Origin of the sequence: Leucobacter celer subsp. astrifaciens (genome assembly GCF_001273835.1) — a bacterium.
In the GTDB taxonomy this organism is placed as follows: domain Bacteria; phylum Actinomycetota; class Actinomycetes; order Actinomycetales; family Microbacteriaceae; genus Leucobacter; species Leucobacter celer.
Genome location: NZ_JHEI01000150.1, coordinates 1 through 114,511 on the forward strand (window position 1 = coordinate 1; position 114,511 = coordinate 114,511).

The 114,511-nt window shown below is 68.6% G+C and carries 98 protein-coding genes, 1 tRNA gene and 4 pseudogenes (1 of these 103 cut by a window edge); 65 read left to right on the top strand and 38 right to left on the bottom strand.

What is annotated here, in order from left to right; genetic code table 11:
- Positions 1–29: 29 nt before the first annotated feature.
- Positions 30–1,628 carry a DEAD/DEAH box helicase gene (locus AMS65_RS16695; protein WP_075201057.1) on the bottom strand — a complete coding sequence of 533 codons (1,599 nt, stop codon included), beginning with the start codon at positions 1,626–1,628 and terminating at the stop codon, positions 30–32.
- A gap of 264 nt (positions 1,629–1,892) precedes the next feature.
- The gene (locus AMS65_RS16700) at positions 1,893–3,485 is read right to left on the bottom strand and encodes a PucR family transcriptional regulator (RefSeq protein WP_162231784.1); all 1,593 of its coding nucleotides are present in this window, start codon (positions 3,483–3,485) and stop codon (positions 1,893–1,895) included.
- A gap of 110 nt (positions 3,486–3,595) precedes the next feature.
- On the opposite strand from AMS65_RS16700, the gene AMS65_RS16705 reads away from it, so the two are divergent.
- The 5 genes from AMS65_RS16705 to AMS65_RS16725 all read left to right on the top strand — a co-directional run bounded on the left by AMS65_RS16705 (position 3,596) and on the right by AMS65_RS16725 (position 8,948).
- A complete protein-coding gene (locus AMS65_RS16705) occupies positions 3,596–4,510 on the top strand; it encodes an ABC transporter substrate-binding protein (RefSeq protein ID WP_241489491.1) in 915 nt (304 codons plus the stop codon).
- Positions 4,507–5,505 carry an amino acid ABC transporter permease gene (locus AMS65_RS16710; RefSeq protein WP_075201058.1) on the top strand — a complete coding sequence of 333 codons (999 nt, stop codon included), beginning with the start codon at positions 4,507–4,509 and terminating at the stop codon, positions 5,503–5,505. Before AMS65_RS16705 ends, AMS65_RS16710 begins: the two co-directional genes overlap by 4 nt.
- On the top strand, positions 5,502–6,269 hold the full coding sequence (locus tag AMS65_RS16715) for an amino acid ABC transporter ATP-binding protein (RefSeq protein ID WP_075201059.1): 768 nt from the start codon (positions 5,502–5,504) through the stop codon (positions 6,267–6,269). The genes AMS65_RS16710 and AMS65_RS16715 overlap by 4 nt, the downstream gene beginning before the upstream one ends.
- A 21-nt stretch (positions 6,270–6,290) precedes the next feature.
- Positions 6,291–7,460 carry an alpha-hydroxy acid oxidase gene (locus AMS65_RS16720; RefSeq protein ID WP_053385312.1) on the top strand — a complete coding sequence of 390 codons (1,170 nt, stop codon included), beginning with the start codon at positions 6,291–6,293 and terminating at the stop codon, positions 7,458–7,460.
- Between the two features lie 201 nt (positions 7,461–7,661).
- A complete protein-coding gene (locus AMS65_RS16725) occupies positions 7,662–8,948 on the top strand; it encodes an ATP-binding protein (RefSeq protein ID WP_053385313.1) in 1,287 nt (428 codons plus the stop codon).
- 22 nt (positions 8,949–8,970) lie between these two features.
- Here the strand turns inward: AMS65_RS16725 and AMS65_RS16730 are convergent, their stop codons facing one another.
- The 4 genes from AMS65_RS16730 to AMS65_RS16745 form a co-directional block, all read right to left on the bottom strand.
- Positions 8,971–10,335 (bottom strand): toxic anion resistance protein, encoded by a 1,365-nt coding sequence (locus AMS65_RS16730; protein ID WP_053385314.1) that lies wholly within the window; start codon positions 10,333–10,335, stop codon positions 8,971–8,973.
- A 95-nt stretch (positions 10,336–10,430) separates the two neighbouring features.
- Complete coding sequence (locus AMS65_RS16735) at positions 10,431–11,582, bottom strand: hypothetical protein (protein WP_053385315.1); 1,152 nt, start codon at positions 11,580–11,582, stop codon at positions 10,431–10,433.
- 10 nt (positions 11,583–11,592) lie between these two features.
- Complete coding sequence (locus AMS65_RS16740) at positions 11,593–12,669, bottom strand: hypothetical protein (RefSeq protein WP_053385316.1); 1,077 nt, start codon at positions 12,667–12,669, stop codon at positions 11,593–11,595.
- Between the two features lie 9 nt (positions 12,670–12,678).
- A complete protein-coding gene (locus AMS65_RS16745) occupies positions 12,679–14,508 on the bottom strand; it encodes a substrate-binding and vWA domain-containing protein (protein ID WP_241489492.1) in 1,830 nt (609 codons plus the stop codon).
- Between the two features lie 186 nt (positions 14,509–14,694).
- Here AMS65_RS16745 and AMS65_RS16750 point away from each other — a divergent pair, with 186 nt between their 5' ends.
- Both AMS65_RS16750 and AMS65_RS16755 read left to right on the top strand, forming a co-directional pair.
- A complete protein-coding gene (locus AMS65_RS16750; RefSeq protein WP_053385317.1) occupies positions 14,695–18,477 on the top strand; it encodes a TM0106 family RecB-like putative nuclease in 3,783 nt (1,260 codons plus the stop codon).
- A 140-nt stretch (positions 18,478–18,617) separates the two neighbouring features.
- Entirely contained in the window at positions 18,618–19,865 is a 1,248-nt protein-coding gene (locus tag AMS65_RS16755) for a pyridoxal phosphate-dependent aminotransferase (protein WP_075201060.1), read from the top strand.
- 157 nt (positions 19,866–20,022) lie between these two features.
- Here the strand turns inward: AMS65_RS16755 and AMS65_RS16760 are convergent, their stop codons facing one another.
- The gene (locus AMS65_RS16760; protein WP_053385318.1) at positions 20,023–20,490 is read right to left on the bottom strand and encodes a hypothetical protein; all 468 of its coding nucleotides are present in this window, start codon (positions 20,488–20,490) and stop codon (positions 20,023–20,025) included.
- 24 nt (positions 20,491–20,514) lie between these two features.
- Positions 20,515–21,639, bottom strand: coding sequence for an alanine dehydrogenase (gene ald / locus AMS65_RS16765; RefSeq protein WP_053385319.1), 1,125 nt, complete (start codon positions 21,637–21,639; stop codon positions 20,515–20,517).
- Between the two features lie 185 nt (positions 21,640–21,824).
- Between ald and AMS65_RS16770 the strand changes: the two genes are divergently transcribed.
- Positions 21,825–22,316 carry an Lrp/AsnC family transcriptional regulator gene (locus AMS65_RS16770; protein WP_053385320.1) on the top strand — a complete coding sequence of 164 codons (492 nt, stop codon included), beginning with the start codon at positions 21,825–21,827 and terminating at the stop codon, positions 22,314–22,316.
- Positions 22,317–22,486: 170 nt separating this feature from the next.
- Positions 22,487–23,059, top strand: a complete 573-nt coding sequence (locus AMS65_RS16775) for an isochorismatase family protein (RefSeq protein ID WP_053385321.1) — start codon at positions 22,487–22,489, stop codon at positions 23,057–23,059.
- Between the two features lie 62 nt (positions 23,060–23,121).
- Here the strand turns inward: AMS65_RS16775 and AMS65_RS16780 are convergent, their stop codons facing one another.
- The 4 genes from AMS65_RS16780 to AMS65_RS16795 all read right to left on the bottom strand — a co-directional run bounded on the left by AMS65_RS16780 (position 23,122) and on the right by AMS65_RS16795 (position 30,377).
- The gene (locus tag AMS65_RS16780; protein WP_157502396.1) at positions 23,122–25,719 is read right to left on the bottom strand and encodes a hypothetical protein; all 2,598 of its coding nucleotides are present in this window, start codon (positions 25,717–25,719) and stop codon (positions 23,122–23,124) included.
- A gap of 509 nt (positions 25,720–26,228) precedes the next feature.
- Positions 26,229–28,037, bottom strand: coding sequence for a cation:proton antiporter (locus tag AMS65_RS16785; protein ID WP_053385323.1), 1,809 nt, complete (start codon positions 28,035–28,037; stop codon positions 26,229–26,231).
- 9 nt (positions 28,038–28,046) lie between these two features.
- Positions 28,047–29,255 carry a winged helix DNA-binding domain-containing protein gene (locus AMS65_RS16790; RefSeq protein WP_053385324.1) on the bottom strand — a complete coding sequence of 403 codons (1,209 nt, stop codon included), beginning with the start codon at positions 29,253–29,255 and terminating at the stop codon, positions 28,047–28,049.
- Positions 29,256–29,294: 39 nt separating this feature from the next.
- Positions 29,295–30,377, bottom strand: coding sequence for an NADH:flavin oxidoreductase/NADH oxidase (locus AMS65_RS16795; protein WP_053385325.1), 1,083 nt, complete (start codon positions 30,375–30,377; stop codon positions 29,295–29,297).
- A 131-nt stretch (positions 30,378–30,508) separates the two neighbouring features.
- Between AMS65_RS16795 and AMS65_RS16800 the strand changes: the two genes are divergently transcribed.
- The 10 genes from AMS65_RS16800 (at position 30,509) to AMS65_RS16845 (ending at position 43,988) form a co-directional block, all read left to right on the top strand.
- The gene (locus AMS65_RS16800) at positions 30,509–32,350 is read left to right on the top strand and encodes an ABC transporter ATP-binding protein (RefSeq protein WP_053385326.1); all 1,842 of its coding nucleotides are present in this window, start codon (positions 30,509–30,511) and stop codon (positions 32,348–32,350) included.
- 284 nt (positions 32,351–32,634) lie between these two features.
- Positions 32,635–34,050 carry a DUF2130 domain-containing protein gene (locus tag AMS65_RS16805; RefSeq protein ID WP_053385327.1) on the top strand — a complete coding sequence of 472 codons (1,416 nt, stop codon included), beginning with the start codon at positions 32,635–32,637 and terminating at the stop codon, positions 34,048–34,050.
- 17 nt (positions 34,051–34,067) lie between these two features.
- Positions 34,068–36,689, top strand: coding sequence for a DEAD/DEAH box helicase (locus AMS65_RS16810; RefSeq protein WP_053385328.1), 2,622 nt, complete (start codon positions 34,068–34,070; stop codon positions 36,687–36,689).
- Between the two features lie 167 nt (positions 36,690–36,856).
- On the top strand, positions 36,857–38,296 hold the full coding sequence (gene wecB, locus AMS65_RS16815) for a non-hydrolyzing UDP-N-acetylglucosamine 2-epimerase (protein ID WP_053385329.1): 1,440 nt from the start codon (positions 36,857–36,859) through the stop codon (positions 38,294–38,296).
- A complete protein-coding gene (locus AMS65_RS16820; RefSeq protein ID WP_053385330.1) occupies positions 38,289–39,782 on the top strand; it encodes a glycosyltransferase family 2 protein in 1,494 nt (497 codons plus the stop codon). Before wecB ends, AMS65_RS16820 begins: the two co-directional genes overlap by 8 nt.
- 20 nt (positions 39,783–39,802) lie before the next feature.
- On the top strand, positions 39,803–40,390 hold the full coding sequence (locus AMS65_RS16825; RefSeq protein WP_193787040.1) for a TetR/AcrR family transcriptional regulator: 588 nt from the start codon (positions 39,803–39,805) through the stop codon (positions 40,388–40,390).
- 65 nt (positions 40,391–40,455) lie between these two features.
- Positions 40,456–41,319 (top strand): ABC transporter ATP-binding protein, encoded by an 864-nt coding sequence (locus AMS65_RS16830; RefSeq protein WP_075201061.1) that lies wholly within the window; start codon positions 40,456–40,458, stop codon positions 41,317–41,319.
- Positions 41,316–42,050, top strand: coding sequence for an ABC transporter permease (locus tag AMS65_RS16835; RefSeq protein WP_053385331.1), 735 nt, complete (start codon positions 41,316–41,318; stop codon positions 42,048–42,050). The genes AMS65_RS16830 and AMS65_RS16835 overlap by 4 nt, the downstream gene beginning before the upstream one ends.
- Positions 42,051–42,218: 168 nt before the next feature.
- Positions 42,219–42,926, top strand: a complete 708-nt coding sequence (deoC, locus tag AMS65_RS16840; RefSeq protein WP_053385332.1) for a deoxyribose-phosphate aldolase — start codon at positions 42,219–42,221, stop codon at positions 42,924–42,926.
- Positions 42,927–42,986: 60 nt separating this feature from the next.
- Positions 42,987–43,988, top strand: coding sequence for a Ppx/GppA phosphatase family protein (locus AMS65_RS16845; protein ID WP_053385333.1), 1,002 nt, complete (start codon positions 42,987–42,989; stop codon positions 43,986–43,988).
- Here AMS65_RS16845 and AMS65_RS18855 read toward each other — a convergent pair.
- A complete protein-coding gene (locus tag AMS65_RS18855; protein ID WP_083451801.1) occupies positions 43,892–44,347 on the bottom strand; it encodes a winged helix-turn-helix transcriptional regulator in 456 nt (151 codons plus the stop codon). The two genes, AMS65_RS16845 and AMS65_RS18855, sit on opposite strands and share 97 nt — an antisense overlap.
- A gap of 89 nt (positions 44,348–44,436) precedes the next feature.
- On the opposite strand from AMS65_RS18855, the gene AMS65_RS16850 reads away from it, so the two are divergent.
- Entirely contained in the window at positions 44,437–44,823 is a 387-nt protein-coding gene (locus AMS65_RS16850) for a nuclear transport factor 2 family protein (protein WP_053385334.1), read from the top strand.
- An 89-nt stretch (positions 44,824–44,912) separates the two neighbouring features.
- Here the strand turns inward: AMS65_RS16850 and AMS65_RS16855 are convergent, their stop codons facing one another.
- Positions 44,913–45,269, bottom strand: a complete 357-nt coding sequence (locus AMS65_RS16855; RefSeq protein WP_053385335.1) for a nuclear transport factor 2 family protein — start codon at positions 45,267–45,269, stop codon at positions 44,913–44,915.
- Between the two features lie 122 nt (positions 45,270–45,391).
- Between AMS65_RS16855 and AMS65_RS16860 the strand changes: the two genes are divergently transcribed.
- On the top strand, positions 45,392–45,871 hold the full coding sequence (locus AMS65_RS16860) for a winged helix-turn-helix transcriptional regulator (protein ID WP_053385336.1): 480 nt from the start codon (positions 45,392–45,394) through the stop codon (positions 45,869–45,871).
- Between the two features lie 17 nt (positions 45,872–45,888).
- Here the strand turns inward: AMS65_RS16860 and AMS65_RS16865 are convergent, their stop codons facing one another.
- Entirely contained in the window at positions 45,889–46,809 is a 921-nt protein-coding gene (locus AMS65_RS16865) for a LysR family transcriptional regulator (protein ID WP_053385337.1), read from the bottom strand.
- Positions 46,810–46,931: 122 nt separating this feature from the next.
- On the opposite strand from AMS65_RS16865, the gene AMS65_RS16870 reads away from it, so the two are divergent.
- From AMS65_RS16870 to AMS65_RS16890, 5 genes are all read left to right on the top strand, one after another.
- Positions 46,932–48,623, top strand: a complete 1,692-nt coding sequence (locus tag AMS65_RS16870) for an aminotransferase class I/II-fold pyridoxal phosphate-dependent enzyme (RefSeq protein WP_241489493.1) — start codon at positions 46,932–46,934, stop codon at positions 48,621–48,623.
- Positions 48,624–48,816: 193 nt separating this feature from the next.
- Positions 48,817–49,299: a hypothetical protein gene (locus AMS65_RS16875; RefSeq protein ID WP_157502398.1), complete on the top strand. Its 483-nt coding sequence runs from the start codon at positions 48,817–48,819 to the stop codon at positions 49,297–49,299.
- A gap of 24 nt (positions 49,300–49,323) precedes the next feature.
- On the top strand, positions 49,324–49,608 hold the full coding sequence (locus tag AMS65_RS16880) for a type II toxin-antitoxin system Phd/YefM family antitoxin (protein ID WP_241489494.1): 285 nt from the start codon (positions 49,324–49,326) through the stop codon (positions 49,606–49,608).
- 111 nt (positions 49,609–49,719) lie between these two features.
- Positions 49,720–49,794 (top strand) — tRNA-Gln (locus tag AMS65_RS16885).
- Between the two features lie 153 nt (positions 49,795–49,947).
- Entirely contained in the window at positions 49,948–50,277 is a 330-nt protein-coding gene (locus AMS65_RS16890) for a DUF3024 domain-containing protein (protein ID WP_053385339.1), read from the top strand.
- A 79-nt stretch (positions 50,278–50,356) separates the two neighbouring features.
- Here the strand turns inward: AMS65_RS16890 and AMS65_RS16895 are convergent, their stop codons facing one another.
- Both AMS65_RS16895 and AMS65_RS16900 read right to left on the bottom strand, forming a co-directional pair.
- A complete protein-coding gene (locus AMS65_RS16895; protein WP_053385340.1) occupies positions 50,357–51,388 on the bottom strand; it encodes an NADP-dependent oxidoreductase in 1,032 nt (343 codons plus the stop codon).
- Positions 51,389–51,426: 38 nt separating this feature from the next.
- Entirely contained in the window at positions 51,427–51,813 is a 387-nt protein-coding gene (locus AMS65_RS16900) for a DUF1304 domain-containing protein (RefSeq protein WP_053385341.1), read from the bottom strand.
- Positions 51,814–51,899: 86 nt separating this feature from the next.
- On the opposite strand from AMS65_RS16900, the gene AMS65_RS16905 reads away from it, so the two are divergent.
- A complete protein-coding gene (locus tag AMS65_RS16905; RefSeq protein WP_053385342.1) occupies positions 51,900–52,493 on the top strand; it encodes a TetR/AcrR family transcriptional regulator in 594 nt (197 codons plus the stop codon).
- Positions 52,494–52,629: 136 nt separating this feature from the next.
- Here AMS65_RS16905 and AMS65_RS16910 read toward each other — a convergent pair whose 3' ends face one another.
- Entirely contained in the window at positions 52,630–53,328 is a 699-nt protein-coding gene (locus AMS65_RS16910; protein WP_157502400.1) for a TetR/AcrR family transcriptional regulator, read from the bottom strand.
- Positions 53,329–53,355: 27 nt separating this feature from the next.
- Here AMS65_RS16910 and AMS65_RS16915 point away from each other — a divergent pair.
- The 4 genes and pseudogenes from AMS65_RS16915 to AMS65_RS20175 form a co-directional block, all read left to right on the top strand.
- Positions 53,356–54,032 (top strand): annotated as a pseudogene (locus AMS65_RS16915) (SDR family NAD(P)-dependent oxidoreductase); the annotation flags it as partial.
- A gap of 68 nt (positions 54,033–54,100) precedes the next feature.
- On the top strand, positions 54,101–55,048 hold the full coding sequence (locus tag AMS65_RS16920) for an SDR family NAD(P)-dependent oxidoreductase (protein WP_053385344.1): 948 nt from the start codon (positions 54,101–54,103) through the stop codon (positions 55,046–55,048).
- A gap of 288 nt (positions 55,049–55,336) precedes the next feature.
- A pseudogene (locus tag AMS65_RS20170) lies at positions 55,337–55,513 on the top strand (iron chelate uptake ABC transporter family permease subunit); the annotation flags it as partial.
- Between the two features lie 127 nt (positions 55,514–55,640).
- Complete coding sequence (locus AMS65_RS20175) at positions 55,641–56,090, top strand: hypothetical protein (RefSeq protein ID WP_053385345.1); 450 nt, start codon at positions 55,641–55,643, stop codon at positions 56,088–56,090.
- A gap of 24 nt (positions 56,091–56,114) precedes the next feature.
- On the opposite strand, the pseudogene AMS65_RS16930 reads toward AMS65_RS20175, so the two are convergent.
- Positions 56,115–57,507 (bottom strand): annotated as a pseudogene (locus AMS65_RS16930) (LLM class flavin-dependent oxidoreductase).
- A 299-nt stretch (positions 57,508–57,806) separates the two neighbouring features.
- Positions 57,807–58,208: a peptide-methionine (R)-S-oxide reductase MsrB gene (gene msrB, locus AMS65_RS16935; protein WP_053385346.1), complete on the bottom strand. Its 402-nt coding sequence runs from the start codon at positions 58,206–58,208 to the stop codon at positions 57,807–57,809.
- A 122-nt stretch (positions 58,209–58,330) separates the two neighbouring features.
- On the opposite strand from msrB, the gene AMS65_RS16940 reads away from it, so the two are divergent.
- Positions 58,331–58,867 (top strand): 2-phosphosulfolactate phosphatase, encoded by a 537-nt coding sequence (locus AMS65_RS16940; RefSeq protein ID WP_075201063.1) that lies wholly within the window; start codon positions 58,331–58,333, stop codon positions 58,865–58,867.
- Positions 58,868–59,154: 287 nt separating this feature from the next.
- Here AMS65_RS16940 and AMS65_RS16945 read toward each other — a convergent pair whose 3' ends face one another.
- Genes AMS65_RS16945 through AMS65_RS16970 form a run of 6 tightly spaced genes read right to left on the bottom strand, consistent with a single transcriptional unit; the run spans position 59,155 to position 65,956 of the window.
- Complete coding sequence (locus AMS65_RS16945; protein WP_053385348.1) at positions 59,155–59,724, bottom strand: CoA-binding protein; 570 nt, start codon at positions 59,722–59,724, stop codon at positions 59,155–59,157.
- Positions 59,721–61,055, bottom strand: a complete 1,335-nt coding sequence (locus AMS65_RS16950) for an O-acetylhomoserine aminocarboxypropyltransferase/cysteine synthase family protein (protein ID WP_053385349.1) — start codon at positions 61,053–61,055, stop codon at positions 59,721–59,723. The genes AMS65_RS16945 and AMS65_RS16950 overlap by 4 nt, the downstream gene beginning before the upstream one ends.
- A complete protein-coding gene (acs, locus tag AMS65_RS16955) occupies positions 61,052–63,136 on the bottom strand; it encodes an acetate--CoA ligase (RefSeq protein ID WP_083451802.1) in 2,085 nt (694 codons plus the stop codon). Before acs ends, AMS65_RS16950 begins: the two co-directional genes overlap by 4 nt.
- Entirely contained in the window at positions 63,136–63,987 is an 852-nt protein-coding gene (locus tag AMS65_RS16960) for an ABC transporter permease (protein ID WP_053385350.1), read from the bottom strand. Before AMS65_RS16960 ends, acs begins: the two co-directional genes overlap by 1 nt.
- Entirely contained in the window at positions 63,984–65,009 is a 1,026-nt protein-coding gene (locus tag AMS65_RS16965; protein WP_053385351.1) for an aliphatic sulfonate ABC transporter substrate-binding protein, read from the bottom strand. Before AMS65_RS16965 ends, AMS65_RS16960 begins: the two co-directional genes overlap by 4 nt.
- The gene (locus AMS65_RS16970; protein ID WP_053385352.1) at positions 65,006–65,956 is read right to left on the bottom strand and encodes an ABC transporter ATP-binding protein; all 951 of its coding nucleotides are present in this window, start codon (positions 65,954–65,956) and stop codon (positions 65,006–65,008) included. Before AMS65_RS16970 ends, AMS65_RS16965 begins: the two co-directional genes overlap by 4 nt.
- Before the next feature lie 358 nt (positions 65,957–66,314).
- Here AMS65_RS16970 and AMS65_RS20180 point away from each other — a divergent pair, with 358 nt between their 5' ends.
- The 4 genes from AMS65_RS20180 to AMS65_RS16990 all read left to right on the top strand — a co-directional run bounded on the left by AMS65_RS20180 (position 66,315) and on the right by AMS65_RS16990 (position 68,780).
- Positions 66,315–66,806: a DUF6389 family protein gene (locus AMS65_RS20180; RefSeq protein ID WP_206542008.1), complete on the top strand. Its 492-nt coding sequence runs from the start codon at positions 66,315–66,317 to the stop codon at positions 66,804–66,806.
- 112 nt (positions 66,807–66,918) lie between these two features.
- A complete protein-coding gene (locus AMS65_RS16980; RefSeq protein WP_053385353.1) occupies positions 66,919–67,602 on the top strand; it encodes a DUF6498-containing protein in 684 nt (227 codons plus the stop codon).
- A gap of 50 nt (positions 67,603–67,652) precedes the next feature.
- On the top strand, positions 67,653–68,024 hold the full coding sequence (locus AMS65_RS16985; protein ID WP_053385354.1) for a VOC family protein: 372 nt from the start codon (positions 67,653–67,655) through the stop codon (positions 68,022–68,024).
- Positions 68,025–68,288: 264 nt separating this feature from the next.
- Entirely contained in the window at positions 68,289–68,780 is a 492-nt protein-coding gene (locus AMS65_RS16990; protein ID WP_053385355.1) for a hypothetical protein, read from the top strand.
- A gap of 86 nt (positions 68,781–68,866) precedes the next feature.
- On the opposite strand, the gene AMS65_RS16995 is transcribed toward AMS65_RS16990, so the two are convergent.
- A complete protein-coding gene (locus AMS65_RS16995; RefSeq protein WP_053385356.1) occupies positions 68,867–69,799 on the bottom strand; it encodes a DUF4031 domain-containing protein in 933 nt (310 codons plus the stop codon).
- 155 nt (positions 69,800–69,954) lie between these two features.
- Positions 69,955–70,425, bottom strand: coding sequence for a SixA phosphatase family protein (locus AMS65_RS17000; RefSeq protein WP_053385357.1), 471 nt, complete (start codon positions 70,423–70,425; stop codon positions 69,955–69,957).
- 254 nt (positions 70,426–70,679) lie between these two features.
- Here AMS65_RS17000 and AMS65_RS17005 point away from each other — a divergent pair, with 254 nt between their 5' ends.
- The 4 genes from AMS65_RS17005 to AMS65_RS17020 all read left to right on the top strand — a co-directional run bounded on the left by AMS65_RS17005 (position 70,680) and on the right by AMS65_RS17020 (position 75,393).
- Entirely contained in the window at positions 70,680–71,726 is a 1,047-nt protein-coding gene (locus tag AMS65_RS17005) for a sugar ABC transporter substrate-binding protein (protein ID WP_053385358.1), read from the top strand.
- Between the two features lie 64 nt (positions 71,727–71,790).
- The gene (locus AMS65_RS17010; RefSeq protein WP_075201071.1) at positions 71,791–73,296 is read left to right on the top strand and encodes a sugar ABC transporter ATP-binding protein; all 1,506 of its coding nucleotides are present in this window, start codon (positions 71,791–71,793) and stop codon (positions 73,294–73,296) included.
- Positions 73,293–74,306, top strand: coding sequence for an ABC transporter permease (locus AMS65_RS17015; RefSeq protein WP_053385360.1), 1,014 nt, complete (start codon positions 73,293–73,295; stop codon positions 74,304–74,306). The genes AMS65_RS17010 and AMS65_RS17015 overlap by 4 nt, the downstream gene beginning before the upstream one ends.
- Before the next feature lie 4 nt (positions 74,307–74,310).
- Complete coding sequence (locus tag AMS65_RS17020) at positions 74,311–75,393, top strand: ABC transporter permease (protein ID WP_053385361.1); 1,083 nt, start codon at positions 74,311–74,313, stop codon at positions 75,391–75,393.
- 162 nt (positions 75,394–75,555) lie between these two features.
- On the opposite strand, the gene AMS65_RS17025 is transcribed toward AMS65_RS17020, so the two are convergent.
- The gene (locus AMS65_RS17025; protein WP_053385362.1) at positions 75,556–76,992 is read right to left on the bottom strand and encodes an LLM class flavin-dependent oxidoreductase; all 1,437 of its coding nucleotides are present in this window, start codon (positions 76,990–76,992) and stop codon (positions 75,556–75,558) included.
- Between the two features lie 178 nt (positions 76,993–77,170).
- On the opposite strand from AMS65_RS17025, the gene AMS65_RS17030 reads away from it, so the two are divergent.
- From AMS65_RS17030 to AMS65_RS17045, 4 genes are all read left to right on the top strand, one after another.
- Positions 77,171–78,391, top strand: a complete 1,221-nt coding sequence (locus tag AMS65_RS17030) for an acyl-CoA dehydrogenase family protein (RefSeq protein ID WP_053385363.1) — start codon at positions 77,171–77,173, stop codon at positions 78,389–78,391.
- A gap of 88 nt (positions 78,392–78,479) precedes the next feature.
- Entirely contained in the window at positions 78,480–79,748 is a 1,269-nt protein-coding gene (locus AMS65_RS17035; RefSeq protein ID WP_053385364.1) for an acyl-CoA dehydrogenase family protein, read from the top strand.
- Between the two features lie 424 nt (positions 79,749–80,172).
- Entirely contained in the window at positions 80,173–81,111 is a 939-nt protein-coding gene (locus AMS65_RS17040) for a helix-turn-helix domain-containing protein (RefSeq protein ID WP_053385365.1), read from the top strand.
- A 124-nt stretch (positions 81,112–81,235) separates the two neighbouring features.
- Positions 81,236–82,897, top strand: coding sequence for an Ig-like domain-containing protein (locus tag AMS65_RS17045; RefSeq protein ID WP_157502402.1), 1,662 nt, complete (start codon positions 81,236–81,238; stop codon positions 82,895–82,897).
- A gap of 9 nt (positions 82,898–82,906) precedes the next feature.
- On the opposite strand, the gene AMS65_RS17050 is transcribed toward AMS65_RS17045, so the two are convergent.
- Complete coding sequence (locus AMS65_RS17050; protein ID WP_157502404.1) at positions 82,907–83,191, bottom strand: hypothetical protein; 285 nt, start codon at positions 83,189–83,191, stop codon at positions 82,907–82,909.
- 520 nt (positions 83,192–83,711) lie between these two features.
- Here AMS65_RS17050 and AMS65_RS17055 point away from each other — a divergent pair.
- From AMS65_RS17055 to AMS65_RS19590, 11 genes are all read left to right on the top strand, one after another.
- The gene (locus AMS65_RS17055; protein WP_241489495.1) at positions 83,712–83,876 is read left to right on the top strand and encodes a helix-turn-helix domain-containing protein; all 165 of its coding nucleotides are present in this window, start codon (positions 83,712–83,714) and stop codon (positions 83,874–83,876) included.
- Positions 83,869–85,113, top strand: a complete 1,245-nt coding sequence (locus tag AMS65_RS17060) for a tyrosine-type recombinase/integrase (RefSeq protein ID WP_053385368.1) — start codon at positions 83,869–83,871, stop codon at positions 85,111–85,113. Before AMS65_RS17055 ends, AMS65_RS17060 begins: the two co-directional genes overlap by 8 nt.
- A 563-nt stretch (positions 85,114–85,676) precedes the next feature.
- On the top strand, positions 85,677–89,117 hold the full coding sequence (gene mobF, locus AMS65_RS17065) for a MobF family relaxase (RefSeq protein ID WP_075201064.1): 3,441 nt from the start codon (positions 85,677–85,679) through the stop codon (positions 89,115–89,117).
- A gap of 119 nt (positions 89,118–89,236) precedes the next feature.
- On the top strand, positions 89,237–89,464 hold the full coding sequence (locus AMS65_RS18870; RefSeq protein WP_075201065.1) for a helix-turn-helix domain-containing protein: 228 nt from the start codon (positions 89,237–89,239) through the stop codon (positions 89,462–89,464).
- Complete coding sequence (locus AMS65_RS17070) at positions 89,461–91,005, top strand: type I restriction-modification system subunit M (RefSeq protein ID WP_053385369.1); 1,545 nt, start codon at positions 89,461–89,463, stop codon at positions 91,003–91,005. Before AMS65_RS18870 ends, AMS65_RS17070 begins: the two co-directional genes overlap by 4 nt.
- On the top strand, positions 91,002–92,513 hold the full coding sequence (locus AMS65_RS17075; protein WP_053385370.1) for a type I restriction-modification system subunit M: 1,512 nt from the start codon (positions 91,002–91,004) through the stop codon (positions 92,511–92,513). The genes AMS65_RS17070 and AMS65_RS17075 overlap by 4 nt, the downstream gene beginning before the upstream one ends.
- On the top strand, positions 92,510–93,703 hold the full coding sequence (locus AMS65_RS17080) for a restriction endonuclease subunit S (protein ID WP_053385371.1): 1,194 nt from the start codon (positions 92,510–92,512) through the stop codon (positions 93,701–93,703). Before AMS65_RS17075 ends, AMS65_RS17080 begins: the two co-directional genes overlap by 4 nt.
- Positions 93,700–96,627: a type I restriction endonuclease subunit R gene (locus AMS65_RS17085; protein ID WP_241489496.1), complete on the top strand. Its 2,928-nt coding sequence runs from the start codon at positions 93,700–93,702 to the stop codon at positions 96,625–96,627. The genes AMS65_RS17080 and AMS65_RS17085 overlap by 4 nt, the downstream gene beginning before the upstream one ends.
- A 101-nt stretch (positions 96,628–96,728) precedes the next feature.
- Positions 96,729–97,643 (top strand): DNA adenine methylase, encoded by a 915-nt coding sequence (locus AMS65_RS18875; protein WP_162231785.1) that lies wholly within the window; start codon positions 96,729–96,731, stop codon positions 97,641–97,643.
- Entirely contained in the window at positions 97,643–98,590 is a 948-nt protein-coding gene (locus AMS65_RS17090; protein ID WP_053385373.1) for a ParB/RepB/Spo0J family partition protein, read from the top strand. Before AMS65_RS18875 ends, AMS65_RS17090 begins: the two co-directional genes overlap by 1 nt.
- Position 98,591: 1 nt before the next feature.
- Positions 98,592–99,422, top strand: coding sequence for a hypothetical protein (locus AMS65_RS19590; RefSeq protein ID WP_157502406.1), 831 nt, complete (start codon positions 98,592–98,594; stop codon positions 99,420–99,422).
- Here the strand turns inward: AMS65_RS19590 and AMS65_RS19595 are convergent.
- Positions 99,419–99,691 (bottom strand): annotated as a pseudogene (locus AMS65_RS19595) (transposase); the annotation flags it as partial. The gene AMS65_RS19590 and the pseudogene AMS65_RS19595 overlap by 4 nt on opposite strands.
- Before the next feature lie 59 nt (positions 99,692–99,750).
- Between AMS65_RS19595 and AMS65_RS17095 the strand changes: the two are divergent.
- Both AMS65_RS17095 and AMS65_RS17100 read left to right on the top strand, forming a co-directional pair.
- Complete coding sequence (locus AMS65_RS17095) at positions 99,751–100,284, top strand: type IV toxin-antitoxin system AbiEi family antitoxin domain-containing protein (RefSeq protein WP_053385374.1); 534 nt, start codon at positions 99,751–99,753, stop codon at positions 100,282–100,284.
- Positions 100,263–101,201, top strand: a complete 939-nt coding sequence (locus AMS65_RS17100) for a nucleotidyl transferase AbiEii/AbiGii toxin family protein (protein WP_241489497.1) — start codon at positions 100,263–100,265, stop codon at positions 101,199–101,201. Before AMS65_RS17095 ends, AMS65_RS17100 begins: the two co-directional genes overlap by 22 nt.
- Positions 101,202–101,366: 165 nt before the next feature.
- On the opposite strand, the gene AMS65_RS17105 is transcribed toward AMS65_RS17100, so the two are convergent.
- The 3 genes from AMS65_RS17105 to AMS65_RS19845 form a co-directional block, all read right to left on the bottom strand.
- On the bottom strand, positions 101,367–102,638 hold the full coding sequence (locus tag AMS65_RS17105; protein WP_053385375.1) for a hypothetical protein: 1,272 nt from the start codon (positions 102,636–102,638) through the stop codon (positions 101,367–101,369).
- A 49-nt stretch (positions 102,639–102,687) separates the two neighbouring features.
- Positions 102,688–103,269: a type IV toxin-antitoxin system AbiEi family antitoxin domain-containing protein gene (locus AMS65_RS17110; protein WP_053385376.1), complete on the bottom strand. Its 582-nt coding sequence runs from the start codon at positions 103,267–103,269 to the stop codon at positions 102,688–102,690.
- A 250-nt stretch (positions 103,270–103,519) separates the two neighbouring features.
- Positions 103,520–103,675 carry a hypothetical protein gene (locus AMS65_RS19845; RefSeq protein ID WP_162231783.1) on the bottom strand — a complete coding sequence of 52 codons (156 nt, stop codon included), beginning with the start codon at positions 103,673–103,675 and terminating at the stop codon, positions 103,520–103,522.
- A gap of 323 nt (positions 103,676–103,998) precedes the next feature.
- Between AMS65_RS19845 and AMS65_RS17115 the strand changes: the two genes are divergently transcribed.
- The 5 genes from AMS65_RS17115 (at position 103,999) to AMS65_RS17135 (ending at position 110,004) form a co-directional block, all read left to right on the top strand.
- A complete protein-coding gene (locus tag AMS65_RS17115) occupies positions 103,999–104,916 on the top strand; it encodes a serine hydrolase domain-containing protein (protein WP_053385377.1) in 918 nt (305 codons plus the stop codon).
- A 38-nt stretch (positions 104,917–104,954) separates the two neighbouring features.
- Complete coding sequence (locus tag AMS65_RS17120) at positions 104,955–105,743, top strand: AraC family transcriptional regulator (RefSeq protein WP_206542009.1); 789 nt, start codon at positions 104,955–104,957, stop codon at positions 105,741–105,743.
- A 142-nt stretch (positions 105,744–105,885) separates the two neighbouring features.
- The gene (locus AMS65_RS17125; protein ID WP_053385379.1) at positions 105,886–106,791 is read left to right on the top strand and encodes an ABC transporter ATP-binding protein; all 906 of its coding nucleotides are present in this window, start codon (positions 105,886–105,888) and stop codon (positions 106,789–106,791) included.
- Positions 106,792–106,819: 28 nt separating this feature from the next.
- Positions 106,820–107,878 (top strand): iron-siderophore ABC transporter substrate-binding protein, encoded by a 1,059-nt coding sequence (locus AMS65_RS17130; protein ID WP_053385380.1) that lies wholly within the window; start codon positions 106,820–106,822, stop codon positions 107,876–107,878.
- 98 nt (positions 107,879–107,976) lie between these two features.
- The gene (locus AMS65_RS17135) at positions 107,977–110,004 is read left to right on the top strand and encodes an iron ABC transporter permease (protein WP_241489498.1); all 2,028 of its coding nucleotides are present in this window, start codon (positions 107,977–107,979) and stop codon (positions 110,002–110,004) included.
- A 20-nt stretch (positions 110,005–110,024) separates the two neighbouring features.
- On the opposite strand, the gene AMS65_RS17140 is transcribed toward AMS65_RS17135, so the two are convergent.
- Positions 110,025–110,360, bottom strand: coding sequence for a DUF4342 domain-containing protein (locus AMS65_RS17140; protein WP_053385381.1), 336 nt, complete (start codon positions 110,358–110,360; stop codon positions 110,025–110,027).
- Between the two features lie 177 nt (positions 110,361–110,537).
- Here AMS65_RS17140 and AMS65_RS17145 point away from each other — a divergent pair, with 177 nt between their 5' ends.
- A complete protein-coding gene (locus AMS65_RS17145; protein ID WP_053385382.1) occupies positions 110,538–111,131 on the top strand; it encodes a YdeI/OmpD-associated family protein in 594 nt (197 codons plus the stop codon).
- 286 nt (positions 111,132–111,417) lie between these two features.
- Positions 111,418–113,142, top strand: coding sequence for a ubiquinone-dependent pyruvate dehydrogenase (gene poxB, locus AMS65_RS17155; protein WP_053385384.1), 1,725 nt, complete (start codon positions 111,418–111,420; stop codon positions 113,140–113,142).
- A gap of 9 nt (positions 113,143–113,151) precedes the next feature.
- Here poxB and AMS65_RS17160 read toward each other — a convergent pair whose 3' ends face one another.
- Positions 113,152–113,589, bottom strand: coding sequence for a hypothetical protein (locus AMS65_RS17160; RefSeq protein ID WP_206542010.1), 438 nt, complete (start codon positions 113,587–113,589; stop codon positions 113,152–113,154).
- Positions 113,590–113,679: 90 nt separating this feature from the next.
- Between AMS65_RS17160 and AMS65_RS17165 the strand changes: the two genes are divergently transcribed.
- Positions 113,680–114,168, top strand: coding sequence for a hypothetical protein (locus AMS65_RS17165; RefSeq protein WP_053385449.1), 489 nt, complete (start codon positions 113,680–113,682; stop codon positions 114,166–114,168).
- Positions 114,169–114,187: 19 nt separating this feature from the next.
- Here the strand turns inward: AMS65_RS17165 and AMS65_RS17170 are convergent, their stop codons facing one another.
- Both AMS65_RS17170 and AMS65_RS17175 read right to left on the bottom strand, forming a co-directional pair.
- Entirely contained in the window at positions 114,188–114,373 is a 186-nt protein-coding gene (locus AMS65_RS17170; RefSeq protein ID WP_053385385.1) for a hypothetical protein, read from the bottom strand.
- Positions 114,370–114,511 carry the 3' portion of a hypothetical protein gene (locus tag AMS65_RS17175; protein WP_053385386.1) on the bottom strand. Its footprint extends 128 nt past the window's final position, so the window shows 142 of its 270 coding nt (coding positions 129–270); its start codon lies beyond the right edge, outside the window; it ends in the stop codon at positions 114,370–114,372. The genes AMS65_RS17170 and AMS65_RS17175 overlap by 4 nt, the downstream gene beginning before the upstream one ends.

Below are 114,511 nucleotides of genomic sequence, written 5' to 3' on the forward strand. Positions count from 1 at the left end.
CCCGCCCTCGTCATGCGGTGCGTCGGGAGCTACGCGCCCGGCGTGCTCGTCGAGTAGACGGTGCCGCCCGAGCTCTGAGCCCGGCGCCCGGCCTGGCGGCGTCCGCCCTGCTGACCGCCCTGACCGCCCTGGCCGCCGCGCGATGCCTGGCGTTCGCCCTGCGAGCCCTGCGAGCGCTGCGACTGCGAGCCGCCCTGGCCGCGTCCGCCCGAGCGCTGGCCCTGAGCCCCGCGATCCTGGCGGCCCTGCTGGGCGTTCTGCCCGTCGGTGCCGGCACCGGCGCCGCGTCCGCGGCCGCCGCGCGAGCGCTTGCGCTTCGCGTTGGCTCCGGTCGACTTGCCCGCACCGGCCGGGTTGTGACCGGCCGCGCGCTGCTGCGCAGCCTGGGCCTCGTTGCGCCTGCGCTCGATCTCGCGCGGGTCGACGCGCGGCGCCACCTCGCCGATGAGCGCGAGCACCTCGGGATCGACGTTGGCCGCGTTCGGGTCGACGTGGCGCGGGGTCACGCGGATCTTGGCGGCGCGCATGATCTGCTTCATCTCGCCGCGCTGCTCGGGCAGCACGAGGGTGACCACGTCGCCCTCGTTGCCGGCGCGCGCGGTGCGGCCGGAGCGGTGCAGGTAGGCCTTGTGCTCGACGGGCGGGTCGATGTGCACGACGAGCTCGACGCCGTCCACGTGCACGCCGCGGGCGGCGACGTCGGTGGCCACGAGCACCTTGGCCTCGCCGCTCACAAACTCAGCGAGGTTGCGATCCCGGGCGTTCTGCGACAGATTGCCCTGCAGCTCGACCGCGGGGATGCCGCGCGCCGTGAGCTGCTTGGCCAGCTTCTTGGCCTGGTGCTTCATGCGGGTGAAGAAGATGCGGCGCGCGGTGCCGCTCGCGAGCGCCTCGATGAGCGCGTCCTTCTGATCCTTGCCGGACACCTCGAAGACGTGGTGGGTGAGCTGCGGCACGGGGCTCTCGGCGCTGTCGACCGAGTGCAGGATCGGGTTGTGCAGGTACTTCTTCACGATGTTGTCGACCCCGTTGTCGAGGGTCGCGCTGAAGAGCAGCCGCTGGCCCTGCTTGGGGGTCTTGTTGAGGATCCGCGTGACGACGGGCAGGAAGCCCATGTCGGCCATGTGGTCGGCCTCGTCGAGCACGGTGATCTCGACCGATCCGAGATCGACGAGGCCCTGCTTCATGAGGTCGTCGAGGCGTCCGGGAGCGGCCACGACGATGTCGACGCCCGCCTCGAGCGCGGCCTCCTGGCGGCGCTGCGGGATCCCGCCGAAGATCGTGGTGACCTTGACGCCCACGGGATCCGCGAGCATCTTGATCGTCTCGGCGATCTGGGTCACGAGCTCGCGGGTGGGAGCGAGTACGATCGCGCGCGGACGGCTCGGACGGCGCTTGGCCTGCGCGCCGTCGGCGAGGTTCGCGACGAGCGGGATGCCGAAGGCGATGGTCTTGCCGGAGCCGGTGCGGCCGCGGCCGAGCACGTCGCGGCCTGCGAGCGTGTCGGGCAGCGTGTCGCGCTGGATGGGGAAGGGGGAGGACTTGCCGTTCTTCTCGAGCGCGTGCGCGATGGGCTCGGGCACGCCGAGCTCGATGAAGGAGGGCGAAGTGATGGCCTGCGTGGTCACGTGGACCTTTCATGCTGGAGCAGCGCTGCGCGAGGGCACCTCTCGAGGGAGGGTGCCCTGAGGGGGACCGCGGTATCGCGGATTGCCGTGCGTCGCTGCCGAAATGTCGAGTGCGCGGGCTCGCGCATCCGTTCGCCGCGGATCGGGCCGAACGGCGCCCAGGCTCGTGGTGCGAGCGGGCGGTGCGGTGAATGCGACGCGGGGCGCGAAAAAGCGCCACCTCGGCAAGCTTAGCCCAAGAACGGCTTCGATGGGCTGTGAAGTTCAGCCGGACGGGATCGGCTCGCCGTTCAGGCGCAGCCAGATCCACAGTCGTGCGGGCGGATGATCGAGGTCGATCCCGAGCTCGGTGCGGATCGTCTCGAGGCGGTAGCGGACGGTGTTCTGGTGGATGTGGAGCTCCGCAGCCGCCAGCCGTACGCTGCCCTGATGGGCGAGCACCGCGAGCAGCGTCTCGGCGAGCCGGCTCTGGTGCTCGCGGTCGTGGGCGAGGATCCGCTCGGCATCGTCGCCCTCGAGCAGTTCGGAGTCCTGCAGCAGCTCGCGGACTCGCGCCAGCCCGAGTTCGGCGTGCACCTCGGAGAACTCGGCCACGACCCGTTCGGCGTCGCCGTCCGCGGGCCCCGGCTGCGCGGCGAGGAGGCGGCTGATGCTCGCCGCGTCCCGATACGAGCGGGGGATCAGCGTCTGCGTGTGGGCGACCCGGCCGATCCCGGCGAGCGCGCCGCCGCGGGAGATGCGGGTGATGCGGTCGGCGAAGAGCCGGATGAGGGATGCGTCGCCGCTGCCGAGGAGTGCGACGACCACCCCGTCGAGCATGGCGCAGTGGGACCAGGCGAACTGGCCCCGCGCAGTGGTCGCCGCCTGGTGCAGGAGCTGCTGGGCCCCGAGCACGGGGTTCGAGCCCCCGATGTCGAGCAGCCGGAAGCAGACCACGGTGTGCGCCGAGCCGGGATCGAGACCGAGCTGGGCAGCCGCCGCGGGGCGGCTCTTCGCGTCCTCGAAGAGCGCGCGGACGAGGTCGGTGCTCCGCCGCTCATCGGCGTGCGCCGTCTCGCGGGCCCGCAGCATGTGGTGCGAGACGAGCGGCTCAACGGAGTCGAGGAACCGGCGGGTCTCTTCGGCTCCGTTCGGATCGACCTGGATGATCCACACGGTGCCGAGGAGCTCGCCGGCCGCGCGGACCGGGAGCGCGACCCTCCCGTACTGCGAACCGCTGTCATCGAAGAAGAGGGCCGAGGGCGAGGCTGCGAGCTGCCGGAACTGGGAGTCCGAGCGCGGATGGTGGCCCTCGTGCAGGGCGAGTGTGGTCGATCTGCGGAGCGCGTCGATCGGCTGGTCGGCGTGGGTCGAGTATCCGACGACTCGCCCGGCGGTGTCGACGAGGCTGACGGCGCCGCCCGCCAGGGCGGCCAGGGTGTTCGCGAGCGCGAAGAGATCGCCCTGTCTGATCCCGCTTGCCGCGAGACGCGAGTCGCCCGCTCCGAGCACCCGGAGCGATCGCGCGGTGTCGGCCCAGTCGGCGTCGTGCTCGAGCAGCAGCAGGGCGTCTGCGAGCTCGGGGGCCAGCGGCGGAATATCGGATTCGGGTCGCTTAATGACGACCCCGGCGGCACCGCCGGCGCGCAGCTCCCGCAGACGGGTCTCGAACTCCTGATGCCCGGGATCCAGGCCCGGCGCGAGCACCAGCCGGTCCGCATAGCGGCGCCCGGGAGCCCCGGTCTCGAGGAAGACGCAGTCGAGGTACGACCGACCGGTCGCCGAGGAGGAGGGCGTCGCGGCGACGAGGGCGCCGCCCAGCAGGTCGAGAGCATCGCCGATGAGCGGGGCCGCAGGTGAGCCCGGCGCGATATCCATCATGCGATTCTCCAATCATCGGTACCGATTCATGGAGAATACTCCATGTCGATCGCGGCCGCGGCCCAGCACACTGTGTGGAGTCCAACTGCAATCGAGGGAGAGCAATGATGCACCTGACCACTCGTACCCGCGTATTCGCCGGTGTCGCGGCGACACTCGTCGCCGGCACCGCGCTGACGGCCTGCAGCCCCGATACCGCCGCGGCACCGGGATCCGATGCGAACTCGACCTCGGAGGCGGTGAGCATCGACGTGGTTCCGGAGGCGGCCGGTCTGCTCCCCGCCGCAGTCGAAGAGGCGGGCGTGCTGCGCGTCGCGATCCCGACCAACGAGCCGCCCACCCAGTTCTACCGGGAGGGCACTCAGGAGATGACGGGCCTCAACCCCGATATCGCCGCCCTGGTCGCGGACGCGCTCGGGCTGAGGCTCGAAGTGGTCGTGAGCAACTTCGATTCGATCATCCCCGGCCTCGCCGCGAACCGCTTCGACATGACCGTCTCGTCGATGACCCCCACCGAGGAGCGCATGGAGCAGCTCGATTTCGTCGAGTACGTCGACATGGGCAGCGCGATCGTCGTGCCCGAGGGCAACCCGGACGGGATCGACTTCGACGCGCTGTGCGGCAAGCGCGTCGCCGTGCTGACGGGCTCGTACCAGCTCACCGTGCAGATCCCGGATCTCGACGCGGCCTGCGAGGCGGCCGGCGAGCAGCCGCTGCAGATCCAGCAGTTCCAGGACACCCGTCAGGCCATCAGCTCGCTCGTGAGCGACCGCAGCGACGCGGTCTACGCCGACGGACCGATCCTCAGCTACGCGGCGCTGCAGAACCCCGACATCGAGGTGGCGGGGGAGAACGACATCGCTCCCGTGGGCATCGGCATCACCAAGGACAACGGGCTGCTCGAACCGGTGGAGGCGGCGATGACCGCGATCCTGGAGTCTCCCGAGTACCTCGAGGTGCTGCGGGCCTACGGCCTGGAGTCGATGGCCATCGCCGAAGCCCGCGTCAACGTGCCGCAGTGAGCGAGCGCATCGCCATGTCGAGCATCGCAGACACCCCGACGCAGGTGCAGTCCACGCTGAACTCCCTCGAGATCCAGCCGCGCAAGCGCTGGCTCCCGATCCTCGGGGCCGCCGTGGTCCTGTTCGTCGTCGTCGCCGCGCTCTGGGACGTCGCCACCAATGAACGCTTCCGGTGGCCGGTCGTGCTCGAGTACCTCTTCAACCCGCAGATCATCGCCGGTGTCGGACTGACGCTCGTGCTGACCGTCGTCTCGATGGCCATCGGCATCGTCCTCGGCATCGTGCTCGCGATCATGCGGCTCGCGAAGAACCCGACCTTCTCGCTGGTCGCCCGCGGCTACATCTGGTTCTTCCGGGGAACCCCGCTGCTCGTGCAGCTGATCTTCTGGTACAACATCGCCGCGCTGTACCCGGTCATCGCGCTGGGGCTGCCGTTCGGCGGGCCGAGCGTGCCGATCGGCGAGGCGAACGTGCTCATCACGCCGCTCACCGCCGCGCTGCTGGGACTCGCGCTCAACGAGGCCGCCTACATGGCGGAGATCATCCGCAGCGGGATCCAGTCGGTCGACGAGGGGCAGCGCGATGCCGGCCGCGCGATCGGCATGACGAACGCGAAGCTCATGTGGCGGGTGGTGCTGCCCCAGGCGATGCGCATCGTGATCCCGCCCACCGGGAATCAGGTCATCTCGATGCTGAAGGGCACCTCGCTCGTGAGCGTGCTCGCGATCTCCGACCTGCTCTACTCGGCGCAGATCATCTACGCGCTCAACTATCAGACGATCCCGCTGCTGCTCGTGGCGTGCGTCTGGTATCTCGCGATGACCTCGGCGCTCACGGCGGTGCAGGGCCGGCTCGAGGCCCGGTACGGGCGGGGATTCCAGCCGCGCAGCGCCAAGAGCGCGAGGAGGGCCGAGCGGTCCGCCCGGTCCGCCGACGCGGCTTCGACCGGAGAGATTTCGGCCGGCGCGCCGGCCGTGACGAAGGAGCTGTCATGAGCACGAACATGGTCGAGATCCGGGGACTCCGCAAGGCGTTCCACGGCAACGTGGTGCTCGAGGACGTGTCGCTCTCGGTGCCGCCGGGGTCGGTCACCTGCCTGATCGGCCCCTCCGGGTCGGGGAAGACGACCCTGCTGCGCTGCGTGAACCGCCTCGAGGAGATCGACGCGGGGATCCTGATGGTCGACGGCGAGATGGTGGGTGCCGAGCGGCGCGGCGGCAGGCTGGTGGAGGCGCGCCCCGCGGCGATCGCCAGGTCGCGACGGCAGACCGGGATGGTGTTCCAGCGGTTCAACCTGTTCCCGCACCGCACCGTCCTCGAGAACGTGATCGAGGGGCCGGTGCAGGTGCTGCGGCGCCCCGTCGCCGACGCGAAGCGGGAGGCGATGGCGCTGCTCGAACGGGTCGGGTTGGCGCACCGGGCCGAGGCCTACCCGCAGGAGCTCTCGGGCGGCCAGCAGCAGCGGATCGCGATCGCACGGGCGCTGGCGATGCAGCCGAAGCTCCTGCTGTTCGACGAGCCGACGTCGGCGCTGGATCCCGAGCTCGTCGGCGAGGTGCTCGCCGTGATGCGGGATCTCGCCGCGGAGGGGATGACGATGCTGGTCGTCACCCATGAACTGGGGTTCGCGCGGGAGGTCGCGGATCAGGTCGTGTTCATGGACGGCGGTGTGGTGGTCGAGAGCGGATCGCCCGGGGACGTGCTCGGGAACCCGCAGCAGGAGCGCACGCGCGGCTTCCTCGCCCGGGTGCTCGATTAGGAACGCAGGAGGAAGACAGCAGTGAACAAGAAGATGTTCAGCGTCGAGCAGGTGCGACGGCGGGCCCGCGCGCGGCTGCCGCGGATGGTGTTCGACTTCATCGAGGGCGGTGCGCTCGACGAGCACACGCTGCGGCGCAATCGGGTCGCCTTCGAGAGCGCGGTGCTGCGGCAGCGGATCCTCGTCGATCTCGAGGAGACCTCCACGGCCGCTCGGGTGCTCGGCCACGATTTCAGCATCCCGATGGTGGTCTCGCCGATGGGCCTGCTGACCGTGTGCCACCCCGATGCGGACACCGCGGTGGCCGCGGCGGCATCCGCGGCGGGGAGCCTCATGATCCACAGCCCGTGGTCGGGAGTCTCGATCGAGGAGACCCACGAGGCCGCCGGTGGCCGCCTCTGGGAGCAGATCTCGTTCTGGAAGCAGCCGGAGGAGACCGAGCGCCACCTGGCGCGGGCCCGCAACCTCGGCATCGACACGATCGTCGTCGCCGGAGACGTCGCGGTGTCGAGCAAACGGGAGCGGGATCTGCGGCACGGCACTTCGATGCCGCCGAGGCCTCCGTTGCGCGACGTCCTCGACGTGGCGCTGCACCCCGGGTGGGTGGCGCGCTGGCTCGGCGGCCGGAAGATGACCTGGGGCAGCTACGAGATCGCCGGGCGGCCCATCCGGATGTCGGAGATGGAGCCCTGGATGGAGCGCAACGAGAACCGCCGCGCGACCTGGGAGGACGTGGCCCGGCTACGGCGCCGGTGGGACGGACGGCTGCTCGTGAAGGGGATCATGACACCCGAGGATGCTGAGCTGGCGCTCGGCCACGGCGCCGACGGGGTCTTCGTCTCCAACCACGGCGGGCGCCAGTTCGACGGGCAGCCGAGCACCCTCGAGGTGCTCCCCTCGATCGCCGAGACCGTGAACGGCCGGGGAGCCGTCATCGTCGACGGCGGGATCAGGCGGGGCTCCGACATCGTCGCGGCGCTCTCGGCGGGCGCCGACCTCGTCGCGGGAGGCCGGCCCTTCGCCTACGGGCTCTCGGCGGCCGGTCGCGCCGGGGTGGATCGAGTGTTCGGGATCCTCGCCGACGAACTCGGCACCGCGATGGGCTTCGCGGGGGCGAGCCGCGTCTCGCAGCTCCGCGGCCGGGAACCGCGCGCGGCGGGGGAGCGGGAGCTCTCCGAGGCGTTGGGGTAGCGGCGCTGCGGCGGCTGCGGCCGCTGCGGCTGCTGCGCCCGGCGGCGCGGCGGCGCGTGCGCCTGGCGGAGTGGCGCGGCGGCGCGTGCGCCGTCCCCGGCGCGGTGGGGGCCGGTGTTTCTGCTGAATTGCAGAACATCCGGGGTTCTGCACGGGCGGGCTCGCCCGCGTCGTCGCGGGTGCATCTGGCATGATCGCTGCATGGGACGCATTCACATCCGCGAATTTCACGACGACGACCTCGACGCGGTCGTCCGCCTGTGGTGGGAGGCCCGATCCTCATCGGAGCAGCCCGTGTACTCGCTCGCCGAGGTCACGGCCTCCTGCCGCGAGGATCACGCCGTGGTCGCGGTGCGCGACGAGGTGATCGTGGCCGCCGCCGTGGGGCGCGCGGCGCACGCGCAGGGCTGGATCGTGTTCTTCGGGATCTCGGAGGACGCGCGGTCGGAGAACGTCTCGGGCGCCCTGCTCGACGCCCTCGAGCGCAAGATGGCTCCGCTCGGCCTCTCCACGCTCTCAGTGCTGATGCCGGAGGGGAGCCGTCTCGACCTGCTCACCTCGAACGGCTTCCAGCTGCGCCACAGCCTGCGCTACCTCGAGCGTCAGATGCCGGTGCAGCGGCGCGAGCTCGATCTGCTCAAGGACCTGGGCGGCAGGATCCTGCCCCGCCACCTCTGGGAGAACGTCGCGGGCATGCGCGGCGAGAAGCAGCTGCTCGAGGAGCGCCTGGTCGCTCCGCTCGCGCAGCCCGACCTCGCCGATCGCTACGGCGTGGTGCCGCCGCGCGCGGTGATGCTCTTCGGTCCGCCCGGCACCGGCAAGACGACCTTCGCGAAGGCGGTGGCGTCGCGGCTCGACTGGCCGTTCGTCGAGGTGTTCCCCTCGCGGCTCGGCGACGGGACGAACAGTATGGCGTCGTCGTTGCGCAGCGTGTTCGAGCGCATCGACGAGCTCGAGCACGGCGTGGTGTTCATCGACGAGGTCGAGGAGATCGCCTCGCGGCGCAGCGACCCGCCGACCCCGACGCAGGGCGTGACCAACGAACTGCTCAAGATCGTCGCCGACTTCCGCGCACGCGAGGGCATGCTGCTCATCTGCGCCACCAACTTCGTGCGCGGGCTCGACGCGGCCTTCCTGCGGCACGGGCGCTTCGACTACGTGCTGCCGATCGGACTGCCCGACGCCGAGGCGCGCGAGGCGATCTGGCGCCGCTACGTGCCGTCGGAGATCGCCGCCGAGGTCGACTTCGCGCGGCTGGTGTCGGAGAGCGACGGGCTCACTCCGGCCGACATCGAGTACGCGGCGCGGCGCGCCTCGCAGGAGGCGCTCGCACGAGCCCTCGCCAGCGGGGTCGGGCGCCGGCCCGAGGAACGGGCCGAGCTGACGACGAGCGACTATCTCGCGGCGCTCTCGGTGACCCGCGCGACGGTGTCCGAGGAGCAGCAGGCCGCGTTCCTCGAGGACATCGACGACATCGCCCGGCTGTAGCGGCCGGGAACGGCGACGGGCGTCAGCGGGTCAGCTTTCCGAGGAGGTCGTCCTCGTCACCGGCGGGGGAGGCGTCCGGCGAGACTCCCGCGCCTCCGGAGTCCGCGCCGCGCCGGCTCGCGTCGGCGATCGCGCGCTGGGAGACGATCACCGCGTCTTCGATCACGGCCTCGCCGCGCTCGAGGGCCTGCAGGTTGCGGGCTCGGAGCGCCCGGCCGGTGCGGTCGGCCTCGACGATCGCGCTGCACTGGGCCTTCACGGAGTCGATGACGGTCCAGATCGTCTCCTCGGTGATCACCGGCGCCTGCGAGGCGTTCGCGACCATCTCGACCGACTTCGCGGTCTCCGCGAAGGCGCCCTGGATGAGCTTGTTGGTGCCCTCCTGCACCGAGGCGCCGAGCTCGGCGCCCTCTTTCGCGAAGGCGGCCTGCTGCCAGAGGGCGAGCGACTGCCGCGCCGAGGGGAGGCCCATCGTGCGGAAGGTCGCGAGCCGGCGCCTCAGCGCGAACGTGGTGACGATGAGGTTGCGCGTCGCGGGTGCGTGGGCGAAGCCCAGGAAGAACTGCGAACGCCAGTCCGACCAGCTCTTCTCGGTCTCGGAGAGCACGAACGACAGCTTGCTGTGGATCTCGCGCAGCTCGCTCGTCGTGATGGTCTCGCCGCGGTACACCACCGACTCCGAGCCCGAGCCCTCAGCGCTGCGCAGGGCGGCATCGGCCTCGTCGAACTCCTTGCGCAGCTCCTCGATGACCTGCTCGAGCGCTGCGAGCACCGCCACGACGTCGTCCATGTGGGCGAGGGTCTGCTTGTGGAGCAGCTGGCCGCGCGTGATGTTGTCGGCCAGCGCCGACTCCATCTCCTGCAGCTTGACCTCGGCCAGGTCGATCTTGTCGGTGATGGGCTTCGACTCGCGGATCATCGTCGTCAGCGTGTAGCGGCCCTTCTTGAACCAGCCCACGACGGTGTCGACCGCGTTCTCCAGCTTCTGCGACCGCCACTTCTTCTCGAAGCCGTCCATCGTGCGCAGCATGTCGTTGACGACGGCATCGGCCTCGGGCACCTTGATGTCGCGCTGCGCCTCCAGCAGCTGCACCGACGCGCTGTTCATCTTCTCCATGACCGGCCCGCCGAAGGTGACGATCTGGTTCACGTCCTCGGTGAACTTGCGGGCCAGGGCCGGCGCCCCGCGCCGCAGGTCGTCGAGCTGCTTCTCCGTGAGCAGGCTGCGGAACCTGAAGGCGGCCTCCTGCGGATCCGTGACGCCGACCTCGGAGGTCGGAACCTCGGCGATCGCGAGCTCCAGTGGCGAGCCCTGCACCTCTGTGCTCTGGGTATCGCCGGGCTCCAAGAGCGCGGCGAAATCGACTGCAACGGTCTGCTCTGACATCGGTCTCCTCCAATGACGGTGTGCGGTGAGAATGTGGTGAAGTGCGGTGGTCTGCTGGATCGCGAGCCCGGTTCAGCCGGCTCGTCGGCGGGGCGTCACGGCTCCCGATCGCCGTAGATGTCGGACAGCCTGGCGCCGTTCTGCGGGCGCGTGAGCGATTCGAGCGCGACCCTGAACTCGATGTCGCGGGACTCGCTCAGCTGCCGGATGTTCTCGACGACCTCGCGATCGACCGCGTCGACGGCCCCCAGCACCTGCGCGATGCGCTGCTCGGGATCGCTCCAGTACCCGGGCTTGGTCAGGAGATCGCCGTAGTAGTCCTCGGAGAGGAGCGAGGCGAGCTTCGTGAGGGTCTCGGCGTACCGCGAGACGAGGAGGCGCTGCTGCTGCTCGGGCCCCTGCTGCGCGCGGGCGAAGAGGTCGGAGAGGTGCTCGAGGAGCGGCCGGAGGTTCCCGCTGCGATCCGAGCCGGCCCCGCGGCCCGCCAGGCCGGGCAGGTACTCCGAGACCGCGCCGATGAGGGGGGCCGCTGCGGCACCGGGCCGGGCCGGACCGCCGCCGTAGAGGCCCGCGAAGAACCGGAGCTCGTGGAGCGCGCGGGCGAGGGTCGTGCCGTTGGCCTCGTCGATGGCGCGGAGCTGCTCCGCGGCGAGGCCGGGCCCCGAGGGCTGGACGGATGCGCCGGCGCGAGCGCCGCGGCGGGGCCTCCAGGACACGGCGAGCGTCGCCGGGAGCGGGTGCCGGGTCTCGCGCCCGGCGAGGCCGAGCGGGCCCCTGGCGCGCACGGCGATGAATCCGCTGCGAAGCGTGCCCCGGCGTCTCGGCGCGAGGGCGAACGGAATGCTGAGGGGCTCACCGGGTGGCGCCACGACCGGGATCCACGGGGACGGCGAGGAACTCGCGGGGGCGCTCCCCGGGGGATGCCCGGCACTCGCCCGCAGGAGCGCGTGCTTGGGCCAGGTGTCCTGCACCGCGCCTCGGATCGCCCGGGTCCCGACGTTCCGCAGCCCGATGAGCATCTGCACGGGCTCGTCGCGCAGAGCGGCCGACGGCCCCCTGCGGGAGACCTCGACCTGTCGCGGGCTGGGTGTCAGTGCGATGTCAGCGGCCGCCGCCAGGCCGCACAGCGCGGCCCAGCCTCCGAGGGCGGCGAGCACCGGCACGCCGATCAGGCCGAGCAGTGCGGCGGGGCCGGCGCCCAGGAGCGCGATGGCGGCGAACCGGGGGGTGAGGAATATCTTGCTCATGCCGCCTCCGCTACTGCTTCGGGCGGTCGGTGTAGACGTCCGAGAGCTTCGCCTCGGCGACGGTTCTGGTGAGCGCGTCGAGCGCGACCTTGAACTCGAGGTCGCGCGACTCGTTCACCTGCTTGATGTTCTCGACGGCCTGCAGATCGACCGAGTCGACGGCGTGCCGCACCTGATCCAGACGGCTCTCAGCGTCGTTCCAGAACCGCGGGTTGCGCGTGATATCGCCGTAGTAGTCGTCCCCGAGGGCCTTCAGCAGCTTGGAGAGCGTGTCCTTGTACTGCGCCTGCAGCAGCCGGGTCTGCTGCTCCGTGCCGCGCCTGCGCACCCGGATCATCAGTTCGGACACGTGGTCGGCCAGGGCGGAGATCCGGGCCCCGATGTCCGGGTAGACCGCGGCGCGCTCGCGCAACTCGGCGATGGACTCCCGCACGAACTCGCCGTTCTCGCCGCTCAGCGCGGCGGCCAGCTCTTTCTCCACGCGCCGGGATCCCGCGATCCCGCGATCCCGCCGGGCCCCGCGCCGCTTCCGCGCGAGCATCGCGAGGCCGCCGGCGATGACGAGAACCGTGACGAGGGCGGCCCCGCCGATCACGAGCCCGCCGCTCACCGGGGACTCGGCCGGCGCCTGGGCGCTGCCGGGGGTCAGCGTGTGGCCGATCGCCGCGACGGCGACGCCGCCGTCGGCCTCGGACTGGGAGTAGAGCGCCTCGGTGATGGCCGTCGCGTCGCCGTCTGAGGCCACGGCGAAGCGGTCCCTGGCCGGGTGATCCTCGATCACGATGACGGTGTCGGATCCGGTGGCGTCCTTGACCTGCGAGGCCAGGGTGCTCGAGGGCACGTTCTCGGCCTGGTTCGGCTGCGGGATCACGATCACCCGCACCCCGTCGGGCAGCGCGTTCCCGAGTTCGGATGCGTTCGAGATCGAGGCGCCGTCGAACTGGCAGACGGTGCGGTCGCCGCAGGCCGCGACGACCTCGTCGGGGTCGGTGACCGCGAGTGCCGGAGCGGCCAGGGCGAGTGCGGACGCACCGGCGAGCGCGAGGCCGGCGAGGCTCGCGGTCAGGGTCGCTGTGATGGGTCGCACGATTGCCGTCTAGAAGTTGTTCATGACCGACTGGAAGGTCTCGGTGATCTTGGTCGGGTCGGAGGCGTTGAAGACCTGTCCGCCCGAGGCGCGCGCGAGCTTCTCGAGCGACTCGATGTCGGCGCCCTCGGAATACGCGATCGCGAAGATGCGGACGGGCTTGTTGTTGCCGCCCTCCTTCTGGTCGGCGTTGATCTTCTGGATCAGCGATTCGAGCCGGATCACGGAGTCCGTGTCCTCGCCGTCGGAGAGGACGACGATGGCGTTGATGCGGCCGGTCTCGGCGTGCCCCTTCATGTAGTCGTAGGCCGTCGCGATCGCGTCGTAGAGGGGCGTGCCGGCGCGCTGGCTGTGGGCGAGATCCCTGATGTCGTCCTGCAGGCCCTCCTTGTCGCCTCCGAGCGGCCCGAAGGGGCGCACTACGCCGATCCCGTCGACCTGCTCGTCATCGATCTGCGAGGTGAGTCCGGTGGTGAAGGCCCACACGCCGATCTCGTCGGTGGAGCGGACCTGCCCGAGCGTGGTGGTCGCGCCCTCGATGGCGCCATCCAATCGGGTGCGGTTGCCCCCGATGCTCTCATCCATCGACCCCGAGATGTCGATGACCTGCAGGATCGCCGAGGGCTTGCGGATCAGGGACCACTGGTCGATCGCGGCCGACACCACCTCCGGGGAGGGCTGCGGCAGCGAGAGCGCGGGCTGCTCCGGGTCGATGCCCACGTCGGAGTTGAGGTGGGCGCTGACGTCGATGCCGTCGTCGAGCGGGCGGAAACCGTACTTCGGGAGCTCCTGCTGCGCCTCGGCGGTGTGGAGGAACCGCACGAAGGCATCGGCGGCGACGCTCTGCTCGGGCGTCACCCAGTCGGCGTCGAGCACGACGGCGGGGTTGTCGCTCCACATCGACCCCTCGCTCGGGTAGATCGCGACGAGCTTCTCATCGGGAGGCGTCAGCACCTCGCCCGGCTGCACCGTGTGCGAGTCGGGGTTGCCGATGTTGTAGTTGTAGAGGGAGGTCTCCTCGAGCGCGATCGCGCTGACGTAGGACGAGCCGCTGCCGGTGGTCCTGTCGACCAGGTTCTGCAGCACCTTGCCCGTGGTGTCGCCGTAGTGGATCGCCCCCGACTCGAACACGCGCGAGAAGTCCTCGGCCTCGGCGATATCAGCCGTGGTCAGGTCCTGCGTCTTGCCGGTAGCGGCGTAGGCCTGCATCAGCAGCGTGGACATGCCGGTGGTCGAGCTGTTCGGATTCGTCTTCGCGATCTTGAAGGAACCCCACATCGGCTTGCCGACCGCACCCCAGCCTTCGGGATCCGAGATCAGGTCGTGGATATCGGTGAGGCCGATCTCCGCTCCCGGATACCCCAGCGCCTTCGCCATCGACTCGGGGATCCCGAAGACCACGGGGGTCTTCGCGAAGCTCTCGGCGCCGGCGACGACGCGCTCACCGGCGATGGAGGCGACGCGGTCGGTCCAGACGGTCGAAGCGGGCGACCAGATCGACGGCGCGGTCTCGTCGCCGAGCGCCCAGGTCTTCGTGGAGTCGGAGAGGTACTGGGCGGCCTTGCCCGAGGCGACGTTGATGGGGTGCACCGTCGCGCACTGGTCCAGGCCCTCGTGCTCGGCGGAGTCCTTGAACTGCTGCCCGAGCTCCTCCATGAGGTTGACCTTCTCGGAGGAGGTCGCGACGATCACCGATGTGCAGCCGTCATCGGCGAAGCCGCCGGACTGCGCGCCCCCGGACTGGGAGCCCCCGGCGGTGCAGCCGGAGAGCACGAGGGCGAGGGAGCCGGCGAGCGCGACGGCTCCGATGAGCTTGCGATGGAGTGCGCGATAGGACACGGTCTGCGAGATCCTCTCCCCGATGCGAGTGTGCGTTCTCAGCCTATGCCACACCGGTGGGTGCAGTGGCGCCCCGCAGCCGCCGGTTCGCTGAGAGCGCGCGGGCGCTGCGCTGCGCGAGGACGGATGTCCGAGGGGGCCGGTAGGTTCGGAGAGCGGGATCCCCATCCCGGAGAGGAGGCGGCCGTGTTCGTGCAGAGACGATCCGAGGCGAGCGGGAGCGGTGCGGGAACGCACCGGATCGTGACGAGCGCGAGCGACCTCGCCGCCGCGAGCGCGTGCGAGTTCGCGTTCCTGCGGCGGGTGGACGCGAAGCTCGGCCGCGATGTCGAGGTGCCGCCCGACGACGATCCGATGCTGGCGCGGGCCGCGCGGCTCGGCGACGCGCATGAGGAGCGCACGCTCGAGGCGTACCGGGCGCGCTGGGGTGCCGGATCGGCGGGCGCGCCGGGCGGCGTCGTCGAGATTCCGCGGCCCGACTCGATGCACGAGGAGCATCTGATGGACGTGGCGGCGCAGACCCGGGAGGCGCTGCTCGGGCGGGCCGACGTGGTGTTCCAGGCCACCTTCTTCGATCCCGCGCAGAGGCCGTCCGGCGCCCCCCGTCATCCTGCGGTCGTGACGGAATCCCCCCGTCATCCTGCGGCCGCGGAGCGGATCGCAGGATCCACCCGCGACCCCGAGATCGGCTTCGTCGGCTTCGCCGACTTCCTGCAGCTGGGCCCCGACGGCGCCTACGAGGTGCAGGACACGAAACTCGCCCGCCGCGCCAAGGTCACCGCGCTGATGCAACTCGCGGCCTACGCCGAACAGCTCGAGCGCATCGGCGTGCCGGTGTCGCCCGAGGCGGTGCTGATCCTCGGCGACGGGGCCCGATCCCGCCATCGGGTCGCCGACATCGCACCCGTGTTCCGGCAGCGCCGCGAACGGCTGCATCGCATCCTGCTCGAGCGCTACCGCGAACTCGGACCGGACGGCGGCCGAGAGAGCGCCGCACCGGTGGCCTGGGGCGCGGCCGGGATCTCGGCGTGCGGGCGCTGCGAGGTGTGCGAGCCCGAGGTGGAGCGCACACGCGATCCGCTGCTCATCGCGGGTATCCGGCAGACGCAGCGCGATGCGCTCGTCGCCGCCGGGCTCGACACCATCGATGCGGTCGCGGCACTGGCCGCGGGCGAGCGCGGGCCTCTCGGAGGGAGCTCCGCCGCCGGCGGGGTCCGCTCCGCCGAGAACAGGATCCGAGGCGTCGACGGCATCGCCGACGCCGCGCTGGAGCGCATCGTGGCGCAGGCCGCGGTGCAGCTCGAGGCGGTGCCGGGAGAGCGGCCACCGGTGCGGGTGATCGACGCGGCCGCGCTCGCCGCGATTCCGCAGCCGGACGAGGGAGATCTCTTCTTCGACTTCGAGGGCGACCCCATGTACCGGGAGCCCGGCTCCGACGAGACCGCGAGGTGGGGCATCGACTACCTCTTCGGTATGATCGACGCGCGCGAGGCCTTCACACCGCTGTGGGCCCACGATCTCGAGGCCGAGAAGCGGGCGCTGCTCGAGTTCCTCGCGCTCGTCGCCGAGCGGCGCGAGCGCTACCCGGGCATGCGCATCTACCACTACGCGGCGTACGAGCGCACCCACCTGCTGAGCATCGCGGCGAGACACGGCGTCGGAGAGGCGGAGGTCGATCGGCTGCTGCGCGAGCACGTGCTCGTCGATCTCTACCCCGTCGTGCGCCGTGCGCTCCGTGTCGGTTCCCGCTCCTACTCGATCAAGAAGCTCGAACCGCTGTACATGGGGGAGCAGCTGCGCGACGAGGACGGCGTGACGAGCGGAGCCCAATCGGTCACCGAGTACGCGGAGGCGAGCGAGCAGCTCGCGTCCGACGATGATGCCGAGCGAGCCGAGGGGCGGCGGCGGCTCGAGGCGATCGCCGACTACAACCGCTACGACTGCCTGTCGACGCTGCGACTGCGCGACTGGCTGCTCGGCATCGCCGCCGCGCACGGGGTGAGCCCGTACCCGTCGAACGCGGTGGAGGAGGAGCAGAGCCCCGAGCTCGAGCTCAGCGCGGTGGCCGCCGCGCTCGCCGCCCACGCCGTCGCTGCGCCCTCCGAAGAGGACCGCACCGCGGCCGCCCTCGCCGCGAGCGCGATCGACTACCACCAGCGCGAGCAGAAGGCGTTCTGGTGGGCGCACTTCGCGCGGCTCGTCGACCCCGTCGAGGACTGGGCGGACACCCGCGACGTCATGGTCGTGGATCCTGCCGCCAGCCGGGTGGAGGAGGACTGGTTCGTGCCGCCGCGCGCCCGCGTCGAGCGACGGCACCTGCGCCTGCGCGGCGAGATCGCGCCCGGCAGCAGCCTGCGGAGCGGAGAGGCCTACCTGCTCTACGAGCACCCGGCACCGTTTCCGCAGCCCGGGGCCGCTCCGGGTGCACGTGGTGCGCGCCGCGTCAGGATCATCGACCGGCTCGATGACGGCGTGATCGTCGAGGAGTCCGCGGGTCCGGCGGGGTGCTACGACGTGCTGCCCGTGGCGCTCGTACCCGGCCCGCCGCCGCCCGCCGGCGCGCAGAAGGGGGCCATCGAGGAATGGGGCGCGTCGCTCGCCGCAACTCTCGATCGCGGCGAGTTCCCGCGCGATCCCGTCGTCGACCTCATCCGCCGCACCCGCCCGCGGTTGCCGGGGGACGCGGGGCTCGTCGCACCGGACTCGGAGGAAGCGCTCGCGGCCGTCGGCGGAGAGACGGATGCCGGTACCATCGGCGCCGTCGTCGCCAGTCTGCGCCGCCTCGATCGCAGCTACGTCGCGGTACAGGGGCCGCCGGGCACGGGCAAGACGTATCTCGCGGCGCGCGTGATCCGAGTGCTCGTCGAGCGCCACGGCTGGAGAGTCGGGGTCGTCGCGCAGTCGCATCGGGTGGTCGAGAACGTGCTCGACGGAGTCGTGGCCGCGGGGCTCGATCCGGCCCTCGTGGGCAAGGTAACGCAGGGAGGCTCGCTCGACCCGGACGACGCCGGGCCCGCCTACACGGTGCTGCCGAGAAACGGGCACCAGCGCTTCGCGGCGGGGCACCGCGCCGCGGGCCGCGGCTGCGTGATCGGTGGTACCGCCTGGGACTTCAGCAACGAGGCGCGCTTCGAGCGCCGGGGGCTGGACCTCCTCGTCATCGACGAGGCCGGGCAGTTCTCGCTGGCCCCCACCATCGCGGCCTCGGTCGCCGCCGAACGGATGCTGCTGCTCGGCGATCCGCAGCAGCTGCCGCAGGTGTCGCAGGGCAGCCACCCCGAACCGGTCGACACGTCCGCGCTCGGCTGGCTGCTCGGCGAGCACGGCACCATGCCTCCCGCGCTCGGATACTTCCTCGCCGAGACCCGGCGCATGCGCCCCGAGCTCACCGAGGTCGTCTCCGAGCTCGCCTACGACGGGCGGCTCGGCGCGCACTCCGGCGCCTCGCGGCGCGAAGTGACGGGCGCCGGCCCCTCCGGCCTCGTGTGGCATGCCGTGCGTCACGCCGGCAACGCGACGAGCTCGCCCGAGGAGGCCGCCGAGGTCGTGCGCATCGTGCGCAAGAGCCTGCGCGGTCGGCTGCACGATGGCGGCGGGAGTCGCGCGCTGACGGAGGACGAGCTGATCGTGGTGGCGGCCTACAACGCCCAGGTCGAGTGCGTCTCCGAAGCGCTCGCAGCGGCCGGACACGAACGGGTCCGCGTGGGGACGGTCGACCGCTTCCAGGGGCAGGAGGCGGTGATCGCCATCGTCACCCTCGCGGCCTCCAGCCCCGACGACGTGCCGCGCGGCCTCGAATTCCTGCTCATGCGCAACCGGCTCAACGTCGCCATCAGCCGGGCGCAGTGGGCGGCGCACCTCGTGTCGTCCGATCGTCTGGGCGCGGGGCTGCCGGGCACCCCGGAGGGACTCGCCGCCCTATCCGGCTACCTGCGGCTCACCGAACGCTCGACGCCGACCCCGCACTGAGGCCGGGAGTGCACCCGCGCCACGCATGCACCTCCGCCCCGGCGCGCGGGGCCGTCGGCGGCCGGCGTGATCTTCGCCTGGCTCATCATCTTCCTGCGGTACCTCGACGCCTCGGCCGCGCGTCCGGCTAACGTGGAGGCATGATGAGACCCGGAGGCCCGTTCAAGACACCGCCGTCGCGCCGACTGGATCGCGACACCGCGCTCACGCCGCTCGCCCCGTCGAAGCGGTCCCGCATCCCCGCTTTCGAGGTGATGCGCATCACCGATGAGATCGCTCAGCGCCGTGCCGCCGGTCGCGACGTCGTCTCCCTCTGCGCGGGCGAGCCCAGCGCGAGGCCCACACGGGGCGCACTGAAGCCGGCCGGTTACACCGGTCCGCTCGGCACCGCCCCGCTGCGGGAGGCGATCGCCGGCCACTACCGATCCTGGTACGGCATCGAGGTGGATCCCGAGACCGTCGCCGTCACGACCGGATCGTCCGGAGCCTTCCAGCTGGTCTTCCTCGCGGCCTTCGACCCCGGCGACCGGGTGGCGCTCGTGAGCCCCGGGTACCCCGCCTACCGCAACATCCTGGCGGCGCTCGGCGTGCAGGTCGTCGAGATTCCCGCCGGCCCGGCCACGCGCTATCAGCCGACCCCCGAACTGCTCGACGCGGCGGTGGCCGAGCACGGTCCGCTCGCGGGGCTCGTCATCGCCTCGCCGGCCAACCCGACGGGCACCATGCTCGGCCGTGCAGAGCTGACGGAACTCGTCGCCTGGTGCGCGAGCCGAGGGGTGCGCCTCATCAGCGACGAGATCTACCACGGCATCACCTTCCCGGCGGCCGGCCAACCGGACCGCCGCGGGGTGACGGTCCGCGAACTCGACCCCGACGCGGTGGTCATCAACTCGTTCTCGAAGTACTGGGGCATGACGGGGTGGCGGCTCGGGTGGGCGATCCTGCCGCCCTCGCTCGTCGCACCCTTCGAAGCGCTCGCCTCCAACTTCGCGCTCTCGCCGCCCGCGCCGGCCCAGGAGTTCGCGCTGTCGGCGTTCACCGACGAGAGCTACGCAGAGCGCGACACGATCGTCGACGGCTTCGCGCGAGCGCGGGCGCTGATCCTCGACGCGGCACCGCAGCTGAACTGGGGCACCGCCGCGCCCTCGGACGGCGCGTTCTACTACTACTCCGACCTCGGCCCCCAGCTGGAGCGCTTCGGCGACTCGGTGCGCTACGCGCGGGCCCTGCTCGACGGAGCCGACGTCGCGGTCGTGCCCGGCGTCGACTTCGACCCTTCGACAGGCTCAGGGCAGGGCGCGGGCGACCGCGCGGTGCGGCTCTCCTACGCGGCGGGTGAGGCCGCCGTGGCCGAAGCGCTCGACCGGATCATCCGGTTCCAGCGCTGAGCGCGCGTCTGCTCCGAGGCTCGCTTCGCACGACGACGATCGGGCCTTCGTACGGGGAGCGCGATCTCCAGAACCTGAATTCGGCTCCCACCGGTGTTTCGGACGAGATCGGGTGATTCCATCCGAAACACCGGCGAGAGCCGAAAGAACTGCGCCCCTACGCTCCCAGGCGGATCGGCGTGCCGGCGGCGACCCCGATGCGGCGCTGCAGGGCCGCATCGACGAGTCCGGATCCGGATCCCGTCTCCGCGATCCCGAACTCGCGCAGCACAGCTGCCCCGTCGTCTTCGAGATCCAGCACCACCGCGCTGATGGACTCCGCGAGCGGTCCCTCGAGGCCGGCGACGGCGCGGGACAGCGCCGAGCGGGTCGTGCGGGCGAGCACCGCCGGGTCCTCGTCGCCGGCCGGCACCTCTGCGCTGCAGTAGACGACGCCGTCTCCGGTGACCGCCTCGGCGAGGAGCGCACCGCCGGAGCGGCGCACGCGCACGTCGAGCACACTGCTCGACGAGGTGATCGGAGTGGTCGAGAACGGCAGGGGAATGCCCGAAGGGGCGCCACCGTGATCGTGGCCCTCATGGCCGTGATCGGGTGACGCCCCTCCGAACGTGAACTTCAGATCCATGGGATCCAGAGTACGCCTTCGCGCTTACGCGTTCGCCGCGAGCACGTCCTCGACGCTCGAGTAGGCGAGCTCCGGGAAGGCGTCGGCGACGCCCTTGAAGGTGAGCACGCCGTCGTGGGCGTTGAGGCCGAGAGCGAGCGCGGGATCGGCCTGCAGCGCGGTCGCCCAGCCCTTGTCGGCCAGGGCGACGACGTAGGGGAGGGTCGCGTTGGTGAGCGCGGCGGTCGAAGTCTCGGGCACCGCGCCGGGCATGTTCGCCACGCAGTAGTAGATCGAGTTGTGCACCTGGAAGGTGGGGTCGTCGTGCGTGGTGGGGCGCGAGTTCTCGAAGCAGCCGCCCTGGTCGATGGCGATGTCGACGAGCACCGAGCCCGGCTTCATCTGCGCGACCATCTCGTCGGTGACGAGCTTGGGGGCCTTCTCGCCCGGGATCAGCACGGAGCCGATCACGAGGTCGGCGTCCTTGAGCGCCTCGGTGATGTTGTGCGCGTTCGAGGTGCGGGTCTGGATGCGACCGTTGAACTCGTCCTCGAGCTGCTTGAGGCGGGGGATGAAGATGTCGATGATCGTGACATCGGCGCCCATGCCGTAGGCGATGCGCGCGGCCTGCTCGCCGGCAGCGCCGCCGCCGATGACGACGACCTTGCCGCGACGGGTCGCGGTGACGCCGCCGAGCAGCACGCCGCGGCCGCCGTTGGCCTTCATGAGCGAGTATGCGCCGACCTGCGCCGAGAGGCGGCCCGCGACCTCGGACATCGGGGCGAGCAGGGGCAGCGCGCGGCCGACCTGCACGGTCTCGTAGGCGATGGCCGTGGTGCCCGACTCGAGCACCTTCTCGGTCAGGGTCTTGTCTGCGGCGAGGTGCAGGTAGGTGAAGAGCACCTGACCCTTGCGCATCTTGTCGTACTCGGCCGCGATGGGCTCCTTGACCTTGAGGATCATGTCGGCCTGAGCCCACACATCGTCGGCGCCCTCGATGATCTTCGCCCCGGCGGCGACGTAGTCGGCGTCGGTGATCGCCGAGCCGAGGCCGGCGCCGGCCTGCACGAGCACCTCGTGACCGCGGCGGGCCAGCTCGAAGACGCCGGCCTGCGTGATGGCGACACGGTTCTCGTTGTTCTTGATTTCGGTGGGGATGCCGACGCGCATGATCTGCTCCAGAGATGTTGAATGCGGGTGTGTTCGTGTGCCCGCCAGCGGCCCGCCGCGGGGGCGACTCGCACTGTCAGGATGCCTCCGATTGTGCAGCATATTCGCTTTCCGCAAAAAAAGCACGAATTCTCTTCGGATGTAGTCGCTATTATGGAAGAAATCGAAGCGAAAGGTGGTGCGGGATGTCCGATGGATCGAAGAATCTGCGCCCTGAGGCCGACCTCGACGACGTCGACCGCAAGATCGTGGAGGAACTGCAGGCGAATGGTCGCATCACCAACGCCGAGCTCGCCGAGCGGGTGGGGGTCGCGGCATCGACCTGCATCGCTCGTGTGCGGAGCCTGGTGGCGCGGCGGATCATCACGGGCTTCACGGCGAGCGTCGACCCCCGCGCCATGGGTCTCGGGCTCGAGGTGCTCGTGAGCGTGACGGTGCGCTCCGGCGCGCGGCAGCGCATCGCGGAGATGAGCGACGAACTGCGGGCACTGCCCGAGGTGATGCAGCTCTTCTTCCTGGGAGGGGTCGAGGACTTCATCATCCACCTCGCGGCCCGCGACTCCGATCACGTGCGCGATTTCGTGATGGAGCACCTGTCGGCGCACCCGGCGGTCTCGTCCACGCGCACGAGTATCGTCTTCAGCCACCACCAGAATCCGGTGCGCGTCGAACTCTGACTCGGCGCCGGAATCTCGGCAGGAGAAACGCGGAGTCCCGGATGGCTGCTTCCCAGCTGCCCGTTCCCGCCGGGCCGTCCGGGTGGCCGGGATCCGGAGGCGACCGTAGGCTGGTGCGCAGGCACCCGGGACGGCGGAACCTTCCCGGAACGACGGAGGGAAGCCGGATCATGGCTCGAGCGCTGCTGATCATCGACGTGCAGAACGACTTCACCGAGGGCGGCGCTCTGGGGGTGCGGGGCGGTGCCGCGGTCGCTCAGGGGGTCAGCGATCTGCTGCGCTCCTCGGAGGAGTATGCGCTGGTGATCGCCTCGCGCGACTGGCACGAACCCGAAAGCGACAACGGCGGTCACTTCGCGGCAGCCGGCGCCGATCCCGACTTCGTGACGACCTGGCCCGTGCACTGCGTGCGAGGTTCGGAGGGCGCCGAGTACCATCCCGCGCTCGACATCGACCGCGTCGACGTGCACGTGCGCAAGGGGACGGGCGAGCCGGCGTATTCCGCGTTCGAGGGCGAGACGACCGATGGGCGCTCGCTCGATGAGGTGCTCGCGGAACGCGGCATCGACCGCCTCGACGTCGTCGGCATCGCCACCGACTACTGCGTGCGAGCGTCGGCGCTCGACGCGCTCGGGTCCGGAATCCGGGTGAGGGTGCTCACCGATCTCGTCGCCGGAGTCGCTCCCGAGAGCTCAGCGGCTGCGCTCAAGGAGATGGCGGCAGCGGGGGCCGAATTCGCCTGAGGCGGGCGCTCCGCCGCGCCGAGGGGCTCACCGCCTGCTGGCGGGCCCCTCGGCGCGGTGGACTACCGGGTGCCCTGCCTGCGGCGCAGGCGAGCCGCGATGAGCGTCGCCCCTCCTCCGGCGAGTAGGGTCGCGAGGGCGACGAGCGGCAGCGCTTCGGTGCCGGTGCGCACGAGTCCGCCGCTGCCCGCAGAGCCGCCGCTGCCCGTGGCGGTGCCGTTCCCGCCGGCGTTCGAGGTGCCTTCCGAAGTGCCGTCCGCAGCGCCTTCCGAGGTGCCGTCCGCAGCGCCGCCGGAGCTTGCGCCGCCATCGCTGCCGCTCGAGGCGTCGGCACCGCCTGAGTTCGATCCCGAGGCGGCCGAGTTGCCGTTCTCCGAGCCGTCGGCGTCGGAGCCGCCGCCCTCGGTATCGCGCTCATCGAGTGCGAACGGGGCCCAGCCGATCAGGGAGCCGTCGACGGCCTGCGCCGCCACGACGTACTCGCCCGCCGGCAGGGACTCGGGGATCGCCGCGAGCGTGTCGCCGGCCTCGGAGACGTAGCCCCAGCCGAGTGCGGTGCTGAGCGGCGCCGCGTGCCCGACGGCGGTGCGGAGAGGCGCCGCCTGCGTGAGTGCGGTGCCGGGGGAGAGCGGCTGCGCGACCCCGGCGCCGGGAAGCGCGGTGAGCGCAACCGCCGTGCCGGAGTACTGCCCCTCGAACGACACCAGGAGGTCGCGGTCGTCGGTCACCACGGCGCTCAGTCCACCGCGGTTGTCATCGTTCAGCTCGGCGGTGGGGGTTGCGGGGGCGTCCGCCGGAGGAGTGAGGCGAATGCGGGAGAAGGTGTCTGCCGCGCGGTTGTCGAAGCTCTGCGTCCACCAGATCGTCTGGTGCCGGAGGAACGTCGCAACGCCGTACTGACGCGACGCATCGAGCGCGCCCGCGGGCAGATCGATCGTGACGGTGAACGATCCGCCCGAGCTGCGCAGCGCGCCCTCGTAGAGCTGACCCCACTCGGTGTCGGCGGACGTGGCGATCCAGTCCATGGACGCGGTCTCGCCCGGCTGCCAGTCATCGTCGGCGAAGACGCCGACATCGAGCGAGTAGCTTCCGAAGCCGTCGCTCGGAGGCGTCGAGAATCCGGCCCCGACCACCGTGACAGTACTGGGCTGCGACGGGTCGATTGGCTCGACCGGGTTCAGTGCGATCTGCGGCCGGCCGGTGGCCGCCACCACGCGGTAGTCCACCGCGCTCGTGCGAACCGAGTGTCCGGTGTCGTTGCCGACCAGCACGCGGAGCAGGCGCGGGCCGTCGCCGAGTTCGGCGGGCGGCAGCAGGATGCTGATCGCATCTCCGCGTGTGCTCACCTCGGTGCCCTCGACGGAACTCCAGGCGGTGCCGCCGTCCGTGCTCTGCTCGAGCTCGAAGCTGGTCGGCCTCGGCGTGCCGGAGGCGCGCATGGCGAGCTCCGCGCGGGATCCCTCGATGCCGAGAACGGAGGAGGGCTGTTCGAGGATCTCGATGCTCTGCGGCGCCGTCGTGCTGATCCGTACGTGAGCCGATGCGCTCTCGCCGGCTGCGTTCACCGCGACGAAGCGGATGGATCGTCCGTTCCACGACGCATCGATCTTCTCGAGCGTGAGTCGATCCTCGGTGGCGCCGGGGATCGGGGACCACGGCCCGGAGTCGCTATCGGCCTGCTCCCAGCGCACGGAGTCGGCGCCGTGAGCTGCGGCGATGAGGGTCACGTCGTCGCCCTCGAGGAACGGAGCGGGGGCGTCGGTCTCGGGGTTGGCGGTGATGACGGGCTTCACCGCGGTCTCCTCCTCGGCCGCGAACACCACGGTCGCGGGCTGGGGAGCCTTCTGCGGGTCGGACGAGCCGCCGCTCGTGTGCCAGTACGACGAGAGTCCCGACTCGTAGTGGAAATCGACCAGCGATGCGGGCCAGGACCCCCAACCCGGCTGCTGCTTGACGGCGTCCGGAATGGCCGACGCATCCTGCCGCCCCTGCTCGGGCGCTCCGGGTGCGACCAGTGGATGGTAGTCGACGCCCGCGAAGTCCGGCGTGAACGAGAGCCCGCCGTCCTGCAGTGCGACCTGCGCGAACGTCGCGAGCGTGACCTCTCGCGGGGCGAGTTCGAAGCCGTTGTCGGGGTCGGACATCGATGCGCCGCGGCCTCCGACGGTGGCGCTCAGCGAGCCGGACCCGTCGGCTTCGATCGAGAGTACGGGGTTCTCGATCCACCAGGGGATCGCGCCGTTGTAGGCGTTCGCGGTGAATGCGCCGTTCCAGCGCACCTCGCCGGCCCCGGTTGCGGGATCGATGCTGCCGGTTCCATGGGAGAAGAGCGCGCGCTGGTTCATCGAGGAGCCTTCGACGGGCAGGCAGATGCTGGCCCGCGACGCCGTCTCCGCGGCGCCGTCGACGCCGCGCTTGATGATCCGTACGTCGTCGCTCTCCGCCGAGAATTCGCGCTGCTTGCCGGCCGAGAAGAATGCGCAGGCTGCGCCGCGGGGATCGGCCGCCTGATAGACGCCGTTCACGCCCCACTCGAGGCTTGCCTCGGTGACGGTGAGCGTGTCGGCCGCGTGGACCGGGGGTGCGCTCGAGAGGGGGATGGAGACCAGGGCAGCGCAGCTGGCGAGTAGCGCCAGCGCGCGCACACGTGTGCTCGTCAAAATGACTCCTTGTAAGAGGGGGACGAAGGGCCGAGTTCGGCCCTGAACACTAGCTGGGTAAGGCTAGCCTAATGATCATCACATGTTTAATATCCGAGCGCATATCGATGTGCGCCCGGGGGTGGCGCGCGTGTCGGGGCCATCGGGACGAGCCGGAGTGCAGCGGCGTGTCACCGGGATCTCACCTGTCTCCCACCCCGAGGCGCACCCGTGAGACCGACTCGATCGTTCCAACCCGAGGCGTTCGGCACCGATGGATCAGGCGGTTTCGGACGGAGGGCTCAGCCTCGGACATCGGACTCCGGACCGAGGACGGGCGCGGCTCGGCCCGGTGCGCGAGAAGGCCGGGTGGGACGAGGGCGCGGAAGAGGTGGCGGACCGAGGCGCCGAACTCGGGCGATGGCCTCAGCCGGCGGGACGGGGCGTTGCTCGGGCTGCAGGGCTGCCGGGCTGCTGAGCCGCCGGGCTGCTGAGCCGCCGGGAGCGCACTCGCCTCCCGCCGGGCTCCCTCAGTGGTCGGCCGGGGGCGACAGCCGGGTCTCGTAGGCGTCGAGCGCGAGCTCGGCGGCGCGCAGCGCCTGGGAGCTGTAGCGCCCGATCGCACGCTCCTCGAGCAGCGCCTCCCGCTGCGCCTCGAGCGCGACGCGTGCGAGGCGCTGGTACATCTGGCCGGGAGTCTCGGGCCCCTGCACGTCGAGGGGTGCCGTGGGCGCCGCGGCGACGGCCATCGGGAGGAGCGCGCTGCGGGCGCTGGCCCGAGCCTTCCGCACCGCCGCCTCGGCGGCCGCCGCCGCTTGGGCCTGCTGCTCGGGATCTGCTCCCGCGGCCGAGCCGGTCTTCGCGGTCGCTTCCGGCTGCTCCGAGGCCGCGTCGGCGACCGCTTCGTCGATGGCGTCGTCGGCGGCTTCGGTGAGGTCCCTGCTGAGCGCGGTGAGCTCGGCCTTCTCGCCGCCGGATCCCGCGCCGTCCGGCCAGAGCCTGCGGATGAACGCGGGCAGCGTGAGGCCGTGCAGCAGCAGGGTGATGACCGCGACGGCGAACGCCGCGAGCACGATCTGGGGGCGATAGGGCACTGTCGTCGGGATGGACTGGGCCGCGGCCAGAGTGACCACGCCCCGCATGCCGCTCCAAGACAGCACGACGCCGTCCCGCCAGCCCAGCTGCTGCTCGCGCTCGTGCTCGAGGTCGGCCGCCGAACGCCGGGTGCGGATGTCGAGCCGGCGGAGTCGTTCGCGCATGCGGCCGTCGGTGCGCTCGGCCATCCCGGAGCTCTGCACTCGCTCGTTGAGCTGGGCATAGCCCTGGTTGCGGCGCTCGTACTGGCGGGCGACGCCGCGCATGCCGGCGATGAGCGGGGTCACGAAGGCCGCGCGGCAGACGATCAGGAGCGCCACGAGGGCGAGAGACAGCAGTCCGATGTGCTCGAGCTTCAGCTCGCTCTCGCCCACCTGCTCGACGAGCGAGTGCAGCTGCAGGCCCATCAGCAGGAAGACGCCGTTCTCGAGGATGAACTGCACGGTGCGCCAGTTGAGGCGCTCGTTCATGCGCGCCGAGGCGCTGAAGCGCCGAGATGCGTGGTGGCCGGTGTAGAGCCCCGTCACGACGACCGCGAGCACCCCCGACGCCTGCAGCTCCTCGGCCGGAACGAACGCGACGAAGGGCACGATGAACGAGACGATCGTGTCGTGCACCGGGCTGGTGAGCTTCGAACGGATCCACACCGTGATGACACCGATGATGAGCCCGACCGCGATCGCCACCGCGACGGAGAAGAAGAACGCTCCGGTGGCCGTGGAGAGCGCGAAGCTGCCGGCGGTCGCGGCGATCGCGGTCTTCAGCAGCACCAGCGAGGTGGCGTCGTTCACCAGACTCTCGCCCTCGAGGATCGACACCACCCGCTCGGGCATGCCGAGCCGTTTGCCGATGGAGGTCGCCGCCACCGCGTCGGTGGGACTGATGACGGCGCCGAGCGCGATCGCCGCCGGGAGCGGTATGGCCGGCACGATCCAGTGCACGAGGAAGCCCACGGCGACGGCCGAGATGATGACGAGCACCACCGAGAGGCCGATCACCGGTCGGAAGTTGCGGCGGAAATCGATGATCGGCACATTGACCGCCGCCGCGTAGAGCAAGGGCGGCAGCACGATCACCAGGATGATCTCCGGGTCGATCTCCACGAGGGGCACGAAGGGGAGATAGCCGATGCCGATGCCGAGCACCACGAGCAGCAGCGGCGCGGCGACGCGGATCTTGCTGCCCAGGATCGACGCGCCGACGAGGAGGATGACGGCTGCGACGGCGATGAGCTCGAGTTCCATGACCGTATCCTAGGGCTCTGCGTGATCCGCCTGCTCGATCGGGCCGGGCTTGAGCCCGTGGAACGCCGACCATCTCGCGAGTTCTCCGGCGAGCGCGTCGGTGTCGATCCGCGCGCCTGGAAGCGGTGCGACCTCGATCCCTCCGCTCTTCCGGGTGATCTTCTTCCACGTGCCCACGACGCGGCCCCGGTGCACCACGGTCGCGAGGAACATGCCGTTGCGGCCGGGAACGATGCGCTCGAAGTGCGCGGGGTCGCGCTGCGGGTCGCGCAGGGTGTAGCCGAGCAAATGCTCGTCGAAGGAGGGGAGCAGCAGCCAGTCGGGCACCGCGACGGATGCGCCGAGCAGCTCGGCCGGCACCCACAGCGCTCCGGCGGCACCCGGCGTCTCGGCGAGCTGCACTCGCTCCAGCCGGCCCTCCTCGGTCGCGGTCTGGAGCCCGCGCTTGGCGTCGGAGGCGGTGATGCCGGCCCACCAGGCAAGGTCTTTCGCGCGCACGGGGCCGCGCGCGGCGGCGTAGCGGGCGGCGAGTTCGGCCAGCGGGTCGTCCGGGGTGCGCGGATTCCGGATCCAGCCCTCCGCGAGCACGAGGCGGGGCTCGACCGCACCGTCGGTCGGGCCGAAGGTCGCGAGGCCGTTCTGGCACAGCCACCAGATGAGGTGGTACCGCCAGTTGCTCTGCCACTCGATGCCCGCCTCGGTCCAGACGGCCGAGAGCTCGTCCCGGCCCAGGCCCTCGCTGCCGCGGAGCGCCTGCAGCGAGACGTCGACCAGCCGTTCGAGCACCTCGTCGCTCATGCCGAGGAACTCGCGGCGCTTCGCGGCCCCGGCGAGCGGCCTGGTGCCGGCCACCGATTGCATCCAGCCGATGTCCTCCGCGGGGACCACGTGGATCGTACCCCGCATCGGCCACGTGCGCACCACCCGGCCCTCGTTGAAGGCCGCCGTCACGTCGGCGAGCGTCACCTCGCCTCCGGCGAGGCTCGCCGCGCGCACGCCGAGCGCCCACCGGGAGGATCGCCAGTCCTGGCCCTGCAACGCGAGCATGTAGCGCGCGACCGCGGCGACGCGGTCGGATCCCGAACCGCTCGCGGCCCCCGTGCCGGCGCCGGCACCCGTGACGCCCGGAGAACCTGCTCCGACCGGCCCGTCGTCGGTCAACCCGAGGGCGCGCATCCGCAGCGCCAGCAGATCTTCGGAGGCGATGGTCTCGGTCATGGGGTCAGTGTAGACCGGGCCTCGGACACCCTCCCCGCCTCAGAACCGCGCGCGGCGGTACTGCGGCGGCACGAGCTCCTCGGCCGAGGGCGCCCGCAGCTCGTGCGCCCAGCGGATCGGCAGGTGCGGATCGGCGAGCAGCGCCCGGCCGAGCGAGACGACGTCGGCCTGACCGGAGGCGAGGATCCCCTCGGCCTGCGCCGCCGAGGTGATGAGCCCGACCGCGCTGACGGGCAGCGGGCCACGACCCACCCGCTCCGCGAGCGAGACCTGGTACGAGGGGCCGACGGGGATCTTCGCGTCGGTCGTGTTGCCGCCGGAGGACACGTCGATGAGATCGGCGCCGTCCTCGGCGAGCCACTCCGACACCGCGGCGGCCTCTGCGACGCCGAAGCCGCCGTCCGACCACTCCGTCGCCGAGATGCGCACCACGATCGGCAGCGCGGCGTGCCGATCCCGGATCGCGCGCACGATCTCGCGCAGCAGGCGCGCGCGGCCCGCGAGCTCACCGCCGTACGCGTCGTCGCGCAGGTTGGAGAGCGGGGAGAGGAACTCGTGGACGAGATATCCGTGGGCGGCGTGCACCTCGACCACGTCGACCCCCGCGGCGACCGCCCGGTCGGCCGCGTCGGCGAAGGCGAGCACCACCCGCGCGATCCCCTCCGCATCCAGCGCGCGCGGTGTCGCGAGTTCGCCGAACGGGATCGCGGACGGCGCCACGGTCTCCCAGCCGCCCGCCTCGCCCGGCACCGATCCCTCGGGGAATCCGGGCAGCCACGGATAGGTGGAGGCCTTGCGGCCGGCGTGGGCCAGCTGCACGCCGAAGCGGGCGCCGTGCCCGTGCACGATTCCGGCGAGGCGCGCGAACGCGGCGGCCTGATCCTCGTTCCACAGGCCGAGATCGCGGGGCGAGATACGTCCTTCCGGCACGACCGCCGTCGCCTCGGCCATCACGAGGCCCGCGCCGCCGCGGGCGAGACCGCCCAGGTGCTGCACATGCCAGTCGCGGGGGATCCCGTCCTCCTCGGACACCGAGTACTGGCACATGGGGGCGACCCACAGGCGGTTGCGCAATTCGACGTCTCGGAGGATGATCGGGCGGAAGAGATGCGGGTCGGCCATGGCTGGCGAGTCTACTCCTCGGGGGTGCTGGGAAGAATCTCCGCCGCCGAACGTTGCACCCCGTGACGACATCCCGTCGACCGCCCGCAGTCGGCCCACCCGGCACGACGTCCCACTGGAGGCACCGCCCGTTGACCACGCTCCTGCGCATCCTGAGGTTCACCCGATCCCTCACCCCCTATTACATCGGCATCATGATCGCCGCCGCGGTCGTGACGGCCGCGGGCCTCGCCGTGCCGTTCATCACCGGCCGCGCCACCGATGTGATCGTGAGTGCGGCTGGGGCATCGGTCTCGGGCGAGAGCGCGGTGGCGGATGTCGCCGGTGACGCGATCCGCATCGTCGTGCTGCTCGCGATCGCGCTGCTGGCGGTGAGCCTGGTCGAGGCCGGCATCGGCAACGTGGGCGGCTACTGGGGCGACGTGATGAGCGCGAAGATGCGCACGATCCTCTCGACGCGGTACTTCGAACAGCTGCTGGCGCTGCCGCAGCGCTACTACGACAACGAGCTCACCGGCACGATCGTCGCGCGGCTCAACCGCTCGATCTCCGAGATCACGAACTTCATGAAGACGTTCTCGAACATGTTCGTGACGCTGCTGCTGACCACGATCTCGGTGCTGGTCATCAGCGCCTGGTACTACTGGCCGCTCGCGGTGCTGCTGATCATCGCCTACCCCGTCTACCTGTGGCTGACCGCGCTGACGAGCCGCAGGTGGCAGCGCCTCGAGGGGGAGAAGAACGAGCACGTCGACATCGCCTCGGGCCGCTTCGCCGAGGTGGTGGGGCAGATGCGCGTGGTCAAGTCGTTCGTGCGCGAGCGCAGCGAGCTCGACGCGTTCAACCGCCGCTTCGCGAGCACCGAGCACCTCACCGCGCAGCAGTCGCGCCACTGGCACACGATGGACGCCCTGCGCCAGGGGGTGCTGCACGCGATCTTCTTCGTGCTGTACGCGATCATCTTCGTGCGCACGGTCACCGGGCACTTCACGCCGGGCGAGATGGTCATGCTGATCCAGCTCATGGCCATGGCCAGGCAGCCGGTCATGAGCCTCAGCTGGGTGGTCGACACCGCGCAGCGCGCGATCGCGGGATCGAAGTCGTACTTCGAGGTGATGGATCTCGACCCGATGCGGGTCGACGGCGGCGGGGCGCGTCCACGGGAGCCGCAGGCCTGGGTCAAGCCCGAGGTCGAGGGCGACCCGGATCGGCCGGCGGTCTCGTTCCGCGACGTGCGCTTCGGCTACGACGACGATGACGACGTGCTCGCGGGCATCTCCTTCGACGTCGCACCGGGGGAGCGGATCGCGTTCGTCGGCGAGTCGGGCGGCGGCAAGACCACGATCACGAGCCTGCTGATGGGGCTGTACGGTGTGCGATCGGGCCGTATCGAGGTGGCGGGTGCGGGCGAGGATCTGGACGAGCTGCGCAGCAGCGTCGGCGTCGTGTTCCAGGAGCCGAACCTGTTCTCGGGCACGATCGCCGAGAACATCGCGTACGGGCGCCCGGAGGCGACGCGCGAGGAGATCGAGGCCGTGGCTCGGCGGGCCGCCGTTGACTCGTTCGTGAGCCGCTTCCCGAACGGCTACGACACCGTGATCGGCGAGCGCGGCGTGAAGCTGTCGGGCGGGCAGAAGCAGCGGATCGCGGTGGCGCGCGCCATGTTGAAGGATGCGCCGATCCTCGTGCTCGATGAGGCGACCTCGGCGCTCGACACGAAGTCGGAGCGCTTGGTGCAGGCTGGCCTCGAGGATCTGATGCAGGGCCGCACGAGCTTCATCATCGCGCACCGGCTGTCCACGATCGCCGAGGTGGATCGCATCGTGACGCTGCGCGACGGCCGCATCGAGGAGATCGGCGCCCCGGCCGAGCTCGCTGCGTCGGGCGGGATCTACGCGGAGCTGCTCGAACTGCAGCACTCGACCTCGAAGGCCGATCGCAAGCGGATGCGGGAGTTCGAGGTGGTGGGGTAGGGCCCTGCTTCCTGCTTCCTGCTTCCTGCTTCCTGCTTCCTGCTTCCTGCTTCCTGCTTCCTGCTTCCTGCTTCCTGCTTCCTGCTTCCTGCTTCCTGCTTCCTGCTTCTCCACCACTCATGCAGGAGAAAGCCGTTCGCACAGGGAGGAACTCGCGGATTCCTCCTGCACGACTGCTTTTCTCCTGCACGGGTGGCGCGGGATCGGCGCCGGATCCGTGAATGTCGGCGGTCTGTGCCAGGGTTGAAGGGTCGCACCGACCGCGAGACCCGAAGGAGGCCCCGATGCACGAGATCAAGTGCCCGCACTGCGGGAGAGCGTTCACCGTCGACGAGGCGGGCTACGCCGACATCCTCAAGCAGGTCCGCGACCGGGAGTTCGAGCAGCAGCTGCACGAGCGGCTCGAATTGGCGGAGCAGGACAAGCGGAACGCGCTCGAGCTCGCGAAGACCGCCGCCGCGGCTGAGCTGCAGCGGGCGGCCGCTGACAAGGACGCCGAGATCCGGAGCCTGCAGTCGAAGCTCGAGGCGGGCGAGACCGAGCAGCGGCTCGCCGTGGCCGAGGCGCTCGGTGCGGTGGAGAAGCAGCGCGATGCGCTGGTGAACGAGCTTGAGCAGGCGAAGCGGGAGAAACAGGCGGCCGTGGAGCTGGCCGAGGCGAAGCTCGTCGCCGAGCTGCAGCAGGCTGCCGCGGCGAAGGACTCGCAGATCCAGGAGCTGCGGGCGCAGCTCGAAGCCGTCGGACTCTCTCAGAAGCTGGCGATCACCGAGGCGGTCAGCACGGTCGAGAAGCAGCGCGACGAGCTGAAGAGCGGGCTGGAGCGGGCGGAGCTCGAGAAGCAGCTCGCCGAGAAGTCGCTGAGGGAGCGGTACGAGATGCAGATCCGGGATCGCGATGAGGCGATCGAGCGGCTCCGCGATATGAAGGCCCGCCTGTCGACGAAGATGGTCGGCGAGACCCTGGAGCAGCACTGCGAGACGACGTTCAACCAGATCCGGGCGACGGCGTTTCCCAACGCGTACTTCGAGAAGGACAACGACGCGCGCACCGGCAGCAAGGGCGACTACATCTTCAAGGACCTCGACCTCAGCGGCATCGAGATCGTCTCGATCATGTTCGAGATGAAGAACGAGGCCGACGGCACCGCGACGAAGCACAAGAACGAGGACTTCCTGAGGGAGCTCGACAAGGATCGCCGTGAGAAGGGGTGCGAGTACGCGGTGCTCGTGTCGCTGCTCGAACCCGAGAGCGAGCTCTACAACAGCGGGATCGTCGACGTCTCGCATCGATACCCCAAGATGTACGTGATCCGCCCGCAGTTCTTCATCCCGCTGATCACGCTGCTGCGCAACGCAGCGCTGAACGCGCTGAAGTACAAGGCCGAGCTCGAGCAGGTGAAGTCTCAGAACATCGACATCACGAACTTCGAGAGCGAGCTCGACTCCTTCAAGGACGCGTTCGGCCGCAACTACGATCTCGCCTCGCGCCAGTTCCAGGAGGCGATCAAGCGCATCGACACGTCGATCGCCGAGATGCAGAAGGTGAAGGACAACCTGCTGAAATCGGAGAACAACCTGCGGCTCGCGAACGACAAGGCGCAGGGCGTCTCGATCAAGAAGCTGACGCGGGGCAACCCGACGATGCAGGCGAAGTTCGCCGAGCTCGAGAGCGGTACCGACTCGAGCGCCGACGCTCGGTGAAGCAGGAGAGCATACGCATGAATCTGGGATCGATCCTCGACGCCGGCTCGTTCGGCGAGGCCGACGAGGCCTTCGCCGCCTTCGAGGAGTGGGCGTGGGAGGAGAAGGGGCTCCGGCTCTACCCCGCCCAGGAGGAGGCCATCCTCGGCATCGCGCTCGGCAGCAATGTCGTGCTCGCCACCCCCACGGGCACCGGTAAGTCGCTCGTGGCCATGGGGGCCCACTTCATCGCGCTCACCGAGGGCCGCCGCACGGTGTACACCGCCCCCATCAAAGCGCTCGTCAGCGAGAAGTTCTTCGACCTGGTCGAGGTGTTCGGCGCCGAGAACGTGGGCATGGTGACCGGCGACACCTCCATCAACTCCGAGGCGCCGATCCTCTGCTGCACCGCCGAGATCCTCGCCAACCTCGCCATCCGCGATCGCACGGCCGGCGGCATCACCCATGTGGTGATGGACGAGTTCCACTTCTACGCCGAGCCCGAGCGGGGCTGGGCCTGGCAGGTTCCGCTGCTGCTCATGCACGACGCCCAGTTCCTGCTGATGTCGGCCACGCTCGGCGACGTCAGCGAACTCGCGGCCGATCTCACCCGCCGCACCGATCGAGACACGGCGCTCGTCACCGGCGTCGAGCGGCCCGTGCCGCTCAGCTTCGGCTATGAGGTCGCCCCCGTCCACGAGGTCGTCGAGCGGCTCGTCGAGGATCGGCAGACCCCCGCCTACCTCGTGCACTTCAACCAGTCCCACGCCGTCGAACAGGCCCAGGCGCTCGCGAGCATCCGCATCGTGGATCGTGCCGGCCGCGACGAGATCGCCGACGCGCTCGGCGCCTTCCGCTTCTCCACGGGCTTCGGCACCACCCTCTCACGGCTCGTGCGCGCCGGGATCGGGGTGCACCACGCCGGCATGCTCCCGCGCTATCGGCGTCTCGTCGAGCAGCTCGCGCAGCGCGGCCTGCTGCGAGTGATCTGCGGCACGGACACCCTCGGGGTCGGCATCAACGTGCCCATCCGCACCGTCGTCATCACCGCGCTCACCAAGTTCGACGGGGAGAAGATGCGCCGGCTCTCGGCCCGCGAGTTCCACCAGATCGCCGGTCGTGCCGGTCGCGCGGGCTTCGACACCGAGGGCGACGTGATCGCGATGGCCCCCGAGCACGAGATCGAGAACGCGAAGGCCTCCGCCAAGGCCGCGGCGAAGGCCGCGGGCGCGAAGGGCGGCAAGAAGGCCAAGCCCGCGAAGAAGAAGGCGCCGCCGCAGGGCTTCGTCGCCTGGAGCGAGCAGACTCTCGAGAAGCTCGTCGGATCGCAGCCGGAGCCCCTGGTCAGTCGCATGCGCGTCACCCACGCCATGGTGCTCGGGGTGATCGGCCGGGGCGAGGAGCACGAGGGCGAGGCACTCGCCACCATGCGCACGCTCGTGTTCGACAGCCACGAACCGCGCGCGGCGCAGTACGCGCACGCCCGCACGGCGATCGAGATCTTCCGCACGCTGCGCGGCGGCGGCATCGTCGAGGTGCACGAGGACGCGCGCGGGCAGCGCCTGCTGCGCCTCACGGTCGAGCTGCAGGCCAACTTCGCGCTCAACCAGCCGCTCTCGCCCTTCGCGCTCGCCGCCATCGAGCTGCTCGATCCCGAGTCCGACGACTACCCTCTCGACGTCATCTCCATCATCGAGGCGACCCTCGAGAACCCGCGGGCGATCCTGCGCGCCCAGGAGCACAAGGCCCGCGGGGAGGCCGTGGCCGCGATGAAGGCCGAGGGCATCGAGTACGACGAGCGCATGGAGCTGCTCGAGCAGGTGACCCACCCGCAGCCGCTCAAGGAGCTGCTCGACGAGGCCTTTCACGAGTACATCAAGGACGTGCCGTGGGCGCGCGATTTCGAACTGCGTCCCAAGTCGGTGGTGCGCGACATGGTGGAGCGCGCCTTCGGCTTCCGCGACCTCGTCTCGTTCTACCAGCTCGGCCGGGCTGAGGGCACCGTGCTGCGCTACCTCAGCGACGCGTACCGAGCCATCGAGCGCACCGTTCCCGAGCAGTCCAAGAGTCCGGAACTCGAAGAGCTCATCGAGTGGCTCGGGGAACTCGTGCGACAGGTCGACTCGAGTCTCATCGACGAGTGGGAGGAACTCGCCAACCCGGATCCCGAAGCCCATCGCAGGGCCCGCGAACTGCTCGGGCTCGACGCAGAGGGAGAGACGGCTGCGCCCCCGACCCGATCCGTGCTCACGAACCAGCGCGCGTTCCTGGTGATGCTGCGCAACACGCTCTTCCGGCGGGTGCAGGCCGCCGCGTTTGAGCGCTACGACGAACTGGCCGAACTCGACGGCATCCACGCCGCGGCGCTCGGGGGCGTGGGATCCCACGGCTTCGGCGAGCAGCGGTGGCGGGATGCGCTCGCCGGCTACTACACGGAGTACGACGAGATCCGCATCGACGCCGACGCGCGCGCCGCAGGACTGCTGGAGCTCGACCGGGGGGCGGAGGCGACGGCCGCCGGGGTGTGGCGCTTCAGGCAGGTACTGCTCGACCCGGAGGGCGATCGCGACTGGGGGATCGAGGGTGCGGTCGACCTCGCCGCATCCGAAGCGGAGGGGGAGCCCGTCGTGAGGGTGGAACGAGTCGGGCCGCTCACGTAGCCCGGCCGCGTGGCTCGGCCGCGTTGTTCGGCCGCGTTGTCCGTTCACGTGGCCCTGATCCATTGTCCCGCGGCGTTGCGCGGCTTGGTAGCCCGTCTGCATAGCGCGGCTCCATAGCCCAGCCGCGTAGGATCGAGGTATCCAAGGGGAGATGGGAGGGGATCGGTGTGATTCCATACGCTGAACGCACGCGCGTGCTCGTGGTCATCGGGACGAGGCCTGAGGCGATCAAGATGATTCCGGTGATCCGAGCCCTGCAGGGTTCCGGGACCTTCCGGCCCGTCGTGATCGCGACCGGGCAGCACACCAATCTCGTGGACGATCTCATCCACCAGTCCGGCATGCGCATCGACGCGAACCTGCGCGTCTCGGAACCGCGCGACGGCACACGCCCCTCGCTCACGGAGATGTTCGCGAGGGTGATGGTGGGGATCGATCGCATCTGGTCGAGCCAGACCGTGCCCGAGGAGTACCGCGCCGACGGACGTCGTGAGGTCGGCGGAGCCGTCGCCTGCCTCGTGCACGGCGACACCAGCTCTGCCGCCGCCGCCGCGCTCGCGTCCTTCAACCTCCGCATCCCCGTCGTGCACGTGGAGGCCGGGCTGCGCACCTCGAACCTGCTCGCCCCGTTCCCCGAGGAGGGCAACCGCCAGCTCATCTCGCGCATCGCGGCGCTGCACCTCGCTCCGACGACCACGAACAAGATGAACCTGGTGCGGGAGGGCGTCGACTACGACCGCGTGCTCGTCACCGGCAACACGTCGATCGACATGCTGCGCTGGGCATCGGACCAGCAGGGCGGCTACGGCCCGGGCCTCGAGGCGCTCGAGACCGATCCCGACGCCCGCATCGTGCTCGTCACGGCCCACCGCCGCGAGAACTGGGGTGCCGGCCTCGAACGGATCGCGGCTGCCGTGCGCCGTCTCAGCGAGCGGTACCCGGAGACCAGCTTCGTGGTGCCGGTCCACCCCAATCCGGTCGCCAGGCAGCCGCTGCTCGACGCTCTCACCGACCGCCCCAACGCGCTGCTCGTCGAACCGCGGGACTACGCCGACTTCGCGCGTCTGATGGGCGCCGCACGAGTGATCATCACCGACTCCGGCGGCGTGCAGGAGGAAGCGCCCGCTCTCGGCACCCCGGTGCTCGTCGCCCGCGAGACCACGGAACGCGAGGAGGGGGTGCACGCGGGAACACTCGTGCTCGTCGGCACCGATCCCGAGCGCATCGTCTCCGAGGCGTCGCTGCTGCTCGACGACGACGCCGAGTACGCCCGACGTGCGGCGAAGCGCAACCCGTACGGCGACGGCTACGCCTCCGAGCGGATCGTGCAGGCGCTCGACAACATCCTGCGCGACGGACCCGCACCCTCCGAGCTCGCGAGCGACGGTCTGCGCGACGCGGTGAGGCGCCGGCTGGGCCTGGACCTCGACGGCGACTCGATCGAGGGGACCGTCTCCGCCTCCGCCGAGGCGCCGACGACGGCTCCGGTACCGGCTCATGCTCCGGAAGCCGCTGGGGAAGTCGCTGAGGAAGCGGCCCTCGAGCTCGACGCAGAGGGCCTCCCGGCCTTCGATCTCGCCGCCGTCACGGTGCAGCGGCATGGCTGAGCCGGCGCAGGCGCAGCACCCGCTCCTGCGCTGGGTGGAGGAGACGTTCGTCTACCTCTTCCACATGTACGACGGGATGCCCGTGTGGGCGATCCCGATCTTCTGGGTCGCGCTCGTGCTCATCCTGTGCACGTTCCTCTCGCTCACCGTGCTGATCTCGCGGGCCGCGGCGGTGCGCCGCCGCGAGCGCCGCGAGAGTCCCGGTACGCGGGAGCAATCGGGGGAGGAGCAGTTCCTCTGGGTGTTCATGGTGCCCGCGCTCAACGAGGAGGTGACGATCGCCGACTCCGTGGGCCGGTTGCTCGAGGTGGAGGTGACGCACAAGTCGATCCTCGTGATCGATGACGGCTCGAGCGACCGCACGGGTGAGATCCTCGCGGGCCTCGATGCGCCCGAGCTGACGGTGCTCACCCGGGTGCCGCCCGACGCGCGGCAAGGGAAATCGGAGGCCCTCAACGACGCCTGGCGGCACCTGCACCGCGAGGTGCTGGGGACGGGGCGCTACGCGGGGTGGGATCCGCAGCGTGTGATCGTCGCGATCGTGGATGCCGACGGCCGCCTCGACCGGGAAGCCTGGCGCGTGTCGCCGCAGTTCGCCGACGCGCGCGTGGGCGGCGTGCAGACGCTCGTGCGCATCTACAACCGCAACGGCTTCCTCACCTGGGCGCAGGATCTCGAATTCGGCGTGTTCGGCTCCATCTTCCAGCTGGGCCGCATGGCCTGGGGCACTGCCAACATGGGCGGCAACGGCCAGTTCAACCGGCTCGCCGCGCTCGACAGCGTCGCCATCACCGACGACGACGGGCGCACGGGGCCGTGGAAGGCGGGGCGGCTCACCGAGGATCAGGACATCGGCCTGCGGCTCATCCATCAGGGCTGGCGCGGCGCGCAGACGAGCGCGGTGAGCATCAACCAGCAGGGGCTCAACTCGCTGCGCGCGCTGTACCGCCAGCGCACGCGCTGGGGCCAGGGGGCGTGGCAGGTGCTCGACCTGATCCCGGCGAGCGTGGGCAACCGTCGTCTCGGCTTCGCGGCACGCTGCGATCAGCTCTGGTACCTGCTCACGCCCTTCGTGCAGGCCTGGGTCGGGCTGTCGGTGGTGCTGAGCCTCGTGTTCCTGGCCATGGGACTGGTGCGACCGGAGTGGTCCGTGCTGATCCTGGTGCTGTTCTACCTGTTCTCCGCAGGTCCCGGGATCGCCGGGGTGCTCTTCGCGAGGCCGCAGCGAGGCCTCAAGAACTTCGTGCTCAACCTGCTCCTCGCGCACCTCTACCTCATCTACTCGTGGCTGATCTACCCGGTCGTGTACCGGGCTCTGCTGCGTCAGCTGCTGCGCCGCAACAGCTGGGCGAAGACGAAGCGCGAGGCCATCGCGAAACCTGCGGACGACGCGGAGAGCCCCGGCGATGCGGCAGCGAGCCGTGCCCGGCACGGTGCGCCGGGCGATGCGGGATCCGGGACGGCGGGCGGCGCGGGTACGGCCTGACCCTCGGTAGAGTGGGCGGCATGGCCACGTCGAGAGGACGCGGGCGGCCGAAGGGCGGATCCGACTCGCGCAAGCGGATCATCGCCGCCGCCGTCGAGGAGTTCGGCGAACGCGGCTACGATGGCGCGACGATCCGCTCGATCGCCGAGCGTGCGGGGGTCGATTCCGCGCTCGTGCACCACTACTTCGGCACCAAGGCCGACCTCTTCGCCGAGGCCGCGGGAGTGCCGCTGCGCCCGGACGTCGCGGTGCCGGCGATCCTCGCGGGCCCCCGGGACGAGGTCGGGGAGCGCGTGGTGCGGTTCGTGCTCGAGTCCTTCGAACGGGACGAGGTGCGACGCCGCGGGGTGATGCTGCTGCGCGCCGCCGTCGGCGGTAAGCTCGGCACCCCGGTGCTCGTCGGGTTCCTCTCGCGGGAGCTGCTATCCCGGATCGCCGCGCACCTCGATGTTCCCGACGGTGAGCTGCGCGCCTCGCTCGTCGCCTCCCAGATCGGGGGCCTGCTGATGACGCGCTACGTGCTGCGGCTGGGGGTGCTCGCCGATGCTCCCATCGACGAGCTGGTGGAGCGGATCGGCCCCACGGTGCAGCGCTACCTCTTCGACTGAGCGTTCCTCGGGGAGTGCGCACGGCAGGGGTTGACGAGCGTCCCGACTCGACTTAAATTCATTACATGATGAATAAAGCGGCTGGTGCCCACGCCGCGGAACCCGCGGCACCTGCCGGGCTCGCGGTGGAGATCCGGGATCTGCACGTGCGCCGGGGCCGCACGACGGTCTTCGACGGTCTCGACGTCGTGATCCCGCGTGGTGCGATCGTCGGTCTGCTCGGGCCCTCCGGCTGCGGCAAGACCACGCTCATGCGAGCCATCGTCGGCGCGCAGAAGATCCGCTCGGGCACGGTGCGCGTGTTCGGCGAGGCGGCCGGATCGCGGCGGCTGCGACGCGACGTGGCCTACGGCACGCAGGGCGCGGCCGTCTACGCCGACCTCACCGTGCGCCAGAACGTGCGCTACTTCGGCGCGCTCGTCGGGGCGAACCGCGACACCGCGGACCGCCTGATCGAACGCGTCGGGCTCGCCGGACAGGCCGGCCAGCTGGTCGGATCGCTGAGCGGCGGGCAGGTCACTCGCGTCTCGCTCGCGGTCGCGCTCGTCGGGGATCCGCAGCTGCTCGTGCTCGACGAGCCGACCGTCGGCCTCGATCCGGTGATCCGGGCCGAGCTGTGGGAACTGTTCGAGGGGCTCGCGCGGCGCGGGATCACCATGCTCGTCTCGAGCCACGTCATGGACGAGGCGCTGCACTGCGACCGGCTGCTGCTCATGCGGGAGGGGCGGATCATCGCCGACACCACCCCCGCGCAACTGCTCGCCGACACCGGCGCGCGCGATCCCGAAGCCGCGTTCCTCGCGCTCGTCGCGCCCGAGAGGGCGGCCGCTGAGGCTCCGGGTGCTGACGGCCCGGAGGGTGATGCTCCGGGCGCTACCGGCCCGGATGCCGACAGCACGGGAGCCCCCACGACGGAGGTGGAGCGATGAGCACGTCTCCGACACTCGCGACCGCGGGGCGTGTGCTCGCCCAGCTGCGGCACGATCCGCGTTCCGTCATGCTGCTGCTCGTCGCACCGAGCCTGCTCGTCGGACTCTTCGCCTGGCTGTTCAGCGACCAGGAGGGGGTGTTCGACCGCTTCGGCGGCGCGATCCTCGCGCTCTTCCCGTTCATCGTGATGTTCCTGATCACCTCGATCACGACGCTGCGCGAGCGCCGGTCCGGCACCCTCGAGCGGCTCATGACCACGCCGCTCGGCAAGTGGCAGTTCATCCTCGGCTACGCACTGGCATTCGGGCTGCTCGCGCTCGTGCAGGCCGTCGTCACGGTGAGCTTCGCGGTGCTCGTGTGCGGGCTTGAGGTGAGCGGGCCCGTCTGGCAGCTGGCGCTCGTGGCGATCATCGACGCGTTGCTGGGCACGGCCCTCGGCCTGCTGACGAGCGCGTTCGCGCAGACCGAGTTCCAGGCCGTGCAGTGGATGCCCGTGCTCGTCTTCCCGCAGATCATTCTCGGCGGGCTCTTCATGCCGCGCGACCAGATGCCCGACGTGCTCTACGCCATCTCGGACTGGCTGCCGCTGAGCCACGCGATCGACGCCATGGAGGCCGTGACGGGCGGGGGAGAGGCGTGGGACGTGGCGGGTCCGCTGCTCGTGGTCGGCGCGTTCGTGGTCGCTGCCCTGGTGCTCGCCTCGGGCACGCTGCGCCGCCGCACGGCGTGAGCGCCGGCGTCGCCGCCTGGCTGCGGTGGGGCGCCCGACCCGGGCGCCCGACCCGGGCGCCGGACCCGGGCGCCGGACCCGGGCGCCGGACCCGGGCGACGGGAACCGGGCGCCGCGGGATCTCGGCCGAGGGACTCCCCGCCTCCGGCCGCGGGTAGCCTGGTTCGCATGACCATCGCCTCGCCGCTCACGCAGTCGCAGTTCCTCTCCGCCGCCGACCACACGCTGCTCGCGCCGGGCACCACCCGAGCCGAGCTGCACTCGTTTCTCGCCGCCGCGCGGCAGCTGGGCGTCGCTCGAGTGTGCATCAGCCCGTCGCTGCTCCCGGTCGATGCCGAGGCGCTCGGCGGGCTCGAGATCGTGACGGTGGCGGGCTTCCCGAGCGGTTCGCACCGCGCCGAGGTCAAAGCGGCCGAGGCGGCGCGGGCCGTCGCCGACGGGGCGCACGAGATCGACATGGTGCTGGATCGCGGGCTCGTGCGCGGGGGAGACCGGGCCGGCGTCGAGGCCGAGATTCGGGCCGTACGTGCGGCGTGCCCGGGCCGCGTGCTCAAGGTGATCATCGAGTCGGCCGCGCTGGACGACGAGCAGATCGTGGGCGCGTGCCGCGCCGCGGAGGCGGCGGGCGCCGACTTCGTGAAGACCTCCACCGGCTTCGACCCGGCGGGCGGCGCGAGCGTGCACGCGGTACGCCTCATGGCCGCGACGGTCGGCGGGCGCTTGGGCGTGAAGGCGTCGGGCGGGATCCGCACGGCGGCCGCGGTGCGCGAGCTGTGGGAGGCCGGCGCGACGCGCTTCGGGGTGTCGGGCACCGCCGCGATCCTCGCCGGCTGGGCTGGGTCCGCCGCGGATCCCGGTACCGCCCCCGGGTACTGAGCGCCGGGCGCGAACGCCGACCGCGAGTGCCGGAGCGGTCCGCCCGACTAGAATCTCCCCATGCGCCTCGGAGTGATCGACGTCGGATCCAACACCGTCCATCTGCTGGTGGTCGACGCCCACCCGGGCGCGAGTCCCGTGCCGTATCACTCGCAGCGCTCGGTGCTGCGGCTGATGCGCTACCTCGACGCCGACGGGGCGATCGTCGAGGAGGGGGTGCAGTGCATCGTCGACGCGATCCGCGAATCGGTCGAGACCGTGCGCGAGATCGGCGTGGACGACATGATCGCCACCGCCACGAGCGCGATCCGCGAGGCCGCGAACGGCGAGGAGGTGCTCGCGCGCATCACCCGCGAGACCGGCGTGACGCTGCGGGTGCTCTCGGGCGAGGACGAGGCCCGGATCACGATGCTCGCGGTGCGCCGCTGGCTCGGCTGGTCGGCGGGGGAGATCCTGCTCTTCGACATCGGCGGCGGATCGTTCGAGATCGCGCAGGGGGCCGACGAGTACCCCGACGCGCAGGTGTCGCTGCCGCTCGGCGCCGGGCGATCCACCATCAACTACCTGCCGGAGGATCCGCCCACCCGAGAGGCGGTGTCGCGCCTGCGGGCGCACGCGCGAGCGGAGTTCACCCGGGTGCGCGACGAGATCTTCGCGGATCGCCCCCGTCCCAAGCGCGTGGTGGGCACCTCGAAGACGATCCGCTCGCTCGCCAGGCTCGTCGGCGGGCCGGCCGATCCGGTGACGGGGGACCTGGCACAGCTGCACTACGTGGGCCTCCGCGAGTGGGAGCCGACGCTGCGCGACATGCCGGGATCGGTGCGCGAGTACCTCCCGGGCATTACGCCGGAGCGCGGCTACCAGATCATGGCGGGCGCCGTCGTGCTGCGCACCGCGATGAAGGTCTTCGACGTCGCCACGCTCACGATCTCGCCCTGGGCGCTGCGCGAGGGCATCGTGCTGCGTTACATCGACGCCCTCGACGGGCGGGGTGCGGATCCGGTGGAGGAATCCGCGGAGCCGGCGATGGAGCCGGCGGAATCGGAGCCGGCGAGCACCTGATCGTCGAGGGCGGTGTCGTAGCGGTCCTGCGCGTCGAGCACGTCCTCGACGTGCGATTCCGCCCAGATCTGCAGCGCCCGCAGCGGTTCGTGCAGGGTGCGGCCGAGTTCTGTGAGCTCGTAGCGGGCGTGGCCGTCGGGGTGGTCGGTGCGGTGGATCATGCCGTCGCGTTCCAGCGCTCGCAGCGTGTCGGTGAGCACTTTCTTGGTGATCCCGCCCACCTCCCGGTGCAGCTCGCCGAACCGGAGGGGGCGGTCGTGCAGCAGGATGATGATCATCGCGGTCCACTTGTTCGCGATGCGCGCCAGTGACCGGCGCGACGGGCACTTGGGGGAGAACACCGTCCACTCGCCGTTCATGCGATCCTCCTGGGTGGTGACGTTGAGGTAACCGCCGGCGTCTCGGCAGGCTGGAGTCTCAGGCTATCGAAGAGAACCGGAGGAAGAGCATGTCTGCTATCGACGTGGTGGGACGATACGGGGCCGCAGCGGCGGCGGGGGACATGGCGGCCTTGGCTGCCACCTTGACGGAGAATGCGGTGTGGCATCAGCCCGGTGCGAACCCGCTCTCGGGCGACCACGTGGGGCCCGAGGCGGTCGTGGCGCACCTGGGCCGGTTCATGGAGCTCAGCGGCGGCACCTTCGCCCTGGAGACCGAGTCCGCGACCGAGAGCGGCGATCTGGTCGCCACGACGGTGCGGTTCACGGCTCGCCGCGAGGGCCGCGCCGATCTCGACCAGCACGGCGTGGATGTGTTCCGCGTCGAGGGCGATCGGATCGCGGAGATCTGGCTGATCGGCGAGGACCAGGCGGTGGAGGATCGCTTCTGGAGCTGAGCCCGCTCGATGATCCGACGCCGGTGAGGCGCCTTCCCGCTCAGGGAGGGCGCCTCTGCGCTGTTCGCCCGGCGTCGGCTCCGAGGGGTTCAGACCTCGATCGCCAGGCGGTCGATGAGCCCGGCGCGGAGATCGAAGCGGTAGCGGAGCGTGACGGTGCCGCCGGGGAAGTTCCCGTCCAGGCGCACCTGCACGACCGCGGTCGTCTCAGATGCGACCCACTGGCCGATGCGGGTGCTCGTGTAACGGTACTCGCCGGAGGACTGCTCGATCCAGGCGCTGATCGCGTCGCCGCCCGCGTAGGTGCTGCCGTCGTCGAGCACGGTCGCGTCCGAGGCGAAGAGCGCCGCGGCGTCGGCGTGGCGGTTCTCGTCGCGGGCGTCGAGGTACGCGAGCACCGGGGCGGGCAGAGTCGTGGGGTCGTAGCCGGCGAAGGTCTCAGTCATGGGTTCCGCTTCTCTCTGAGTTACTTCTATTTTCGCAGTCGCTGTGACTGCTAGATTAGCACCTGCAGGGATCGATGGGCGCCGAGCTCCGCTCAGTGGCCCGCGTTGCGAAGGAGGCTCGGATGTCCGCACGAGTGCGTGTCGAGGACCGGGAGTGCCCGCTCTCGACGGCGATGTCGTACGTGGGTGAGTGGTGGACGATCCTGATCCTGCACGACTGCTTCGACGGCTACACCCGCTTCGATCAGTTCGAGGCCAACATCGGCCTGTCATCCAGCATGCTCACGACCCGGCTCAAGACGCTGGTCGACAACGGGATCCTGGCCAAGCGGGTCTACCAGGAGCGCCCCGTGCGCCACGAGTACGTGCTCACCGAGTTCGGCCGCTCGCTGCGGCCGATCCTGGTCGCGATGGCGGCTTGGCGCAACGCGCGGCTGGCGCCTGAGGAGCGGGCCATGATCCTCGTCGATGCCGAGACGGGTCGGGAGATCGAGCCCGCCGTGATCGATCCCGAGACCGGCCTGGGCGTCTCGGATCCGCGGTTCGTCTTCACCGCCGGCCCCGCCGCCGGAGTGCAAATGCGGGCGAGATACGCCGGATAGGCGATCGCCGAGCCCGGCTACCCGAGCTCGGCGACGGCATTCCGGATCGCCTCGGCCAGCTGCCGCACCGCGGTCTGGGGCTGCTTCCCCGCGCCGTCGGTGGGTGCCGCGAGCAGCACGGACCGCGCGAAGGCCGGGTCGTCGATCGGGCGCAGCACGACCCCCGGGTGATCCGGACCGCTCGCGAGGCGCGGCACGAGCCCCACGACCATGCGCGCGGCGATCATGCCGAGCATCACCTGGAAGTCGTCGGTGCGGATCGACACCTCGAGCGAGCGGCCGGCCGCGGCGAACGCGTCGATCACCACCTCGTCCATGGGATCGTCGCGGGTGGCCCCGAAGAGCCAGCGCTCGTCGCTCAGCGTGAGCAGCGCGGGCACGTCGATGGGTGCCGGGATCGCGAGCGGGTGTCCTTCCGGCAGCGCCAGCATCAGCGGATCGCGCAGCACCTCCGTGGTGACGACGTCGGCGCGGAAGGGCAGATCGTAGCCGGGCACCGAGTAGACGAGCACGGCGTCGAGTTCCCGCTGATTGACGTGCCCCACGAGGGGGCCGGCCTCCTTGAGCACGGCGTCGATCTCGATCCCGATCTCGTTCACCTGCGACACGATCGAGGGCAGCAGCTTGGCCGCGGCTGTGGGGAAGGTGCCGAAGCGCAGCCGCACGCGGCCCATCTGCGTGAGGTCGCGGGCATCGCGGAGCGCCCGGTCCGTGAGGCCGAGGATCTCTTCGCCGCGATCGAGCAGCAGCGCGCCGACAGGGGTGAGCGAGCTGCCGCGCGAGGATCGCTGCAGCACCTCCGCGCCGACCAACCGCTCGAGATTCTTGAGGTGGTAGTCGACGGTGGGCTGGCTCCAGCCGAGGCGGCGGGCGGCGCCGGTGACGGATCCCGCGGCCTGAACGGCGCGGAGCGCCTGAAGCTGCCGCAGATCGATCACGAGTCAACTATTCCATATCTGAAGAGAGGGCGCGAAAAGGGTCATTGCCACATACGGTGTATGTGAATGCCGAGAGGAGACGGGGATTCAGCGCAGGATTCGTACGGAAGAAGATGGATGCCATGCTGCACACACCCGTGTCGAACCACGCCATCACTCAGGATCGCGCCGCCCAGGATCGCGCCGCCCAGGATCGCGCCGCCCAGGATCGCACCGCCCAGGATCGCACCGCTCAGGATCGCGCTGCCCAGGATCGCACCGCTCCCGAGGTGGCCGAGGATTGCGCCGCTCGGGCCGGTGCGGCCGAGCGCGCCGCGTTCCTGGGTCGGCACGTCGAGACGCCGTACGCCGACGCCCTCGACCGCTACGTGGCGCGCGGGCCGGTGCAGCTCATGGTGCCCGGTCACGGCGGCACCGACCGTGGGATCAGCGGCCGCCTCGCCGACTTCCTGGGGGAGCGCGCGCTGCAGCTCGACATCCCGATGCTCATCGACGACGTGGATCTCGGCGCCCGCTCTCCGCTCGACCGGGCACTCGAGCTCGCGGCCGAGGCCTGGGGCGCTCGCCGCACCTGGTTCCTCACGAACGGCGCCTCGCAGGCCAACCGCACCGCCGCGCTCGCGGCCCGCGGCCTGGGCGTGCACATCGTCTCTCAGCGCAGCGCGCACTCGAGCTTCAGCGACGGGGTGCTCGCGGCCGGCCTGATCCCCGATTTCGTCTTCCCCTCGGTCGATGATCAGCACGGCATGGCGCACGGGGTCTCGCCCGTGGCGCTCGACGAGGCGCTGACCCGCGCCGAGCGCGATGGGCGCCCGGCCGCCGCGGTCTACATCATCTCGCCGAGCTACTTCGGCTCGGTCTCCGATGTGCGCGGGCTCTCCGAGGTCGCCCACGCCCACGGCGCTCCCCTCATCGTCGACGGCGCCTGGGGTCCGCACTTCGGCTTCCACTCCGAGCTGCCGGAGTCGCCTGCGCGGCTCGGCGTCGACCTCGTGGTCTCGAGCACGCACAAGCTCGCCGGATCCCTCACCCAGTCGGCCATGCTGCACCTCGGCCACGGGCCCTTCGCCGACCAGCTCGAGCCGCTCATCGAGCGCGCCTTCACCATGACGGCGTCCACCTCGACGAGCGCGATCCTGCGCGCATCGCTCGACATCGCTCGCCATGCCCTCGTTACGGGCGAGGAGCAGATCGGCCGCTCGATCGATGGCGCGCGCCGATTCCGCGAGATGCTGCGCGAGGATCCCCGCTTCGCCGTGGTGAGCGATGGTTTCGACCGCTTCGCCGACGTCGTGGACACCGACCCGCTGCGCGTGCCGATCGACCTGTCGGCGACCGGGGTGAGCGGCCACTGGCTGCGGCAGCGCCTCATCGACACCGACGGTATCCACTTCGAGATGTCGACGGCCACGTCGCTCGTCGCCGTGATCGGTGCGGGGAAGACGCCCGACTTCGAGTCGGTGCACCGCGCGCTGGTCGCGGCCGTCGACTCGGCAGCCGCGCAGGCGGAGCGCGAGGCGAATGCCGCGGCGGGATCCTTCCCCGCGCTGCCCGCACCGGGCGCGCTGCGCATGATGCCGCGCGACGGCTTCTTCGCGGCGACCGAGGTGGTGTCGGCGGCCGAGGCCGTCGGGCGCGTCTCGGCCGACACGCTCGCCGCCTACCCGCCGGGCATCCCGAACGTGATCCCCGGCGAGGAGATCACCGCGGAGACCGTGGCGTTCTTGCAGGCCGTCGCGGCATCGCCCACGGGCTACGTGCGCGGCGCGATCGATGGGGACGTCGCGCGATTCCGCGTGGTGCGGGCCGGCTGACCCGGGCTCCTGGGCTCGCGGGTACCGGGCTCGTGGGCGCCGAGCCACCACACGGCAGATAGGAGCGGATCTCAGGACCCACTCCCGGCATCCTTCGCTCACACCTCGCGTTCTCGACGTGCCCTCGCCCACTTCTCCACAGATTCGCATGTTTCGGCACCTCGACCGCACGCAATCGCTCATGCTGAGTCGCATGACCACTTCAGACACGCGTATCGATCCCGACCGCATTCTCGCCACCGACGCCGATCTGCAGGACCAGCTCGGTCTGATGCTGGAACGGGCGACCCATCGACAGCTCTGGTTGCTGCTCATCGACCAGGAGCACCGGCTCGCGGAGCCCCTCATGCCGATGGACGACCATCCGCTCTCGCCGCATGAGCTCTGCGAGACGAGCGACCTCGGGGTAGTGCCCTTCGCCCGGGTGCTCGTGCATCGTGCTCGGATCGTGTGCGAGCTGGTGGGCGCCCGCGAGTTCGTGTTCGTCTGGGAGCGGTGCGGCACCGACCGCTTCACCGTCGAGGATCGGGAGTGGGCGCGGTCCATCGCGGGTGAGTCCGGGGGAACCGGCTCTTCGGGTGCGGCCTTCGGGGGCGAGGCCGTGGTGCCGCTGCGTGCCCAGTTCGTGCTCCACGACACGGGCATCCGTCCGCTCACTCCGGACGACTACGCATAGATCAGCGGAGGCCGGGAGAGTGGCGTGGACGGTATGAAAACAGTGACGGCCCGCTATGCGACGATGCATCTCCGGGCGTTGCTCGCCGTGGTCGAGCGGGGAGACGAATTCGTCATCTCGCATGAGTCGAAGCCTCTGGCGAAGCTCGTTCCGATTGAGCCGCAGGCCGAGCGAGAACTCGGATTCGTCGCCTACTCGGTGCCCGACGACTTCGCGAGTTCTCTGGCGGAGGAGGAATTGAGCGCGTGGGAGGGAAGACGAAGCGTCTGCCGGACGCCTGAGTCACGCGTTGCGTGCGAGCCGAGGTGATAAGGGTGTTCTCCGGGCGTATCCGCGGGGCCAGGGCGTTTTGAGTTCCGACCCGGAATCGGGTAGAGTTATCTCTCGGTGCTGATCTCCCCGGAGGTCAGATTTCCGCCTTGGGATATGGTGTAATTGGCAACACTACGGTTTCTGGTACCGTCATTCTAGGTTCGAGTCCTGGTATCCCAGCCACGCATTTTATTCGTCGAACCGGGTTGTGAATAGCCTTTGCTGCATCTGCAGCCTGGGTGACGAGTCTGGGCTCCTTGTCTGAGCCCTGCTTGCATCATGATGAAAGCCCGTTGGCTCTCCCGTTGATCCTGGTTCGGGGAAAATCGGAGCGCTATGGCTATTCCTGAACCTGACCTGCTTCGCATCGGCAGATGGTGTCAGACCCGTGTGTCGCCGAAGCATCTTGATCAGATGCGTATCGAGTGCGAGATCGCCGACCGTCACATCACGATCTCAGGGGCCAGGCCGCCGCGGGGTGGGCACGGTGCCGAGTGGATGCAGTTCCCGGTCACGAGGTTCCATTACGCGCAGAAGACCGCGCAGTGGCAGATGTATCGGCGCGACCAGAACTTCCGTTTTCGCTGCTATATGCGGAAACGGCCGACGGGTAACGTGTGGGCGCTGCTGGACTGCATCGAGAGTGGCGAGGACCCGATCTTCTGAGGGTAGGCGCCCACCCTGTGGAGAATCGGAGGCATGCACGAAGCCGTCTCGATGCCGAGTGCGCGACTATGGGGAGGTCCTATTCGGCAGTGCTCGCAGAGCTGATCTTGACGAGCATCTTCCCGGTGTTCGCGCCTCGCATCATGTCGAGGAACGCGTCGACCGTGTGTTCGATGCCGTCGACGATGGTCTCGTCGTAGGCAATGCTGCCTGCGGCGAACCATTCGGTCATGCGGCTCTGGAACTCCGGCGCGAGGTGCAGGTATGCGGCCAGAGTGAAGCCCTTGAGGGTGAGGGCTCGGGTGATGATGTTGGCGAGATTATCAGGACCGGGAGTGCGCTGGGTGGTGTTGTAGCCCGCAATCGCACCGCACAGCGCCGCCCGGCCGCCGTCGTTGAAAGCGTCGAGCGCGGCTTCCAAGTGATCGCCGCCGACGTTGTCGAAGAACACGTCGATGCCGTCGGGCGCCGCCTGCATGAGTTGCCCGCGCACATCGCCGTCCTTGTAGTTGAAGGCGGCGTCGTAGCCGTACTTCTCGGTGAGGAGGCGCACCTTCTCCGGGGTTCCAGCGGAACCGATCACGCGTCCGGCGCCGAGGAGCTTGGCGATCTGCCCGACCGCGGTGCCGACGGCGCCGGCCGCGCCGGAAACGAACACGGTGTCTCCGGGCTGCATCCCCGCGATGGCAGTGAGGCCGACGTAGGCGGTGAGGCCCGTCATACCGAGAATGTGCAGGTGCAGGGAGAGCGGGACGCCCGGCAGATCCGGCAGTGCACGGAACGCGGCCGCCTCGTCTTGGGTGAGGTCGGTCCAGCCGTGCTGATGCAGCACGACGGTTCCCGCGGGGAGACCCTCTGCGGCTGATTCGATGACTCGGCCGACCGCTCCGCCGGTGATGGTCTCGCCCAGCCGGTACGGTGCGACATAGGAGCGGGTGTCGTTCATGCGGCCGCGCATGTAGGGATCGACCGACACGAACTCGTTCCTTACTCGCACCTGTCCGCTGCGGAGGGGTGGCAGTGCGACCTGCGCGACGGTGAAGTCGTCGCGCGTGGGCCATCCCTCCGGGCGGGCGGCGAGTTGGATCTGGGTGCTGAGCATTGCGGGCATGAGCGTCTCGATTCTGAGGTGCTGAAGGATTGCGGTGGTCAGGCGGCGATGCCGATGGTGAAGAAGACGATGGCGAGGATCGGGACGACACCCTGCTTGAGCGCCGCTGAGCGCTTGTCCGGGCTGGAGAGCAACAGCACGAGCGCTGCTGCGCCCATCGACCCCACCCCGGCGAGCACCAGTGCCGCCCCGGCAGCCTCGGCGCCGACGAGATACATGATCGTGCCGAGCAGAGCGAGGACCGCGAGGAACAGATTGTAGAAGCCCTGATTGAACGCCATCTCCTTCGTCGCCTGAGCCTCCTCCTCGCTGCTGCCGAAGGTGTGGCGCACCTTCGGGCTCGTCCAGGCGAGGGATTCCATATAGAAGATGTAGACGTGCAGCAGTGCTGCGATGATGGCGAGCGCGAGGCCTGCGGTGACCATGAGGTGTGTTCCCTTCGAGCGAACCCAATTCTGTAACGACCAGTTCACTATATACTAGACCTATCGTTACAGAAAGGGGTGTTTCGGTGGCCCGGACGCTGGAATTCGATCGCGAAGAAGCCGTGCGCGCCGCTCGGACGCTGTTCTGGCGTGCCGGCTACGACGGTGCCTCGATTCCTGAACTCGAGCGTGCGACCGGCCTGAGTCGGTCGAGTATCTACAACACCTTCGGCTCGAAGCGGGGACTGTTCGAAGCAGTCGTGCAGAGCTATCTGGATGAGCTTGTTCGCCCCCGGCTTGCGCCGCTACAGGCCGACGTCGTCGCACCCGAGGCTCTGCTGATCTACCTCACCGGACTGCGAGAAGCGTTCGAGAATCTGCATTCCATGCCCGCCCTATGCGGCTGTTTGCTCATCAATACGGCGAGCACGCCGCTCGCCCAAGACGAGTATCTTCATGACGTGATTTCCGGCTATCGAAAGGAATTGCATTCAGCCTTCGTGCGCGGTCTCGCCGCCATGGGTGGAGGCCATTCGGATGCGGGAATGTCGAACGCTGACGTTCTCACGGCGCTCGTTGTCGCGGGGTTCGCGATCGCGCGTGTAGACCCGTCGGAGGCGGCCCGTTCCGTGTCGAGTGCAATGCGACTCGTCAGCGATGGGGCGAGCGGTCTCCGATGACCACGTGACTCACGCCGCCTGTGGTGCGGTGCTCGAAGCCTTAACATCGAGACAGCACGGCCGGTCCGCGCTGCTGTGGCCGGCAGACTTCGTCGCTGGTCCTCCGGGCGCACCATCGTCCGCAGGGTTTCGGTTCTCACGGCTCCTCCACGGTGTTCGCACTTGCTGGCGCGGTCGAGGAGCGCTCGAAGCGGCGCAGGTAAGCGAGGGAGGCTCGAAGTGCGGGTTCGAGATAGTCCAGGCTTCCGGTCGCCTTATCGATCACTGCTCCTCCCTGCAGGCTCGTCGCGAACAGTGCGGCGAGTGCTCCCGGGTCGGCATCGGTGCTCAGAACCCCGGCGTCTCTCATCGATGTCAGACTGTCCCGGAGGTGTGCGTGCCACGCCCGAAAGCTCCCGCCGACGACGTCGCGTTCGGTCGGGTCGGGATCCAGTACGCGGGCAGCCAGGGCAGCGACCTCGCAGGCGTCCTCGCGGGTCTGCAGTCGGTGCAATCGGATTACGCCGGTCACCCATTGCTCCCACTCCTCGAGTGTCTTCATCGGGGCGGTCGCTTCGAGAGCGAGACGGTGCACCTGTTGCTGCGTCGCGACACGGATGAGCTCCTGCTTGCCGTCTGGGAAGTAGTGGAACAACTGGCTCTTGCTGGTGCGCGTCGACGTCAGGATGTCGTCGAGGTTCACCGCCGCCCTCCCGCCGCGCACCAGCGCGTCGACCGTGGCGTCGACGATACGGGCGCGGGTGGCAGCTCCCTTGGCTGTCGTCATGTATCCACCGTAACATTTCTGGACTTGACAGTCCATTGTCGCCTCTGCATAGTGGACTCTGAAGTCCAAAATATGTAGTCGACCAGGAGGCTCACTATGACATTGACGAACCGGACCGCGCTGGTTACCGGAGCGACCAACGGCATCGGGAAGGCGATCGCGCTTCGCCTCGCGGTGGAGAGCGCGTTCGTTCTCGTGCACGGCCGCGATCGAGATCGAGCTGAAACTGTCGTCACGCGGATCCGCGATGCCGGCGGCACGGCGCAGGCCGTCATCGCCGACCTGGGTGCGGGGCCGGATGCGGTTCGTGCGTTGGCTGCAGAAGCGTCGGCCGTGCGGGGAGGAATCGATATCCTCGTCAACAACGCTGCCGCGCTCATCCCTGGTCAGTCGATGCTCGAGGTCACCGATGAGCAGTTGGCGGCCGCACTGACGGTCAACGTGGCGGCACCGATCGTGCTCACAGCGAGTCTCGTGCCCGGATGAAGGAGCGTGGAAGCGGCACTGTCGTGAACATGGGCTCCAATGCGGGGAGCATCGGTATGGCTGCAGCCGGCCTCTATGGTGCGAGCAAGTCCGCTCTTCACTCGCTCACTCGTTCCTGGGCCGACGAACTCGCCCCGGCAGGTATCCGCGTGAACGCGATCGCACCCGGCCCGACGGTCACGGAAGACAACGCGCCCTACCGAGAGCACCTCGAAGCACTCACCCAGCGGCACCCCGACCGCAGGCCGGGCACCGCTGACGAGGTCGCGGGCCTCGTCGCGTTCCTCGCAAGCCCGGCTGCAGACCATATTCACGGTGCGACCATCCCCATCGACGGCGGATCGACGGCTATCTGATGACCGAGCACACCACTGAGTGGGACCCGAACCATCTCCCTGACGCGAGCGGCAAGACCTTCGTCGTCACCGGCGGCAACGCCGGCATCGGCTACTTCATCAGCGAACAACTCGCCAGTGCAGGAGCGACCGTGATCATTGCATCACGCAACGAGATGAAAGCCCGGCTCGCCATCCAAGCCGTCACCAGGAACGTGCCCCATGCGCGACTGGACTTCATCTCTCTCGACCTGGCATCACTCGAATCCGCCGGTGCCGCCGGTGAACAGATCGGCAAGCTCGACCGCGTCGACGGCCTCATCCTCAATGCTGCCGCGCTTGCGCAGAATCAGCGCAAGGCAACCTCCGACGGTTACGAGTTCGTCCTCGGCACGAACCATTACGGCAATGCCCGACTGGCCGCCGCGGCTCTCCCGCATCTCGCGAGGACTGCCGGCGCGCGCGTGGTCACGATGGGAAGCGTCGCGCAACGGGTGGGGCGCATCAGTCTTCACGACCGTGAGCAGCGGGAGAGGAAATATCGCGGGTTCCGCACCTATGGCACCGCGAAGCTCGCACAGATGCTCTTCGCGCTCGAACTCGACCGGCGCCTCCGGGATTCTAGCCTTTCGATGATGAGCCTCATCGCTCACCCTGGTGGCGCCGTTGGCGCGCTCACACCGGATCGCGCACCGGCACTCATGCACACGCCGGCTCAGCGGCGCGGGGCGGTACTGATGCGGCCGTTCGTCCAAGGCAAAGACCGTGCGGCATGGCCTGCGGTTAGAGCCGCACTCGACCCGGATGTCAACGGTGGTCAGATCTGGGGGCCAGGTTCGGCAACAGGCAGCAGACCACCACGTCTCGCGCTCATGCACGGTGCGGTAAACGATCGGAAGCTCGCGAAGGAACTCTGGCAGCGCACCACCGACGAGTTGAATCTCGTATGGGACGCAATGAGCGATTGAACCTCACTGAGGTTCCTCGCATCGGCCGCAAACAGTCCCAGTACAACACCGCGATGCGGAGTCTGCAACGGTCTGGACATGTGGGAAGGTCTCTGATGAGGAGAAACTCGATCGGTCTCTTCCGGTGGACTCGATGATCGCCTGCGTGTATCCGCAGGTTCCGAACAGGACTGCCTCGCAGAAAGGAGTCCACCCCGCGTCCCGTGCCTCCGCTCGGAATCCCTCGGCGAGGGTCGCTGCGGCGTGCAAGCGGGCGTACGCGCCGCCGGGCAGCTCCAACAGCTCCGCATGTGTGCCGGGTCCTGGCTGGTGGGGCCGGACCAGCGGTGGATCATCGCGTACACGCTGGTCGCATCACCGATTCTGCTGCTCATCGCCGACATCATCGGGCGCATCATTCTTCCCAGCGGCGAGCTGCGGGTCGGCCTGATCACGCCTCTGGTCGGAGCCCCCGTGCTCATCGTTCTGGCACGGCGGCCATCGGTGACCGGCTGTGACAACGAACTCCGGTCCGGTTATCGACCACGGCTACCGTTCGATCAGGGTCCGCGCAGGGCGAATCTCGATGCTTCTCGGCGCGAGGAGCGTCGCCGTGAGTGCGTTCCTCGTTCTCGTCTTGACGAGCCTGGCGGTTGTGTCTCTGGGACTGGGAACATACGCGCTGCCGCCGCAACGGGTGCTCGAAGCGCCGATCTACCTCGATGCGAACCCCGCAGGCGAGGCTCGTGGTGTTCCAGTGGCGACCGGGGCGATCGTAGTGATGCTGTGGATCGGCTCCACCCGATACCTCGACGTCGCCGCGAGGGCGCTGGTCGGCGGCGCCGTCACGGCGATGATCGTCTACCTCCTCGCGATCAAACGCGGTAGTGTCGGCGGATTCCGGCTCATCGTCATGAAGGACGGCGGTATCGTCACCGCGAGGCCTCCCGGGGCGGTCATCACGGCGGAGCTCATCGACGAGGTGTACGAGCTGCCCTGCCGGGTCGTGCCGGATCCGGAAACGGGTGCCCCGATGGTGATTCCGATGGCCAGGCTTCGGTAACGAAGCAGCGGAGTCTGAAGAGCCTCAGCGCGCGGCCGCCAGCGCTCCCTCTCGGATGGAGTCGTCGATCGTGGAGAGCGGCGCACCGACGCGGTAGAGGGAGCCGCGGTGATCCTCGGGCAGGCGGTCGCCCGCACCGAAGAGCTTGTTGCGCAGCGTGCCGGTCGGGTACTCGGTCGGATAGGCGCCGCGTCGCTGCAGTTCGGGCACGACGTGCTCGACCACGTCCTCGAAGGTGCCCGGCGTGACCGCGTAGGCCAGGTTGAAGCCGTCGACGCCGGTCTCGGCGACGATCCGCTCCATCTCGTCGGCGACCGTCGCGGCCGACCCCACGATCGTCGCTCCGAGGCCCGCGATGCCGTTGAGCTCGACCATGTCGCGCACCGTCCACGCCCGACCCCCGGGGTTGTCGGCCTGGAACGCGGCGACCGTCGACTGGATCGCGTTGCTCTCCACGTTGCCGAGCGGCTCGTCGAGGTCGTACTGCGACAGGTCGATGCCCATCCACCCCGACAGGAAGGTGAGCGCGCCCTCCGGGCTGACGTACGACAGGTACTCCTGATGCTTGGTGCGGGCGAGCTCGTCGGTCTCGTCCACGATGACGGTCAGCAGCAGGTAGATCTTGGCGGAGTCGGGCTCCCGGCCCGCCTCGACGAGGGCGGAGCGGATCGCGTCGACGCTCTTCTTGGCGACCGCGTTCGTGGGCGAGGCGATGAAGATCGCCTCGGCGTGCCGTGCGGCGAAGCGGATCCCCCGGGGCGATGCTCCAGCCTGGAACACCAGGGGAGTGCGCTGCGGGGAGGGCTCGGAGAGGTGGATGCCGGGCACCTTGAAGTGCTTGCCGTGGTGACCGATGTGGTGCACCTTGTCGGGTTCTGCGAAGACCCCGCGTTCGCGATCCCGCACCACCGCGTCGTCCTCCCACGATCCCTCGAGCAGCTTGTAGACCACCTCGAGATACTCGTCTGCGTGATCGTAGCGCTGATCGTGCTCGAGCTGGTCGTCCTGGCCGAGATTGCGGGCCGCCGACGGCAGGTAACCCGTCACCACGTTCCAGCCGACGCGCCCCTTCGTGAGGTGGTCGAGCGTCGACAGCCGGCGTGCGAACGGCACCGGATGCTCGAACGCGGTGCCCGCCGTGATCCCGAAGCCCACGTGCTCGGTGACGGCCGCCATGACCGCGGCCAGCTGCACGGGATCGTTCACGGGCACCTGCGCGCCGTTGCGGATCGCCGCGATGTCGTTGCCGCCGAACACGTCGTAGGTGCCGAGCACGTCGGCGATGAAGATGCTGTCGAACAGGCCGCGCTCGGCGATGCGGGCCAGGTTCGTCCAGTACTCGATGTCCTTGTAGCGCCACGCCTGATCGTCGGGGTGACGCCACAGGCCCGGAGCTCTGATGGGCCACGCAGTTCATGTCGAAGGCGTTGAGCCTGATGTGCTTGCGCTGCGCTGCTGCTGACACGGTGGATGCTCCTTCAGAACCGGGACGCCATCGACCGCGATCGGCGCGGCGGGCTCCTCAGAAGCTACCGAAGCGGGAGGCGCGGGTCATCCTCTATGCCGCTGTGTTGCATCAAGCGACGTTATGTTTCGTCGTCACTTGCGCGATCGGTGAATCGACGTCCCGGAATTGAGTCCTCGACGGGTTTCGACTCCGCTGCGCTCCGCTCAACCGGCGGGGACGCTGCTCAAGCTGCGAAACCGGCGGTGCGCCTACTCCTCCGGCTTGAAGTTCAGCGAGAGCGAGTTCATGCAGTAGCGCTGGCCGGTGGGGGTGCCGAAGCCGTCGGGGAAGACGTGGCCCAGGTGGCCGCCGCAGCGGGCGCAGCGCACCTCGGTGCGCTCCATGCCGAGCGAGTTGTCCTCGAGCAGCTCGACCGCCTCCGGGCGCACCGAGTCGTAGAAGCTGGGCCAGCCGCAGTGCGAATCGAACTTGGTACCGCTCTCGAAGAGCTCGTTGCCGCAGCCGGCGCAGGTGTAGAAGCCCGCGCGTTCCTCGTCGAGCAGCTCACCCGTCCAAGCACGCTCGGTCCCGGCCTGGCGCAGCACGGCGTACTGCTCCTCACCGAGCTCCTGACGCCATTCCTCTTCGGACTTCTCGACTTCGTATGCCATACCCGCGATTCTACCGCTTCACCCCTGTCCGTCCGCGGCGAGGTGCGACTCCTCGTCCGATTCATGACGCTTCATGACGGCCGCATCGGATCGTCGCGTCGCGGCGGCTCTACTCTGAAAGGATGACGGATTCGCGTTCGCAATCGACCTACCAAGTGCGCCTCGCCTGGGGGCACCGCGGGCTCGCCCGGCTGGCTGAGGCAGGCGTCGTCGTGATCATCGATGCGATCCCCGACGCGGACGGATCCTCCGATGAGCTCACCGCTCGTGCGGCCGCGCTACCGCACGGGCCGGCGGTGTTCGCGGGATCGCTGCGCAACGCGACCGCAACCGCGAAGGCGATCTACGCGGAGCAGCTGGCGCGCGGCGGGCGCACCGCGATCAACCTTGTGCTCGCGGGCGATGACGGCGACTTTGCCGTCGAGGACTACCTCGCGGCGGGCGCCATCGGCGACGCGCTGTCGGCACTGGGCATCGACCACTCCGCACCGGACGTCGCGGTCGCGACCGAGGGCTTTCGCCCGCTGAAGCGGGCGCTCAAGCACCTGCTCTCGGCGAGCGCCGCGGGCCTCGCCCTCAACGAGGCCGGGCGCCGTGACGAGGTCAAGGCCGCGGCCGAGCTCGACGCCGAGGATGAGGCGATTCGCGTCGGCGGATAGCCGAAGCTCGACGCGGAGTCCCGGATGGCTGCTTTCAGCGAATCGAAGCAGCCATTCGGGACTCCGCGTTCATTCGGGGCGGGAGAACGCAGCATCCGCCGGTGAGATCCTGCGACTCGCTCCGCTCGCGCAGGATGACGTGGGGGACATGCTCGCGCAGGGCGACTTGGGGGACGCACTATGAATCCGCCGGTTGAGCGAGCGAAGCGGGTCGAAACCAAGGCAACACTCGGGTTTCGACCCGCTTCGCTCGCTCAACCGGCGGTGGGCTCGCTCAACCAGCGCGACTACCGCGCGACGACCTGGCGCTTCGAGGAGATCACGCCGGTGTCGAAGCCGGCGAGGTGCAGGCCGCCGTGGAAGCGGGCGTGCTCGATCTTCACGCAGCGGTCCATGACCACGTCGAGGCCGGCCTCCTCCGCGATCGCGGCGGCCTCCTCGTTCCACGAGCCGAGCTGCAGCCACAGCGCCTTCGCACCGACCTCGACGGCCTCGCGGGCGACGCCGGGCAGATCCTCGTCCTTGCGGAACACGTCGACGATGTCGGGCACGACCGGCAGATCTGCGAGCGAGGCGTAGGCCTTGTGGCCCAGGATCTCGTCGGCGCGCGGGTTCACGAAGTACACCTCATACGGCGAGCTCGACAGCAGGTAGGTGGCGACGAAGTAGCTCGCGCGCGCGGGATTGCTCGATGCGCCGACGATCGCGATCGACTTCGCACGGCTGAGGATCCCGAGGCGTGCCGCGGCGGTCGGACCCTGCCAGGTGCGCTCGGCGTGAGCGGGGGCTGCGGGCGGTGCCGGGAGCGCGCAGGCGGCACCCGCTGCGGGCGGGACGGGGGTGGTGGCGTCGCTCATCGCTTCTCTCCTGTCGCGAGGGTGAGGGCCTGATCCAGATCCCACACGATGTCCTCCGGATCCTCCAGCCCTACGGAGATCCGGATGAGGTCGGCCGGGACACCGGCGGCCTCGAGCTGCTCGGGGGTGAGCTGCTGGTGCGTCGTCGATCCGGGGTGGATCACGAGCGTGCGGGCGTCGCCGATGTTGGCGAGGTGGCTCGCGAGCTGCAGCGACTCGATCAGCTTCTCGCCGGTGGCGCGGGCGGCCTGCAGGCGCTCGGCCTCCGAGGCGAAGGATCCCGACGGCCGCACGCCGAAGGCGAACACCGAGCCGGGCCCGAGGGGGAAGTACTTCTGCGCGCGATCTTGGTGCGGGTGTCCGTCGAGGCCGGCCCACGTCACGAACGACACCCGAGGGTCGCTGGCCAGCCACTCGGCCACGACGCGTGCGTTCGCGACGTGCGCGTCGATGCGCTGGGGGAGCGTCTCGACGCCCTGCAGCAGGTTGAACGCCGACTGCGGGCTGAGCGCCGGGCCGATGTCGCGCAGCTGTTCGCTGCGGAGCTTGGTGAGGAAGCCGTACTCGCCGAAGTTGTCCCACCACTTGATGCCGCCGTACGACTCGACGGGCTCGGTCATCGTGGGGAACTTGCCGTTGCCCCAGTCGAAGGTACCGGCCTCGACGACGATGCCGCCGAGCGTGGTGCCGTGGCCGCCCAGGAACTTCGTGACCGAGTGGATCACGATGTCGGCGCCGTGCTCGATCGGGCGCAGCAGGTACGGGGTCGCGAGCGTGGCGTCGACGACGAGGGGGATGCCCGCCTCGTGCGCGACGGCCGAGAGACCTTCGAGGTCGGAGATCTCGCCGCCCGGGTTGCCGATCGCCTCGACGTAGAGCACCTTGGTGTTGGCGCGGATCGCCTTGCGGAACTCCTCGGGGTCGGAGCTCGCCACGAAGGTGGTGTCGACGCCGAAGCGGCGCAGCGTCACGTCGAGCTGCGTCACGGTGCCGCCGTAGAGCTGCGCCGAGGCGACGACGTGGTCGCCCTGGCCCACGAGCGCCGCGAAGGTGATGAACTCGGCCGACATGCCGCTCGCCGTGGCGACCGCGCCGATGCCGCCCTCGAGCGACGCGATGCGCTCCTCGAGCGCGGCGACCGTCGGGTTACCGATGCGCGAGTAGATGTTGCCGTACTTCTGCAGCGCGAACAGGTTGGCGGCGTCCTTCGCGTCGTCGAACACGAACGACGTGGTCTGGTAGATCGGCACGGCGCGCGCGCCGGTCGCCGCATCGGGCGTTCCGCCCGCGTGGAGGGCCCGGGTGCGGAACCCGAACTGATGCTCGCTCATGTGGTCTCCTTCACTGAAACGTGGTGCTGCTGGGCCAGGCGCACGGCCTCGCGCACACCGTCGACGGCCCAGGGGTTCTGCAGGCTGGTCGTATCGCCGAGCGTATCGCCCTGCCACAGCTGCGCGAGCAGCCGGCGCAGGATCTTGCCCGAGCGGGTCTTGGGGAGTTCGGGCACGCGCACGATGATCCTGGGCTTCGCGATCGGCCCGATGTCGCGCGCCACCTGGGCGCGCAACTCGTCGTGCGCGGCCTCGCCGGCCGCTCCGTCGACGACGAAGGCCGCGACGGCCTGCCCGGTGATCGGATCGGAGACCCCCGTCACACCGGCCTCGCCGACGGCCGGGTGCGCCACGAGCGACGACTCGATCTCGATCGTCGAGAGGCGGTGGCCCGACACGTTCACGACGTCGTCGAGGCGGCCGAGGATCCAGATGCAGCCGTCGGCGTCGATGGTCGCGCCGTCGCCCGCGACGTAGTAGCCGCCGTGCTCGCCGTGCCCCGCGAACGGCGCCCAGTACGAGTCGCGGTAGCGCTCGGGGTTGCCCCACACGGTGCGCGCCATGCCCGGCCACGGGCGGCGCGCGACGAGCGTTCCGGATCGCCCGGGGGCGACGGGATCGCCGGCCTCGTCGACCACCGCGATGTCGATCCCGGGCAGCGCGACGGTCGCCGAGCCGGGCTTCAACGTCGTGACGCCCGGCAGCGGCGCGATCATCGCCGCGCCCGTCTCCGACTGCCACCACGTGTCGACCACGGGTGTCTCGTCGCGCCCGAAGTTGCGGCGGAACCACACCCAGGCCTCGGGGTTGATCGCCTCGCCGACGGTGCCGAGCAGCCGGATCGACGACAGGTCGTGGCCCGCCGGAAGCTCGTCGCCGAACCAGGTCATGAGGGTGCGGATGAGCGTCGGGGCCGTGTAGTAGACGCTGACGCCGTAGCGCTCGATGATCTCGAGGTGCCGCTCGCGGTGCGGGGCGTCGGGCGTGCCCTCGTAGATCACCTGCGTGAGCCCGTTCGAGAGCGGCCCGTAGATCTCGTAGGTGTGGGCCGTGACCCACGCGAGGTCGGCCGTGCACCAGTGCACGTCGTCGGGCTTCGCGTCGAAGTGCGCCCAGTGCGCCCAGCTGGCGTGGGTGAGATACCCGCCGGAGGTGTGCACGAGCCCCTTGGGCTTGCCGGTGGTGCCCGAGGTGTAGATGATGAACAGCGGGTGCTCGGCGTCGAAGGCCTCGGGATCGTGCGCATCGGGCTGCGCATCGATCGCGTCGTGCCACCAGAGATCGCGGCCCTCGGTCCACGGCACGTCCAGGCCGGTGCGGCGCACGACGAGCACGTGCTCGAGGGCGGGCAGATCCCGCGCCGCCTCATCGGCGATCGATTTCACCTCGACCCGCTTGCCGCGGCGGTGCTGCCCGTCGCTCGTCACGAGCAGCTTCGCCCCGGTGTCCTCGAGGCGGAAGCGCACGGCCTCAGCCGAGAACCCGCCGAAGACGAGCGAGTGCACGGCGCCGATCCTCGCGCAGGCGAGCGCGATCACCACGGTCTCGACGAGCACCGGCAGGTAGACGACCACGCGGTCGCCCGGTTCGATGCCGAGCGCGGTGAGCCCGTTCGCGGCGCGCGCCACGCGGCGCTGCAGCTCGGCGTAGGTGACCGCCTCGCGGTCGCCCGGCTCGCCCTCGAAGAACAGCGCGACCTTGTCGCCCCGCCCGGCCGCGACGTGCCGGTCGACGCAGTTGGCGGCGACGTTGAGCCTGCCGCCGGCGAACCACGTCGCCTCGGGAATGCTCAGGCTCTCGGGGTCGCCGTTCTCGCCGGCAATGCCGACCGGCGGCGACCAGGTGTGCGCCGTATGCCACGGCTCGTCCCAGTCGAGGCGCTCGGCCGCTCGCTCCCAGAAGGCGATCGGATCCGCGTTCGCGATCTCGTAGATCGACGCGTCGACGTTCGCCTGCGCTGCGAACTCGGGGGACGGGGCGAAGGATCGCGTCTCGCTGAGACGCGCCTCGGTGCTGGCCGCGGTCGCGTCGTCCGAGATCCCGCGATCCGTCTCGGTCCCGCTCGCATCCACCTCGGTCATCACATCCACCTCCGGAGCACGGCCTTCTCGAACACGACGAGGATCGCGTTCGTGATCGTGCCGAGCAGCGCCAGCAGTACGATCGACAGCAGAATCCGATCCACACGCCCGCTCGTCTGCGAATCGCTCAGCATCCAGCCGAGACCCATCGACGCGGCGATCAGCTCGGCGGCGACGAGGAACAGCCAGGCCTGGGCGAGCCCGAGGCGCAGGCCCGAGACGACCGACGGCACGACGGCGGGCAGCTGCACGGTGCGGAACAGCGACCAGCCGCGCAGCCCGAAGGTGCGGCCCGCCTCGACGAGCTGCGGATCCACGTGGCGCAGGGCATCGGCCACGGTGGTGTAGACCGGGAAGAACGCGCCGATCGCGATGAGGATGATCTTCGACTCCTCGCCCACCTGGAACCACAGGATGAGCAGCGGCACCCACGCGAGCGACGGCACGGCGCGGATGGCGACGAGCATCGGGGCGAGCAGCACGCTGCCGGCACGCGACAGGCCGACGATCGCGGCGAAGCCGAGGGCGATGACCGAGCCGAACAGGAAGCCGATGAAGACGCGCTGCACCGAGATGGCGATGTGCAGCCAGAGCTGGCCGCGCTCGATCAGTTCGATGCCGGCCTCGACGACCGACCACGGCCCCGGCAGCCGGTAGGGCGGCACGATGCCCGTCGCGGTGACGAACTGCCAGACCGCGAGGATGACGAGCGGAACGACGAAGCCGCCCGCGATCCGCACCCAGGTACGCGACCACAGGGGTGAACGCAGGGGCGCGCGCTGCTGCGCGACCCCTGCGGTGTCGGTCGCGCGCTCGGATGAGCGCGCGACCGCGGTCGTGCCATCGGTCATTCGGTCGCCTTGAGCGCGAACTCGTCGTGCACGATCGTCGCGATGGCCTCGTCGAGGACCTCCTGGCCGCCCGCCACGTCGCCCGACTCGGCGATGATCGGCGAGATCTTCGTGAGCACCGAGACCTGCGCCTCGCCGGGCACACCCGAGACGTCGAGGTTGGAGCGCTCGGCGATCACGGTCTTCGCGACCTCGAGGTCGATCGAGGCGGCGTCGGCGAGCAGCTGCGCCACCTCGTCCGGGTTCGCGAGGGCCCAGACACGGGCCTCCTCGTACGCGTCGACGACGACCTGGGCCACGTCGGCGTGATCCGTGATGAACTCCTCGGTGGCGTTGAGGAAGCCGTACGTGTTGAAGTCGACGTTGCGGTAGATGAGCTCGGCGCCCGACTCCGCCTCGGCCGCCGCCATGATCGGGTCGAGTCCGCTCCAAGCCTGCACCGATCCGCCGTCGAGCAGCGCTCGGCCGTCGGCGTGCTGCACGTTCTGCACCTCGACGTCGTCGACGCCGAGGCCGGCCTCCTCGAGCGCCTGCAGCAGGAAGAAGTAGGGGTCCGTGCCCTTGGTCGCGGCGACCGACTGGCCCTTCAGCTGGGCGACGTCGGTGATGCCGCTGTCGGCGCCGACCACGATGGCCGACCACTCGGGCTGCGAGTAGATGTCGATCACCTTGATGGGGGAGCCGTTGGCGCGGGCGAAGAGCGCGGCCGATCCGGCCGTCGATCCCACGTCGATGGACCCGGAGCGCAGCAGCTCGTTGGCCTTGTTGCTGCCGGCCGACTGCAGCCACTCCACGTCGACCGAATCGCCGAGCGCCTCCTCGATGAGGCCCTGGTCCTTGACGACGAGGCTGAGCGGGTTGTAGGTGGCCCAGTCGATCGAGAGGGTGCTGGTCGACCACTCGCCGCCCTCGGCGGACGCGGCGCTGGCGCCGCCCTCGCCCTGCACGCAGCCGGTCATGGCGAGGGCCATCGCGCCCGCGGCGACGGCGGCGGGGATGAGGCGTCGGGTGATGATGCTCATGCGTTCTCCTGTGTGGTGATCTTGTGCACGCCCAGCCCGTCGAGCAGGCTCGTGCGCAGGTCGGTGAAGGTGCGCGCGCCGCGATCGCGCGGGCGCGTGCCGGGGACGGACACGAGGCGGGCGATCGACCCCGTGGTGCGGGGTGCGTCGGCCTCGGCGGGGGGTGTCAGGCCGGGGGTACGGGCCGCGCCCAGCGCACTCATGCCCGAGGTGGATCCGAGCGCCACGACCTTGGCGCGAGGCCGCTCGGGTTCGGTCTGCGCGGCGTGCAGGTTGCGCAGCAGCAGGACGTGATCTGCGAGGTAGAGGGCCTCTTCCACGTCGTGGGTCACGAGCACGATCGTGGTCGGCTGCGCGCGGTGGATGTCGAGCAGTAGGTCGTGCATCTTCAGCCGGGTGAGCGCGTCGAGGGCGCCGAACGGTTCGTCGAGGAGAAGCACGCGCGGGCTGCGGGCGAGGGCGCGGGCGAGCGAGGCACGCTGCGCCATGCCGCCGGAGACCTCGCGCGGGCGCTGGTCGGCGGCGTGGGTGAGCCCGACGAGCTCGAGCAGCTCGGCGACGCGCTCCCTGGCCCGGCGGCCCCGGGTGCCGCGGGGCAGACCGATCGCGACGTTCTGGGCGATCGTGCGCCAGGGCAGCAGGCGCGGCTCCTGGAACGCGATCGCGGTGGAGTCGTCGTGCGCCTTGACCTCTTCCTCGTCGAGCGTGATCGTGCCTACGGTGGGGGAGTCGAGCCCGCCGATGAGGCGCAGCAGCGTCGACTTGCCGCACCCGGAGGGGCCGACGACGGCGATGATCTCGCCGGCGGTCACGTCGAGGGTGAGATCCCGCAGCACGGTGCGGGCGCCCTCTTTCGTGGGGAACGTGCGCTCGACCCCGGCGACGTGCACCCGTCCCGCGGGAGCGGTCGTGCGCGCAGCCGCGGGCGTTCCGACGTGTTCGGGCATAGTTCTCTAGCCTGCCGGGTCGCGGTGGGATCCCGAAAGCGCGGCGTAACACAGCGACGTAATCGGTCGGGGTTCTCGGTCTGGGGGGCGGTCCGGCATCCTGTTGCTCGGCGAATCGCGCGGCCGAGCACTTCCCGTCATCCTGCGTGCGCGAAATGCTGGGGCAGAACGCGTCAGCGTTCTGCGCATGTCGCGGTGAGGCTACGGCGCCAGCGGGTCGCAGGATCTACACTCCGCGTATGACACCCAGCCCCTGGCCGCCGTCATCATGCGTGAGCGGACGGGTGCGCCGCCGAGCTCGTGTACGGGTGCGCCCGGGTGCGCGGCTGATGCCGGGCGCCCGGATATCGTTGATGGCGTGAGTGTCGAAGAGGGATCGATCGTGCCCGAGCCGGGTGAGCGGACGACGGAGTCGACGGACGAGCCGGCGGTGGACGGGTACCGCGGCGCTCTGCAACGGATCCTCTCCGAGTTCTCCGCGGAGACGGCCACCCGGCTCTCGCGGCTCTCCGACGCGGCGGACGATGCCGGGGCCGGCGTCGAGGGGATCGTGGTCGACGTCTTCGTCGATCAGGACGGCGAGGGACCGTTCGACGTCTGGGCGCGTTTCGAGGGGCGCGACGCGTTCGTGCTCGACCGGCGCTTCGACGACCGGCGTCACCTGTTCGGCGTGGTGTGGGGCGAGGACGGCTGGGACCCGGAGGTGCCCTCCCGGCCGCGCGGATGGACCCGTGACGACCTCGAGGCAGCTGTCGTCGATGCTGTGGCGGAGTGGATCGAACTCCTGCTGCCCGCGGGAGCGCCCGCGGACCGGTGGTGCATCGGCGCCCCCGGCGAGTTCTTCGCTTGAACGCGGCGGCCGTGATGAACGACGGCTAGGGTGCGGAGCCCTCACCCTGCGAACCCACCCCGGTCATCCTGCGCGCAGTCGCAGGATCCGCACCTGCGCGTACGATGGTCGGGTGACCTCGCGCATCGCCACCTTCGCCGCGTACGTCGTGCTGCCGATCGTGGGGATCCTGTTCTTCGGTTGGGACTGGCGCGCGGTGATCGTGCTCTACTGGCTCGAGAACGTGACGCTCGGCCTGCGCAACGTCATCGCCATGATCCGCACCGAGCGGCTCAGCGATCCCGGTCAGCGGGCGGTCACGGTGAACAACATGCCGGCGACGAGCACCGCGGCGAAACCGCTGCTGATCGTGTTCTTCGTGTTCCACTACGGCATCTTCACGCTGGTGCACGGCGTCTTCGTGTTCCTGATCGTGCTGGGCGTGTTCGCGCCGTTCCGAAGCGGTGGCGGGGACGCCGGTGGGATCGGCGGCTTCGGCGGGGCGGACTCGGGATCGATCGACTGGGGCGGGATCCTGCTCGTGTGGGGCGTCGCCAGCGTCGTGCAACTCGTGCTCGACCTCTTCCGGCCCCGCGAGAGTCTGCCCTCGGCGACCACCCTCTTCGCGAGCCCGTACGGCAGGATCATCGCGCTGCACCTGACGATCCTCGGCGGGGCCTGGCTCATCGAGAGCCTGGGCTGGCCGCCCGCGGCGGCGATCCTGCTCGTGGCGCTGCACTTCGCGACCGACCTGTGGAGCCCGTTCGGCGGGCGGAAGCGTGCCTCCGGGGCACCGAGCGATACTATGCAGGGCTGATCGGGATTGCGCCGTGGCTGCCGCGACTCCGCCCCAGTAGGCTGGCGGGCATGGCTGCACGTCTGTCTGAACTGATCATCGACTCGTTGGATCCGCAGAAGCTCGCCGCCTTCTGGTGCGAGGTACTCGACTTCGTCGTGCTCGACACCGACGACGGCGCGATCGAGATCGGGCCGGAGTCGGGCTTCGGCGGGATGCAGCCGACCTTGGTCTTCGTGCCGGTGACCGAGCCCAAGACGGGCAAGCTGCGCCTGCACTTCGACATCAATCCGACGGATCGGGATCAGGACGCCGAGCTCGAGCGGCTGCTCGCCATCGGTGCCCGTCCGGCCGACATCGGCCAGGGTGAGGGCACCCAGTGGCACGTGCTGCTCGACCCGGAGGACAACGAGTTCTGCCTGCTCCGGAAACGCCTCGACTGAGCGCCGCCGGTTGCGCGCAGCGCAGCGGATGCCGCTGGTTGAGCGGAGCGCAGCGGAGTCGAAACCAAGGCCTCATCACCACTGATTGGGTTTTCTTCGTCATTCTGCGTGCGTGAAATGCTGAGGCAGAACGCGTCAGCGTTCTGCGCATTTCGCGGTGGCGCTACTGCGCCAGGGAGTCGCAGAATCTCACCCCCGGTTGAGCGGAGCGCAGCGACGAGACGAAATATCGAAACTGAAGCGGGTCCCTGCCAGACTGATCACATGCTCTCCTCACGGACCCCGCTCTCGACCCTCACGGGAGTCGCGCTCATCGTCGTGCCGCTCCTCGCGTGGGCGCTGAAATCCTTCTCCACCGGATGGATGGTGGTGATCATCATCCTCGGACCGATCCTGGTGCTGCTCGCCGGCTACGCGCTGCAGATCGTGATCGCCGCGCAGGGCTTCTTCTCGAAGCGGGAGCTGTTCGGTGCCGCGCGGCTGCGCGCGACGATCGCCGCGTGGCTCACCTCGCTCGGGGTGCTGGTGCTCGGCGTCTTCATGCCCGACGGTGGCGACGCCTACTTCGGCTCGACCTTCCAGGTCTGGCTGGGCGCGTACGGACCGAACGCTGACGCGGTGCACGCGGCGACCGACGGGCTGAACTCCGTCGTCGCGACGGCCGCCGCCGCGCTGTGGCTCGCGGCCTTCGCCTGGCTGGTGGTCGAGTGGATCGTGGCGCTCGTCCGCCGGCGCCGCCTCGCGCGCCCCGCTTGACCCCACTCCTGCCGGTTGAGCGGCGCGAAGCGGAGTCGAAACCCGATCCCGCGCCCACCCTGTCATCCTGCGCGAAGTCGCAGGATCTATCCCCTCAACCGCTCGACCTCGGCGCTCACGTTCTGCCGCGCTCGCCGCTCCCAGAGCAGTTGCGCGGCGCCGGTGCGGTAGATCGCGGGCTGTGCCAGGTAGCTGCTGAGGATGCGGGATCGGCCCGCCGCGAAGTCGGCCTCCGGCACGTGCGCGTACTCCGCGCGCACCGCGACCGCGTACTGCTCGTAGCGGTGCGGGGCAGCGGCGAAGATCGAGAGGTCCGCGTCGAGCAGGTGGGCGAGCGGCGCCGCGGGATCCGGAACCTCGCGCGCCGGGATCGTGGCGACGATGAACTCGCTCACCTGGCTCACCAGTCCGGCGTCGACGCGCAACTCGCTGAGGGACGCGGTCGCGAGGTGGGCGGAGCTCAGCTCGTCGGATTCGGGGGTGCCGGTGTAGACGGCATCGTGGAACCAGGCCGCGAGCAGGGTCGCGGGGGAGAGGCGCTCGCCGCGGGTGGCGAGGTGGTCGAGGGCGAGCAGCACGTCCTCGAGGTGGCGCTCGTCGTGGTAGCTGCGGTGGGGTTCGTTCCAGCGGGCGATGAGGTGCTCGCCGAGGTGATGCCAGTCGTCGGCGCGGTGGGAGTCTGCGGTGCCGAGCAGTGCGCCGAGTTCGGTCCATTCGGAGGCCAGATACTGGCGGCGGCGCACGGGTGTGACGGTCTCGCGCTCCACCTGCCGCACGCGCAGGCCGGACTTGCGCAGCTGATGCACGACGTCTTTGGCGGTCACGGCCCGGGCGCCGAGGGCGACGGCCTGCTCGTATCGCGCGGCGGGAACGTCGTAGTGGTCGAGGTCGAAGCTGCGGCGCGGGATCCCGAGGCGCTTGGCGAAGGCGTGCAGCTCGTCGTAGTCGCTGTCGGAGACGAGGTGGCTCCACAGCGTGCCGTGCGCGGGCCACGCGGGCGGGTCGATGAGGATCGCCATCCCCTCAGCGTACTGCGGGGGTCTTCACCCGTCATCCTGCGCGCTACTCCGTCATCCTGCGCGACGAAGGAGTCGCAGGATCTACCCTCGATCTGTCGGTTGAGCGAACCCCCGCCGGTTGAGCGAGCGAAGCGAGTCGAAACCCGCCTCGGCCTCTACCGCGGCGTATCCAACCCCCACTGATCCGCCACCCGACCTTCAACTTCATCCCAAGACCTGGCATCCCACTCGAACCGGGCCACGGCGCACGTCGGCATGTGCTCGATGCCGCCGCCCGATAGTCGTGCCGCAAGGTCGGAGATCCCGGGGTTGTGCGCCACCACCATCACGGACGCTGCACCGGTCGCGACGGCCTTCGCCAGCAGCCTCGAACCCGGTGCGGCGTACAGCTCCGGATCGAGCTCAACCTCAACCCCCAGCGCCGCGCCGAACGCCCTGGCCGTGGTCCGCGCCCGTACGGCCGTGCTCGAGATGATGCGCTCCACTTCGATGCCCGACTGCGCGAGCCGCGCGGCCATCACGGGAGCGTCGCGCTCGCCCCGCCCGTTGAGCGGTCGCTCATGGTCGTCGAGTCCGGGATCGCCCCAGTCCGATTTCGCGTGCCGCACCAGGATGAGTTCGATCATCGTCTGCCTCCGCCGGGTCGCCTTCGAGTTCCTTGCAAGCGTACGGTCGCAACCCGGGCATTGCGTGGACGGGAGAGTGAACCGGGCGAACCGTTATTTATTAGGACACGTTCTAAGAACCATAAGTTTACCTTGCGTGTCACGCGCGATTGTGGGGTGATGCCCCGCGTTTCTAAGCTGAACCCGTTCCGGCCCTGGCCGAAGCTCTCGAATGCTTCTCCGACTTCTCCGACCCCACGTGAGGTATCCCTAATATGTCTGTGCTCTCCACCGCCACGAAAACCCTCGCGCTGATCGCGGCGACCGCGCTCCTCGTCACCGGCTGCAGCGTGAAGCAGGAGGGCGCATCGACCGCCTCCTCGACCTCCGCTGAGAAGAGCAGCTCCGCGAGCGCGTCCGCCGACGTGCCCTCGCTCGACGGCAAGACCATCGGCGTCGCCGCCAAGGATGTGGTGCGCGACTTCGGGCGCCTGACCTACGAGGGCGTTCAGGACCGCGTCAAGGAGCTCGGCGGCAAGGTGGTCGCCACCCAGGCCGACGCGCAGGACGACAAGCACATCGCCAACGTCGAGAACCTCATCAGCCAGGGCGTGGACGCCATCGTCGTGATCCTGGGCGACACCGTCACCCTCGAGCCGGCGCTGAAGAAGGCGCACGACGCGGGCATCCCGCTCTTCACGATCGACCACGCCAGCCCCTACTCGGTGAACAACATCGGTTCGGACAACTGGCAGATCGGCTCGACGCTCGCCCGCACGCTCGCCGAGGACATCGGAGGAGAAGGCGAGGTGCTGGTGTTCAACGGCTTCTACGATGTCGTGCCCTGCCAGATCCGCTACGACGAGTTCAAGCTCGTGCTCAAGAACTACCCCGGCATCAAGACCATCGAGCCCGAGCTGCAGGACGTGTACGAGGGCACCATCGAGCACGCCAAGAATCAGGTGACCGATGTGCTGACGCGTCTCTCCGAGGATGAGATCGACGCCGTGTGGTCCTGCTGGGATCTCCCCTCGATCGGTGCTGCGCAGGCGATCGACGCGGCCGGCCGCGACGTCAAGGTCTACGGCGTCGACGCCGAGCCGGGGGCCCTGGACCTGATCGCGGATCCCGAGTCCAGCTTCCAGTTCACGGTTGCGCAGCAGCCCTCGCTCTTCGGCACCACCTCGGCCGACAACGTCGCCCGCTACCTGGGTGGCCAGGAGGACGAAGTGCCGCTGAGCACCTACCTCGAGGCGGTCTTCATCGACAAGTCCAACGTCAACGAGAAGCGCGAGGAACTGGGTCTTGTCGGCGCGGAGTAGCGCTCTTCTGCCGCAGGAGGCCACGGGTGCGGGCGGGCGATCTGCCCCGCCCGCGGTGCTCCAGATGCGCGGCATTGACAAGCGCTTCGGCCGGGTGGAGGTGCTCTCGCAGATCGACCTCGACGTCCGCGCCGGCGAGATCGTCGCGCTGCTCGGGGAGAACGGTGCGGGCAAGTCCACGCTGATCAAGGTGCTCACGGGGCTCTACGCTCGGGACGCCGGAGAGATCCGCGTCGACGGCGAGCCCGCCGAGATCTCGACGCCGGCTGATGCCGAGGCGCTCGGGATCCGGGTCATCCACCAGGATCGCCACCTCGCACCCCGGTTGACCGTGGCCGAGCAGTTCTTCCTCGGCTCCAGCTCGGCGCCGCGGTTCACCGGGCGCGGCATGTACGCCGAGGCGGAGCGCCGGCTGCGCGAACTGGTCGGGCTCGAGGTGTCTCCGCGCACCCTCGTGGACGATCTCACCGTGGCCGAGCAGCAGCAGCTGCAGATCGCCCAGGCCATCTCCGAGCGTCCGCGCGTGCTCGTGCTCGACGAACCGACCGCGCCGCTGGCCGCCGAGCAGGTCGAGCGGCTGTTCGCGACGATCGAGCGGCTGCGGGCCGACGGGGTCGCGATGATCTACATCTCCCACTACCTGCAGGAGGTGCAGCGCATCGCCGACCGGGTGGTGGTGCTGCGCAACGGGAGCAAGGTGGGGGAGCTCTCGCTGCAGGATCGCCGCACGGGCTCGCTCGACGACGTCGTCGAGTTGATGGTGGGGCACCAGGTCGACGAGTACGCGAGCGCTCGCCAGGGCGCCGCCTCGGCCGCGTCCGACGCCCCGGCGCTGCTGCAGATCGAGGAGCTGCGCGTCGCGGACCGCATCGAGAGCTTCTCGCTGCAGCTGCGCCCGGGCGAGGTGGTCGGCGTCACGGGTCTCGTGGGCTCCGGCGTCGAGGAGCTCGCCGGAGCCATCTCGGGGCTGTCCTCCCGCGGCGGCACCGTGCACCTCGACGGGAAGAGGGTCGCCTCACCGAGACAGTTCGTGGCGGCGGGCGGCGCGCACGTACCGGCGGATCGCCGACGCGACGGTGTGCTGGTCACGCACACGGTGGACGAGAACCTGAGTTTCGCGGGGCTGGGCCGGGTGACCGGGCCCACGGGGCTGATCTCCCGCGGCAGGGAGCGTGCGCTCGGGAGGCGGATCATCGAGCGGCTGGGCATCCGGCCGGCTCGCGGATCCGCGACGGTGTCGACGCTGTCGGGAGGCAACCAGCAGAAGGTCGCCGTCGGCAAGTGGCTGGCCGCCGAGGCGCGGGTGTTCGTGCTCGACCAGCCGACCGCCGGGGTCGATATCGGCTCCCGCGAGCAGATCTACCAGGAGATCTCGACGCTGGTCGAAGCCGGTGCCGCGGTGCTGCTGATCAGCCTGGACCTGGAGGAGCTGCTCGGGCTCTCCGACCGGATCCTGGTGCTCTATCGGGGGCGGATCACGGCGGAGCTGCCCAACGAGGAGTTGGGGGCGGAGCAGGTGCTCGCGTTCTCGTCCGGAGCCGCAACGGTGAACGAGGAGTATCAGATATGAGTTCGAGCGCTGTGGCGGCGGATCCCGTCGCGATCCCGGCTCCTGAGCGGGTGAAACGACGCGGCACGCCGGCGTGGATCGGCGGCGTCGGGTACCTGATCGTGCTCGCGGAGATCGTGCTGTTCGCCCTGACCGCCCCGGGCTTCCTCGCCCCGTCGAATCTCGTGACCATGCTGACACAGGCCGCGGTCTACGCGATCGCGGCGTTCGGGCTCACGATCGTGGTGATCGTCGGCGGTGACGACGTCACCCGCGGCGGCATCGACCTCTCGATCGGCGCGACGCTCGGCTTCACGGGCGCGATCGTCGCACTGCTGCTGCAGCAGGGCATCCCCTTCGCGGCGGCCGTCGGCATCGGGCTGCTGCTGGCCGCCACCGCGGGAGCGATCAACGGCGCGGTGATCGTAGCCGGCGTGCGACCGCTGCTCGTGACGCTGGCCACGATGTCGGCGCTGCTGAGCCTGACGATCGTGATCACCGACAACGTCAAGGTGGCGGTGAGCGACGACGCCCTGATCTGGCTCCGGGACGGTTCGCTCTTCGGGGTGCCGGGCAGCGTTCTGCTGCTGCTGGTGATCTTCGCGGTGATCGTCGTGGTGATCGGGCGCACCCGCCTCGGGGTGAACGCGTACGCCGTCGGGCAGAACCCGCTCGCCGCGAAGATCGCCGGGCTCTCACCCGGACGATACGTCTTCGGCAGCTACATCGTCGCCGGCGTGCTGGCCGGGATCGCCGGCATCGCGATGACCGGCCGTCTTTCCGCCGCGCTGCCGGGCATCGGCGAGCAGGTGCTGATCGACATCCTGCTGGCCTCCTTCATGTCGATCGCCTTCTCGCGCCGCCTCGTGGTGACCGTGAGCGGCACGCTCTTCAGCGCGGTCTTCGTCGCCGTGCTCAACAACGGCTTCGTCTCGCTCGGCGTCGAGAGCCAGTGGGTCGGCATCACCAAGGGCGCGCTCATCCTCGTGGTGCTCGCGGTCGCGGCGGTCCGAGAACGGAAGGGGCGCTGACAGCGTGACCAATCAGACAACAGAGACCGATCAGGCAACAGAGACCGGCCAGGCAACACTGAGCCGGCCGGCGGATACGGCCCAGGCCGCGCCGGAGCGGCAGCTCGTCTCTCTCGCCGCCTCGCTGCCGCGTCTGCTGGCGCCCACGGCGCTGCTGCTGATCGTCCTGATCTTCTCGGTGCTCTCGCCGAAGTTCCTCAGCCTGGACAACCTCGTCGGGGTGCTCGGCCAGAACGCGCTGCTGCTGCTCGCGGCGACGGCGATGACCGTCATCGTGCGCGCGGGAGGCATCGACCTGTCGATCGGCGTCGCGATCGATCTCGCGGCCTTCACCGCGGCCTTCCTGCTCTTCCAGGGCTACGTGGCCTGGTACGCGATCGTGTTCGCGATCGCGACGGGGGCCGCGGTCGGCGTGGTCAATGCGTTCCTCATCATCGTGCTGAACATCCGCCCCTTCCTCGCGACGCTGAGCGTGTGGTTCATCGGCGCGGGATTGCAGCTGCTGCTCACCGGCGGCGGATCGCCGATCTACCTCCCCGCCTCCCGGGTGCCCGAGGAGTTCGCCGCGCTCGGGAAGGGAGCGGTGCTCGGCGTCGCAGTGCCGTCACTGATCGCCGTCTTGGTGCTGCTGCTGGTCTGGGTGCTGCTGGAGCGCTCGCGCTGGGGCCGGGTGCTCACCGCAGCGGGAGAGCAGCCGATCGCGACGAGCATCGCCGGCCGGCTCACGCGCACCTCCCTTGCTGCGGCGTACGTGCTCGCGGGAGGGATCGCGGCGATCGCCGGGATCCTGCTCGCCTCGCGCAGCGACGGGTTCGTGGCCAACAGCGGGCAGCTCTACGTGCTCGACGCGATCGGCGCCGTGTTCATCGGTGCGACGCTCAGCCGCACCGGGCGGCCGCACCTCGTCGGCACACTCGTGGGCGTGCTCGTCTTCGCGCTGCTGAGCAACGGGATGAACCTCATCGGCCTGTCCTTCTACTGGCAGGGTCTGGCGCGGGGCGCCGTGCTGCTAGCCATCCTGCTGCTCGGCGTGCTGCTGAGCGCCGAGCGCTTCCAGCGCGTCGGGCGCGCGAGATCCGCTGCTTGACTCGTCCCACCCGTTGGCCGAGATTGCCGAAACCAGCTCTCTGATCCCCATAAAACCGTGACCCGCGTAGTTCGCGCGTCGGTAGTTGCTGTCTCGACGTCGTTTTGGCGACAACTACTGGCGCGCGTTTCCAGCGGTCCGAGCCGTCTCGCGTTGCGCGCTTCAGCCGACCCGAGCAGGAAGCGGGCGGCCGGTTCCGGTGAAGTCGTCGATGGTCGAGAGGGGTCCGCCGACGCGGTATCGGGCACCGCGGTGATCCTCGGGCAGCCGATCCCCGGCGCCGAAGAGCTTGTTGCGCAGCGTGCCGGGTGCGTACTCGAGCGGGTAGGCTCCGCGGCGCTGCAATTCGGGGACGACGAACTCCACGACGTCCTCGAAGGATCCGGGGGTGACGGCGTACGCCAGGTTGAAGCCGTCGACGCCGGTCTCCTCGACGAGGCTCTGCAGCGTGTCGGCGACGGTGGCGGGGGAGCCGACGATCTTCGTGCCCTGGCCGCCGATCGCGCCCCACTCGGCGATGTCCCGCACAGTCCAGGTCTTGCCGTCCGGGTTCTCTGCCTGGAAGGCCGCCACGGCGGAGTGGATCGCGTTGCTCTGCACGTTGCCGATCGGCTCGTCGAGGTCGTACTCGGAGAGGTCGATGCCCATCCAGCCCGACATGAAGGTGAGCACACCCTCGGTGCTCGAGTACGAGAGGTACTCCTCGTACTTCGCCCGGGCCGCGGCGTCGGTCTCGTCGACCACGATGGTCGCCAGCAGGTAGATCTTGGCGGAGTCGGGACGGCGACCGGCGCGCACGAGCGCTTCGCGGATCGCCTCGACGTTCTTCTTCGCGAGCGCGCGCGTCGGCGCGCCGATGAAGATGGCCTCGGCGTTCTCCGCGGCGAAGGCGATGCCGCGGCTCGATGCGCCGGCCTGGAAGATCACCGGCGTGCGCTGCGGCGAGGGCTCGGAGAGGTGGATGCCCGGCACGCGGAAGAACTCGCCCTGGTGGCCGATGTGGTGCACGCGTTCGGGGTCGGCGAAGACGCCTCGCTCGACGTCGCGCACCACGGCGTCGTCCTCCCAGGATCCCTCGAGCAGCTTGTACACGACCTCCAGGTACTCGTCGGCCTGGTCGTATCGGCGGTCGTGCTCGAGCTGATCCTCCTGGCCCATGTTCTTCGCCGCCGAGGGGAGATAGCCGGTGACCACATTCCAGCCGACGCGGCCGCCGGTGAGGTGGTCGAGCGTGGAGAGTCTGCGGGCGAAGGGCGTGGGGTGCTCGAATGCGGTACCCGCGGTGATCCCGAAACCGACGTTCTCGGTCACCGCCGCCATCACGGCGGCGATCTGCAGCGGATCGTTCACCGGCACCTGGGCGCCGTTGCGGATGGCCGCGAGGTCGTTGCCGCCGAAGACGTCGTAGGTGCCGAGCACGTCGGCGATGAATACGCCGTCGAAGAGGCCGCGCTCGGCGATCCTCGCCAGCTCGGTCCAGTAGCCGATGTCCTTGTACCGCCAGGATTGATCCGAGGGATGCCGCCAGAGCCCGGGGCTCTGGTGAGCCACGCAGTTCATGTCGAAGGCGTTGAAGCGGATCTGCGCGGGTGCGGTCATGGTTCTCCATTCAGGGCGGCGTGGTCGTGCGGCGGCCGGGCACCGGTACTCCCATACTCGCAACTTTCGCCTCGCACCCCCGGCAACGTTGCTTACTGTTGCGGCCCTGTTTTCAACGTCGCCGCTGCTGTCGTTAGCCTGGCGGAACATTGTAGGCGCCCCATCGAAAGGGATCGAGATGCTAGACGCCGTCGCGCGCAGTCACTGGACCAGGAGCGCGAGCCCCGATGAGCTCGAGAAGTGGGAGTCGGTGGCCCGGGAGGTCGCGGCGCAGCTCGCAGTCGATGCGCTCGAACGGGACCGGGCGAACCGGACCCCGCACGCCGAGGCCCAGATCCTGAAGGACTCGGGGCTGGTGACGCTGCTCGACCCCGAGGAGTTCGGCGGCGGCGGCGCGCACTGGGAGACCGCGTTCGCGGTGGTGCGGATCCTCGCGCGGGTCGACGGCTCGATCGCCCAGCTGCTCGCGTACCACTACGTCAACGAGGCGCAGATCGTGCTCGCGGTGCCCAGCGCCGCGGATCGCGTGCGCTGGTTCACCGAGACGGTCGCGGGGCGCTGGGTGTGGGGCGACTCGGTCAACCCCACCGATCCCGACCTCACGCTCGTTCCGAGCGGTGACGGCTGGGTGCTCACCGGCAAGAAGCGCTACTCGACGGGTTCGGCCGTCGGAGACGTGCTGCTGGTGAACGCGCGGGTCACCCAGGGGCCGGATGAGGGGCGTGTGCTCGCCTTCGTGCTCGAGAACGGCCGCGAGGGCGTGGAGTACGTCGACGACTGGGACTTCCTCGGCCAGCGGCTGTCGTCGAGCAACTCGGTGATCTACCACGGCGTGCAGGTGCGCCCGGAGGACGTGCTCGGGTTCCTCACCGACGAGGCGTTCTCCTCGCTGGTGACCCCGGCGATCCAGCTCGCGTTCGGCAACTTCTACCTCGGCCTCGCCGAGGGGGTGCTCGAGCGTGCGCGGGAGATCACCCGCTCGCGCAAGAACGCCTGGTTCCTCTCCGACGCGGATCTCTACCGGAACGATCCCTTCGTGCAGCGCCTGTTCGGAGACTTCGTCTCGCAGACCGCGGCGGTGGCCGCGCTCGCCGAGAAGCTCAACCGCCGCTTCGACGCCGTCGTGGCGCTGGGGCACGGGGTAACGCCGGAGATCCGCGGCGAGCTCGCGATCGAGATCGCGCAGCTGAAGGTCGTCTCCTCGGATCTCGCGACGGACGTGACCAGCCGCATCTTCGAAGCCACCGGTGCCAGCAGCACGGCGAGCAAGGTCGGCCTCGACCTGTTCTGGCGCAACGCCCGCACGCACACGCTGCACGATCCGGTCGACTACAAGAAGCTCGAGGTCGGCGCGAACTACCTGAACGGCGCGCTGCAGCCGATCAGCCTCTACACCTGATCCCGATCCTGACCCCGATCCCGATCCGCCTGGCCGGCCTTCCGGCACCGCTGATCCCGATCCCTCGCCCTGACCCCTGGAATGGAACATGACCGACACCCTTCAGACCGCCACGCCCCTTGCTGACGCCGGTTTCGCGGCGGTGCAGGATCGGTTCAGCCCGATCTTCGCGAGAATCGCGGAGGGGGCGGTGGTGCGGGATCACGACCATACGCTGCCCCACGAGCAGGTGGCGTGGCTGTTGGAGGCGGGCTTCGCGGCGCTGCGCGTTCCGGTGGCGGAGGGGGGATCGGGCCTGAGCTTCCGCGAGTTCGGCGAGATCCTCACCGAGCTCGCCGCCGTGGACAGCAATATTCCGCAGGTGTTCCGCGGCCACATCGCGTTCGTCGAGCACGTGCTCAGCCACCCGGATCTGCGTTTTCGGGACCGCTGGGTCGAACGGTTCGTGCGCGGCGAGTTCGTGGGCAACGCCTGGACTGAGATCGGGAGCAAGGTCGGCGAGACCCAGACCAGGGTGAGCCGCACCGCGGAGGGGGCGATCCTCGACGGCGCGAAGTACTACACGACGGGGAGCATCTTCGCGCAGTGGCTCGACGTGCTCGCCGTCGATGAGCAGGGCGTGTCGGTGTCGGTGCTCGTGCGCCGGGATGCTTCCGGGGTCGAGGTGGTCGACGACTGGGACGGCTTCGGACAGCAGCTCACCGGCAGCGGCACCGCGACCTTCCGGGCGGCCGAGGTGGATCCCGCGGAGATCGAGCTCTTCGCCGAGCGGTTCTCATACCAGACCGCGCTCTATCAGTGGGTGCTGCTCTCGGTGCTCGCGGGCATCGGGCGGGCCGTGCTGCGGGACGCGGTCGCGCAGGTGACCGGGCGCACCCGCGTGTACAGCCACGGCAATGCGCCGCGATCGCGCGACGACGGTCAGATCCAGGCCGTGGTGGGGCAGCTGTCGGCGGTCTCGTTCTCGGGCGACGCGCTGCTGGGCGCCGTCGCCGACGAGCTCGACCGCGCGGCGGCCCTCGAGCCCGGTCTGCGGCTCGGCGACGAGGATGTGAAGGACGCCGCGGCTCGGCAGCAGCTGCGGGCTGAGCTGGCGTCGGCGCGAGCCCAGGTGATCCTGAGCGAGCAGGTGCCGAGCGCCGCGACCCGCCTCTTCGACACGCTGGGGGCGTCTGCGACGAGTCGCGCACGCTCGCTCGACCGGCACTGGCGCAACGCGCGCACGGTCGCTTCCCACAACCCGGTGATCTTCAAGCAGCGCGCCATCGGCGCCTGGGAGCTGAACGGAACCGAGCCCGAGCTGCTCTGGAGCGTCGGCACGTCGGGCAACGGTTCGGGGCAGGGGAGCGCGAAGTAGGCGCAGCGGCGGCTGTGCCGTGGTGTGTGCCCCTCCCGCCGCTTGAGCGAGCGGCCCTCCCTCTCCCGTTGGTTGAGCGAGCGAAGCGAGTCGAAACCCAGGGAACCCCGCCCGTGAGCCTGCGCCTCATCACCCGCCCTCCTGCGCAGCCATCACGGGAGCGTCGCGTTCTCCGCCGGGATCCGGATCCGCTCACCCCGCGAGCAGGAGCAGACCCGCGAGCGAGTACGCAAGCGACCGAGTGAGCAGGTCGGCAGAATGGGCCGTGGGATGACCGTACATGCAATCACGATACGGGTCCCGGGGTCGGCGAGTCCCGCGACCCGAGAATCTGGCCGTCTGGACCCCGCCGGACCCCATCGCCGCCGACGTTCCGGGCATCCTCGCGGCCCGCGACCGGCGCCCATCTTCTACGCTGGAGGACATGGCAACCAGTGACGCCCCGCGGAAGATCTCGGATCGGTCGATCGAGCAGTTCGCGGGCCCTGATCTGGTGCGCGAGGGCACTCGCGGCCGCGGACCCATCGGCATGAATGCCACCGTTCACGCGCTCGGCCCGGTTCTGCTCGTCAGTGCGTTTGGCGAGGCGCAGGAAATCGAACGGCGCCCTCTCGCGCCGGGCATGCCAACGCTGGATTTCATCTTCGTCGAAACGGGGACCTTCCGGTACTTGGCGGGCTCAGCCTGGGAGGAGTGCTCCGGGCCGCTCATGATCGCCCCGAGCGGGTTGCCGCAACGCGTGCGCTTCATCACCCCGTGGCGCTTCCTGGTCGCACGTATCGCGACAGAAGCACTGCGGCCCTTCCTGCCGGCCCTCCCGGAGCGTGCGCAGGCCATCAACACGCTGCGGTTGCCGGAGCGGGCGATGGCTGGCTACCTCGCTTCGGTGGGGAACGACTCTTCGGCGGCGCCGGGGGAGAGCCTTACCGCGTCGCGCCTCATCGTCGAGATGGCCGGAGCGGTGCTGCGCGACCGGTTCGGCGACGGATCTCCCCAGGGGCATCCGGGTGTCGAGATCTGGGGCCACGCGCAGGCCGTCATTGCTGAGGAATGCGCGAACCCCGACTTCGATCCGCGTGCACTGGCACAGCGGGTCGGGTGCTCGCTGCGCCGGTTGCAGGCCGAGTTCACAGATCGCGGCACAACGGTCGCCGCAGAGATTCGGCGCGAGCGGGCGCGGATCGCATACGCGCTGCTGCGGGATCCCGCGCAGGCCGGAGCTCGAATGGCCCTCATCGCGGAGCGATCGGGATTCGGCGCGACGTCGACCATGCACCGGGTGATCGCGGAGTGCTACGGCGTCACACCGACGCAGCTGCGTGGGATCGCGGAACGCTCCGCTGACCCTTCCGTCGTGGAGTGACCGCCCGGGGCATCAGCTCGACATCTGCACGCTTCGCGCTCACAACGCGCAGAGCCGTTCCATTCCGCGCAGATTTGTGCTCTCGGAACAACATTGGCTGCCGTCTAAAACTATGTTTTGCGATATGAAGATTCCTCTCCGACGATCTCTGCCCACAGCCGAGCAGGACCACCGCACCAGCCGAGCCCCGCTGACGCATCGGCTCGGACTCATGCTCGCGGCGGCCCTGGTCGCCGCCGGGGTCGGATTCGCCCCCGCGACCGCCGCCTTCGCGGCACCCCACGTCGATACGCCTGCTGCGCACGTCACAGCCGTCGACGCCGCAGAAGAAACCCAAGCCGCCGCCGCGGCCCCGATCCCGACCACGACCACCCTGGGTGAGTTCTCGACGCCGACCGTTTACGGGCGGTCTCTGGTCGTCACGGGCACGGTGACGCTCGACGGCCCGGCTCTACTGATGGGCGCTCCGATCTATCTCGAGGTCGATGGCGAGGTCGTAGGTGAGGGCTTCCTCATCTACATCGGCAGTGGTGCGTACTGGGCGCTGATCCCGGCGCAGCATCTCGTGTCCGCGGGTACTCACGAGGTCGTCGTGAAGTTCCCTGGGTACTCGCCCGGGTTCCCGTTCGACGATGCGGCTCCGTCTGAGAGCGCCCCCTTCGCCGTGACGATCGCGCAGGCCGCCACCACGACCACGATCACGAGCGCACCCGCCTCGGCCGTCGCGTTCACCCCCGTGGACGTGGCTGGCCAAGTGACCGCGGACCCTGCCGGGGTGAGCGGATCCGCGGCCCTGCTCGCCGACGGTGACTCCATCGCGACGGCGGATCTCTCAGCAGACGGCTCGGTGCTCTTCGAAGACGCGGTCGTTCCGTTCGGCACCGCCGAGCTCGCCGTGGCCTACCTCGGTGACGCGGCGGGCAACTACGCTACGTCGCAGTCCACAGCCTCGCCCATTGTGATCGCCGAGGCCGAGACCTCGACGGATCTCGCGCTGTCTGACTCACACGTTCGCGCGGGCGACCCCGTCACTTTCACCGCGACTGTGCGCAACATCAGCGCGGCGAACCTGGCGGATCCGCGCAGCGGCATCGAGTTCCTGGTCGACGGCGAGGTCGTCTTCGCGGAGGTCAATGCAGACGAGCCCGACGCCGCGCCGGGCGATGGCGAGACGACCTTCGAGGTCACCCTTTCAGACACACTCCTCGGCGAGCACCAGGTCACAGCGCGATTCCTTCCGTCGCCCGGGTTCGGCGCTTCCGAAAGCGATCCGGTCGAGCTGCAGGTCGACGGGATCGACACAGTGATGGCACCGAAACTCTCGCAGCTGAGTGGCACGATCGAGCACCCTGTGGTCGTCGAGGTGGAGGTCACAGCCCTGACCGCCGCCCCGGCGGTCAACGGAACCGTGCAGGCGTTCCTCGGCGAGGAGCCGCTCGGTGAGTCCTTCCCGGTCGAGAACGGCATCGGCAGCGGTCCGATCAGCGGGCTCGAGATCGGCACCCACCAGGTCGATCTCCGCTTCGTGCCCGGCACCTACGGGCTCGTCGGCAGCAGCGCCGCAATCGTCGTGACCGTCGACGCAAGCCCGGCCCCGGAGCCCAGGCCGGTCCCGAAGCCCGACCCGACGCCGAAGGTCGACCCGACGCCGAGTGCCGGCGGGGAGACAGCGGGGCTCTCCGCGACCGGTGGTGCGGAGGCTCCGGGCCTGATGCTCGCGGCGCTCACGCTGGTGCTGGGCGCCGGATCGCTGATGCTGATCGCGCGCCGACACCGCAACGCCTAATCCGCCGAATCACACCCTGAAGTGCGCGGTCCGCCTCTCCCGGGCGGGCCGCGCATCGTTGTGCCAGGCGCACCAGTGCGTCAGGCACGGCCCCAGCCGCACGAGCGCCACCAGGAGCGCCAGCTTCACGAGCGAATTGCGTGTCACCCCGCTTAACACCACCGCGCTCCGGCCTGCCGTGTCGAGCGCTGCCCAGTGGCCTGAGAGCTGGCTCATCGCCACGAGCAGCGCGCCGGTGAGCAGCAGCTCCTGACCGCCGATCGGCCGGGTGATGAGCCACACGATCTCCAGCACCGCGAGCAAAGTTCACCGCGAGCACGGTCGCCAGGAACTGACCGCCGCAGGCAGCGATGCGCACGTCTTCGACACCCCGGTTCTTCAGCCCATGCAGCGACAGCGCTGTCAGTGGGCACAGCACAGCATCGGGCCTCTTGGCGGCGATGGCGATCCGCCCCGCTGTGGTGGCTACTACTGGAGGAGGAGACCACCGCCAGTCGTTCGGCTCTGGACAAGAACCTCGCACCGCCCAGATAGGTGCAACGGACTGTATTCATGAGTAATCAGTTGTTCTTGGTTCGAGTCCAGGCACCCCAGCGCAAAACTCCTCAGATTCCGCGGGAATCGGAGGAGTTTCATGGTTCCTGGTCACTCGAAAATCAGCCGCGGGGTCCTAAACGGGGTCCAAAACCCCTTTCGGAGGGTGCTCGCCGAGGCGCGGCACGGGTTGTTCCGTATCGCCCGCGCACTGGCCGCAACGGCTGTGGTGTGGCGTGCGCACCTACTGGGTATGGATGCCCGAGACGAGCCCCTGATTATGACCGGCCAGCAGGTCGCTGAGCTGCTACAGGTCTCGCCGCGCACGATCGAGGAATGGCGGCAGACGAACAGCGGCCCACCCTTCCGTCGTGTCGGACGCCACGTGCGCTATCTGCACTCCGAGGTGCTCGCCTGGTTCCAGGAGTTGGTGCGCCATGGCTAGGCCGAGACTGGAACCAGGCGAGATCGGTGCGATCCAGATTCGCACCCTCGCATCTGGCCGTGTGCAGGCAACCGCGAAGATGCGCGACGAGGTCGGCGAACTGCGCCGACTGAAAGCCACCGGTGACACCGAGGATGAGGCGCGGACAGGTCTTGCGAAGCAGGCCGAAGACATCCGCTACCGCACCGTCGGCCCCGTGCTCGCCCTGGACGCCACGATCGCCCAGGCCTGCGAGGTGTTCGTCTACGAGAAGGAGCAGTCTCAGACCGTTGAGGACACCACGATGGAGTCCTACCGCTCGACGATCAAGCATGTCGTGAACCCCGCCTGCGGCAACCTGCCGCTGAAGGATCTCAGCGTGCTGCGCTGCAACCGCATCCTCCAGTCGATCCGCGAGCAGAAGTCACTCTCCGCTGCGAGGCGTGCCAGGAGCGTGCTCTCGCAGGTGTGCCAGACCGGGATCGAGCACGAGGTGCTCACCGCGAATCCGATCCGCGACGCGAGACGGCTGCCACTGCCGGAGAAGAAGGAATCGGTGCTGAATCCCGCGCAGGTGATGGTGGTGCAGAATCTCATCCACGACTGGCGTAAAGACGGCGACGGTTACGGGCCGCGCCCGAACGTGGCGGTGCTGGAGCATGTGATGTGGATCATGATCGGCACCAGCGCCCGCATCGGCGAAGTGCTCGGCCTGCGCCGCTGCGATGTGGACGTGACCTCACGCCCCGCGACGGTGCTCATCGCCGGCACCATCAAGCAGAGCAAAGCGAATGGGCTGTATCGGAAGAACACCCCGAAACGCTCACGGCAGAAGCGCCGGGTAGCGCTGCCGAGCTTCTCCGCCGCGGCGATCCGCCGCCAGCTTGCGACAGCGGATCGCGACCCGGAGGCGTTCCTGTTCTCGACCAAGACGGGCCGACCGTTCAGCGTCAGCAACTACGAGCGGCTGCTGCGCACTTTCGTGGACGACAACGCGGACGCCCTGCAGCGGGCGGGCATCGATCCGACCGAGTTCTCGACGCACATCTTCCGTCGCACCACCGCGACGATCATCGACGCCGCGGCAGGCATTACCCTCGCCTCTCGCCTGCTCGGCCACGCGAACGAGCAGGTCACCCGCAGCAACTACGTCGTCACCGCCGAGATGGTCGACCCGGTCACCGCCGACATCATGGACGACGCCTTCACGGCGATGCTCGGTACCGCGGGCAGCAGTCTCGAAAGCGATCTGCTGTGAAGTCTGGGAGTGGGCCCGGATGCGCTGGCCAATCGCTTGCCGTACCTGTCAGAGTGAGCTACGGTATTTGCACCGCGGTCACGTCCGCGCGGGATAGTGATCAGTTTTCCTGCTCGCCGCAACGTCGAAAACCACGGTGGTGTCGATTCGGCACCACCGCACAAGGCCCCGGCGTGGGTGTGCCGAATCGGCACCCCCACGGCTCCGGCAAGTTGCCGCTACCGCGGTTCCTGCGCTGGAAGTATCCGCTGCTGGACTCCCAATAGTTGGGAGGCCGCGGAACTCCTGACGGTGGTGGAAATTTTCCCGGACCGTGAAGCTCCTCTCTTGGAGCTGACCCTCTGCTTCGTCTCATCCTGACCAACGCTCAGCGTCGTCAACCGCAGAAGCTGCTTCGATGCCCAGAGCGATCCTCATCACGCTCTGCGACTCCGCGAATCTCACGCCTGTGAAACGCCGCCCCTCGATTCCCCTTGCTGCCCGACAACTGATTTATGGACGTATGCCACCGATGGTGGGGCGTGCGCACCTCTCTCATGAGACGACTCGTGAGGAGGCTCGAGATGAAGGGTGGTGTGATCCTGTTCCGGGGCAACGGTGCCGCGGCGCGCCGCTACTTGGAGTCGGACAGGTCGACCGCCGACGAGTACTACTTGGAGGGCGGTACCGTGCTCGCCGAGTTCGCCGTGAGCGACCATGACGGCGAAGTCATCGAAACGAGAACGCTCGATCCGGAGAGCTACGCGGCCTGGGTTGACTGGATCGATCCGATCACCGGCACGTCGATGGGAACGCCCCGAGCGGCAAGCGACAGATCGAAGGAGTCGCCGCGCTTTGCGAAGATGGTCATCAACGCACCGAAGTCGCTCTCGATTGCCGCTGCTTTGCATCCGGAAGTCTCTGACGCGCTTGATGCGGCGCAGCAGGACGCGGCAGAGGAGATTCGCCGTTGGCTCGCGGAGCACTCAGTGACTCGGGTCGGCCGGCGGAACGCACGCGAGATCGTGCCGGTGCAGCAGTTGCAGACGGTCACCGTCGCGCACAAGACTAGCCGGGCTGGCGACCCGCACCGGCACATCCATTTTCAGGTCGGCACACGCGTCTACGCCGCGGGCAAGTGGCGCGGCCTCGATACCGCGGCGCTGTTCAAGCAGCAGGGTGCGATCCGCGCACTCGGCACCGCGGTCATCGCCGCGCACCCGCAGCTTGCCGCAGTGCTCGACCAGCACGGCCTCACCCTCGACTTGGCGACCGGTGAGGTGGCAGAGCTGGAGCCGTTCAACGCGATCATGTCGAAGAGGGGCGCTCAGGTCGAGCGCAATCTTGCCCGCTTCGAAGCCGAGTGGGAAACAGCCCATCCGGGCGAGGAACCTGGCCCTGTCGTGCGGGCGAGATTGAAGGCGAAGGCGTGGGAACACGAGCGGCCGGGAAAGAAGCCCACGACGCTCGGCAGCGAAGCCGGCTGGCGCGCCGAACTAGAAGACGCCGGCTACACCCCGAACCTGCCCCGCGCACGGCGTACTGCACCCGTCGCGCTGGACGAGCTGCACATCGAGGAAATAGCCTCGCGTGCGCTCGACCGCTGCGCCGCAGGAGCCTCGACGTGGACGATGCACACGGTGCGCGAGCACGTCACCCGCATCACGACCGAACACGGCGTGCGGGCCGCCCCGCGCGAGCTGCTGGAGTTCGTGCAACTGGCGGCTCAGCTTGCGGCGGAGGATTGCTTCTCCATACTCCCGCCTGGAGCACCGACACCGGAGCACGTCGCGCATCTCACATCGCTGCGCGTGGTCGCCGCAGAAACGGAACTGCGCGACCTGCTCACCGCACGCGCTGAACAATCCCGCCATCGCATGCCCGATGTGCACGACCTTGCGGCGCAGGCAGGGCTGGATGAGGATCAGGAGCGCGCAGCATCCGCCGTCGCATCCGCCAACCCGCTCGTCGTGATCGAAGGCGCGGCCGGATCGGGCAAGACCACGATGCTCAAGACTGCCATCGCTGTCGCGGCGGCGGAGGGCCGCTCGATGCGAGTCGTGACGCCGACGAAGAAGGCCGCCGACGTGGCAGCCAAAGAACTCGGCCTCCCCGCCGACTCCGTGGCCGCGCTCGTGTACGCGCACGGATTCCGGTGGAATAGCGACGGGGTGTGGACGCGCCTTCGGCTCGGCGACACCGATCCCGACACCGGCGGCACGTACCGCGGGCCAGTGAAGAAAGCACGGCTCACAAAGGGCGAGCGGATTGTCGTCGACGAAGCCGGAATGCTCGACCAGGATGGCGCCCTCGCACTGTTGCGCATCGCCGACGAGGCCGGCGCGAGGATTGCGTTCGTCGGCGACCGTGCGCAACTCCCCGCGGTCGGGCGTGGTGGTGTGCTCGATTTCGCCGCCCGTCTCACTCCCGCAGTCGTGGACATGACCAGCCTGCACCGCTTCACTGATGGCGTCTATGCGACTCTCACTCTCGAACTGCGGCACGGCCGCAACCCCGCCGCGATCTTCGACCAGCTCAACGCGCTCGGGCTCATCAAGCTGCACGAGAGCGACGACGACATGCAGGAGGCCATCGCGAAGACTGCGTGCCTGGAGGACGCGATCACTGCCGCCACGAACGACGAAGCACGGATGCTGAACGAACGCATCCGCGCCGAGCGCGCCGATCGCGGCGAGGTTGATGACGTGCGAACGGTGTTCGGCAGCGACGGGCTCCCAATCGGAAAGGGCGATGTGATCCAGACTCGCCGCAATGAGAGCACACTCGGCGTCGCCAACCGGCAGACCTGGATGGTTCAGCACGTTGGCGAAGACGGCGCGCTGAGCGTCGTGGAGACCGACAACGGCCGGAAGCAGCAGCGCACCGTGACACTGCCGGAGGGGTACGTGAACGAGGACACGCACCTGGCATATGCGGTCACTGGCTACGGCGTCCAGGGCGCGACCGTGAACGCTTCGCACACGGTTCTCTCCGACGCGCTCGATGCTGCCGGAGTGTACGTCGGCATGAGCCGCGGACGCGAGACGAACACCCTGCACGTTGTTGCCACCGACCTCGACGACGCGAAGCAGCAGTTTGTCGACGCGCTCGCCCGAGACCGTGCCGACCGCGGTCTGGAAGACGCCACTGAACGCGCTCGCGAGGCCGTCGTGGGCCTCGTTGCGGACGGGCCTATGTCTGTCGTGAGCGCGGAGCGCGACCGGATCGTCGAGCGGATCGCGAAGTCCGATGCGGAGCGAGAGCACTGGATATCGGCAGCCGCCAGACTGCAAGATCAGTCCGAGCGGCACAAGGCCGAATACGAGCCGCAGCGCGAACTGGCGGAAGCCGCCGAGGCGAAGGTTGCCGCGCTTCTCACGGACGTCACGGAATCGCTGGCCCAGGCAGCAGCTACGGACGGCGCCGAACTCCTGGCCGCGCAGCAAGCCGCCTACACAGCACACCGCGCCAATGCAAACGCACCCCGATTCCGTAAGCGCTCGGCCACTCGAACCGCGAAAGACGCAGACGCCCGCCGGGAGGCGGCAGAGCGGATCGTGCACGCCAGGTGGCAGAGCATTCCGTACAGTGAGAGCGGTCTCCCTGCGTGGGCCAAAGCAGTCGCTCAGCGTCAGGCTGATCATGAGCCTGAGATCATCGAAGCACGCGTGGAAGCTTCGAAGGCCCATCGGATCGCCAAGGAGATCGCCGCGCGCCAGTCGCGAGAACGCACGGCGCTGTACGAGCGGGTACTTGAGGACCGTCGTCCAGATGCGGCCGCCGCGCGGGTCAAGAATCTGCGCGAACAGGCGACACGGGATCGCCACTACCTTGCCCAACTCGATGCGCTTCCGTCAGTTGAAGCCGTGCAGCTGATCCATGAGCGTGCTGTGCATGTGGAAGCTCTGCGCCTCGCTGCCGAAGGAAGCCGTAGAACTTCGGAGGCACACGCAAAGGGGTTCGACACTCCAGGGTATGAACGAAACCGAGATCGTTCTACGTACCGTGACGGGCCGTCATTGTAGGCAGCATCGCTAGTGCAGGAGCCGCATTGAACGAAGCAAACCGGGAGAAACCGACTAAAACAAGCACTCCACCGATAGACTCTGGGACATGACCTCGTTCTCGTCACGACGATGCTCTCATGAGTGAGCCCTGGCTGTCTGCTGACGACATCGCCGTTCACCTGGGTGTCACCAAGGAGACGGTCTATGTCTGGATCGCGGAGAAGGGAATGCCTGCTCACAAGGTTGGTCGTCTCTGGAAGTTCCAAGTATCTGAGATTGACGAGTGGGTGCGTGGCGGTGGGGCAGCTTCCAATCCGCCGGAAGATAGGAAGAGCGATCCGAACGCAGGATCGGGAAAAGCATGACCGAGGATGAAGCTCGTGCCGCGGCGCGTTCGATTGGCGAAGACGTGTCGGTGATCACGCTATCGGAGCTTGAGCAGCACCTTGGTCGTGCCGCTGACCTTCTCCGCGGCAGCATCGATCAGGCCGACTTCAAGCAGTTCATCTTCCCGCTGATGTTCTTCAAACGGTTGAGCGACGTGTACTTGGAAGAGTACGCCGCCGCCCTTGAGGAGTCGGGTGGCGACCACGAGTTCGCGGCGTTCGCTGAGAACCATCGGTTCATGATTCCGCATGGCTCGCTGTGGGATGACGTACGTACCCGTACGGATAACGTCGGACAGGCGCTGGTCACTGCGTTTCGCGGTATCGAGCAGGCGAACCCTGACACGCTGTACGGCATCTTTGGCAACGCGCCGTGGACGAACAAGGAGAAGCTGCCGGACCGCAAACTGCTCGACCTGATCGAGCATTTCTCCCGCCGCCCGCTGACGAACGCGGCAGTCGCACCGGATGTGTTCGGCAACGCGTATGAGTACCTGATCAAGCGTTTTGCCGACCAGTCCAACAAGAAGGCGGGCGAGTACTACACGCCCCGCTCGGTCGTGCGGCTGATGGTGAACATGCTCGACCCGCAGGAGGGCGAGACGGTCTACGACCCAGCCTGCGGCACCGGCGGCATGCTCATCGAGGTCATCGAGCACGTGAAGGCCGCTAGCGGGCGGGCGGAGCTGCTGTTCGGCAAGTTGTTCGGGCAGGAGAAGGTGCTGGCCACGAGCGCGATCGCCCGGATGAATCTGCTGCTGCACGGTATCGAGGACTTCAAGGTCATCCGCGAGGACACGCTGCGCAGCCCGGCGTTCTTCCTGGGCGATCGGCTGGCTGCGTTTGACTGCGTGATCGCGAACCCTCCGTTCAGTCTGAAGAAGTGGGGCGAGGTCGAGTGGGTCTCCGACCGGTACGGGCGCAACGGCCTCGGAGGTGTGCCACCGGCGAGCTACGCCGATTGGGCGTGGGTGCAGCACATGTTCACCTCCGCCGCCGACCCGCACGGCCGCGTCGCCGTCGTCCTGCCCCAGGGCGCGCTGTTCCGCGGTGGCGCGGAGGGGCGCATCCGCACCAACTTCCTGAGGCACGACCGCATCGAAGCGGTCATCGGACTGGGGCCGAACCTGTTCTACGGCACCGGGTTGGCAGCGAGCATCATGGTGCTGCGCCGTCGCAGAGACCCCGCGCGGGCCGGGAAGTTGCTCGTCGTCAACGCTGAGCAGCTATACCGCAAGGGCCGCAACCAGAACACGCTCGAACCCGAGCACGCCGACGAGATCCTCACCGCGTTCCAGAAGTTCGAAAACGTCGACGGGTTTGCGCACGTCGCCGACACTGCCGAGATCGAGGCCAACGGCTACAACCTGAACATCCCGCTGTACGTCACCCCGAAGCAGGACCACGACCAGCCCACGCTAGCGGAGGCGATCGCGAGCCTGGAGACGGCGCACGAGCGTGCCCGGCAGACGCGGGCCGCGTTCGAGGCCGAGCTGGCGAAGTGGGGGTTGCCTGCATGAGCACCACACCATCGAATGTCGAGCGGATCACCCAGGCTGAACTGGAGTCCTACCTGTGGGGTGCGGCCGTGCTGTTACGCGGCCTGATCGACGCGGGCGACTACAAGCAGTTCATTTTCCCGATGCTGTTCCTAAAGCGACTCTCCGACGTGTACGACGAGGAGCGCGCAGAGGCCGCTGAGTTGTACGGCGCGGAAGGGGCCGACCTGCCCGAGAATCACCGGTTCGTCATCCCCGAGGGCGCCCACTGGACCCAAGTGCGCCGGACCACCACCAATGTCGGGGCAAAAATCCTCAACGCGATGCGCCGCATCGAAGCCTCCAACCCCGACACCCTCTACGGCGTGTTCGGCGACGGCGACTGGGGCAACAAAGACTTCCTGCCCGATGCCACGCTGAACGACCTGGTCGAGCACTTCAGCTCCAAGACACTGAGCGTCGCCGCCCTGCCGGAGGACGAGCTGGGCAACGGATACGAGTTCCTCATAAAGAAGTTCGCCGACGACTCCGGCCACACGGCCCAGGAGTTCTACACTAACCGCACCCTCGTTCACCTGATGACTCTGATGCTCAAGCCCGAGCCGGGCGAGTCCGTGTACGACCCGACGTGCGGCACCGGCGGCATGCTCATCTCCACCGCCGCGATGCTCAAAGAGCAGGGCAAGGAGTACCGCTCGCTCAAGCTCTACGGGCAGGAACTCAACCACGGCACCAGTGCGATCGCCCGGATGAACCTCGTGCTGCACGGCATCGAAGACGCCCACATCGCCCACGGCGACACCCTCGCTGCCCCCGCGTTCCACGACCACAGCCAACTCAAGACCTTCGATATCGTGCTCGCGAACCCGCCCTACTCGATCAAGGCATGGAACCGCGACGCATTCGCCACAGACCCGTATGGCCGCAACATGTGGGGCGTGCCACCGCAGGGGCGGGCCGACTATGCCTTCTTCCAGCACATCGCCGCCAGCCTCGACCCAAACACCGGACGCGCCGCGATCCTCTTCCCGCACGGCGTGCTCTTCCGCAAGGAGGAAGCCGCGCTACGCGAGCGGCTCGTGAAGTCAGACCTGCTCGAAGCCGTCATCGGCCTCGGCCCCGGCCTGTTCTACAACTCGCCTATGGAGGCCGTCGTGGTCACCCTCCGCACCCGTAAGCCGAATGGTAACGCCGGCCGCGTGCTGTTCATCAACGCGGTCAACGAGTACGCCCGCGAACAGGCGCAATCCTTCCTGCGCAACAATCACCAGCAGCGCATCCTCCGGGCGTACGAGACTTGGGATGCCGAGCCCGGCTTCACCGCGGTGGCCACCACCGACGAGATCGAAGCGAAGGGCTGGTCGCTTGCGATCCCGCTCTACGTCGAGTCGACCGCTGGACTCGGCCGCGTCGACTTCGTGCCCCCCGACGTAACCGTCGCGGTCGACGAGTGGCGTGACACAGCAGCCGAGGCCGACCGCACGATCGAGTCCATGCTCGTTTTCCTCAAGCGCGAGGTGACGGCATGAGTCTCAACCTTGAAAAGTCCACCTGGCAGACCATCCGCTTCGGTGACGTGGTCAACGCTTCGAAGGCGACCGTCGACCCGGCCGACGGCAGCGTGGAACGCTACATTGCTGGCGAGCACATGGACACCGACGACCTGGAGATTCACCGCTGGGGTGAAGTTGGCGACGGCTACCTCGGTCCGGCGTTCCACCGAAAGTTCGTTGCCGGTCAGATTCTTTACGGCTCGCGCCGTACGTACTTGCGGAAGGTCGCAGTTGCCGAGTTCGACGGTGTCACCGCCAATACGACCTTCGTCGTCGAGGCAGCGGACCCGACCCGACTGCTCCAGGAATTCTTGCCATGGGTAATGTCGGCTGAGCCATTCCACGCCTTCGCGGTCCAGGAGTCGAAAGGATCGGTCAACCCGTACGTCAACTTCTCTGACCTTGCCCGCTACGAGTTGACGCTCCCGCCCCTCGATGAGCAGCGCCGCCTCGCTGACCTTCTCTGGGCACTCGAGCACCATCGGCGAGCCCTTGTGGGCGTGTCCCAGGCGTTGGCAACGTCTCGTGAACGAAACTTCAACCTCGCGCTAGAGGCGGGGCTCGACGAGATGGGGTGGAAGTCGATGGCGATCCCCGACGTCGTCACAGCCGGGCCAACGAACGGCAAGTCGGCGACCGCGAACAATGAAGAGCGCGGCCTGCCAACTCTCAGCATCAGCGCCATCCGAGGCGGCAGAGTGCTCGGCGGCGATTCCGTGAAGTACGTCGACATCGCTCGGACGGAGGTGGAGCAGTTCTTCCTGCACGACGACGACTTTCTCGTTGTGCGAGGGAACGGCAACAAGTCCCTCACTGGCCGCGGTGGGCTCGTGAATGGCGGCCTTCCCGTGGACTGCTTCTACCCGGACCTGCTCATCCGGCTGCGCTTTGACCCAGAGGTGCTTCGCGCGGATTTTGCCGCCGAGCAGTGGAACTCTAGCCGCGCGCACGGTGCACTTGTCCGGAAAGCTAAGTCGACCAACGGCATCTGGAAGATCAACGGCAAGGACATCAAGTCCCACTCGCTCGTCGTGCCACCGCTCGATGCGCAGAACGAACTGCTCGCACAACTCGCCGAGTACGACTCGGCAGCGACCGCATTCGAGAGAGAGGCATCCACGCTCGCCGCCCTGCGCGACCGAATAATGACGGAGGTCTTCGGATGAATGCTGCCATGTTCGATGAGGCGAACACGGTTCGGGACTTCGTGCGGGACGCGCTGGAGCAGCTCGCGGTGCCGTTTGTTCCGGGGGACGAGTTGCCTCGCCGCCGTGACCAGGTACTGCTGGAGTCACGGGTGCGTGACGCCCTCATCCGCCTGAATTCAGAGATCGAGGAGCAGCCCTCTCGGGCCGACGAGGTGATTCACAGGCTGCGGGCAATCGTGCTGTCCTCGCGCGACTCGGGCCTGGTGCCGGCGAACGAGGAGTTCGCAGCGTGGTTGAAGGGTGATCGCTCGATGCCGTTCGGCCCCGGCGGCTCGCACACCACTGTGCGACTGGTCGACTTCGAGCATCCGGTGCCAGATGCGAACGACTGGATCATCTCGACCGAGGTGACGTTCGAGCAGGGCCGTGTGGCGCGGCGGTTCGATCTGGTGCTGTGGTGCAACGGCATCCCGCTGGTGGTCGGTGAGGCGAAGACCCCGCTGCGCCCGGCGATCACGTGGCTCGACGGAGCAGCGCAGGTGCACGACGACTACGAGGTCAACGTGCCTCAGTTCTTCGTGCCGAACGTGTTCTCGTTCGCGACCGAGGGCAAGGATTTCCGGTACGGGTCGGTCGGGATGCCTGCGGATATGTGGGGACCGTGGCGCGGCGAGTCAGGCGAGGCCGCGCTCGGCCTGGCGCGCGTCAAAGAGGCCGCGCTCGGGGTTGCGACTCCGAACGCAGTGCTGGACTTCCTGCGGTGGTTCACTCTGTACGCGACGGACTCGAAGCACCGCAAGATCAAGACGATCGCCCGCTACCAGCAGGTGCAAGCCGCCCACGCCATCCTGCACCGCGTCGTGACCGGCGAGGATAAGAAGGGTCTGATCTGGCACTTCCAAGGCTCGGGCAAGTCGTTGCTGATGGTGTTCACCGCTCAGATGTTGCGCGCCGCGCCGGTGCTCGCGTCACCGACCGTGCTGATTGTGGTTGACCGCATCGACCTGGACACGCAGATCACTGGCACGTTCTCCGCGGCCGACGTACCGAACCTTGTCTCGACGGACTCGCGGCAGGAGTTGCAGGAGCTACTGCGCGACGGGATCCGAAAGATCATCATCACGACGATCCACAAGTTCGCCGAAGCCCCGGGTGTGCTCGATGACCGGGCGAACGTCATCGCGCTGGTGGACGAGGCGCACCGTTCGCAGGAGGGCGACTTCGGTCGGAAGATGCGGGAGGCGCTGCCGAACGCATTCTTGTTCGGACTGACCGGCACCCCGATCAACAAGCAGGACCGCAACACGTTCTTCGCGTTTGGTTCGGAGAAGGACCAGGGCGGCTACCTATCGCGGTACACGTTCCACGACTCGATCCGCGATGGGGCGACTCTGCCGCTACATTTTGAGCCGCGCCTGTCGCACATCGAACTCGACCAGGAGGGCCTGGACGAGGCATTCGATGAGCTTGCGTCACGGGGGGAGCTGACCGAGGTGCAGCGGACGATGCTGTCACGCCGCGCGGCATCCATCGAGAATCTAATCAAGTCGCCCGACCGAGTGCGGAAGGTCGCCGCCGACATCGCTGAGCACTTCCGTGCCAAAGTCGAGCCAGAGGGCTTTAAGGCGCAGGTCGTCGTCTACGACAAGGAAGCCTGCGTGCTCTACAAGGAGGCCCTCGACATCCTGCTTGGTCCCGACGCGACTGCCGTGGTGATGTCGATGTCCAGGGAAGATCCGCAGGAGTGGAAGGAACGGTTCGCTCTCGACCGCGACCAGGAGGCGAAGCTGCTTGACCGGTTCCGCGACAAAGCTGACCCGCTGAAGATCCTCATCGTCACCGCGAAGCTGCTTACTGGTTTCGACGCCCCGATCCTGCAGACTCAGTACCTCGACAAGCCGCTGCGCGACCACACCCTGCTGCAGGCGATCTGCCGCACCAACCGCACCTACCCGGGCAAGTCGCACGGGCTGATCGTTGACTACCTGGGCATCTTCGATGACGTCGCCAAGTCGCTGCTGTTCGACGACGAGACCATCCAACAGGTCATCACGAACATCGACGGCCTGCGCGAACTGCTGCCCGGTGCGATCACCGGCGCCCTCGGCTACTTCCCCGGCGTCGACCGCACCGTCGCCGGTTACGAGGGCCTGCTGGCCGCACAGCAGTGCCTGGACGACGAGAAGGCCTGCGACGACTTCGGCTCGGCGTACTCGATCGTTGCCCAGCTGTGGGAGGCGTTGTCGCCCGACCCGCTGCTGCTGGAGTATGTCGACGACTACCGGTGGCTCACTGCCGTCTACGAGTCCATCCGACCCGTCGACAACACCGGCCGCCTCGTATGGCACGCCCTCGGTACAAAGACCCTCGACCTGATCAACGAGCACATCACCGTTGAGGTCCCGCGCGACGACCTGGAGACGATCGTCCTCGACGCCGACGTGATCGAAGAGCTATCCAACCCGATCGAGGACGGCACTCGGGCCAAGCAGGTTGCGATCACGATCGCGGCCCGGCTCGCGCGGTTCGGGCACGTGCCCGAGTTTGTTGCGCTCTCAGAGCGGCTCGAGACGCTGCGAGAACGGTACGCGGCAGGGCAGATCGAATCCCTGGAGTTCTTGCGGATGCTCTTCCAACTTGCCCGTGACACCCTCGCCGAAGAGAAGCGCGTTGCCGTCATCCCACGAGAGGAGAAAGGCAAGGCAGCGCTCACCGAACTCTTCGAATCGATCAAAGCCCCTGAGACTCCGATCATCGTCTCCGCAGTCGTTGCTGATGTCGATGCGGTCGTGACGGCGGTGCGATTCCCCGGATGGCAGGAGACCGCCGCAGGGGACCGCGAGGTGAAAAAGGCCCTTCGCCAGACGCTCTGGATCAAGTACCAACTCCGTGACGAGGACGTCTATAACAAGGCTTACGAGTACATCCGGGAGTACTACTGATGCTTGAGGTTGGGCGTACGCGAGGTGGTGCGCGATCCTTGTCCGAGGTGACTGTCAGAATAGACATGGACTCTGCCTATCGAAAGCCAAGGAAGGAAGGGATGAGCGTCGCCGCATCGTTGCGAAGTGAGGAAGTTGAATCTCACGAGGCTCATACGCGTCCCGGCCTGGGGCCTGTCGAGGAAGAACTCATTGAGACCGTAGCACCTGTTCCGGCCAAGCCGTTCCTTAGTTGGGCTGGTTCGAAGCGACGATTACTGCCACAGATTCTGCCGCATATCCCTGAAGAGTTTGGTCGCTACATCGAGCCGTTCTTGGGTGGCGGGTCACTCTTCTTGGAATTGGCTCCTTTGGACGCGCTGCTCAATGATGCTTGTGAGCCGCTCATTGACACATGGCGTGCTGTCCAGCGCAATGCGACCGGTGTTCATCGAGAGGCCGTCCGCCGTCCGCTCTCCAAAGACGACTACTACGTGGCACGAGCTGAGCGGGGTGGCGGCTATCTACAGAGAGCTGGACGCTTCGTGTATCTCAATAAGGGAGCATTTAACGGCCTGTACCGGGTGAATCTTCGAGGGGAGTTCAACGTGCCGTGGGGTGCTCCGAAGAGCGATTTCATCTGTGATCGTGCCAACCTTGTGGCAGTCCAAGAGCTTCTAAATCCCGAGAGGGTCCAGATTACGAGCGGAGATTTCGAGGCCGCGGTGGATCTTGCAGGTCCCAACGATTTTGTGTTCGTCGATCCGCCCTATGTGACATCTCACAACAACAACGGATTTGTCGAGTACAACGAAAAGATCTTCTCCTGGGATGACCAGGTTCGTCTCGCTCAAGCCGCTCACCGAGCCGTGGAGCGTGGCGCAACAGTAATGGTCACCAACGCGAACCACGAGAAGATCATCACCCTCTACGAGGGATTCGAGCAAGTTGTGCTGGAGCGGGCTTCGACTCTTGCTGCATCGAGCGCAAAGCGGGGCCGCACTACTGAAATACTGCTGATCGGGAGGGCAGGCTGATGGACGATGACTCGACGGTCAAGGTAGCGGCACCGGGTGAGATCCGGCAGAATCCGGAGAACCCCCGGCTTGTTTTCCGCGAGAAGGAGCTTCTGGAGCTTGAGAGCAGTATCGCGGCGAACGGCATCCTAGTGCCGCTGACGGTCTATGAGTCGTCGGATGGCGGCTATGTGCTGCTTGATGGCGAACGAAGGTGGCGCTGTGCGAAGAAGTTGGGGTTGCTGCGCGTACCCATCATCGTGCAGCCCGAACCCTCGCTGATGCAGAACATCATGATGATGTTCGCCATCCACAACGCACGATCTGATTGGGACCCTTTCCCGACAGCGCTGAAGCTTCAAAAACTCGAGGAGCTATACGAATCTAACGAAGGCCGGGTGCCGACTGAGGCTCAGCTGGCGCAACTTGCCAGTTTGAGTCGAGGTGAAGTCCGCCGTCTTAAGAATATTCTCGCCCTCCCTCAAACGTACCTGAAGCTAATCGAAGAGGAGCAGGAACTCCCTCGGGCTGATCAAACGTTGACTGTAGATCACCTACTTGAGGTGACTCGAGGCGGCAAAGCGCTAGTGCGTGAGCAGATCATTGGCGATGATGAGCGAGAGGCGCTTGAGCGGGCGCTAATAGATAAGTTCAGGGCTAAGGCACTTACAAGTACTGTCGAGCCGCGTCTTCTCACACGTATGGCGCGTGCGGTCAGACGGGAAGATGTGTCGCCAGAAGTGATCCGTACCGCTGTGGCGCGCATAATCGATGAGCCGACCTTTACTGTTCGCGATGCATATGCAGCTTCCGTCGAGTCTGCAGAGAGAGATCACAACTTAGAGTTAGCCTCGAATCGAATTGCCGGTACGCTCACTGCGCTCCCGCCGTCGAGTGTGCTCTCGGACGGGGCGCGCGACGCTCTTCGTGAGCTTCGTGATTTGATCAATTCAATCATTGAGGATTGACGTGGTAATACGCGCGAGTGATTTTGAGTTGATTCCCGATGACCTACTCTCGGCCGTCGTTCACTATGGTTCCTGGTTGGAAGCGCAAGGCTACAGGGTAACCGTAGAGCCCGTTGACCTGGGCTATCCGAATACACCTGTTTTCCGTGCTCATCGTCAAGCTGGAGAAGCATTTTTCTACGAGGTTGCTTCGAAGGTGAATCTCGCGCGCGCTGAAGAATGGGTGAAGTTCGGACGCGCATCCCAAAGCGATACCAGATACATCGTTGGGATAGCGACGGATAAGGCTGTTTTACCTGCGACGCTCACTCGATTGACCGCACTCGGTGTAGGAGTGGATGTCATTACTGGATCGTCTGTGACGTCGTTGGTGTCTCCCCATGATTTGAGTCTCAACGTTGAGTTTCCAGCGCTCGCGCGCTCACTTCAAAAGGCTCTGGGAAAAGCGCGAGATCTTTGGGGGCAAGGTAACTGGAAGGAATCCTACGAAGACGCATGCCTCGCGGTTGAGACTATTGCGCGACAGTATCTTAAGCGTGCCGTCAAATCAGGCCGAGTCTCGTTCGTGAGTGTCAAGGGGAAGCCGATTCGGCGAACTGAGGCGCAGGTTGGGAAGATGACCCTCGGCGAACTCGCAATCGCGTTCGCTGAAATCACAGGGCCTACCCAAACTGAGAGCCAGGTGGCAGTTGGACTCGCGCGGATCAATCCTCGACGCGTGACGGTGGCCCACTTCAAACACACAAAGGGCAAGCGCGCAAGGCAACTTCGAGATGAGGTTGGTCGGGATTTGAACGTCATCGTTAACTGCATCACCCTTCTTCGTTCCTAAACGTGACTGACTGTCATGCAAAGACTGACCAGTGAATCGCACGAGTTCCGTATGAGGGGCATTCTGAGTCTGTAGTTGTCGTAGTTAGTGAAGCCTCGGGCGAGTTCGATGAGTCCGTTTACGGCTTTGGTGCCGCCGTTGGATAAGCGGTCGGTGGTCCAGTAGGTGAAGAACGCGTCGCGCCGCTGGGTGAGCGTGCGTCCGAGGCGGACGATCTCCGGGATCGGGCACGATGGGAACGACCGGAGCACTACGACGGCGATCTTCTTCCAGAGCAGAAGGTCGAAACCGTACCTTTTATGGTACGGTATTGGCGAGGAGGTGCGTGATGGGCTATCGGCAAGAACTGTGGGAGATTGCCGCATCCCGCAACGGCGTGGTGACCGTCACTGAGGCCGAGGACGCGGGTGTGCCTGCTGTCGAGATGCGGAAGCTTGCCGCCCGTGGTGCGCTCCACGCGTACGGGCAGGGTGTCTACACGCATCGTGACGTGCCGACGAGCCCGTTCACCGAACCGACGATCGCCGTGGCCCTCGCGGGTGACGGGGCGTTCCTGCACCGAGAATCCGTGCTCGATCTGCTGGGGGTCGGGCAGTTCAACCCGCCGAAAGTGCGTGTGGGCACGCGCCGCCGCGTGCGGCGCACACTGCCTAAGTGGATGGAGCTGGAGAACCGGCCTGACGTGCCCGATGAGGATCTCACTCACTACGAGGGCATCCCCGCGACGACCGTTCGACGGGCGCTGGAGGACATGCGGGATCGGATGCCGCCGGACCGATGGGAGGCCGTGGTTAATGAGGCGCTCAGGCGAGACCTGATCAGCGAGCAGGATACGACTGCATGGAAGGCGGCATCGGCGTGAGCGACGTGACCCCGCCGCTAAATGTGACGCAGCTCAATGCTCGGCTCGCGCAGGTCGCTGCGGAACTGGGCATCCCTGTCGCGCGTGCGCGGGTGATGCTCTGCACGCTGATCGTGTCGCAGATGCTCCCCGATGCCGTCGCCGTCAAGGGCGGCATGGGTGTGAAGCTGCGCTTCGGCGAGCGCGGCACGCGCGCCACCTCCGACCTCGATGTCTCCACCCGCGTCCGCGGTGAAGAATTCGAGCAGGCGTTCCGCGCACGTTTGGCCGAGGGGTGGGGAACAGTGCCGGCGTCGAAGGGCGAGCAGCGCCGCAACCCGGATGCGCCCGAACGCGTCGCATTCACCGCGACCGTTCGAGCGGTGAAGCTTCATGACCCGGGGCTCGCCCGACCAGAGTATGTGATGCACCCGTATCGGGTATCGATCGCGTTTCTCGGCGCAGCCTGGGGCGCGCTCGACGTCGAGGTCTCCGGTCCCGAGATCGAGCCATACGCGTATGCGCGAAAGGAGATCGACGGTGAGCTCGTGCAGTTCGGTGCCTACTTCGGTTTCGGGGGTCTGCAACCCGTCGAGCTCGTCGATCTGGAGTACCAGATCGCGCAGAAGCTCCACGGCGTCACCGATCCCGCCTACGTGCGAGCGCATGACCTGGTCGACCTGCAACTGCTCTGGAACGCCAGCCTCGATCTGCCGGTCTTGCAGGAGCTGTGCGTGCGCACGTTCGACTGGCGACGTCAGCAGGCCTGGCCGCCGCTCCCGTTGCGCCCGATGGACGGGTGGGAACTCGCCTACGCCGACGCGCGGGCAGAGACTGAGGTCGGCGGCACGACGCCGGTATTGCCCGACATCGCTGCGGCGCGTGAGTGGCTGACGCAGGTCATCAAGGTCATTACTTCCTCGCCTGTTCTCGATTGAAAGCGTCGCCCTGCCAGTGCGCTCGCGTTCCGGGGCGAGTTTTCGAAAGGCAAGGGTTGGAGTATCAGGCTGCTTGCTCAGAACCACCCCACCCCGTTACCTTGTTTTTAGCTCCTGAAGCACGCCAGCGACGGAGACCGTCGTAGCCGCTGAGCCTCAGCGTTCTTATTGCTGAGAGCCGCCCTCGTCAGATCCTGGTGCGTCTTTCTGTGAGTGCGGTAGCCACTCCGTGACTCGCTGCGAGAGTCCTTCTCCGGCTGCCTTCGCGTTCGCGAACGCCTCGGCGCTGAAACGGACGGTCGCGGTGGCGCCCGCCTCGGCGACATGCGCGACCATGTCCCTCGCATCCCCGACGGCTTCGCCCCACCGTTTCGCCTCCAGTGTCGCGCGTTCCTGCTGGATGCCAAGTCGCTCGTTGAAGTTCGCGACATTCGCACCGACCTCGTTGCCGGAATACACGACGGCTTTCGCCTTGACCGGGTGCACCAGCACTTGTGTGTTCGCGATAACCGCGGCCGCATCCATCCTCTCCAACAGGCGTTGCGTCGTGGTGGCGATGAGATCGCGCCGTCGCGCTCGCCCTGCGCGGATAGCCCCGCGGTGGCGGTCGAGATCGTCGGGGGAAGAATCCAGGACACGATCGAGTTCCAGGACGGCGAGACCGTCTTGGAGTTGGAAGCAGCGCGCCAGTACCGCGAGCCATTCCTCGACGTCCTTCTCGGCGTCCGCTGTGAGCTTGGCGAGGTCGCCGACCTTACGCTTCTTCTCCAGCTTCTCCGCCAAGGCGTCGAGGCGGCGCAGTGCGTAGGACTGGGTGGTGGCGATCGTCTGCGCGGCGCCGTGCAGGCTCGACCAGGTCACCTCGGAGACGCGGCCGACATGCTCGCGCTTGAGTATCGCATCGTCGATCACCAGGCCGACGCCAATCATCTCGGCCAGCGCGGCGTCCTTCTGGGTACGGAGCACGTCATCGACCTTCTCGTCGATGGCCTTGAGGTACTGCGTGATTTCTTCCATCGTCTGCTGCATAGCCAGCTGCGCCATGATCCCCGCAGCGCCCGCGAGCATCGCTGGGTTCGTCAGCATCGAGCCGACAGACCCCGGCTTCACGAACTCCAGAATCTTCGTGACCTTGCCCTTGCTCGTGGTGGCGATGGCCCGGCTGACGCCATCTGTCGAGCCCTTCATAGCCTTACCGAGCTTGAGCGCTTTCGCCGATTCTTCGGTCAGCTTCACCCAGCGCCCCGAGTTCGCAGCAATCTGAGAGCCTGCCTGCGCCACACTGGAGCTTGCATTCAGGGCAGAGCCAAGGGGCGGGCGGAGCGCGATCTCCTTCGAGGGCACGCCTGCAATGGAGAGGAAGAGTTCGACCTCGCGAGGGTCGCCGAAGATAGCGACGCCGTCGCCGTCGCTGAACAGCTCGATCTCGTTGCTCACGTTGCCTCTCTCTGAGGCGGTGTCGCCTCATAAGAACCACGGTAGGGGCTCACAGCAGAACCTCCAAGGCCTGCTGGATCGCGGGGCGCGCCTTCGGGAAGTCCTCGGCCATCGTGAGCAGCGAACCGGGGCTGTTGCCGCACCCACGCAACCACTGCTTGAGCGCACCGAGGGCGAGGTCGCTACCCCACGCGTGACGCAGGCGGAACAGATCGATAAGGGTCCGCTCGGCGGAGTAGAGGCCGATGAACGATCCGTCCGGCAGCGCACGCTCAGTGCGCCCGATGCTGAACGTGTCCGCGTCGAAGCGATGCCAGGCGATGGGTGCATGGTGCACGGTGACCGGTTGCGTGCCGCGGGGGATGGCAATATCGCTCCGAGCGGGAATCTCATCGGTCAGCTCGTGCAACGACAGCGCCGTCAGGAGACACAGCGTCGCGTCGGGTCTCTTGGCGGCGATGGCGATCCACGCTGCCGTTGTGTCGTCCGCGAGCCCTGATCGGAGGAAGAGTCCAGGGGCGATGCGCTCGAACTCGCCGGACTCGATCAATCGGTCGAGGCCATACCGAGTGAGACCCTGTGGGCCCAGATCGTTGTAGCTCAGCAGATCGGGCAGCGTCGCGATATCCATCATCACCTCCGGCCAGCAGAATCCATTACAGACACAGCATACCTGTCGTGATTTCTGTTGAATAGCATTGGTTCGATCGACGTTGTGACACTGGCTGCCGGAGACAGGGACCTCCAATCGGGCGGGTTCTGGATAAAAACCGCACACAACCGCGGTAAGTGTGATCGGATTGTATCCATGAATGATCAGATGAGAACACTGGGGGCCGTCGTTCGGATCGAACGATGAGTCACGCTGCTTGCATCGGGATTCACGATGCACTCTTCGAAGAAGTACCACCGCAATGACGAGCGAACCCATCTGCCAGTGCCGAGTCGAGAGCTGCCATTGCGACGGCATCGCCGATCTTGCCGAGCACGGCCTCAACCGATGCGCCTGCTGCCTCGCCGGCTGCCCTGACGTTCATGACGAGCCTTCCCGTGGGGGCCGGAACGGGGTCCTAAACCCCGCTGCGGGGTCCGAATGAGGTCGTATCAACCCGCCATAACCCGTAGACTGGTACCGTAAGAACCGCATGAATACGCGGATCGAGAAGGTTTGCACGGAGCATCCCGGAGAGCCAGAGCCCCTCAGTTGTTCTTGGTTCGAGTCCAGCGTTCAACGGCATGACGCGTTTTGCTTTGGGCTCGCTAGTACAAGCATGACCGACGAGCGCTCGCGTCTCTTCTCGCACTGTCTTGCGTTCTCTTCACAGCCCTCCACGCCACTGGTCCGCACCATAATGGAGTGATGACCCGCGCGCGCCTGATCCTCGATGAGCTCGTGCGCGTGGCCGAAGAGGACAGGTTCGCCGCGCACGGCATCCACGTGAGCATCGGCGACCAGGGAGTATCGCACCTCTGGAGCGCCGATGTGCGTCGCGACATCCACTCGGTGTCGAAGGGCGTCTGCGTGCTCGCCGCCGGGATCGCCTCGGACGAGGGCGTGTTCGACATCGACGCCCCGGTGGGGGAGTACCTGCCGGACATCACGCTCGGTGAAGGGGTGGAGGCCGTCACGGTGCGGCACCTGCTCGCCATGACGAGCGGGATCGATCTGCCGTGGTCGCCGACCATGATGACGGATTGGCCCGATCTCGCGCGCGAACTCCTCGGGCGCTCCTCGCAGGGTAGGGTCTTCCAGTACTCCAACGCGAGTGCGTACACCGCCATGCGGGCACTCGCCGCGGTGGTCGGCGACGTGCCCGAGTGGCTCGCCCCGCGGCTGTTCCAGCCGTTGGGCATCGACGCGCCGGTCTGGGAGCGCTGCCCGAACGGGTGGATCGTCGCCGGAGGCGGGCTGCACTTGCGCCTCGAGGAGCTGGCGAGGATCGGGCGCCTCATCCGCGACGACGGCATCTGGCAGGGGCATCGCCTCGTCTCGTCGCAGTGGACGCAGGCGATGCACGCGGACTGGTCCGAGCACGACGCGGAGCCGGCATACCGGCGCTATGCGCTCGCGGGCTGGGACGGTCCCGGGCGGGCCTGGCGTCTGCACGGCGCCTACGGCCAGCTGCTGATCTTCCTCGGCGACGCTGTCGTCACGGTCGCCGCCGACGATCACGCGGGAGCGGACCGCATGGCTGAGCGGATCGCGGAGGCTCTCGAGACCCTCGAGACCTTGGACACCCCGGAAGCTCGGGCGACCCTGGAGCCGCGGGCGTGGTGACCTCGCCGCGCGGTTCCTGGGCGCGTGAACCTCGCACGGTGGTCCTGAACAAGGTCGACTCGCCGACGAGCGTGCCGGATCCGTTCGCGATCGTGGTGGAGAGCGCCTTCGTCTCGGTGCCGCTGGAGTTCGAACCTCATGCGCACCCGCTGCACGAGTTGGTCTGGATGCGCGGCGGCACGATGACCGTTCGGCTCGCGGACAGCGTGATCACCGTGCCCGAAGGTCAGGGCCTGTGGATCCCCGCGGGCACGCTGCACTCGGGCCGCACGACGGCCCGCGCCTCGCTGTTCGACGCGCTATTCGATCCTGAGCGCTCCCCGGTCGCCTTTGCGGAAGCAATCGCAGTAGACGTGACGCCGGTGGTGGCGGCGCTGCTGACCCACCTGGAGCGGGCTGATCTCACCGAGGCCGCGCGGGTGCGGGCCGAGGCGGTGGTCTTCGACGTGCTCGAACCGGCCGGCCGGCAGCTGGCGCTGCGCGTGCCGCACGCGGAGCGCATCGGGCCGATCGTCGACGCCCTGGTGCAGGATCCGACGGACGACCGTTCGCTGCGGGAGTGGGCACAAGCCGTCGGCGCCAGTGAGCGCACGATCGCGCGGCAGTTCCGCACGCACACAGGGCTGTCGTTTCTGCAGTGGCGGCAGTCGCTCCGCGTGCATCACGCGCTGACGCTCCTGGGGGAGGGCCTGGCCGTGCAGGAGGTCTCCGAGCAATTGGGGTACTCGCAGGCGAGCACCTTCATCGCGTCGTTCAAGCGAGTGATGGGCCTCACGCCCGGTGCGTACACCCCACAGATGGCTGAAACGCTATATCGGGTGTCGTGAAGGCTCGATTGCAGACGTAGATCCGCGTCAGTAGCATCGATGAGGTAAGGCAACCCTCACCTCACTCCATCGCGATCATCCGTGGAAGTGGCGCCGCACGGGGGTGGTGCCCGCCTCTTCTTCCACCGCAGGAGCCATCGTGATGAACGCTGTACTTCCGTCTGCCGAGCCGCCTCGGCCGACGGGTTCGCAGAGCACGATCGGACCGGGCGCCTCATCGCTGCGCGGCACGGACCTGAGCCTCGGTTTCCGCGATCGGACGGTGGTCGACGGCGCCTCCATCGCGTTCCGGCCTGGGCGGGTCACGGCGCTGGTGGGGCCGAACGGCTCGGGCAAGTCCACGCTCCTGCGAAGCCTGGCCAGACTGCACCCGGTCGCCGCCGGCAGCGTCGTCCTCAGCCGGGCTGCCGACGCCGGGGAGCTCTCGATCCACGCGCTGCACCCGCGCGAGTTCGCGCGCGAGGTGACCCTGTTCACCCAGTCGCGCACGGCGCCGCAGGGGCTCAGCGTGCGGGAGGTCGTGTCGTTCGGGCGCCACCCCTACCGTCGCCGGTTCGCCGGTTTGAGCGACGAGGATCGCGCCGCGATCGAGGGCGCGATGGCGTCCACAGGCGTGGTCGCGATGGCCGATCGAGCCGCGGGGGAGCTCTCAGGTGGCGAACTCCAGCGGGTGTGGCTGGCGGCCTGCCTGGCGCAGCAGACCGGCGTCGTGCTCCTCGACGAACCCACCAATCATCTTGATCTGCGCTATCAAGTGGAGACCCTCGATCTGATCCGGGATCTCGTCGACGACCACGGCGTCGCGGTGGGGGTGGTGCTGCACGATCTGGATCAGGCCGCCCGCGTCGCCGACGAGCTGCTGCTCATGCGGGCCGGGCGCATCGTCGCGAAGGGCGCTCCCGCCGACGTTCTCACTGCGGAGAACATCCATCACGCCTATGAGATCCACGTCGACGTGAACCTCGACGAGCGCAGCGGGCGCCTGCGGATCGACCCGGTCGGACGCCATGCTCCGCGCCCGCACGCAGCTGCCCCATCCGTTCCCTGACCACCGACCGTTCTTGAGAGGACAACATATGATCCACCCCCATCGCCTCGCGGCCGTCGCCGTCGTCGGTATCACTGCATTCGCGCTCACCGCCTGCGGAACCACCGAGGTCGGCGCCGCCGAAGAGGTCTCCGACAGTGCCGCTATCTCGGCGAGCTGCGCCGAGGACACCACCGTGACCGCCACAGGCCCGGTGTCGGTGACCGATAGCCACGGCCGATCGCTCGAGCTGGACGAGCCCGCTAAGCGGGTCGTCGTGCTCGAGTGGCAGCAGACCGAGGATCTGCTGACGCTGTGCGTCGCCCCAGTCGGTGCAGCCTCCATCGACGGATTCGCCACCTACGTCAGCGCGGAGACGCTGCCGGAATCGGTGGTCAACGTGGGCGAGCGCGGCGAGCCCGACCTCGACGCCATCTACGCCGCCGATCCTGACCTCATCATCATCGAGGCGAACAGCCCGGACGATGAGCTGCTCACCAAGCTCGAGGCGGGCGACGTGCCCGTGCTCGCCACCGTCGGCACCGACACGAGCGGCCAGATCGAGAACATGCAGGAGGTCTTCTCGCTCATCGCCGAGGCCACCGGACGTACCGAGCGCGCCGAGCAGGTGCTCGCCGAGTTCGACACCCACCTTGCAACCGCCAAGGAAGAGGTGGCCTCCGCGCAGCTGCCCACCACCGACTTCGTCTTCTTCGACGGCTGGATCGAGTCGGGCAACGTCGTCATCCGACCCTACGGCCAGGGTGCGCTGTTCACCGAGCTCGGCGAGCAGCTCGGGCTGACGGGCGCGTGGAGCGACGAGGTCAACGCGTCCTACGGCAGTGGTGGGGTCGATCCGGCCTACGGGCTCGCTCAGACCGACATCGAAGGACTGACGGGCGTCGGCGAGGCGAACCTCATCTTCGCGAACGACGGAACGCCCGAAAGCTACGTCACCGAACTCGAGAAGAGCCCGATCTGGAACGCGCTCCCCGCGGTCAAGGAAGGGCGTTCCTTCGAGTTCCCTCCCGGCATCTGGGGTGCCGGCGGTCCGCGTTCCAACCAGCAGGCGATCGACGCCTTCGTCGACGTCATCACCGGGAAGTGACAGTAGGGGACACGTTTCGCTCCGCCGGTCGGCCCTCGCCGCAGCGAGGGCCGACCGGCGGAGGCCGCATCCATCGTTCGGGCACGCCGCTCAGCGGGGTGGCAGTGCTCGCCGTGCTCTTGATCGCGGTGGGCGCGGTCGGCCTCTGGCATCTCACGCAGGGCACCTCCGGGCTGGGTGCCGCGGAGCTGCTGCGGGCGCTGTCCGGTGATCAGGTGTACGTGGGAGGGGTCTCGGTCGATGACGTCTTCCTCGGTTCCCGGCTGCCGCGACTGTGCGCGGGGGTCGCCGTTGGTTTTGCGCTCGGCGTCGCCGGCGCGCTGCTGCAATCTGTCACCCGCAACGCGCTCGCATCGCCGGACACCCTCGCGGTGACAGCGGGCGCCTACTTCGCGCTCACTGTAGTCGCCGCGTTCGGGCTCTCCGTGCCACTGTGGGCGTCGAGCGGCGTCGCGTTCGCCGGCGGGCTCCTCGCTGCGGCGCTCGTGCTCGGAGTGACCGGTCGCGCCGCGGGAACCGCGACCACACGCCTCATTCTCGCCGGCTCCGCGATCTCCATGGCGCTGGGAGCCGGAACGGCGATGCTCCTCATTCTGTTCCGCGAGAACACCACCGGGCTGTTCGCCTGGGGCAGTGGATCCCTCGCTCAGCTCAATCTCGACGCCTCCATCCGGGCGGCGCCGATGATCGTGGTCGTCCTGACGCTTGCGCTCCTGCTGTCGCGACGCCTCGACGTGCTCGGCCTCGGCGACGACGCGGCTTCCTCGCTCGGAGTGCCGGTGCGTTCCACGCGCGTGATCGCAGTGCTCTGCGCGGTTCTCCTCACCAGCACCTCTGTCACGCTCGCCGGGCCGATCGGCTTCGTGGGTCTCGGGGCCCCGGTCCTCGCCCGGCTCCTCGCGCACCGGGTGCCTGCGCTGCGGCGGCACGCGTTCCTCGTCCCCGCCTCCGGGCTCCTCGGCGCGCTGCTGATCCTGCTCGCCGATGCCATCCTCCGCGCGATCCTCAGCCCGGAGGGGGCGACATCGATTCCGACCGGGATCCCCACAGCCCTGCTCGGCGGTGTCATCATCGTGATCCTCGCCATGCGCATGCGTGATGCAGGCACCGCCCGGATGGATTCAGGCGCGCAGTCGGGGCTCCGCACTCGTCGCCGGTTTGTCACCGTCCTGTTCGCCGCTGTCGTCCTGCTCGTCGTCGCTGTCGTCATCGGGTTGCTCGCCGGGAACCTCTGGTTGCGCCTGGGTGATCTGGGGCTGTGGGCCCAGGCCGCCGCACCGGACCTCATCGACCGTGCACTCGACGAACGTGCAGCCCGGGTCACCGCGGCACTCCTCGCGGGTGCAGCGCTCGCACTCTCCGGGACGATCGTGCAGAGCACCGTGCGCAACCCGCTCGCCGAGCCAGGACTGCTCGGGATCACCGCCGGCGCCGGAGTCGGCGCCGTGCTTGTCGTCACCACCGGGTTCGGAGGCGGACGGCCAGCGCTCGTTGTGATGGCGGTGGTTGCCGGGCTCGCGACGTTCGCGCTCATCACCCTGCTCGCCTGGCGCGGCGGCCTGCTCCCGGACCGCTTTGTGCTCGTCGGCATCGGCTGCGGCTATGCGCTCACGGCGGTGACCACTTTTCTGCTCCTGCGCTCCGACCCCTGGGAGACACCGCGCATCCTCACCTGGCTCTCCGGCACGACGTACGGACGCTCCTTCGGGGATGTGCTCCCGGTTGCGGTGGTGCTCGTGCTCGCGATCCCGGTGCTCGTCGCGCTCCGACGTCAGCTCGACCTGCTCGCGGTCGACGAGGACACCCCGCGCATCCTCGGCGTACGCCTCGAGCGCACTCGGCTCGGCGTCCTCGCCCCTGCCGCGGTGCTCGCCGCCGTCGCCGTCGTCGCCGTCGGCGCGATCGGGTTCGTCGGGCTTGTCGCGCCGCACCTCGCCCGCACACTCGTCGGGGCTCGCCACGCGCGGGTTCTGCCCGTCGCCATGATCATCGGCGCACTGCTCGTGCTCGTCGCCGATACCCTGGGCCGCACCCTCATCTCTCCGGCGCAGCTCCCGGCGGGCCTCATGATCGCCCTCGTCGGAGCCCCCTACTTCGTCTGGATCCTGCGCCGCGCCCGTGACTGATCGGGGCCCTCCGACTCCGACTACTCCGCCGTCTCCGACTCCGAACTGCTTTCATCGTCACCATCGTCTGCTCCCCGGCGCTCCACCCCGATCGTGAGGCTCGTAGCGAGCGCAGCGACGGCGCCCACGGCGACGAGGATCGGCGCGAGCACGGCGCTCGCAGCCGTGACGGCGACGCCTGCGGTCAGCGGGATTTCGAAGAGCGTTTCGCCGCTCTCCCGCTTGATGTAGAGCCGGCGAGCGTTGCCCTCCTCGATGATCTCGCGCACCTTGGCCATGAGCTCGTCGCCCTTGACCTTGAATTCTTCGTACCAGTTGTTGTCGTTGTCGCTGGCGTTGCCCGCGTTCTCGGTCATGAGCGTTCCCTTCTCGATGAGGCGTGGCTGCAGTGTATAGAGAGAACCACGATGTGCGCTGAGTGGTGTTGCAGGGGTCAGACTCGGGGTGGCCTACTGCACACTGCGCCGGAAGCCGGGTTCACTTGGGGCTTCGGCGCCCACACACGTCGCTCCTCGACTCCCTACGATGGATCCATGACCGCACAGCAGTCCCCGCTTCCCGAACTCCTCACGCTCCCGGACGCCGCCGCGTGGCGCGCCTGGTTGGACGCGAACGAGGACTCCTCCGACGGGGTCTGGCTGGTGCTCGCGAAGAAAGGCACGACCGAGCCGACCACGCTGAGCCATGCGCAGGCCCTCGAGGAGGCGCTGTGCAGCGGGTGGATCGACGGGCAGAAAGGGAGCCTCGACGCCGCTACGTTCCGGCAGCGGTTCACGCCGCGGCGCCGCGCGTCGATGTGGTCGCAGCGCAACATCGGGATCGTCGAAGAACTGATCGTGCAGGGGCGGATGCGCGAGCGCGGGCAGGCGGAGATCGACCGGGCCCAGTCCGACGGGCGCTGGGAGCGAGCCTACGTCGGCTCCGCGAAGGCTGAGGTGCCAGAGGATCTCACAGCGGCGCTCGCCGCATCGGACACGGCCGCGACCATGTTCGCCTCTCTGAACGCCGCCAACCGCTACGCGATCCTGCACCGCCTCATGACCGCGTCGAATGCCACCACCCGCGGCAACCGCCTCGCAAAGATCCTCACCATGCTCGAGAACGGGGAGACCCACCACCCGCAGTAAACGCAGGAGCCGGTCAGGCAGCACGGTCACCCGGCAGCATGGCAGGATCGCGGGATCGGGCCGTGCCCGTCACCGCTCCCGGTCCACCGTCACGAGCTCCACATCGACGTCACGCCCGTCGACCGTGACCAGCATCATCGTGCAGAGCGGCTGGCGCCGGCGTACAGTAGCAAGCGCAACGCCGTTACCACCCTGCACCCCGCTGCGCCACCCCGCCCGCACTCCTTGCCCCACCGGCACCGCTCCGGCAAGGATGGAGTGACGGAGAAGGAAGGCAGGCTCAGCCATGGTCACCGTCGCACAGAACATCGTCGATACCCTCGCCGCGAACGGGGTGCAGCGCGTCTACGGCATTCCCGGCGACTCGCTCAACGGCTTCACCGACGCGCTGCGCACCTCCGACATCGAGTGGGTGCACGTGCGGCACGAGGAGGCCGCCGCCTTCGCCGCCTCGGGGGAGGCGGCGACCACGGGCGAGCTGGCGGTGTGCGCCGGCAGCTGCGGGCCCGGCAACCTCCACCTCATCAACGGCCTCTTCGACGCCAACCGCTCGCGCGTGCCGGTGCTGGCGATCGCCGCCCATATTCCGAGCGATGAGATCGGCTCCAACTACTTCCAGGAGACCCATCCCCAGGATCTCTTCCGCGAGTGCTCCGTCTACGTCGAGCACGTCTCCAGCCCCGCGCAGATGCCGCGCGTGCTCCGCATCGCGATGCAGACCGCGATCGAGAAACGGGGTGTCGCCGTCGTGGTGATCCCGGGCGACGTCGCGCTGGCCGACGCCGCGGACGACACCGTCACGACCATCACCCCGGCGCAGCCACGGGTGATCCCGAGCCAGACCGAACTCGAGCGCGCCGCCGCACTCCTCGACGACGCCAAGAAGGTGACGATCCTCGCCGGTGCGGGTGTCGCGGGCGCGCACGACGCGGTGGTCGCCCTCGCCGATCAGCTCGCAGCCCCGGTCGTGCACGCCCTGCGCGGCAAGGAGCACATCGAGTACGACAATCCGTTCGACGTCGGCATGACCGGCCTGCTCGGCTTCGCCTCCGGCTACCGCGCCATGGAGCAGGCCGACGCCGTGCTCATGCTCGGCACCGACTTCCCGTACCAGCAGTTCTTCCCCGAGAAGGCCGTCAAGATCCAGGTCGACATCCGCGGCGAGAACCTCGGTCGGCGTACACCGCTCGACCTCGGGCTGGTGGGCGACGTGGGGGAGACCGCGAGCGCCCTGCTGCCGCTCCTCAAACACCGCCGCAGCCGCTCGCACGTCGACGGTTCCGTCGACCACTACCGCAAGACCCGCAAGCGGCTCGACGAGCTCGCGACCCCGGCTGGCGAGGGCAAGCCGATCCATCCGCAGTACGTCGCCCGGCTGATCGATGAGCTGGCCTCCGACGACGCGGTGTTCATCCCCGACGTGGGATCGCCCGTGGTGTGGGCCGCGCGCTACCTCACGATGAACGGCCGCCGCCGTCTCATCGGCTCATTCAGCCACGGATCCATGGCCAACGCCGTCTCGCAGGGCATCGGCGTGCAGGCCGCGCACCGCGAGCGCCAGGTGATCGCCCTCGCCGGCGACGGCGGACTCGCGATGCTGCTGGGGGAGCTGCTGACGCTCGACCAGAACGCGCCGCTGCCCGTCAAGATCGTCGTCTTCAACAACTCCTCGCTCAACTTCGTGGAGCTCGAGATGAAGGCCGCCGGCTTCGTGAACTACGGCACGGAGCTGAAGAATCCGGATCTCTCCGCCGTCGCCCGCGCCATCGGCCTGCACGCGGTGCGAGTCTCGGAATCCGACGAGTTGGAGTCCGCGCTGCGAGAGGCCTTCGCGCACCCCGGGCCAGCACTGGTCGAGGTGCTGACGGATCGCCAGGAGCTCTCGATGCCGCCCTCGATCTCGGCGGCGCAGGTGAAGGGCTTCACGCTCTACGCGCTGCGCACCGTGCTCTCTGGCCGCGGCGACGAGATCGTGGATCTCGCGAAGACGAATCTGCGGCAGATCCTGTAGGCGGAGGCCTCACCGGTCGCGCTTCGGGATCCGCCCGAGGAACGGCCGGGGCCAGGCGCCGAGCGCGAGCACCGCGAGAACGGTCTGCACGAGACCGGTGACGAAGTAGAGGCCGTGCAGCGGAGACCAGACGAGCATGATCGCGATCTCCACGAAGATCCAGATCATCATCGTCAGACCGGCGGCGGCCTGCAGCCCCCAGGCCAGCCGGTACCTGCCGTACTGGGCGAGGATCGCGAGCAACTGCACGCCCCCGACGACCACGCCGAGGATCACGCCCGGCCAGACGTACGAGGTGAAGACGCTGCCCTCGATCCACTCCAGCGGGATGCCCATCCCGCCGCCGATCGTGAGCCCGAGCATCCCCGCGAGCGCCGAGACCAGATTGAACCAGGCGACGATGAGCAGCGCGATGCGGAGCGGGCGGGGCGCGGGTACGGGCTGCATGTCCCGAGCCTACTGATCGGCGAGGAATCCGAGAAGAGCTCTTCCACGCGACCGATGTCTCGCGGCCGTGTCGCGGGATACTCTGTGACCGTGGGTTTCTCACCGCTGGGCCTGGCTGTGAGCATTGCGGTGCTCGCGCCCAATCTCCTGATGCTCTGGTTTCCTCCGGTCGACCTCGTGCGAGCGCCGGACGGGGCCGGCAGGTCGGACCTGTCGGGCCCGCCTGCCCCGCTGATCTGGTTGGAGCGCGCGGGCCAGGCCCTCTGTCTGACGGTGCCCGCGATCACAGTCCCCGGTCCGATCATCTGGTGGATCCTGATCCCGACTGTCTGGGCGCTCGCCGTCTACTACGCGCTGTGGGTCCGGTACCTTCGCGCGGGGTGCAGCGCGATGCTGCTGTACCGCCCCCTGTGGCGGGTGCCCGTGCCGATGGCGATCCTGCCCGCGGCGGTGTTCCTCGCCGCGGCTGCCTGGCTGAGCAATCCGTGGATCGCGATCGCGGCGCTCATACTCGCCGCTGGGCACATTCCGGTCTCCGTGATCACCGCACGCGCGACGGAGGATCCCGCTGAAGCGTAGTCCGGCCGACGCGCCGGACTCACTCCTCGTCGGCTCGCTTGAAATCCGTGCTCTTCGCGAGGTGAGGATCGGACTTGCCGCACGACGCATTCGAGCAGTGCGTCACCGCGGGCACGACGACCTCGGCGTCGCGGGGGAGCGTGTTGCCGTCGGGGGAGACCGTGACGGCGTCCGCGCCGCACTCGGCGCACACGTAGCGGGTCACGTGGTGCTCCCTGAGGACACGTGCTGCGCGATCTCCCGCAGCACGTCGAGGGTCTCGAAGAAGGAGCCGCCCGGACCGTGGCCGGAGACGACGAACGCCGTGGGGGCGGCGAAGTCGTGCTGCACGAGGCTGACGCCC

Excerpts from the sequence above, each read along its gene's own strand:
- AMS65_RS17140 (WP_053385381.1), bottom strand. The coding sequence starts at position 110,360 with ATGACCGAGAACGCGGGCAACGCCAGCGACAACGACAACAACTGGTAC.
- AMS65_RS16870 (WP_241489493.1), top strand. The coding sequence starts at position 46,932 with ATGCTGCACACACCCGTGTCGAACCACGCCATCACTCAGGATCGCGCC.
- AMS65_RS18855 (WP_083451801.1), bottom strand. The coding sequence starts at position 44,347 with ATGAACGGCGAGTGGACGGTGTTCTCCCCCAAGTGCCCGTCGCGCCGG.
- AMS65_RS17115 (WP_053385377.1), top strand. The coding sequence starts at position 103,999 with ATGACCCGCGCGCGCCTGATCCTCGATGAGCTCGTGCGCGTGGCCGAA.
- poxB (WP_053385384.1), top strand. The coding sequence starts at position 111,418 with ATGGTCACCGTCGCACAGAACATCGTCGATACCCTCGCCGCGAACGGG.
- AMS65_RS16860 (WP_053385336.1), top strand. The coding sequence starts at position 45,392 with ATGTCCGCACGAGTGCGTGTCGAGGACCGGGAGTGCCCGCTCTCGACG.
- AMS65_RS16855 (WP_053385335.1), bottom strand. The coding sequence starts at position 45,269 with ATGACTGAGACCTTCGCCGGCTACGACCCCACGACTCTGCCCGCCCCG.
- AMS65_RS16805 (WP_053385327.1), top strand. The coding sequence starts at position 32,635 with ATGCACGAGATCAAGTGCCCGCACTGCGGGAGAGCGTTCACCGTCGAC.
- AMS65_RS17015 (WP_053385360.1), top strand. The coding sequence starts at position 73,293 with ATGAGTTCGAGCGCTGTGGCGGCGGATCCCGTCGCGATCCCGGCTCCT.
- AMS65_RS16960 (WP_053385350.1), bottom strand. The coding sequence starts at position 63,987 with ATGACCGATGGCACGACCGCGGTCGCGCGCTCATCCGAGCGCGCGACC.
- AMS65_RS17060 (WP_053385368.1), top strand. The coding sequence starts at position 83,869 with ATGGCTAGGCCGAGACTGGAACCAGGCGAGATCGGTGCGATCCAGATT.
- AMS65_RS17040 (WP_053385365.1), top strand. The coding sequence starts at position 80,173 with ATGGCAACCAGTGACGCCCCGCGGAAGATCTCGGATCGGTCGATCGAG.
- AMS65_RS16970 (WP_053385352.1), bottom strand. The coding sequence starts at position 65,956 with ATGCCCGAACACGTCGGAACGCCCGCGGCTGCGCGCACGACCGCTCCC.
- AMS65_RS17100 (WP_241489497.1), top strand. The coding sequence starts at position 100,263 with ATGGAAGGCGGCATCGGCGTGAGCGACGTGACCCCGCCGCTAAATGTG.
- AMS65_RS16760 (WP_053385318.1), bottom strand. The coding sequence starts at position 20,490 with ATGGATCTGAAGTTCACGTTCGGAGGGGCGTCACCCGATCACGGCCAT.
- AMS65_RS16890 (WP_053385339.1), top strand. The coding sequence starts at position 49,948 with ATGGCTATTCCTGAACCTGACCTGCTTCGCATCGGCAGATGGTGTCAG.
- AMS65_RS16845 (WP_053385333.1), top strand. The coding sequence starts at position 42,987 with ATGCGCCTCGGAGTGATCGACGTCGGATCCAACACCGTCCATCTGCTG.
- AMS65_RS16725 (WP_053385313.1), top strand. The coding sequence starts at position 7,662 with ATGGGACGCATTCACATCCGCGAATTTCACGACGACGACCTCGACGCG.
- ald (WP_053385319.1), bottom strand. The coding sequence starts at position 21,639 with ATGCGCGTCGGCATCCCCACCGAAATCAAGAACAACGAGAACCGTGTC.
- AMS65_RS16950 (WP_053385349.1), bottom strand. The coding sequence starts at position 61,055 with ATGAGCGAGCATCAGTTCGGGTTCCGCACCCGGGCCCTCCACGCGGGC.
- AMS65_RS17125 (WP_053385379.1), top strand. The coding sequence starts at position 105,886 with ATGAACGCTGTACTTCCGTCTGCCGAGCCGCCTCGGCCGACGGGTTCG.
- AMS65_RS16965 (WP_053385351.1), bottom strand. The coding sequence starts at position 65,009 with ATGAGCATCATCACCCGACGCCTCATCCCCGCCGCCGTCGCCGCGGGC.
- AMS65_RS16795 (WP_053385325.1), bottom strand. The coding sequence starts at position 30,377 with ATGGCCGACCCGCATCTCTTCCGCCCGATCATCCTCCGAGACGTCGAA.
- AMS65_RS18870 (WP_075201065.1), top strand. The coding sequence starts at position 89,237 with ATGAGTGAGCCCTGGCTGTCTGCTGACGACATCGCCGTTCACCTGGGT.
- AMS65_RS17090 (WP_053385373.1), top strand. The coding sequence starts at position 97,643 with ATGGACGATGACTCGACGGTCAAGGTAGCGGCACCGGGTGAGATCCGG.
- AMS65_RS16850 (WP_053385334.1), top strand. The coding sequence starts at position 44,437 with ATGTCTGCTATCGACGTGGTGGGACGATACGGGGCCGCAGCGGCGGCG.
- AMS65_RS16705 (WP_241489491.1), top strand. The coding sequence starts at position 3,596 with ATGCACCTGACCACTCGTACCCGCGTATTCGCCGGTGTCGCGGCGACA.
- AMS65_RS17025 (WP_053385362.1), bottom strand. The coding sequence starts at position 76,992 with ATGACCGCACCCGCGCAGATCCGCTTCAACGCCTTCGACATGAACTGC.
- AMS65_RS19845 (WP_162231783.1), bottom strand. The coding sequence starts at position 103,675 with ATGAACGTCAGGGCAGCCGGCGAGGCAGCAGGCGCATCGGTTGAGGCC.
- AMS65_RS16990 (WP_053385355.1), top strand. The coding sequence starts at position 68,289 with ATGCTCTCCTCACGGACCCCGCTCTCGACCCTCACGGGAGTCGCGCTC.
- AMS65_RS18875 (WP_162231785.1), top strand. The coding sequence starts at position 96,729 with ATGAGCGTCGCCGCATCGTTGCGAAGTGAGGAAGTTGAATCTCACGAG.
- AMS65_RS16735 (WP_053385315.1), bottom strand. The coding sequence starts at position 11,582 with ATGAGCAAGATATTCCTCACCCCCCGGTTCGCCGCCATCGCGCTCCTG.
- AMS65_RS16825 (WP_193787040.1), top strand. The coding sequence starts at position 39,803 with ATGGCCACGTCGAGAGGACGCGGGCGGCCGAAGGGCGGATCCGACTCG.
- acs (WP_083451802.1), bottom strand. The coding sequence starts at position 63,136 with ATGACCGAGGTGGATGCGAGCGGGACCGAGACGGATCGCGGGATCTCG.
- msrB (WP_053385346.1), bottom strand. The coding sequence starts at position 58,208 with ATGGCATACGAAGTCGAGAAGTCCGAAGAGGAATGGCGTCAGGAGCTC.
- AMS65_RS17080 (WP_053385371.1), top strand. The coding sequence starts at position 92,510 with ATGAGTCTCAACCTTGAAAAGTCCACCTGGCAGACCATCCGCTTCGGT.
- AMS65_RS16770 (WP_053385320.1), top strand. The coding sequence starts at position 21,825 with ATGTCCGATGGATCGAAGAATCTGCGCCCTGAGGCCGACCTCGACGAC.
- AMS65_RS17055 (WP_241489495.1), top strand. The coding sequence starts at position 83,712 with ATGACCGGCCAGCAGGTCGCTGAGCTGCTACAGGTCTCGCCGCGCACG.
- AMS65_RS17075 (WP_053385370.1), top strand. The coding sequence starts at position 91,002 with ATGAGCACCACACCATCGAATGTCGAGCGGATCACCCAGGCTGAACTG.
- AMS65_RS16790 (WP_053385324.1), bottom strand. The coding sequence starts at position 29,255 with ATGACCGAGACCATCGCCTCCGAAGATCTGCTGGCGCTGCGGATGCGC.
- AMS65_RS16755 (WP_075201060.1), top strand. The coding sequence starts at position 18,618 with ATGATGAGACCCGGAGGCCCGTTCAAGACACCGCCGTCGCGCCGACTG.
- AMS65_RS17000 (WP_053385357.1), bottom strand. The coding sequence starts at position 70,425 with ATGATCGAACTCATCCTGGTGCGGCACGCGAAATCGGACTGGGGCGAT.
- AMS65_RS16810 (WP_053385328.1), top strand. The coding sequence starts at position 34,068 with ATGAATCTGGGATCGATCCTCGACGCCGGCTCGTTCGGCGAGGCCGAC.
- AMS65_RS16900 (WP_053385341.1), bottom strand. The coding sequence starts at position 51,813 with ATGGTCACCGCAGGCCTCGCGCTCGCCATCATCGCAGCACTGCTGCAC.
- AMS65_RS17085 (WP_241489496.1), top strand. The coding sequence starts at position 93,700 with ATGAATGCTGCCATGTTCGATGAGGCGAACACGGTTCGGGACTTCGTG.
- AMS65_RS17005 (WP_053385358.1), top strand. The coding sequence starts at position 70,680 with ATGTCTGTGCTCTCCACCGCCACGAAAACCCTCGCGCTGATCGCGGCG.
- AMS65_RS16785 (WP_053385323.1), bottom strand. The coding sequence starts at position 28,037 with ATGGAACTCGAGCTCATCGCCGTCGCAGCCGTCATCCTCCTCGTCGGC.
- AMS65_RS17095 (WP_053385374.1), top strand. The coding sequence starts at position 99,751 with ATGGGCTATCGGCAAGAACTGTGGGAGATTGCCGCATCCCGCAACGGC.
- AMS65_RS16940 (WP_075201063.1), top strand. The coding sequence starts at position 58,331 with ATGACGGATTCGCGTTCGCAATCGACCTACCAAGTGCGCCTCGCCTGG.
- AMS65_RS16835 (WP_053385331.1), top strand. The coding sequence starts at position 41,316 with ATGAGCACGTCTCCGACACTCGCGACCGCGGGGCGTGTGCTCGCCCAG.
- AMS65_RS17070 (WP_053385369.1), top strand. The coding sequence starts at position 89,461 with ATGACCGAGGATGAAGCTCGTGCCGCGGCGCGTTCGATTGGCGAAGAC.
- AMS65_RS16700 (WP_162231784.1), bottom strand. The coding sequence starts at position 3,485 with ATGGATATCGCGCCGGGCTCACCTGCGGCCCCGCTCATCGGCGATGCT.
- mobF (WP_075201064.1), top strand. The coding sequence starts at position 85,677 with ATGAAGGGTGGTGTGATCCTGTTCCGGGGCAACGGTGCCGCGGCGCGC.
- AMS65_RS17030 (WP_053385363.1), top strand. The coding sequence starts at position 77,171 with ATGCTAGACGCCGTCGCGCGCAGTCACTGGACCAGGAGCGCGAGCCCC.
- AMS65_RS16730 (WP_053385314.1), bottom strand. The coding sequence starts at position 10,335 with ATGTCAGAGCAGACCGTTGCAGTCGATTTCGCCGCGCTCTTGGAGCCC.
- AMS65_RS17145 (WP_053385382.1), top strand. The coding sequence starts at position 110,538 with ATGACCGCACAGCAGTCCCCGCTTCCCGAACTCCTCACGCTCCCGGAC.
- AMS65_RS16920 (WP_053385344.1), top strand. The coding sequence starts at position 54,101 with ATGACCGAGCACACCACTGAGTGGGACCCGAACCATCTCCCTGACGCG.
- AMS65_RS17035 (WP_053385364.1), top strand. The coding sequence starts at position 78,480 with ATGACCGACACCCTTCAGACCGCCACGCCCCTTGCTGACGCCGGTTTC.
- AMS65_RS16775 (WP_053385321.1), top strand. The coding sequence starts at position 22,487 with ATGGCTCGAGCGCTGCTGATCATCGACGTGCAGAACGACTTCACCGAG.
- deoC (WP_053385332.1), top strand. The coding sequence starts at position 42,219 with ATGACCATCGCCTCGCCGCTCACGCAGTCGCAGTTCCTCTCCGCCGCC.
- AMS65_RS17010 (WP_075201071.1), top strand. The coding sequence starts at position 71,791 with ATGCGCGGCATTGACAAGCGCTTCGGCCGGGTGGAGGTGCTCTCGCAG.
- AMS65_RS17110 (WP_053385376.1), bottom strand. The coding sequence starts at position 103,269 with ATGGATATCGCGACGCTGCCCGATCTGCTGAGCTACAACGATCTGGGC.
- AMS65_RS16945 (WP_053385348.1), bottom strand. The coding sequence starts at position 59,724 with ATGAGCGACGCCACCACCCCCGTCCCGCCCGCAGCGGGTGCCGCCTGC.
- AMS65_RS17130 (WP_053385380.1), top strand. The coding sequence starts at position 106,820 with ATGATCCACCCCCATCGCCTCGCGGCCGTCGCCGTCGTCGGTATCACT.
- AMS65_RS16995 (WP_053385356.1), bottom strand. The coding sequence starts at position 69,799 with ATGGCGATCCTCATCGACCCGCCCGCGTGGCCCGCGCACGGCACGCTG.
- AMS65_RS17045 (WP_157502402.1), top strand. The coding sequence starts at position 81,236 with ATGAAGATTCCTCTCCGACGATCTCTGCCCACAGCCGAGCAGGACCAC.
- AMS65_RS16895 (WP_053385340.1), bottom strand. The coding sequence starts at position 51,388 with ATGCCCGCAATGCTCAGCACCCAGATCCAACTCGCCGCCCGCCCGGAG.
- AMS65_RS16820 (WP_053385330.1), top strand. The coding sequence starts at position 38,289 with ATGGCTGAGCCGGCGCAGGCGCAGCACCCGCTCCTGCGCTGGGTGGAG.
- AMS65_RS16985 (WP_053385354.1), top strand. The coding sequence starts at position 67,653 with ATGGCTGCACGTCTGTCTGAACTGATCATCGACTCGTTGGATCCGCAG.
- AMS65_RS16715 (WP_075201059.1), top strand. The coding sequence starts at position 5,502 with ATGAGCACGAACATGGTCGAGATCCGGGGACTCCGCAAGGCGTTCCAC.
- AMS65_RS16875 (WP_157502398.1), top strand. The coding sequence starts at position 48,817 with ATGACCACTTCAGACACGCGTATCGATCCCGACCGCATTCTCGCCACC.
- AMS65_RS16830 (WP_075201061.1), top strand. The coding sequence starts at position 40,456 with ATGATGAATAAAGCGGCTGGTGCCCACGCCGCGGAACCCGCGGCACCT.
- AMS65_RS17160 (WP_206542010.1), bottom strand. The coding sequence starts at position 113,589 with ATGCAGCCCGTACCCGCGCCCCGCCCGCTCCGCATCGCGCTGCTCATC.